This is a genomic window from Bradyrhizobium sp. USDA 4341 (assembly GCF_054063755.1).
This window is the reverse complement of the sequence record NZ_JBSSGO010000002.1, coordinates 6,012,639-6,127,981: the sequence shown is the minus strand read 5'-3', so window position 1 is coordinate 6,127,981 and position 115,343 is coordinate 6,012,639. Positions and strand designations below refer to the sequence as shown.

Sequence of the window (115,343 nt, the reverse complement as noted above, 5' to 3'; positions counted from 1 at the left end):
GCCGTCACGGCTTCCGCGCCCGTCTCGCCACGGCCGGCGGCCGCAAGGTCCTCGCTGCGCGCCGTGCGCGCGGCCGCAAGCGCCTGAGCGCCTGAGCCCGGACGTCTCCTCTCCGGAGATACCCATTATGGATCGGCTGAGGCAGCGGGCGGATTTCCTCGCCGTTGCCAATGGCGCACGGGCGAATACCACAGCTTTTGTGCTGCAGGGCCGCCGTCGCGACGATCAGGGCCCGATCCGCGTCGGCTATACCGTCACCAAGAAGAACGGCACCGCGACCGAGCGCAACCGCATCCGCCGCCGGCTTCGCGAAGTGATAAGACGGGTCGATGCCGTATTCATGCGGCCGCACCATGATTATGTGCTAGTCGGCCGTCGTGACGCGCTGACCCGCGACTTTGCGACCATGATTGACGACCTGCGGTCGGCGCTGCGCCGCCTCGACCGGCCTGCGCCAAAGGCGGGTACCAACAAGGCGGGTAACAAGAGCGCTCCCAATCCGAATGGAATGACGAGACCCTAAGAGATGTCCGACAACCGCAACACGATCATCGCCGTCATTCTGTCGGGCCTCGTCCTGATCGCCTGGCAATATTTCTATAACGTGCCGCAGATGGAGAAGCAGCGCGAGGCGCAGCGCCAGGCCGAGCTGTTGAAGCCGGCACCGCAGGCGACCCCTGGTGCTGCTCCCGGCGCCGCTCCCGGAAGCTCCGCGACGCCGTCACCGACAGCGGCCGCGCCCGGCGCCGACGCTCCGGTGGCGAGCCGCGAGACGGTGCTCGCGGCCGGCCCGCGCATCAAGATCGAGAGCCCGCGCGTCATCGGCAGCATCGCGCTGAAGGGCGCCCGGATCGACGATCTGGCGCTGGTCCAGTTCCGCGAGACGGTCGACCCCACATCTCCGGCCGTCGTGCTGCTGTCGCCGTCGGGCACCGCCGAGCCTTATTATGCCGAGTTCCTGTGGCTGACCGCCAACGGCTCGTCGGTGAAGACGCCGAACGCCGAAACCGTCTGGCAGCAGGAGGGTTCGAACAGCCTCTCGCCAAGCACCCCGGTGACGCTGAAATACGACAACGGCCAGGGCCTGACCTTCCGCCGCACCATCTCGATCGACGATCGCTACCTCTTCAGCATCAAGGATGAGGTCAACAATCTCGGCAGCGCGCCGGTGACGTTGTATCCGTTCGGCCTGATCTCGCGCGGCGGCAAGCCGCCGGTCTCCGGCTACGCGATCCTGCACGAAGGCCCGATCGGTTATCTCGGCGAACAGGGCCTGCAGGAATACACCTACAAGAACCTCGACGAGGCCAAGACCCCGACCGGCGGAAATTCGCGCGGCGTCGTGTTCTCGAAGGTCACCGACGGCTGGCTCGGCATCACCGACAAATACTGGGCGACCGCGCTGCTGCCGGAAACCAATGCGACGCTGGACACCGCCCGCTTCACCACCGGCGACAAGCGCTATCAGGCCGACTACATGCTCGGCGCGCAGACCATTCCGATCGGCGGCACCGGCGTTGCCAATGCGCGGCTGTTCGCCGGCGCGAAGGAGGCCGCCACGGTCGGCCTCAACTTCCCGCTGGTCGGCTTCGGCGGCTACAACAAGCAGCTCGGCCTCAACCATTTCGATCTCCTGATCGACTGGGGCCACTTCTACTTCATCACCAAGCCGATGTTCCTGGCGCTCGACTGGTTCTATCGCCTGGTCGGCAATTTCGGCATCGCGATCCTCTTGGTGACCGTGATCGTGAAGCTGCTGTTCTTCCCGCTCGCCAACAAGTCCTACGCCTCGATGGCGAAGATGAAGTCGGTGCAGCCGCAGCTGGCCGCGCTGAAGGAGCGCTATCCTGACGACCGCGTGAAGCAGCAGCAGGAGATGATGGAGATCTACAAGAAGGAGAAGATCAACCCGATCGCCGGTTGTCTTCCCGTCGCCTTGCAGATCCCGGTGTTCTTCTCGCTCTACAAGGTGCTGTTCATCACCATCGAAATGCGGCACGCGCCGTTCTTCGGCTGGATCAAGGACCTCTCGGCACCCGATCCGACCAATCTGTTCACGCTGTTCGGGCTGATCCCGTTCGATCCGATCGCGCTGCTCGGACCGCATTTCGGCGCCTATCTGGTGATGGGCATCTGGCCGATCATCATGGGCATCACGATGTGGGTGCAGATGAAGCTCAACCCGGCGCCGCCGGATCCGACCCAGAAGATGATCTTCGACTGGATGCCGCTGATCTTCACCTTCATGCTGGCCGGCTTCCCGGCGGGTCTCGTGATCTACTGGGCCTGGAACAACACGCTCTCGGTGCTGCAGCAGAGCTTCATCATGCGCAAGAACGGCGTCAAGGTGGAGTTATTCGACAATCTGAAGTCGACCTTCGCCAAGAAGCCGACATAGCTTCCTGCGCCCGCTCTATCACTGCGTCATGCCCGGCCTTGTGCCGGGCATCGACATATTTGGCGGCCAGCAAAACGTTGACGCGGATGGCCGGGTCGTCTTACGCCAAAGCTGCGCTTCGGGCTTTCGCCCGGCCACGATGAAATGGGATCCTTCGCATGACCGCCGAACCTGATGCGGAGCTGATCGAGCAGGGGCGAAAGCTGTTCGCCGGCGACTGGCGCTTCATCTGGGCCTCGCCCTCGATCGAGACGCTGCCGCCGATGGCCGGCCTCGAGGTCGCCTTTGCCGGCCGCTCCAATGTCGGCAAGTCGAGCCTGATCAACGCGCTGACCGGCCGCAATGCGCTAGCTCGCACCTCGCATACGCCGGGCCGCACCCAGGAACTGATCTTCTTCGAGGGCCCGGAAAACGCGGACATTCGTCTCGTCGACATGCCCGGTTACGGCTACGCCTCGGCGCCGAAGACCAAGGTGGCGTCATGGACCGCGCTGATCCACAAATTCCTGCTCGGGCGCGCGACGCTGGCGCGGGTCTATGTGTTGATCGACGCCCGCCACGGCATCAAGGACGTCGATCAAGACGTGCTGAAGACGCTCGATAAGTCCGCGGTCAGCTACCAGGTCGTGCTGACCAAGGCCGACCAGGTCAAGACCGGCGAACTCAAGACCGTCACCGCCGAAACCATCGCGACGCTGGCTAAACATCCCGCCGCGTTCCCCGAAGTGCTGGTGACCTCGTCGCGCACCGGCGACGGCATGCCGGAGCTGCGTGCCGCCATGGTACGCCTGATCGAGGAGCGGCGCCGATGAACGGCGCATCCCGTCTCCTGATCGGCCTTGCCGCCATCATGGGCGCCTGCGGCGTGATATTGGCGGCGGCCGCGGCCCATCTGCCGGACGCATCGCGGCTGGCGGCGGCATCCTCGATGCTGCTGTTCCATGCCACCGCCGCCATCGCGACCATTGCGGTCGCGGAGCGCGCGATCATCCATCTGAAGCTCGGTGTCGTGGCGGCGGCAGGCTTCGTCATTGCGGCGTCATTGTTCGCGGGCGACCTCACGCTGCGCCAATATGGCGGCCATGGCCTGTTTCCGATGGCTGCGCCTGCCGGCGGAACGCTGCTGATCCTGAGCTGGCTGGCGCTGGCAGTTTCGGCCATGTGGCCGAGGCGCTGAACGGTAGCCCGGATGCAGCGAAGCGAAATCCGGGAATCGTGCCGCGGGTGCAGACCCCGGATTGCGCTTCGCTCCATCCGGGCTACGAATACCTCTCCCACTTTGCGCCCTGCCCGGCAATCAGATAGAACCGCGCCCGTCCCTCCGCTGACGTGAGACCAGCCCCATGACCGACCAGCACATCAGCCCGCTCGATCAGGCCCGCATCCTGTCCGAGGCGCTGCCACACATGCAGGAATATGACGAAGAGACCATCGTCATTAAATACGGCGGCCATGCCATGGGCGCCGAGGACACCGCCAAGGCATTCGCGCGCGACATCGTGCTGCTCGAGCAGACCGCAATCAATCCGGTGGTCGTGCATGGCGGCGGGCCGCAGATCGCGACCATGCTGAAGCGCCTCGGCATCCAGTCGGAATTCGCCGCCGGGCTGCGCATCACCGATGCCGCGACCATCGAGATCGTCGAGATGGTGCTGGCGGGCTCGGTCAACAAGCAGATCGTCGGCTACATCAACGAAGCCGGCGGCAAGGCCGTCGGCCTCTCCGGCAAGGACGGCAACATGGTGAAGGCGTCGAAGACGACGCGCACCATGGTCGATCCCGATTCCAACATCGAGAAGGCGGTCGATCTCGGCTTCGTCGGCGACCCCGAGAAGGTCGATCTCACGCTGCTCAATCAGCTGATCGGCTATGAGCTGATCCCGGTGTTGGCGCCGCTGGCGACCTCGCAGGACGGCCTGACGCTGAACGTCAACGCCGACACCTTTGCCGGCGCGATCGCGGGCGCGCTGAAGGCCAAGCGCCTGCTGCTGCTGACCGACGTGCCCGGCGTGCTCGACAAGTCCAAGAAGCTGATTCCGGACCTGTCGATCAAGGAAGCCCGCAAGCTGATCGCCGACGGCACGATCTCCGGCGGCATGATCCCGAAGGTCGAGACCTGCATCTACGCGCTCGAACAGGGCGTGCAGGGCGTCGTCATCATCGACGGCAAGACGCAGCACGCGGTGCTGCTCGAGCTCTTCACCAACCAGGGCACCGGCACGCTGATCCACAAGTAATGGCAGACGAGGTCGTCATCGCGGGACGCGCGGCGAGGATACCTCGCCGGTCGCCGCCGGCGCGGCTCGCGATGTCGCTGCCGGCCGCGCTGGTGTCGTTCCTGTTCTCGGCGGCGCCGGCGCATGCCGATCTCAAGCTCTGCAACCGCATGAGCTATGTAATCGAGGCCGCGATCGGCATCGACGACAAGGCCGCAACGGCGACACGCGGCTGGTTTCGCATCGATCCCGCGACCTGCCGCGTTGTGGTGCAGGGCGCGCTGACCGCGGACCGCGTGCTGCTCAATGCGCGTGCCCTCGGCGTCTACGGCGCGTCGCCGATCCCGCAGAACGGCACCGACACGCTCTGCGTCGCGCAGGACAATTTCGTGATCGCCGCCGCGCGCCAATGCCGCTCCGGCCAAACGCCGGCGCAGTTCACCCAGATCACGCCGACGCAGACCGATGACGGCAATCTTGTCGCCTACCTCGCCGAAGACAGCGAGTATGACGACGAGCAGGCGCGGCTCGCCGGCATCCAGCGTCTGCTGGTGATCGCGGGCTACGACGCTGCGCCGATCGACGGTGTCGACGGGCCGAAGACGCAGAGCGCGCTGTCGGCATTCCTGAGGAGCCGCGGGCTCGGCAGCGACATCGTGCAGTCGCCGAACTTCTTCGCCACCATGGTCGATGCCGTGCAGAAGCCCTCGCCGTCGGGACTGACCTGGTGCAACGACACGCCGCACAAGGTGATGGCCGCGGTTGCGACCGACGACGGCAAGATGGTGACCAGCCGCGGCTGGTATCGGATCGACCCCGGCAAATGCCTGCATCCCGACGTGTCGGGCACGCCGAAGCAGATCTATTCTTTCGCGGAAGCCGTCGACGGCGACAACCGCGCCATCCGCATCAAGGACAAGCCGCTGAACTGGGGCGGCGCGGTGCAGCTCTGCACCCGCGAAAGCAAGTTCGAGGTCAACGAGCAGGGCGACTGCGCCACCCGCGGCCTCACCGCGCTCGGCTTCACCACCGTCGACATGACCAGCGGCGGCAAGACGCTGCGCTTTGCGATGCCGTGATGAAGACAGTGGCGCCACATGGATCACCGTCGTCCTGGCGAAAGCCAGGACCCATTACCACAGGCAATCATTTGGCGAAGACTGGTAGTGACCGACCGTTGCGCGGTATCGGCACCGCGCTTCATTTGATGGATCACGCGGTATGGGTCCTGGCTTTCGCCAGGACGACGACGGAAAGATAACATGAAAACTCCCCGCAGCTTCGGCCATGTCGAGACCTGGGTGTTCGACCTCGACAACACGCTGTACCCGCATCACGTCAATCTGTGGCAGCAGGTCGATGCGCGGATCGGCGAGTTCGTCGGCAACTGGCTGAAGATCTCGCCCGAGGAAGCGCGACGGCTACAGAAGGACTATTACCTGCGCTACGGCACCACGATGCGCGGCATGATGACCGAGCACGGCGTGCAGGCGGACGACTATCTCGCCTATGTGCACGAGATCGACCACTCGCCGTTGCAGCCGAATCCGGCGATGGGCGCTGCGATCGCCAAGCTGCCGGGGCGCAAGCTGATCCTGACCAACGGCTCGGTCGATCATGTCGATGCGGTACTGGGCCGGCTCGGCATCTCCAACCATTTCGACGGCGTGTTCGATATCATCGCCGCCGATCTCGAGCCGAAGCCGGCGCCGCAGACCTATCAGAAGTTCCTGAGGCTCCACGACGTCGATCCGACCAAGGCTGCGATGTTCGAAGACCTCGCGCGCAATTTGGTGGTGCCGCATGAACTCGGCATGACCACCGTGCTGGTGGTGCCCGACGGCAGCCAGGAGGTGGTGCGCGAGACCTGGGAGCTCGAAGGCCGCGACGCCGCTTATGTCGACCACGTCACCGACGATCTCACGGGTTTCTTGCAGCGGCTCGACAGGAAGCCATAGCTTCGACAGGTGTCGTCCCAGCGAAAGCTGTGACCCATAACCGCAAATCCGAGCTTGGTTACGCGCCGTGGCCCCAGCGTGCCGCAACACTGGCATTCGTGGTGATGGGTCCCGGCTCGCGCTTCGCTTGGCCGGGACGACGGAGGAGGGAGACCGCTCGGCGGGACAGGAGTTTGCCTTGACTCCGTGGCCCCAAATTCCGAAAAAGCCCTGCAAAATTCCCGTCATATCTCCTATACGCCCAAGGATTGTCCCGATGTCGCTGTCCGCCCTCGAAACCACCGTCAACACCGCGTTCGACGCCCGCGAAGGCATCTCGACCTCGACCAAGGGCGAGGTCCGCGAGGCCGTCGACCACGCGCTGGAGCTGCTCGACAAGGGCGAGGCCCGCGTCGCCGAGCGCGAGGCCAGCGGCAAGTGGAAGGTCAATCAGTGGCTGAAGAAGGCGGTGCTGCTCTCGTTCCGCCTCAACGACATGGGCCAGATCGCGGGCGGCCCGGGCCAAGCCTCGTGGTGGGACAAGGTGCCCTCGAAGTTCGAGGGCTGGGGCGAGAACCGCTTCCGCGACGCCGGCTTCCGCGCCGTGCCGGGGGCGATCGTGCGCCGCTCGGCCTTCATCGCCCGCAACGTCGTGCTGATGCCCTCCTTCGTCAATCTCGGCGCTTACGTCGATGAAGCCACCATGATCGACACCTGGTCGACGGTCGGCTCCTGCGCCCAGATCGGCAAGCGCGTGCACATCTCCGGCGGCGTCGGCATCGGCGGCGTGCTCGAGCCGCTGCAGGCCGAGCCCGTGATCGTCGAGGACGACTGTTTCATCGGCGCGCGCAGCGAGGTCGCCGAAGGCGTGATCGTGCGCAAGGGCGCGGTACTGTCGATGGGCGTGTTCCTGGGCGCCTCGACCAAGATCGTCGACCGCGAGACCGGCGAGATCTTTGTCGGCGAGGTCCCGGAATACGCCGTCGTGGTTCCCGGCACGCTGCCGGCCAAGCCGCTGAAGAACGGCCAGCCGGGACCTGCCACCGCCTGCGCCGTGATCGTCAAGCGCGTCGACGAGCGCACCCGCGCCAAGACCAGCATCAACGAGCTGCTGCGGGACTAAGAAGCGCTTCGGCGCTTCCCCATCCCTCACCGTCACCCTGAGGTGGCCGCTTCTTCAGCGGCCCTCGAAGGGTCGGCGGCCCTACTGTGGCCGTGCATCCTTCGAGGCTCGCTCCGCTCGCACCTGCAGCGACAAAGGCGAAGCCTTTGCGCGGGGATGACGGGTCCGGAAGATCGAACCAAATTCCATCCGACGCCGACAAAACTCCGGGCCGCGAAAAATTGCCGCTGCCCGGAGTTTTTTCATGGACTGGGCCAATTACCTGTTCGGCTTCAAGGGCCGCGTCAACCGGGCGAAATTCTGGCTCGCAGCACTGATCATCGTGTGCTGGATGATGTTGCTGGCCGCGCTGGTGATCCTGGCGGGCCTCGGCGGCAAGGGTGCATCGTTCGGCTTCAATGTCGACGACATCTTCCGGGCGTTCGACCCGGACAGCTACAAATCGCTGACCTCCGCCGGATTGCCCGCGCTGCTGGTCAAGGCCAGCGGAACGGCACTGTTCGTCTGGGTCTACATCGCGGTCTCGATCAAGCGCCTGCACGACCGCGACAAGAGCGGCTGGTGGATAGTCCCGTTCTTCGCGATCCCCGGTCTCATGAGCCAATTCTCGGACCGGCTTCCCGATGATTCCTATTGGGCGATGGCGGCGGGCGGGATCGTCTCCGTGCTCTATATCTGGGGCTTTATCGAGCTGGCGTTTCTGCGCGGCACCCCTTACCCCAATCGGTATGGTCCCAATCCGCTTGGAAAAACCCATGTGCGGCAAGGCGGCGACCGCGGCAACGGGTCGCGCTCCAGGCAGGGCTGGGATCAGCAGAGCGAGCTCGAATGATGCGGCACAAAGCTGGTCCACCCGCGGTGTGACGTGTTAAGCGAGGCGCATGAGTGATGCTGTCTCGATTACCCGCGATCTGGTTCGCTGCCCCTCCGTCACCCCGACCGACGCCGGCGCGCTTGGCGTTCTTGAAAATTTGCTGAAAAGCGCAGGCTTCGACGTCCACCGCGTGACGTTCTCCGAGCCCGGCACCGCCGATATCGACAATCTCTATGCCCGCATCGGCAGCGCGGCGCCGCATATCACCTTTGCCGGCCACACCGACGTGGTGCCGCCCGGCGATGAAGCGGCGTGGACGCTCGGTGCGTTCTCCGGCGAGGTCAAGGACGGCTATCTCTACGGCCGCGGCGCCGTCGACATGAAAGGCGGCATCGCCTGCAGCGTCGCCGCCGTGCTGCAATATCTCCGCGACCATGGCGGCAAGCCGCGAGAAGATGGCAACGGTTCGATCTCCTTCCTGATCACCGGCGACGAGGAAGACGTCTCGATCAACGGCACCGTCAAGCTGTTGAAGTGGTGTGCCGCGCGCGGCGAAAAATTCGACCATTGCGTGCTCGGCGAGCCCTCCAATGTCGAGGTGCTCGGCGACATGATCAAGATCGGCCGGCGCGGCTCGCAGTCCGGCACGCTCATTGTCGATGGCGTGCAGGGCCACGTCGCCTATCCGCACCGCGCCTCGAATCCGGTGCCGGATATCTCGCGGCTGATCGTCGCGCTGAGTGATGAGCCGCTCGATCACGGCAGCGCGCAATTCCAGGCCAGCAACCTCGAATTCACCACGGTCGATGTCGGCAACACCGCAAGCAATGTGATCCCCGGCCAGGCGCGGGCGAAGTTCAACATCCGCTACAACGACAACCACACCCAGGAGAGCCTGCGGCAGCTGGTCGACGAGCGGCTGGCGAAGGCCTGCGGCAACCGCATCCGCGCCCACATCGACTGGCAGCCGTCGAACTCGAACGTGTTCGTCACCCAGCCCGGCCCGTTCACTGATCTTGCGGTCGCCGCGATCGAGGAGGTCACCGGCCGCAAGCCGGAGCTGTCCACCTCGGGCGGCACGTCGGATGCGCGCTTCATCTCGAGCTATTGCCCGGTGATCGAATTCGGCCTGGTCGGCCAGACCATGCACCAGATCGACGAGCGCACGCCGGTGGCCGATCTGGAGCAGCTGACGAAGATCTATCGCGGCGTGCTGGACCGGTATTTTGCGTAATCCAGCCGCTTGGCTGGACAAGAACATCGAAAACAACCCCATGCACAGTAGGGATTGGGGCCGCTAGTAGTCCACCCGCACCAGATATAGCCCGTCCGGTGGCGCCACGGGGCCGCAGGCGGCGCGGTTGCGGGCGGCGAGCGCACCAAAGAGATCGTCCGCGCTCCAGCGGCCCTCGCCGACCCAGACCAGCGAGCCCACCATCGAGCGGACCTGGCTGTGCAGGAACGAGCGCGCCGACGTCACGATGTTGATGGCGTCGCCCTCGCGCGTGACGTCGAGCTGATCGAGCGTCTTCTCCGGCGACTTGGCCTGGCACTCGGTGTCGCGGAAGGTGGTGAAATCGTGCTTGCCGAGCAGTCGCTGCGCGGCCTCGTGCATCGCGCCCGCATCGAGCGCCCGCGGCACGCGCCAGACGCGCCCGATGTCGAGCGCGAGGTTCGCTCGGGTATTGGTGATGCGATAGAGATAGTGCCGCTTGATCGCCGAGAAGCGCGCCTCGAAATCGTCGGGCACGATGTCAGCGGCGAGCACGCCGATCGGATTCGGCCGCAGATGCGCGTTCAGCCCGTCGCGGAAGCGGCCGGGCGGAAAATGCTTGGCGATGTCGCAATGCGCGACCTGGCCCCGCGCATGCACGCCGGCATCGGTACGCCCTGCGCCGTGAACGCGCACGTCCTCGCCGCAGATCGCCTTGACCGCCGTCTCCAGCGCGCCTTGCACGGTCGGTGCATTGTCCTGGATCTGCCAGCCGGAGAACGGCGTGCCGTCATACTCGATGGTGAGCTTGTAGCGGGGCATCAGGTGAGCCGCGCGGGCGGCTTCAACGGCGTGCCGCGCAAAAAGTCCGACGCCTTCATCGGCGCCTTGCCGGCGCGCTGCAGCTCGAGGATCCGGACCGCGCCATCGCCGCAGGCGATCGCAAGATTGTCGTCGAGCACATCGCCCGGCTCGCCCGAGCCTTTCGCCGGCTCGCAGCGCAGGATTTTCAGCCGCACCGGTTCACCCGCGCCCAAAAGCTCGCACCAGGCGCCGGGGAACGGCGAAAGCCCGTGAATGTGCCGCAGCACCGCGTGCGCCGTCTGCTTCCAGTCGATCCGCGCTTCGGCCTTCTCGATCTTGGCGGCGTAGGTGACGCCGTCCTCGCTCTGCTTCGTCAGCTGCAACTCGCCGCGCTGCAGCGCGCCCATCGCGCGCACCATCAGATCGGCGCCGAGCGGCGCCAGCGCGTCATGCAGGTCGGATGCCGTCATGCTGTCCGAGATCGGCAGCCGCTCGGCCATCGCGACGTCGCCGGTGTCGAGGCCGACATCCATCTTCATCACCATCACGCCGCTCTCGGCATCGCCGGCCATGATGGCGCGGTTGATCGGCGCGGCACCGCGCCAGCGCGGCAATAGCGAAGCATGCAGGTTGAAGCAGCCGAGCTTCGGCGCGTCGAGGATGGCCTGCGGCAGGATCATGCCATAGGCGACCACGACGGCGGCATCCGCGTCAAACGCGCGAAATTCCTCGAGCGCCTCCGGCGTCTTCAGCGTCTTCGGCGTCAGCACGGGAATGCCGAGGCGGCGCGCCTCCTGCTCGACCGGTGTCGGCTGCAACTGCAGGCCGCGCCGCCCGCCCGGTTTCGGCGCGCGGGTATAGACCGCCACGACCTCATGGCCATGGGCCACCAGCTCCAGCAGCGTCGGCACCGCGAAATCGGGCGTGCCCATGAAGATCAGACGGAGAGGCATCAGACAGGACTCGATGGCATTTGGAGTGCTCCGTTATGCACGGGCTTAAGCGCGAAGCGCGTCCTCGCATCAGAAGCCCCGGGCATCCACGTCTTTCGTATCAGCGAAGCAAGACGTGGATGGCCGGGTCAAGCCCGGCCATGACGCGTCTGAGGAGACGGCAACGCCTACTCCGCCGCGCGCTTGGCGGCCTTCTCGAACTTCTTGAAGACGCGGTCGCGCTTGAGCTTCGACAGATAGTCCACGAACAGCACGCCGTTGAGATGGTCGATCTCGTGCTGGATGCAGGTGGCATAGAGCCCCTCGGCATCCTCCTCGTGCAGCTTGCCGTCGAGGTCGGTGAAGCGCAGGCGCACCCGCGCCGGGCGCTCGACCTCCTCGTAATATTCGGGGATCGACAGGCAGCCCTCTTCGTAGACCGACAGCTCGTCCGAATGCGAAATGATCTCCGGGTTGATGAACACCCGCGGCTGCGGCGTGGTCTCGCCGTTCTCGTCGCGCTTGGCGAGGTCCATGGTGATCAGCCGCAGCGGCTGCGCGACCTGGATCGCCGCCAGCCCAATGCCGGGCGCGTCATACATGGTCTCGAGCATGTCGTCGGCGAGCTTGCGGATCTCCGGCGTCACTTTCTCGATCGGTTTCGACACCAGACGTAACTGCTTGTCCGGCAGGATGATGATTTCTCTTAATGCCATGGCGGCGATTTAAGCTGCTGACTTCATGGGGTCAATCCGCTCAGGAACCGGTTAACGCAGCCTTAACCACGTTTCTTCACGCAACGTTAACCAAGAAATTTAAGGGAGTGTTTACCATAAATGTTCCCTTTTCGTTCGATGACGGTGCCGAATCGGCTACAACGGCCGGTATGAACGAGATTCTGCTCACGATTGGCGACCTCCCGGTCCGTGTTTCCGACGCGTTGATCGGCCTTGGCGCGCTGGCGCTGATCCTGCTGCTCGCCATCGCCGTGGTGATTGCGCGCGCCAGCCGGCGCGGCGCGGAACTCGCGATGGCTCAGGCCATTCGCGCCGACGAGCTGGAGGAGCGGCTCGCCGACATGCTACGGGCCCAGAGCGAGGCCTCGGGGCGGGTCGACGCGATGGGGCAGGCACTGGCCGGCCGTCAGGCCGAGATGGCCCGTGCCGTCAACGAGCGGCTCGATTCGGTGACCCACCGGGTCGGCCAATCGATGGAACAGACCACACGCAACACGATGGATTCGCTGCGCGTGCTGCATGAGCGGCTCGGCATCATCGATCACGCGCACAAGAACCTCAACGAGCTCACCACCCAGGTGACGACGTTGCGCGACGTGCTCGCCAACAAGCAATCGCGGGGCGCGTTCGGCCAGGCGCGGATGGAGGCGATCGTCCAGGACGGCATGCCGAAGGGCTCGTTCGAGTTCCAGCACACGCTGACCACGGGCAAGCGGCCGGACTGCGTCGTGTTCCTGCCCGACCAGCGCCCGCTCTGCATCGACGCGAAGTTTCCGCTGGAGGCCATGACCGCGCTGCACGACGCGCGCAGCGACGAGGAACGCAAATTCGCCAGCCAGCGGCTGCGCGCCGACGTGCTGAAGCATGTCAGCGACATCGCGGAGAAGTATCTGATCCCCGGCGAGACCCAGGATACCGCGCTGATGTTCGTGCCGTCGGAATCGGTCTATGCGGAAATCCATGACGGTTTCGACGACGTGGTCCAGAAGGCCTATCGCGCCCGCGTCGTGCTGGTATCGCCCTCGCTGCTGATGCTGGCGATTCAGGTGATGCAGCAGATCCTGAAGGACGCCCGCATCCGCGACGCCGCCGACCAGATCCGCAACGAGGTGATGCATCTCGGCGACGACCTCAGCCGCCTGCGCGAGCGCGTGCTCAAGCTGCAAAATCATTTCGGCCAGGTGAACGAGGACGTCAGGCAGATCCTGATCTCCGCCGACAAGATCGAAAAGCGCGCCGGCCGCATCGAGGAACTCGACTTCAGCAAATCCGAGACCCCGATCGAAGTCCCCCGCTTCGTCAAGGGAGCCGCCCCCGACCTGTTCCCCGCCCCGCGCAAGCTGCAGGCGGGGGAGTGAATGTTATGATCGCGGCTAGCGCGGCATAGTCAGTGTCATCGCCCGGCTCGGCCGGGCGATCCAGTATCCCAGAGGCGGCAGTTTGGGAGCACGTAGCTACTACGTCTACATCCTCGCCAGCCACATCGGCGGCACGCTCTACATCGGTGTGACAAATGACCTCATTCGTCGCGTAGGCGAGCACAGACTAAAATTGGTCGAGGGCTTCACGGAGAAGTACGATGTCGTGAGGCTCGTCTATTTCGAGGAATTCGATGATCCTGAGAACGCGATCAAGCGCGAGAAGCGTTTGAAGAAATGGCCGCGTGCCTGGAAGATTGCCCTGATCGAGAAGGACAATCCGGACTGGAACGATCTTTACCCGGAAATTGCCGCAGGTGGCGGATAGGCCTCTGGAATACTGGATCGCCCGGTCAAGCCGGGCGATGACACCCTCCTAGTGGCTCGAATCTGCTACCAACGCCCCTATGACAGCACCTGAAGCGACGTCAGACGTGCCCGCGAAGCCGCAGGGACAGCCCGCCACCTCCTGGCGCGACAGCTTCGCCGTGTATCTGCAGCCGCGGGTGCTGATCGTGCTGCTGCTCGGCTTCTCCTCCGGCCTGCCGCTGGCGCTGTCGGGCTCGACGCTGCAGGTGTGGATGAAGGAGGCCGGGGTCGATCTCGGCACCATCGGACTGCTCGCGCTGATCGGCACGCCGTACACGCTGAAGTTCCTCTGGGCGCCGCTGGTCGACGCGCTACACGTGCCGCTGTTCACGCAGATCTTCGGTCGCCGCCGCGGCTGGCTGCTGCTCTCGCAGCTGTTGCTGATCGCGACGATCCTGGTACTGGCGATGGCCGATCCGGCGCGATCGCCGTGGTTCGCGGCCTTCGCCGCGTTGCTGGTCGCAACCGCCTCGTCGACGCAGGACATCGTGGTCGATGCCTTCCGCGTCGAAAGCCTGCCGGAGAGCGAGCAGGCCGCCGGCATGGCGTCCTATGTCGCGGCCTATCGCATCGGCATGCTGGTCTCGACAGCCGGCGCGCTGTTCATCGTCAGCGGCTTCGAGTCCGCCGGCCTCGCGCGCCCGTCGGCGTGGATGTGGGGCTATGTGGTGATGGCCGCGCTGGTCGTGATCGGCATCGTCACCGCACTTGCTGCGACCGAGCCGGCGCAATCGAAAGGCGCGGAGGCCGCCACGCATGCGCAGACCGCAGCCGAACGCGTCCTGCACGCGGCGCTCGGCGCATTCTCCGAGTTCCTCAGCCGCAAGGACGCATTGGCGGCGCTCGCCTTCGTGGTGCTGTTCAAGTTTACCGACGCGTTTTCCGGCACCATGACCGCGCCGTTCGTGATCGACATCGGCTTTTCCAAGGTCGATTACGCCGCGATCGTGAAGGGCGTCGGTCTTGCCGCGACCTTGATCGGCGGATTTGCCGGCGGCTTCGTGGCACGGCGCTATTCGCTCGCGACCAGCCTGTGGATCGGCGGCGTGCTGCAGGCGGTCGCCAACCTCTCTTTCTCCTGGCTCGCGCATGTCGGCGTCGATCAATGGGCGCTGGCGCTTGCGATCACCGCGGAGAATTTCACCAGCGCGATCGGCACCGTGATCTTCGTCGCCTACCTCTCGGCGCTGTGCCGCAATCCGCTGCACACCGCGACCCAGTATGCGCTGCTCACGGCGCTCGCCGCGGTCGGCCGCACCTATCTGTCATCGGGCGCGGGCTATGTGGCGAAGGCCGTCGGCTGGCAAATGTTCTTCGTGATCTGCGTGCTGGTCGCGATCCCGAGCCTGATCCTGCTCGCGTGGCTGCAGCGGCGCGGGCATTTCGATGAGCTGGGGCCGGTGAGGGTTTAGCCCAGCCGCCGCAGCCCGGATGCGGCGACGCGTAATCGAGCTACGGGCACATCTGTCATCACCCGGCTTGACCGGGTGATCCAGTATTCCAGAGGCGCCAGTGCTTGAATCGAGAAGCCGCGGCGTACTGGATCGCCCGGTCAAGCCGGGCGATGACACCGACGCGATCTTACTTCGCCACCACGCTCCACTTGGTGACGATGGCTTCGCTCATCTCGCCGGCGTCCTTGGCACAGGCGATCTCGTCGACCTTCACCGAGATGGCCTTGCCGGAGAGGCTCTTGAGCTGCGCGGCCTGGGCATCGTTGGTCGGAATCAGCTGAAAAGTTTCCGGCCCGGTTTCGAGATTGCAGAGACCGTTCGGCGGCGGCAGGCGGCGCGGCTCGCTGGTGATCTGGTAGGTCGCGACGCGCTTGCCGCGATTCTTGGTGTCGCGCACCTTCATGACGCCGAGTTCCCCCGACAGCACGTCGCCGGCCCGGATCATCTTGCCGGGCTTCTGCGGCGCGTCGCTCTGCTGCGCGATCGCGCACGGCGCGGCGAATGTGGCCGCCAGAAACGCAACGGCCAAGCGTACGCCGAATCGGTGTGTCGTCATTTGCAGTGGTTCCGTACTTGATTCGTCAGAGCGTCGATGACCGTCCCCAAATCGTCATCCACCCTATCATTTTGTTTCGGCGCGATCTTTTTGGATTGTCGCCGATCGCCTGGCGAACAATGCCGCGTCCGGCTCCCGGATCGCTTGCTAGAACAGCGTCCGCTGCCGCATCGCAGCCGATAGCGTACCTTCATCGAGGTAATCAAGCTCTCCGCCGACCGGCACGCCATGCGCCAGCCGCGTCACCCGCACGTTGGCCTCCGACAAGAGGTCGGTGATGTAATGCGCGGTGGTCTGGCCATCGACGGTGGCATTGAGCGCCAGAATGATCTCGCTCACTTCAGGCGCATGCGCGCGCGCCACCAGCTGATCGATGGTGAGATCCTGCGGCCCGACACCGTCGAGCGGCGACAGCGTTGCGCCGAGCACGTGATAGCGTCCATTGGTCGCATTGGCGCGCTCCAGCGCCCAGAGATCGGCGACATCGGCGACCACGACGATGATCGAGGGATCGCGGCGCGGATCGGTGCAGACCGTGCAGGGGTTTTGTGTATCGATGTTTCCGCAGGTCTTGCAGACCTGGATCTTGTCGATCGCGACCTGCAGCGCCGCGGTCAACGGCGTCATCAGGGCTTCGCGCTTCTTGATCAGATGCAGCGCCGCGCGCCGCGCCGAACGGGGCCCGAGCCCGGGCAGCCGCGCCAGCAACTGGATCAGGCGTTCAATCTCGGGGCCGGCAACGCTCGCAGCCATTAGAGCATGATCCGGAAAAGTGTGAAGCGGTTTTCCCTCGCGACAAACGCGGGACGCGTTTGCGCGGAGATCATGCTCCAACAAGGAGCCAAGGCACGATGATTCATCTTGATCTCGCCGCGCTTCAAGTCGGACCAAATCCCGGCGGCAGGCCGAGCCCGCCGGTGAGCGCCATCATCTTCTCCTGCATCGCCGTCTCGGCCTTGCGGCGCGCATCGCCATGCGCGGTGACGAGCAGATCCTCGAGCACTTCGCGCTCCTCCGGCTTCATCAGCGACGGATCGATCTTGATGCCCTTCACTTCCATCTTTGCGGTCATGCGCACGGCGACCAGGCCGCCGCCGGAGATGCCCTCGACCTCGACATTGCCGAGCTCTTCCTGCATCGCCTGCATCTTGGATTGCAGCTGTGCTGCCTGTTTCATCATGCCGAGAAAATCAGCCATGCGTGCGTTCCTATCGCCAGATCAATCGTCGTCGCTGTCGGAAGTTTCAATCGGGTCTTCGCCGGTCGCATCCGCTACCGGAACCTCGGCGGCAAGGCGGCGGACCTCGACCACCTTGGTGCCGGGGAAGCGCGCCAGTACCTCCTGCACGCGCGGATCGGCCTCGGCAGTACGCTGATGCTCGCTGCGCGCCAATTCGTTCTGCGAACGCACCGTGGGCTGGCCGGCCTCGTTCGAGATGATCACGGTCCAGCGCCGCCCGGTCCATAGTTCGAGCTTGCGCGACAGATCGGTGACGAGCGCGCGCTGCGCCTTCGGCTCGAGGCCGATCTCGAGCTGGCCATCCTCGATGCGCACCAGCCGCACATCGGCCTCCAGCGCGCTCTTGGTCATGATGTCGCGCTTCTCGCCGGCGAGCGCGATCAATTGCGGAAAGCTCGTGATCCGCAGCGCCGGCGCGGCATCGGCGACCGGCGCGGCCATCTGCGGACGCGCGGCGAGATCGGCGCGCGGCGCACCCTGCGGTGCCCGCGCCGACGGCATGGCCGACATCGTCGAGGCCGGCGCGCCGCGTGGCGCTGACGAGGCGGCGGAGCCCGACGTCGCGGGCGCCGCGCCGCCGCCATTCTGCTCGATCATCATCCGGATCGCTTCATCCGGCGTCGGCAGGTCGGCGACATAGGCGATCCGCACCAGCACCATCTCGGCGGCAGCGGCCGGGCGCGTCGCGGTCTGCACCTCGGCGATGCCCTTGAGCAGCATCTGCCACATCCGCGACAGCACCCGCGTCGACAGTTTTGCGGCGAATTCGCGCGCGCGCACCCGCTCGGTCTCGCCGAACGCGACGTTGTCCGCGGTTCCCGGCACGAACTTCACGCGGGTGACGAAATTGACGAACTCGGCCAGGTCGGACAGCACCACCACCGGATCGGCGCCGACATCGTACTGCGCGCGGAATTCGGCGAAGGCTGAGGCGAGATCGCCGCGCGCCAGCGAATCGAAGAGATCGATGACGCGGGTGCGGTCGGCGAGGCCGAGCATCTGCCGGACTGCGTCGGCCTTCACGAGGCCTGCGGCATGCGCGATCGCCTGGTCGAACAGCGATAGCGAATCGCGCACCGAACCTTCGGCGGCGCGCGCGATGATGCCGAGCGCCTCGGGCTCGACCTCGACGTTTTCCTTGGCCGCGATGTTGCCGAGATGCTTCATCAGCACGTCGGCCTCGACCCGGCGCAGATCGAAGCGCTGGCAGCGCGACAGCACCGTGATCGGAACCTTGCGGATTTCGGTGGTGGCGAACACGAACTTGGCGTGCTCCGGCGGCTCCTCCAGCGTCTTCAGGAAGGCGTTGAAGGCCGCCGTCGACAGCATGTGGACTTCGTCGATGATGTAGACCTTGTAGCGCGCGCTGGCCGGCGCATAGCGCACGCTGTCATTGATCTGGCGGACATCGTCGACGCCGGTGTGCGAGGCTGCGTCCATCTCCAGCACGTCCATGTGCCGGCTTTCCATGATCGCCTGGCAGTGCACGCCGAGGTCGGGCATGTGGATGGTCGGCCCCTTCACCGAGCCGTCCGGCTTCGCGTAGTTCAAGGCACGGGCGAGGATGCGCGCGGTGGTGGTCTTGCCGACCCCGCGGACGCCGGTGAGGATCCAGGCCTGCGGAATCCGCCCGGTCTCGAACGCATTCGAGACGGTGCGCACCATGGCCTCCTGGCCGATCAGATCCTCGAAACTGGAGGGGCGGTATTTGCGGGCGAGAACGCGGTACGGTTTCGTGGCGTCCGAAGCGCCACCCAAATCAAAGCCGCCGTCAAGGCTTGCTTTGCCTGCGCCGTCGGACGGTTGGGAGGGGTCGCCAGCGTCATTCATGCATCGATCCGCAACTTGGGAATTGTCTCTTCAACCGGCGTGCGGATAGGAGCCGAAATCGAGCGCCGGGCGCGGAGACCGCCGTTCCAGCGCGATTCGCTCGGAAAAACAGGTAGGAGACTGACGAGCGACCCGATCCGGACCTCGTTAGGGCTGCTTCCTTCCGGACCTGACCCGGTTGGCGAGTGGCTCGTCCACCGCCAATCTCCCGGTCCCTATTTGGGGCCAAAACCGCCGGAAAGCAAGCGGCCTGACCGGGCTTTGTGGGGCTTGTCTGGGAACACGGAAAGGCATTACTTGCCGGTCATGCCCGCCACCAACTGGTCGCTGCATTCGCAGCTCAAGAAAGACACCATCGACATCGGCGACCTGCCGCTGTGCAAGGTGCTCGTCATCAAGGATGCGCATTATCCCTGGCTGCTGCTGGTGCCGCGGCGCGACGGCGCGGTCGAGATCATCGACCTCGACGAGGTCGAGCAGGCGCAGCTGATGACGGAGATCACCCGCGTCTCGCGGGCCCTGAAAGAGGTCACCAAGTGCGACAAGCTGAATGTCGCAGCCCTCGGCAACCTCGTCCCGCAACTCCACGTCCACGTCATCGCGCGCCGCACCAGCGACGCTGCATGGCCGCGTCCCGTTTGGGGCGTAATGCCGCCGCTGGCGCATGACGCCGAGGAAGTGCAGAATTTCATCAGCGCGCTTCGCCGCAAGATCTGGTTGGGTTGATTTTCGATGTCTGCATCCGATTCTTTTCCGCTCGGCCAGCCGGCCTTCGTCACCCATGTGCTGGACCGCGCCGCGCATCTGCGCAGCAATGACGAGAAGCTGTTCGCGCTGGAGGGCCATCGCGAGGCCAGAGCCTACGTGATCTATCGCGACTCGCTGGTCGTGAAGCAGGAGGAAGGCGGGGCCCGCGCCCTGCTCTCGCTGGAGGAGGCCCGCAGCTTTGGCGCCAATCCCGGCACGATCTTCCTCGGACTGCGCGATGCTGCGCCGATCTTCGGCATGGGGATCGCGCCGCAGGCGGCCGAGAAGCTGGTCGGGCGCAGTGACGTCGCGATCACCGAATTGCGCGGCATGGCAATGCAGGGCGTGGTGCCGCCGGAGCAACTGTCGGCCATCGCGATGGCGAAATCGATGGTGACCTGGCATCAGCGCCACGGCTTCTGTCCGAACTGCGGCACCCGCACGGCGATGAAGGACGGCGGCTGGAAGCGCGAATGCCCGAGCTGCAAGGCCGAGCACTTTCCGCGCACCGATCCGGTCGTGATCATGCTGGTCACGTCGGGCGACAAGGTGCTGCTCGGCCGGCAGAAGCAGTTCATGCCCGGGATGTATTCCTGCCTCGCCGGCTTTGTCGAAGCCGCCGAGACCATCGAGGACGCGGTCCGGCGCGAGATTTTCGAGGAGTCCGGCATCCGCTGCACCGACGTCAATTATTACATGACGCAGCCCTGGCCCTATCCGTCATCGCTGATGATCGGCTGCACCGCGCGCGCGACCAACGAGGACATCGTGGTCGACCGCACCGAGCTGGAGGATGCGCGCTGGTTCGACCACGCGGAGGCGACGCTGATGCTCAAGCGCCAGCATCCCGACGGCCTGGCCGGACCGCATCCGTTCGCGATTGCCCATCATTTGCTCGGCCGCTGGGTGCATCACCGAAATCCGTTGGACCAATAGCGGGAACCGGACATCGTTCTGCCGATTAGACCTGCATACAGCTTGTGGCATTGGAGCATGATCCGGAAAAGTGCGAAGCGGTTTTCCGAAAAGATCATGCTCAAACAATGAGCTAAAGCGCGGTGACGATCAGCCTGATCTCATGGCGCGAGTGGAACCATTGCGACGGACCCCTGCATGAATTTTCAGAACGGCGCCACGAAAGTCCCGCCCCGCATCCTCTGCATCGGCCTGCCGGTGCGCGACCTGACCTTCCGCGTCAACGTACCGGCCCGCGGCTCCAAGGAGAACGCGACCCATTTCGACGAGATCTGCGGCGGCAACGCGCTGAACGCCGCCATCGGCATCGCCCGGCTGGGCGGCCGCGCCGCGATCTGCGGGCCGATGGGCGATTCGCGCGAGACCTCGAGCCGCTACATCTTCGACAAGATGGCCCAGGAGGGCATCGAGACCAACCATCTCATCCACATGCCGGACCTGGTCACCCCGATCTCGGCGATCATGATCGACGACACCGGCGAGCGCACCATCGTCACCTTCCGCGACCCCGAGCTCTGGAAGGTCAAGCTGCCGCCGACCGAGCTGCTGCTGGAGGATTGCGCGGCGATCCTGACCGAGAGCCGCTGCGCACCGTTCTGCACCGAGCTTTGCGCCGAGGCGGTCAAACGCGGCATTCCCGTGGTGGTCGACGTCGACCGCGCGATGTCGATGCGAGAAGGGCTGCTCACCGCCTCGTCCCATCTGGTATTTTCCAGCGAGCCGCTGCAGGAGACCGCCGACGTCACCGACGACGGCCAGGCGCTGCAAAAGCTCGCCAAGCTCACACCGTCCTTCCTGGCCGGCACGCGCGGCCCGAAGGGCACGATCTGGCTCAATGAGAAGGGCGGGCTCGAGGAGACGGCGGCCTTCCCGGTCCATACCGTCGACACGCTGGGCGCCGGCGACGTCTTCCACGGGGCGTTTGCCCTCGCCATTACCGAGAAGCAGGAGTTGCGGCAGGCGCTCCGCTTTGCCTCGGCTGCTGCAGCGCTGAAATGCACCCGCTTCGGGGGCGCTTATGCCGCACCGCAACGTACTGAAGTTGAAGCGTTTTTGGGCGAACACGCCGACGTCCGGCCGGCCTGACCGGCCACGGCCCGCTTGATTTGGAAGATTTTTCTCTATATGAGGGAGTTTGAACCTTCATGTGGAACTTTCTTCTATGACCGATGTCGCCATTCAGCTTCATGACAACAACCGCCGCCTCGACGCCATCGATCGCAAGATCCTGACCGTGTTGCAGGAGGACGCCTCGCTCTCCGTCGCCGAAATCGGCGACCGGGTCGGGCTGTCGTCGACGCCGTGCTGGAAGCGCATCCAGCGGCTCGAGGCCGACGGCGTGATCCTGCGCCGCGTGGCGCTGGTCGATCAGAACAAGATCGGGCTCGGGATTTCCGTGTTCGTCTCGGTCGAGAGCGCCGACCATTCGGAAGCCTGGCTGCGCAAATTCGCCGACGCCGTCAGCGCCATGCCCGAAGTGATGGAGTTCTACCGGATGGCCGGCGACGTCGACTACATGCTGCGCGTCGTGGTTGCCGACATGCAGGCCTACGACGTCTTCTACAAGAAGCTGATCAGTGCCGTGCCGCTGAAGAACGTCACCTCGCGCTTCGCGATGGAGAAGATCAAATCGGTGACGGCACTGCCGGTGCCGGCGGCATAAGCGCCGCCCCCTGAACCGTCATCGCCCGGCTCGACCGGGCGATCCAGTACGCCGCGGCCTCTCGGCTCCATCACTACCGTCTCTGGAATACTGGATCACCCGCATGCGCGGGTGATGACCCCATTCTTCGCGGCGAGTACCCAGCTCAAATCTTCTGATTGTATTCGCCGACCTCGGGGTGCGTGCGCAGCACGGAATCCATCGCCTCGAACATGTCGCGCATGCGCTGCTCGCTGACCGGGCTTTCCACCACGACCACGAGCTCCGGCTTGTTCGAGGATGCGCGCACCAGGCCCCAGCTGCCGTCCGCGACCGTGACGCGCACGCCGTTGACGGTGACGAGATCGCGGATGTTCTGGCCCGCGACCTGCGCGCCATTCTGCTGCAGCGTCTCGAAGTGTTTCACGACGGCGTCGACCACGCCGTACTTCGCCTCGTCGGCGCAATGCGGCGACATGGTCGGCGACGACCAGGTCTTCGGCAGCGCGTCCTTCAGGTCGGCCATCGACTTGCCGGGCGCGCGGTCGAGCATCTCGCAGATCGCGATCGCCGACACCAGGCCGTCGTCATAGCCGCGGCCGAACGGCTTGTTGAAGAAGAAGTGGCCGGACTTCTCGAAGCCGGCGAGCGCGCCCAATTCGTTGGTGCGGCGCTTCATGTAGGAATGCCCGGTCTTCCAGTAGACGGTCTTTGCGCCCTGCTTCTGCAACACGGGATCGGTCACGAACAGCCCGGTCGACTTCACGTCGACGACGAACTGCGCGTTGGCATTGATCGCCGACATGTCGCGCGCCAGCATGACGCCGACCTTGTCGGCAAAGATCTCCTCGCCGGTGTTGTCGACCACGCCGCAGCGGTCACCGTCGCCATCGAAGCCGAGCCCCACGTCGGCCTTGTGCGCCAGCACGGCATCGCGGATCGCGTGCAGCATCTCCATGTCTTCGGGATTCGGATTGTATTTCGGGAAGGTGTGATCGAGCTCGGTGTCGAGCGGGATCACCTCGCAGCCGATCGCCTCCAGCACCTGCGGCGCGAACGCGCCCGCGGTGCCGTTGCCGCAGGCCGCCACCACCTTCAGCTTGCGCTTCAGCTTCGGCCGGCTGGTGAGGTCGGCGATGTAGCGCGCCGGATAATTCTCGTGAAACTGGTAGGAGCCGCCGACCTTGTTGTCGAACGCGGCGTTGAGCACGATCGCCTTCAGCCGCGTCATCTCGTCGGGGCCGAAGGTGAGCGGACGGTTGGCGCCCATCTTGACGCCGGTCCAGCCATTGTCGTTGTGCGAGGCGGTGACCATCGCAACGCAGGGCACGTCGAGATCGAACTGTGCGAAATAGGCCATCGGCGTCACCGCGAGCCCGATATCGTGCACCTTGCAGCCCGCCGCCATCAGGCCCGAGATCAGCGCGTATTTGATCGAGGCGGAATAGCCGCGGAAATCGTGACCGGTGACGATCTCCTGTTTGACGCCGAGTTCCGCGATCAGCGCGCCGAGCCCCATGCCCAGTGCCTGCACGCCCATCAAATTGATTTCCTTGTTGAACAGCCAGCGCGCGTCGTATTCGCGAAACCCGGTCGGCTTCACCATCGGCTCGGATTCGAAGGCATAGGTGTTCGGGACCAGCGCGGATTTCGGCTTGGGAAACATGGGTCGGCCTTATGGTCGCATGCAAAATGACATCACCGCAGCCTTAGCGAATGCGCGGGCCGGGCGAAAGGTGGGACCGGAGCTGGTGGCCGACAATTACGGCGGAAATCGCGGCGATATCGGGTCCCCGCGGATACCCCGAAAGGGCTGGATTTATTGCTCCAGCAACAATTTGCCGTTGGCGTATTCGAAGCGCTTCAGCTTGGACAGGAAGGACAGGCCGAGCAGGTTTTCCGACAGCGCCTCGTCCGGCAGCACCAGCGCATCGACGTCGCGCACGGTGAGGCCGCCGATCTCGATCATGGCGAGGCGCGCGCGCGCCGCCTTGATGGTGCCGTTGGCGGTGGTGACACGCGAGGTGTAATCGCCCGGCACCGGGCGCAGGCCGAAGCGCGCGGCCGAGGTCTCGTTCAGGGCCACCACGGAGGCGCCGGTGTCGACCATGAAGTTGATGCGCTGGCCGTCGATCCGGCCGTCGGTCGCGAAGTGACCGCGCGGATCGGGCGCAATGCTGAGCGTGCGGGCGCTGGCCTGCGCCACCGTGACGGCGGGGGCCATGGTCTGCTTTGCGGTGGTCGCGGCGGCGGGCGACATCTTGCTGGCCATCTGGGCCATGAAGGTGCCCAGCCCGATCAGGATGGCCGCGAAAATCATCAGGTTACGCATGACACCATACTCGGAAAACCGAACACGCAATTTCACCACGCCCGCCGCCCCGCCGCGAGCGAGGGCGGCAGCGCGAGGCTGCCATTTTGGCGAAAAGGATGAGCGAAGGGTTAATGCGACCGCGCTGAGGCGGCCGAATGTCATCGGCCGCCTCGCCCGGACGGGATTTGCCGCCTCTCAGGCGGTCATTTTCAGCCCGTCTCTTCAGGCGGTTCTGGCGACCGGGCTCGGCATCGCCACGCGCAGCGCGTAATAGACGGCGCCCGCGATCCCGACGCCGAAGAACCAGCCATAGACAGCCCACCAGGCCGGCAGGATCGAGGTGAAGTTCGGCAGCACCGACGAGAACAGGGCGCCGATCGCGGCTGCGATCAGTGCGCTGACGTTCCAGCCGTTCTGGAAGCGATATTCGCCGTCCTCCTGGTACAGCGCCGGCACGTTCACGCGACCTTTGGCGATCAAATAATAATCGACCATCATGATCCCGAAGATCGGCCCCATGGTCGCGCCGATCAGCCCGACGAACGAGGCGGCGCTGCCCTCCCAGGGCGCGAACGGATACAGCGCCAGCGCGATCAGCGCCGCGATGTAGCCGCCCTTCTTGAAGTCGATGTGCCGCGGAAACACGTTCGAGAAATCGAACGCCGGCGAGACGAAATTGGCGACGACGTTGATGCCAAGCGTTGCCACCGCGAAGGTGACCGCGGCGAGCAGCGCCAGGAACCAGCTGTCGAACTTCGCCGATATCTGGTCGGGATGCAGCAGCACCTCGTGATAGACGTTGAACGCTGCGATCGTGGTGACGCCGGCGACCAGCGAGAACAGGATCAGATTGACCGGCAGGCCCCAGATATTGCCCTTGCGGAGCGCCCTGGCATCGGGCGCGTAACGCGAGAAGTCGCAGAAATTGAGATAGAGCGCAGCGAAATAGGTGATCCAGGTCGCGGCGACGGCGCACAGCGCCGGGAACGTGCCGGGCTCGCCGGGCACGCCGGCATCCCTGGTCTTCTCCAGCAACACATCCTGCGGGATCGGCGCGGTGAGCGAGATGCCGCCGGCCGCGATGCAAAGATAGATCGCGAGGATCAGCATCATCAGCCACACCGCCGGCCCCGCCCAGTCCTGGAAGCGGCGCACCGTCTCCATGCCGCGCTGGATGATCAGGAGCTGCAGCGCCCAGATCACGACAAAGCAGATCACCTCGAGCCCGGAGTGGCCGAGCACATGACTGGACTGGTGGAACGCCTTGAAGCTGTCGACGCGCGTCAGCAGCGCCACGATCGCGCCCGAGGCCGCCGCGGTCTGCGCGCCGTACCAGAAGCAGGCGACGATGGCGCGCACCAGCGCCGGAATGTTGGCGCCCCAGATTCCGAACGAGGCCCGCGCCAGCACCGGATAGGGCACGCCGGTCCTGACGCCGGCATTGCCGATCAGGCTCATCAGCACGAAGATCACCAGCGAGCCGGCGCCGATCGCGAGGATGAAATTGACGAAGCTGCCGCAGAGCAGGAACAGGCTGGCGGCGAGATAATAGCCCCACAGGCTATGCACGTCCGAGGTCCAGACGTTGAAGATGCTGAAGGCGCCCCAGTTGCGTTCTTTGGCCGGCGCCAGGTCTTCGTTGTACAGCGACGGCGATGCGTTCTTGATCTCCAGATTCTTGAAGTCCATGGCGGCCTCCCCAAAGCGCGAGCCCGTGGTCCCATCCCAGCCTTTAAATCTAACCACCGTTTGCCGGCGCTCGCCAGCGCAACCGATCAGCACGACCGGGAAAACGGAGACTCGGTGTCGTCCCGGCGAAGGCCGGGACGACGAATGAGAGAAATGCGACCTTCGGGCGCAACAACGCGAAACGATGACGCGGCACGACAAAAGCTGCGCGTTTGCGCTGATATCAAGTGCCGCGCGGTTTCACGCGCCTGGTCGGCATCGCGCTGGCGGGATCTTCCGGCCAGGGATGGCGCGGATAGCGGCCGCGCAGGTCGGAACGCACCGCAGCGTAACTGCCGCGCCAAAAACCCGGCAGATCGCGCGTCACCTGCACCGGCCGCTGCGCCGGCGACAGCAGTTCCAGCACCAGCGGCACCGCGCCCTTGGCGATCGAGGGATGAGTGTTGAGCCCGAACAGCTCCTGCAGCCGCACCGCGATGGTCGGGCCCTGCTCGGCCTCGTAATCGATCGCAAGCTGCGTCCCGGTCGGCGCCTCGAAATGCGTCGGCGCCTCGCGATCGAGCCGCGCCCGCAAGTCCCACGGCAACAGCGTCATCAACGCGTCCGACAGGTCGCCGGCGGACAGATCCTTCAGCGCGGTCTTGTCGTAGAGGGCGGGCACCAGCCAGTCGTCGGCCCGCGCGGCGAGTGCCGCGTCCGACAGATCGGGCCAGCTGTCGTCCTCGGCCTTGCGCAGAAACATGATTCGGTCGCGCCACTGCTTCGAATGCTTCGACCACGGCAGCCGGTCGAGCCCGGCCGCGATCAGGCCGTCGGCGAACACACGCGCGGTCTCGGCCGATGGCTTGAGCGGCATCGGCGCCTCCGACAGCGTGATCGCGTGCAGCGAACGCCGGCGGCGCGCGCGCAGCGCCATCGCGCCGCGGTCGAACGTCACCTCTTCGACGTTTTCGATCTGATCGGCGAAGCGCTGCTCGATCTCGTCCTGGGTGATCGGCGCCGCCAGCAGGATGCGGCCGCTCGCCGCCGTGCCGGTCAGTTCGGCAACCGCGATATAGGGCAGCCGCGCCAGCGCCGCGGTCTGCTCCACGGCAGCGCCGCGGCCATTGGCCAGCACGAAGCTGCCATTGCCGCGGTTCTTCGCGACACGATCCGGGAATGCGAAGGCCAGCATGACGCCGGTGGAGAGATCCTTCTGCTCGCTCACCGCCGCCTTCACCTGCGAAGCCCAGCGCGCGGCCATGCTGCGCGCGCTCGATGCCCGCTGCGAGCGGTCGCGGCGGAACTGGTCGAGCCTGTGGTCGAGATCGACGCTGTCACCGCCGAGCCCGCGCTCGCTTAGCACGGCGGCAATCTCGGCCGCCTCCTTGCCTGCGCCAAACCGCGCGGAATCCACGATCATGCGCGCCAGCCGCGGCGGCAGCGCCAGCGCGCGCAGGCTCTTGCCCTCCTCGGTGATGCGGCCGTCACCGTCGAGCGCACCGAGCTCACCGAGCAGCGATCTCGCTTCCTTCAGCGCGGGCCCGGGCGGCGGATCGAGGAAGGCAAGGCTTGCGGGATCGCTGACGCCCCATTGCGCGAGGTCGAGCACCAGCGACGACAGATCGGCGGAGAGGATCTCGGGCGAGGTGTAGGCCGGAAGCGACGCGGTCTGCGGCTCGTCCCAGAGACGGTAGCAGACGCCGGGCTCGGTACGGCCGGCGCGGCCGCGCCGCTGATCGACCGCGGCGCGCGAGGCCCGCACCGTCTCGAGCCGGGTCAGCGCAATATCCGGCTCGTAACGCGGCACCCGCGCCAGGCCGCAATCGACCACAATGCGCACGCCCTCGATGGTCAGCGAGGTCTCGGCGATCGAGGTCGCCAGCACCACCTTGCGGATCCCCTTCGGCGCCGGCGCGATGGCGCGATCCTGCACGGCCGCATCGAGCGCGCCGAACAGCGGCACGATCTCGACCGAAGCATCGTGGACGCGTTCGGCGAGGAAGGTCTGGGTGCGGCGGATCTCGGCCGCGCCCGGCAGGAAGGCAAGCACCGAGCCGGCATCGGCACGCAGCGCGGTCGCGATCGTCTCGGCCATCTGCCGCTCCAGCGGCGCGTCGACCTTGCGGCCGACATAGCGGGTCTCCACCGGAAAGGCGCGGCCCTCGCTCTCGACGACAGGCGCGTCGCCGAGCAGCCGCGCAACACGCGCGCCATCGAGCGTTGCCGACATCACGAGGATGCGCAGGTCCTCGCGCAGGCCGGTTTGCGCGTCGCGCGCCAGCGCCAGCCCGAGATCGGCATCGAGCGAGCGCTCGTGGAATTCGTCGAACAGCACCGCGGCGACGCCGGTGAGCTCGGGATCGTCGAGGATCTGGCGCGAGAAGATGCCCTCGGTGACGACTTCGATCCGCGTCGCGCGCGACACCTTTGAGCCGAAGCGCACCCGATAGCCGACGGTCTCTCCGGGACGCTCGCCGAGCGTCTTCGCCATCCGCTCGGCGCTGGCGCGCGCGGCGATGCGGCGCGGCTCCAGCACGATGATCTTCTTGCCTTTGGCCCACGGCGCGTCGAGCAACGCCAGCGGCACGCGCGTGGTCTTGCCGGCGCCCGGCGGCGCGACCAGCACGGCGGCATTGTGGCGATCGAGCGTGCGGTCGAGCTCATCCAGCACGGCGTCGATCGGCAGCGGGCTATCGAAATGGTGCGGCAAGGAGTCTCATCGCGGCAGCGGCCTCGGCCGACCTGCGTCCTGTGGTTAACGAACCCCGGATTCGCTCAGGATTCGCTTGGGGTTTCCGGGCCTCTTAGACCATTCGCCGGTTACAGGGAACCGGGGAAAGGTCCGCCTTCGGCGGCACATCCTTTGTATGGATAAAGGAGAAAGCAACCGATCAGGCCGATGATGAGCCCGATCACACGGGAACGGGACAAGGATGACCACAAACGGCACACAGGCTGCGACAGATCGTTCCGCCGGGAACGCGGCCGCGCGCGTCGATTGGGTCGACTATGCCAAGGGCATCTGCATCGTCATGGTCGTGATGATGCATTCGGTGCTGGGGGTCGAGAAGGCCTTCGAGCAGACCGGCTTCATGCATTATGTCGTGATGTTCGCGAAGCCGTTCCGGATGCCGGACTTCTTCCTGATCTCGGGGCTGTTCCTGTCGGTCGTGATCGATCGCGATTGGCGCACCTATCTCGACCGCAAGGTGATGCACTTCGCCTATTTCTACGTGCTGTGGGTGACGATCCAGTTCGGCTTCAAGGCACCGTCGCTGGCCGCTGAGGCAGGCTGGGCCGCGGTCGGGCTGCAATATCTCGAGGCCTTCATCGAGCCGTTCGGCACGCTGTGGTTCATCTATCTGCTGCCGATCTTCTTCGTCGTCACCAAGCTCACGCGCAATGTCCACCCGCTCGCGATCTGGCTCGTTGCCGCGGCGCTGGAGAGCGCGCATGTCGTGACCGGCTGGACCGTGATCGACGAGTTCTGCGCCCGCTTCGTCTACTTCTTCACCGGCTATGTGCTCGCTGCTTACGTGTTCGCGTTGTCGGACCGTGCGCGGGCGCGGCCCGCATTTGCGCTGCTCGGGCTTGGGCTCTGGGCGCTCGTCAATGGCAGCCTGGTCGCGCTCGATATCAGTGAATGGCCGGTCGTCTCGCTGGCCCTCGGCCTGGCCGGCGCCTGCGCGATCATCGTGACCGGCACGCTGCTGGCGCGCGCGCACTGGCCCGGCTTCCTGCGCTTCTGCGGCGAGCACTCGATCGTGATCTACCTCGCCTTCTTCCTGCCGATGGCCGCGACGCGCACCCTTCTGCTGCGGTTCGATGTCATCCACGACATCGGCCTGGTCGCGCTGATCGTCACCGCGGCCGGCATCGCCGGCGCGCTGCTGATCTGGCGGCTGGCGCTGGCGGCCCGGGCCAATTTCCTGTTCGAGCGGCCCGACGCGTTCTGGATTGCCCCGAAAAAGCCAGCGCCCTCGCTGCAGGCGGCCGAATAGACCGCGGGCAGTGCCGGAAGTCATGGGCCGGATTCGTTCCGACAGCGGCGAATCCGGCCATTCCAATTTTCCGTATGTTGAAATGACTGGCTTTTTGGTCCCGAATGTTTCGTCGCCGGGGCCGCGACGAAACAATTCTCCCGGTCACGAAACCATTTTCCGCTTTTCGCGCAGACATCCGGAAACGGGCGCTAACTAACAATTCTCCCAACGAACCGCCGCCCAACGGCGAACTGGGAGCCTGTCATGCCGAACGTCATCGCCATCAACTCTGCAGCCAAGAAGCACATCGACGCTGCACGCGCGACCTCGGATGAAACGCTGCTCGCGCATATCGCCAAGAATAACCGCACCTCGATGCACACGCTCTATGCCCGTCACAACGTCCGGGTTTACCGCTTCGTGCTCCGCATGGTGCGCGACACCACGATGGCCGAGGACCTGGTCAGCCAGGTGTTCCTCGACGTCTGGCGCACCGCGGCCCAGTTCGAGGGTCGCTCGCAGGTCTCGACCTGGCTGCTGTCGATCGCCCGCTTCAAGGCGCTGACCGCGCTGCGTCAGCGCAGGCATGAGGACATCGACCAGGACGACGTGCTGGAGATCGCCGACGGTGCCGATACGCCGGAAACATCGCTCGATCGCGCCACCACCAGCGAGATCCTGCGCGCCTGCGTGGCCAAGCTGTCGCCGGCCCACCGCGAGATCATCAATCTGGTCTACTACCATGAGAAGTCGGTCGAGGAGGCCGGCCAGATCATCGGTATCCCGCAGAGCACGGTGAAGACCCGCATGTTCTATGCCCGCAAGCAGCTCGCCGACCTCCTGAGGGGCGCCGGCGTGGACAGCGTCGCGGCCTAAAGTAAAGCAAATCCAGCTATTTAGGAGGAGATCAAGCAACCCGGGCAATTGTCCACGAAGCCAAAAAAGTTCGGCGACGAAACAATTGAAACAATCGACGACATCACCCGGAAAAACGCGATCTCTATACCCATATCCAACGACGCAACCCCAACCCCAATTCACTGACCCAAGTTTCGATACCTCCCTAGTTCTAACCTCCCAAGTAACCTCCAACGACCCGGCCGGGATGCCCCCCAGCCGGGTCGCTCTGTTTTTGGCGCGCGGTCGTGAGGCCGAGCACGGCTCGTCTCACACGGACGTGACGGCGCTTGGGACTGCTCCGCCGTAACGGCCAACGCCGTCCTGGCGAAGAACATCAGGCGTACCCGGCACGGCCCTCTGGCGTGCCGGGACTTCTGATGGACGGACGACGATGCTCAGCCTTGCCCTTGCCCTGCTTGCCGGTGTCGCCACCGTCGCCGCCCCTTGCACCCTGCCGATGCTGCCAATCCTGCTTGGGGTATCGATAGGCCAGACCGGCAAGGCGCGGCCCGCGATGATCGCGCTCGGCTTCGTGATGTCATTCTCTGCGGTGGCATTGCTGCTGAGCGCGATCACGCGCGCCTTCGACTTCGATCCGAACCTGCTGCGGACCGGCGCAGCCGCGCTGCTCGCGGGCTTCGGCCTCCTGATGATCTGGCCGGCGCCGTTCGAATGGCTGTCGATCCGGCTGACCGGCGCCGCCGGCAACATCAGTCAGGCCGCGCCGGCACAAAGCCTGTTCGGCGGCTTCGTGCTCGGCAGCACGCTCGGCCTGGTCTGGACGCCGTGCGCCGGTCCCGTGCTCGGCTCGATCCTGACCATCGTCGCGACCTCGAAGGACACGGCGTGGGCGAGCCTGCAGCTCGTCACCTATGCGATCGGCGCCGCGATCCCGATGCTTGCCATTGCCTATGGCGGGCAGGCCGTGACCACCCGCGTGCGCAGCATGGCGCGGATCGCGCCGCGCCTGCAGCAAGGCTTTGGCGTCGTGATCATCGCCTTCGCCGCGCTGTCCTACCTGCAATACGACACGCTGATCGTGGCGTGGCTGACCCAGTTCTATCCCAACGGCCAGATCGGCCTGTGAGCTCATAAGGAGAGATCGATGTCCCTGCGCTTGATTGCTGTATCGACCCTGGTTGCGGGCCTTGGCCTCGGCGGCGCCGTCATCCCCGGCCTCTGCACCGAGTCCAACGCGCCGGCCGTGCCCGTCCCGATGGCCACCGCGATGACCACCGCGCAGAGTCAGACCGCGCCCGAATTCGCCGGCCTCAGCAACTGGTTCAATTCGCAGCCGCTCAAGCTTGCCGACCTGCGCGGCAAGGTCGTGCTGGTGGATTTCTGGACCTATGGCTGCGTCAACTGCGTCAACACGCTGCCGCACGTCACCCAACTTTATTCAAAGTACCGGGATCGCGGCCTCGTCGTGATCGGGGTCCACACGCCGGAATTCCCGTTCGAGCATTCGGCCTCCAACGTGCAGGCGGCGCTGAAGCGGCACGGCATTCTCTATCCGGTGGCGCAGGACAACAATTCGCAGACCTGGAACGCCTACGGCAACCAGTATTGGCCGGCGCAATACATCATCGACCAGAACGGCAAGATCGTGTTCCAGCATGCCGGCGAGGGCCAGTACGACGAGATCGACCGCACCGTCGCCCGGCTGCTCAACGCCAATAGCTGATTGGACAATTTGTCAGCTAATTGGACAATCCGCCGTCATTCCCGGCATGATAGGCTCAACGCCGGGAATGCGCGATCCCGAACGTGATCGCGCCCGAAATTGACGACGGACGGTGCGTGATGTTCGAAGGCTGGGATGCGGTCGTACTCGCCCGCGCGCAATTCGCTTTCACGATGTCGTTCCACATCGTGTTTCCCGCATTCTCGATCGGGCTTGCGAGCTACCTTGCGGTGCTGGAAGCGCTGTGGCTTGCCACCGGCCGCGAGGTCTACATCAACCTGTTCAATTACTGGCTGAAGATCTTCGCGGTCGCGTTCGGCATGGGCGTGGTCTCGGGCATCGTGATGTCCTACCAGTTCGGTACCAACTGGTCGTCCTTTGCCGACAAGACCGGGCCGGTGATCGGCCCGCTGATGGCCTATGAGGTCCTGACCGCATTCTTCCTTGAGGCGGGCTTTCTCGGCGTGATGCTGTTCGGGCTCGAACGCGTCGGCCCCAGGCTGCATTTCGTGGCGACGCTGATGGTCGCGATCGGCACGCTGATCTCGGCGTTCTGGATTCTGTCGGCCAATTCCTGGATGCAGACGCCGACTGGTCAGGCCGTCAATGCCGACGGCCAGTTCGTCGCCGCCGACTGGCTGAAGGTGATCTTCAATCCGTCCTTTCCCTATCGCCTCGTGCACATGGTGCTGGCGGCGTATCTCACCACCTCGCTCGTGGTCGGCGGGGTCGGTGCCTGGCACCTGCTGCGCGACCAGCATCTCGCCGGCCCGCGCGTGATGTTCTCGATGGCGATGTGGATGGCAACCCTGGTGGCGCCGATCCAGATCCTCGCCGGCGACCAGCACGGCCTCAACACGCTGGAGCACCAGCCGGCCAAGGTGATGGCGATGGAAGGCCATTATCAAAGCCACAAGGACGGTGCGCCGCTGATCCTGTTCGGCTGGCCCGACCAGGCCGAAGCGAAGGTGAAGTATGCGATCGAGGTGCCGAAACTGTCGTCGCTGATCCTGAAGCACTCGCTCGATGCGCCGCTCGCCGGCCTCGACACCGTGCCGCGCGAGAACTGGCCGCCGGTGCCGATTACCTTCTGGTCGTTCCGCATCATGGTCGGGCTCGGCTTCCTGATCCTGGGGCTCGGCCTGTTCAGCCTGCTGATGCGCTGGCGCGGCATGATGTACCAGTCGCAGCTGCTGCATCGCTTCGCGGTCCTGATGGGCCCGGCGGGCTTCATCGCGGTGCTCGCCGGCTGGATCACCACGGAGACCGGGCGGCAACCGTTCACCGTCTACGGGCTGCTGCGCACCACCGATTCGGTATCGCCGCTGGCAGCGCCGGCGGTGGGCTCGTCGCTGATCGCCTTCATCATCGTCTATTTTGCCGTGTTCACCGCGGGCGTGATCTACATCCTGCGTCTGATGGCGCAGCCGCCGCATCCCGGCGAGCAAGGCCCGACAAAAGACCTTCCCGCCCGTGCTGCCGGCATCACGCCGGCGGCAGGTGCAGCCGTGGGGGGCGCGCGATGAGCTTCGCCGCCGATCTGACCACGATCTGGGCCTTCATCATCGCCTTCGCCGTGTTCGTCTATGTCGTGATGGACGGCTTCGATCTCGGCCTCGGCATCCTGTTTCCGCTGTTCCCGCAAAAGGCCGATCGCGACGTCATCATGAACACGGTGGCGCCGGTGTGGGACGGCAACGAGACCTGGCTGGTGCTTGGCGGCGGCGGCATGATGGCGGCGTTTCCGCTGGCCTATGCGGTGCTGATGCCGGCGCTCTATACGCCGATGATCGCGATGCTGCTCGGACTCGTGTTCCGCGGCGTCGCCTTCGAATTCCGCTGGCGGACCCAGAAGGCGCGCAACAAATGGGACCTCGCCTTCGCCGGCGGTTCGCTGGTCGCGACGCTGGCGCAGGGGATCGCGCTCGGCGCCATCCTGCAGGGCATCCATGTCGACGGGCGCCACTATGGCGGCGGCTGGTGGGATTGGCTGACGCCGTTCAGCGTCCTGACCGGCATAGCGCTGGTGATCGGCTATGCGCTGCTGGGGGCGACCTGGCTGGTGATGAAGACCGAAGGCGAACTGCGCGAGCGCGCCTATCATCTGAGCTGGATGTTGTTGGTCGCGATGCTGTGCGCGATCGGCGCCGTCAGCATCGCAACGCCGTTCCTGGCCGTGCAGTACACCCAGCGGTGGTTCGCCTGGCCCAACATCATCCTCACCGCGCCGGTGCCGATCGCGGTCGCCGCCGTCACCGCACTGCTGCTGCGCGCCCTCAGCAACAAGAACGACCACCAGCCGTTCTTCCTGACGCTCGCCCTGTTCGCACTGTCCTATGCCGGGCTCGGCATCAGCATGTACCCGTACATCGTGCCGCAGAGCATCACGATCTGGCAGGCGGCGTCGCCGGCGAACAGCCAGATCTTCATGCTGTTCGGGGTCTCGATCCTGGTGCCGCTGATCCTCGGCTACACCGCCTGGGCCTATTGGGTGTTCCGCGGCAAGGTGCGCGCCGGCCACGGATACCACTGATGCCACCAGAGCGTTTTCCAGCGAAGTGGATTCCGGTTCGCGTCAAGAAAACGCGTCAAAAAGAGAATCGAGAGCCTCGTTCCGATTCCATCGGAACGGAAATGGCTCTCGTGCCGAATCAGCGACCGCTCGGCCAGCGCCTGTTGTGGTTCGCAGCGCTCTGGCTCGGCGGCGTCGGTACCGTGACCCTGGTCTCTTTCGCGTTGCGACTCTGGATTGCGCCGAAATAACGCCGCCCACGCGGCGTGCCGCGGGTGCAATGACAAAAAACAGAAGCATTACAGTGATATAGTGTGACGCCCGCCCTAAACTTGCCATCAAGCTGCCGCTGAGATTTGATGCTGCCGCGATTTGAGTGGAGCCATTGGCCGCTGGGCCAACAAGGAGAGCTTTGCATGACGAAACTTCGTCACCTGGTCTGGATGTTGATCGCCACGGGCGCGCTCGTGCTGTCGACGTCGCAAGGCTTTGCCCAAAACCGCCCGGACGCCGACGAGCCGGGCCTGGTCGCCGACGACAGCTACGAGCTCGACCCGGAATGGCAGAAGCAGGTCGTGTACTACCGGACCAATGAGGCGCCGGGCACCATCATCGTCTCCACCGCCGAACGCCATCTCTACCTCGTGCAAGGCAACGGCCGCGCGCTCCGCTACGGCATCGGCGTCGGCCGCGACGGCTTCACGTGGCAGGGGCTGGTGACCATCACCCGCAAGGCCGAGTGGCCGGATTGGACCCCGCCGCCGGAAATGATCGCCCGCCAGCCCTATCTGCCGCGCTTCATGGCGGGCGGCCCGGGCAATCCGCTCGGCGCGCGCGCGATGTATCTCGGCACCACCGTGTACCGCATCCACGGCACCAACCGGCCCGACACCATCGGCACCGCCATCTCGTCCGGCTGCTTCCGCCTGGTCAATGCCGACGTCGCCGATCTCTACAATCGCGTTCCGGTCGGCACCAAGGTGATCATCCGGCAGAAGCCCGAACTGTAATCTCGACCCACCCGCCTTCGATATCCGACCTGTTTTTCCCCGATCATTCGCGAGAGAGAACCCATGCGTACATTTCGAGGCGGCCTGACGATCGGGCTCGCGGTCGCCGCGCTGGTTGCGGCCGCCGCCATCACCTATGAGCGTTACGACACCCGCACCTTGAAACGCACCGTCCGCCGCGGTGACGTGCTGTGCGGCGTCAACAAGGGCCTGCCGGGCTTCTCGATCCCCGACGACAAGGGCAACTGGACCGGCTTCGACGTCGACTTCTGCCGCGCGGTGGCCTCGGCGATCTTCGACGATCCGTCGAAGGCGAAGTTCGTTCCGCTCGACGCCAGCGAGCGCTTCAAGGAGCTGCAGAACCGCAAGGTCGACATCCTTTCGCGCAACTCCACCTGGAGCATGTCGCGCGAGACCAATTACGACCTCTATTTCCCGGCGGTCGCCTATTATGACGGCCAGGGCTTCATGCTGCCGCGCTCGCGCAACATCGATTCCGCGCTCGACCTGAACGGCAGCAAGGTCTGCGTGCAGGCCAACACCACGACGCAGCTCAACCTCGCCGACTATTTCCGTGCCAACAACATGAAGTACACGGAGATGAAGTTCGACAAGCTGGAGGACGTCGTGAAGGCCTATGACACCGGCCAGTGCGACACGCTGACGTCGGACGCCTCGCAGCTCTATGCGCTGCGGCTCAACCTCTCCAAGCCGAGCGACCACACCATCCTCGCCGACATCATCTCCAAGGAGCCGCTGGCGCCGGTGGTCCGGCTGCGCGACGACGACTGGATGATGATCGTGAAGTGGACGCTCTACGCCATGATCAACGCCGAAGAACTCGGCATCACCTCGAAGAATATCGACGAGGCGCTGAAGTCGAAGAAGCCGGAGGTGATGCGGCTGGTCGGCACCGAAGGCTCCTATGGCGAGGATCTCGGCCTGACCAAGGACTGGGCCGTGCGCATCATCCGCCATGTCGGCAATTACGGCGAGGTCTACGACCGCAACGTCGGCGCCGATTCCAGGCTGAAGATTCCGCGCGGCATGAACCAGCTCTGGAACGCCGGCGGCGTCCAGTACGCGCCGCCGATTCGGTGAGCTCTCTCCGGCGTCATTGCGAGGAGCGATAGCGACGAAGCAATCCATTTCACCACAGGTGGAGAGATGGATTGCTTCGCTTCGCTCGCAATGACGGCGCGATCTGCCACGCAATTGTCATCACCCGCTTTCGCGAAAGCGGGTGATCCAGTACGCCGCGGCTTCTCGATTCAAGCACCGGCGTCTCTGGAATACTGGATCGCCCGGTCGAGCCGGGCGATGACAGTGTGTTGCGTGGCGGCGCCGTCGCCCTCGCTCAGTACCCCTTGCCGCTCGCCAGCTGGTCGGTGTGAAAATTGCTGTCGCCGAACAGCTCCTGGCAGACGCGGGCGCGCTTCATGAAGAAGCCGATGTCGAACTGGTCGGTCATGCCCATGCCGCCATGCATCTGCACGCCCTCCTGGACGGCCAGCGTCGCGGTGGTGCCGGCGCGCGCCTTGGCGACCGCGACCGCATTGCCCGCCTTGCCCAGATCGGCATCCAGCGCCTGCAGCGCCTTGAGAACGGCGGCGCGGGTGATCTCGATATCGATGTAGAGCTCGGCGGCGCGGTGCTGCAGCGCCTGGAATTCGCCGATCGCCTTGCCGAACTGCTTGCGCTCCTTAAGATAAGTCACGGTGCGGCCGAACACCTCGTCGGAGAGACCGACCATTTCGGATGCGACGGCGCCGCGGCCGATGTTGAGCACGCCCTCGAGCAGCCCAAAGCCCTGGTCGACCTCGCCGAGCACGCTGTCGGCATTGACCTCGACATTGTCGAACACGATGCGAGCGGCGTTGTGCGAATCGACCATCGCGGTGCGCTCGACCGCGAGGCCCTTCGCCTTCGGATCGACCAGGAACAGCGTCAACCCGTTCTTGTCGCCGGCGCTGCCGGCCGTGCGCGCCGCGACGATCAGCAGATCAGCGGTATGGCCGTCGACCACGAAGGCCTTGTCGCCGGACAGCTTGAAGCCGTTGCCGGACCGCGTGGCCTGCAGTTTCGTCTGCAGCGGGCGATGTTTCGCACCCTCATCGATCGCGAGCGCCGCGAGCAGCGAGCCGTCGGCGATCTTCGGCAGATGCTGCGCCTTCTGCGCCTCGCTGCCGCCGCGCGACAGCGCTGAGGCCGCAAGCACCGAGGTCGCGAGGAATGGCGAGGGCATCAAGGTGCGGCCGATCTCCTCCATGACAATGCCGGCCTCGACGCAGCCGAGCCCGCTGCCGCCGAAGGTGTCCGGCACCAAGAGGCCGGAGAAGCCCATCTCGGCAAAGGTCTTCCAGAGCTCGCGCGAGAAGCCGGTGGTGTCCTTGCTGTCGCGCAAAGCGCGCAGATGCGCCACCGGCGCCTTGTCGCTGATGAGACCGCGCGCACTGTCGCGCAGCATGGATTGTTCTTCGGTGAGGACGAGGGCCATGGATGGATTCCGCTCTTCGATAATTCAAATTCAGACGATGTTGAGTTCGTCATTCCGGGGCGCGACATAGTCGCGAGCCCGGAATCCATACTCTCGATCGTGGTTATGGATTCCGGGCCTGGCCCTTTGGGCCATCCCGGAATGACGCGTGGTGAAACGGTGCCTCACGCCCCCGGCAGATCGAGGATGCGCTTGGCGACGATGCCGAGCATCACCTCCGAGGTGCCGCCCTCGATCGAGTTGGCCTTGGTGCGCAGCCAGGCGCGCGGACGGGCGCCGCCCCTGGAACGGTCGCTCTCCCATTCCAGCGCGTCGATGCCGCCCGCCGACATCAGGATCTCGTAGCGCCGCTTGTTGAGCTCGGTGCCGTAGTATTTCATCGCCGACGAGAACGCCGGATGCGATTGCCCGGCCTTGGCGAGATCGACCGCGCGCTCCGCCGCCGCGGCGAGCGCGGCCTCGTCGACCTCGAAGTTCGCGATCTGGCTGCGCAGCTGGGCGTCGTCAAGCCTGCCTTGCGCGTCCGCGCCGACCGAGTCGGCCGCGATCTGACCGAGCGGACGGCCGACGCCGCGCTCGCCCATGCCCGAGATCATCGCGCGCTCGTGCTGCAGCAGATATTTCGCGACGTCCCAGCCGCGATTGACGGTGCCCACGACGTGCGACTTCGGCACGCGGACATTGTCGAAGAAGGTTTCGCAGAACGGCGAATAGCCCGAGATCAGCAGGATCGGCTTCGTGGATACCCCCTTCGACGTCATGTCGAAGAGAATGAAGCTGATGCCGTCGTGCTTCTTGGCCGCGGGATCGGTGCGCACCAGGCAGAAGATCCAGTCGGCGTAATTGGCGTAGGACGTCCAGATCTTCTGGCCGTTGATGATGTAGTCGTCGCCGTCGCCGACCGCACGGGTCTGCAGCGAGGCGAGGTCGGAGCCCGCGTTCGGCTCGGAATAGCCCTGGCACCAGCGGATCAGGCCTGCGGTAATCTTCGGCAGATGCTCTCTCTTCTGCTCCTCAGTGCCGTATTTCAGCAGCGCCGGTCCGAGCATCGAGATGCCGAACGAGGTCAGCGGCTGGCGCGAGCCGATAGCCGCCATCTCCTGGCGCACGATCTTGGCCTCCTCGCCGTCGAGGCCGCCGCCGCCATATTCCTTCGGCCAATGCGGCACGGTCCAACCCTTGTCGCGCATCCGCTCGAACCAGACCCGCTGCGCGTCCGACGAGAATTTCGTGTTGCGGCCACCCCAGAAGGTGTCGCCATCGGAGGTCATCGGTTTGCGCATCTCCGCCGGGCAGTTCTGCTCCAGCCAGGCGCGGGTCTCGGCGCGGAATTTCTCAAGGTCAGCCATGGTGCGTTTCCAGTCAAAATCGTCGAATTGGAATCGACCTTAGCCCCGCGCGGCCGCGGAGTTCAATATGCCTCGCAGCCGCGCCATGCTCTGGCGCCGCTACTCCCCTCACGCGATCGGGTGTATCGCCGAGACGGGGTAACGATTGAAAAACAAGAGGAAACAGACATGCGGCTGAAGCTGCTTTCGCCTAGCGAAATGAACCCCGCCCAGAAAGAAACCTACGACGAGTCGATCTCGGGCAAGCGCGGCGCGCCGCCGGCACCGATGATGGCCTGGCTGAACAGCCCGGAGATGGCGCGGCATGCCACGCGGCTCGGCGAGGTGCTGCGCTTCGACACGGTCTTCCCGCCGAAGCTGTCGGAGATCGCGATCCTCGTCACCGCGCGGCACTGGACCGCGCATTACGAATGGTATGCCCACAAGCGCCTTGCGCTGAAGGGCGGCCTCGATCCGAAGATCATCGAGGACATTCGGGTGCGCCGGACGCCGACTTTCGACGATCCCAAGGCCAGGATGATCTACGACGTCGCCAAGGCGCTGCACGAAGGTCATGGCCTGCCGAAGGGACTGTATGACGAGGCGGTCGAGGTGCTGAGCCTGCGCGGCCTGGTCGAGGTGATCGGCCTCTGCGGCTACTACACCATGGTGTCGATGACGCTGAACACGTTCGATTTCCAGCTGCCGGGCGGCGAGTTGTCGGAGCTCTGCTAGGTTCAGCCGACCGTGGCGCCGTTCGGAAACGCTGGGTTTCAGGATGCATGCTCCGGCCCCGGCAAATCCGGACTATATCAGGCGACGAAGCCTTGCCCCTGACGGCACGGCATTGATGCCAACGGAGCCAGCTCGTGCCGGAAAATCCCCCCATCGTCGCGGGCACGCGGATCGGGCATGTCCACCTCAAGGTCGCCGATCTCGAGCGGGCGCTCGGCTTCTATTGCGGCGTGCTCGGTTTCGAGTTGCAGCAGCGCATGGGCACGGACGCGGCCTTCATCTCGGCCGGCGGCTATCACCACCACATCGGCCTCAACACCTGGGAGAGCAAGGGCGGCCATCCGCCGCCGCCGGGCACCACCGGCCTGTTCCACACCGCCATCCTTTATCCGACCCGCCCGGCACTCGCCGATGCGCTGCATCGCGTGCTGTCGGCCGGTATCCAGCTCGACGGCGCCAGCGACCACGGCGTCAGCCAGGCGCTCTACCTGCGCGACCCCGACGAGAACGGCGTCGAGCTCTATTGGGACCGACCCGAAGCCGAATGGCCGCGCAGCGCGGACGGCAAGCTTTCGATGTTCACGCGCCGGCTGGACCTCGAGGATCTGCTGAAGCAGCGGGCGGCGTAATTCCGCAAGTCGGATAATTTCGTGGCCGGGATCGCGCTTCGTCGCGTCCGGGCTACAGGTCTTTGTTCCCCTTCCCCCTGAAAGGGGGAAGGTCGGGATGGGGGTCAGCCGCGGGCTCTGCTGCAAGCGGAGAGAGCAGATCCCCACCCGCTTTGCTCTGCGAGCAAAGCGACCTCCCCTTTTCAAGGGGAGGTGGAAAGGTAGATCGGGCGGAGCCAACGGGGCTACGGGTGCAGCAAGAGGCGCGCGATCCAGCCAGCCGCGTAGAGCCCAATACCAAACACCGCATGCGTCAGGAGGCTCTGCAGCCGCGCGGCCCATGGATGGGGCGTTCGGCTCGCGGCAAAGCCCGCGCCCATCGCGGGCTGCATCACCAGGAACGGTGCGGCCACGCTGCCGATCCCGACCATCAAGGCCGGAGCGATGCTGGGCTGCCGCGCCCACTCAAGGCCGAAGATCGCAAGCAGCACGCCGGCAAAGCCGATCCCGATCAGATAATGCGCCGCCCATCCGATCGCCGGTTCGCCCGCGACCGGCGGCGACGCCGCGATGCGATCATGGCGCAGGCGCCCGGATGCGAGATGGCCGAGCCACCGGCCGACCAGCGCATAGTCCAGCGGCGGGATGCCGAGCAGGAGCTTGCGGACCAGTCCCCAGATATCCATCACGACCGTCGCGCCGGTCCCGATCAGCACCGCGCGCGCCAGAAAATCCATGGCGTCAACCATGCGCAGCCTCCACCGGTGCTCGCGCTGCAACCATCCAGCAGGCCGCGGTGAAGCGAATTTCGGTCCCGTGGATGAAGCGATCGAAGGCAGCGCGCACGGTTTCGATCACCTGCGTGCGACGCTGTTCTTCCACGCCCTGCAGCATCGTGCCGACCGGGCCGAGCCAGCTCACATAGCGGGTGAGCTCCGATGCCGGAAAGCTCAAGGCGACATCGATCGGCTCGATCGCGATCGCGTCCCAGCCGCTGTCTTCCAGGATGCGCTCGACCCGCTCCCGGTCCGCGAAGCCGAACTGCCCCGGCGCGTCGGGACGCCGCGGCGGGAGATCCGGCAGCAGCGGCCTCGCCGCCCGCTCCGCCGTCGTCATGAACGGGTTCTCGGCCGCGCCGCGCCACGCGATGAAGCGGAGCGCCGCACCCGGCCGGGCCGCGCGGCGCAGATTGGCGAAGGCCTGCACCGGATCGGCAAAGAACATCACGCCGAGACGCGAGATGATGATGTCGAAGCTCGCCGGCGCAAAGACATGGGTCTGCGCGTCGGCGCAAATGAAGTCGGCAGGCCGCGCTTCCCGCTCCGCGCGGTCACGCGCCGCCGCGATCATCGGTTCGGAGATGTCGATGCCGGTGCAATGCCCCTGCGGGCCGAGCACGTGAGCGGCGGCGAATGTCGTGGCGCCCGTGCCGCAGCCGATATCGAGCACATGGCCGGCCGCGGCATCGGCCACCGCCCGAACCAGCAGCTCTTCAAGCGGCTTGAACATCCCTTCCAGCACGTCACGTGTCTCGAGCCAGGCGCGCCCGGCAGCGCCGTTCCAGAGTTTGGCCTGCTCGTCCCCGGCCTGCGGTGCGATACTCATGATCTCGTCCTTTTGCTATTTGCCCGTCCTGATGCTTGCCTTAGGCAAGCGCCTGGCGGCACACTGCCAGTTCAAGTGAACTTGAGGTCAAGGCCATGCGGGACATCGACATCGCGGAGGTGGCGCAATTGTCGGGCGTTCGCGCCTCGACTTTGCGCTTCTACGAGGAAAAAGGACTGATCGCCTCGCATGGACGGCGCGGGCTGCGCCGGCTGTTCGATCCGGCCGTGCTGGACCGGCTGGCGCTGATCGCGCTCGGGCGCGCCTCCGGCTTCTCGCTCGACGAGATCGCGAGAATGTTCGCACCCGACGGCAGGCCGCGCATCGACCGGAAGATGCTGGCTGCCAAGGCCGACGACCTCGACCGCACCATCCGCCGCCTCAACGCGATGCGCGACGGCCTGCGCCACGCCGCCGTCTGTCCCGCGCCGAGCCACATGGAATGTCCGACCTTCCGACGCCTGCTGCGGGTCGCAGCGGCCGGCAAGATCGGCGAGCCGAAGAAGGTGCGGCGATCACGGAAGAAATCGTAGCCCGGATGAGCGAAGCGACATCCGGGGTCCGGCGCAAGTTCAAGGACCGGTCCCGGATATCGCGGAGCCTGTCATCGGGCGCGCGTTCGCGCGACCCGTTGGCTCATCCGGGCTACAGGCTACTACAGGTCTTTATTCCCCTTCCCCCTGAAAGGGGGAAGGTCGGGATGGGGTCAGCCGCGGGCTCTGCTGCAAGTGGAGAGAGCGAATCCCCACCCGCTTTGCTCTGCGAGCAAAGCGACCTCCCCTTTTCAAGGGGAGGTGGAAAAGGTAGCTCGGATGGAGCCAACGGGGCTACTTCGCTTTCATCATGATCGTCACCGCCGCGATCAGTTCGAGACCGATACAGCCGTAGAACGGCAGCGTGTAGCTGCCGGAGAGGTCGTGCAGCAGCCCGATCACGCCGGGGCCGAAGGCGTAGGTGATCTGGTTGATCGCGGTGATCAGGCTGACCAGCACGCCGAATGCGCGCGGATCGAATTCGCGCTGCACGATCAGCGCCGGCAGCGTGATCAGATTGCCGACCGAGAAGCCGAACAGCGCGCAGGCGGCGATCTGCGCGACGTCGTTGTGCACATTGATGATGATGACGAGCGCGATCGCCTGGCTGACAAAGGACAGCGCCGACGCCAGCCGCTGGTTGAGCCGGTCGATCACGAAGGAGAACGAGACCCGGCCGACCACCGCCATCGCGGTCAACAGCGCCATCGCCACCGTCGCGCGCTCGCGCCCGATCACCTGATCGAGATAGGCGATCAGATGCACGATGAAGCCGACCTGGGCGAACAGCACCAGCGCGAAGGCGATCGAGACCGAGAGGAAACGGATGTCGCGCAGTGCCCGGGCGCGCACCTGGGTCGCCGACGGCGCATCGGCCGCCGCTGAAGTCACCGCATGCAGATGCACCGGTGGCCGCCCGACGAAGACCAGGATGACCGGCACCATCACCACGACGAGCAGCACGGCGGCCGCGATCATCGCGCCGGAGAAGCCGAAAGTGCCGATCCCCGCCACCAGCAGCGGCACGCCGATAATCCCGCCAAAACTCGCACCGTTCAGCGCCAGGCTGATCGCCATGCCGCGCTTCTTGTCGAACCACAGGCCGAGCGTGTTGGTGATGATGCCGAGGCTGGTGCCGGCCCAGCCGAACGCCAATAGTGCATCGGCGAGATAGAGCTGCCAGGGCTCACGCACCTCGCCGATCGCAACCGCGGCGACCGCCATCGCGAGGGTGCCCGCGATCAGGCAGCTGCGCGCACCGAACGCCTTGATCGCCTCGCTGACGAAGGCCACCAGCGCGGCGCCGAACAAATAGAAGAAGGTCGTGCCCGACGAGATCAGCGACGCCGGCCAACCGTGCAGCCGCTGCAGCTCGGCGACGTAGACGCTCTGTCCATAGAAGCCCAATCCCCAGCCGAAGGTCGCAAGCAGGAAGCAGACGACGACGATGCGCCAGCCCTCGTAACCGAGCGAAGATTCGTCATGCAGCGTGGGTGATGATGCGTCCATTTCTTGCTCTTGCTTCTCACATCGTCAGGACCGGACCAATCCGTTCCCACGATGCGAGCAGCCTTGCAAGCCGGTCATTTCGAAGCCGGTCGAAGTGTCAGCAATTGGCAGCAGGAGATTAGATGCTGGGATCCGGGATTTCATCCACCGCGCGCAATTTCGCCCGCCGCTTGGCGAATGACGCCAGCGACAGCACGGCAAGCCCGAGCAGCACCGGCGGAAACACCACCATGTTGACGGCGTTCCAGCCGTAATGCGCCAGCAGCTGGCCCGACGAGAACGAGCCGATCGCCATCATGCCGAACACGAGGAAATCGTTGAACGCCTGCACCTTGTTGCGTTCCTGCGGCCGGTGCGTCTCCAGCACCAGCGCGGAGGCGCCGACGAACGCAAAGTTCCAGCCGATGCCGAGCACGAACAGCGTGGCCCAGAAGTGCGGTGCGGTGATCCCGGACAGCCCGATCATCGCGGCGACCGCCTCCAGCGCCAGCCCGAGCGCGACGATGACGGGCGCACCGAAGCGCGCAATCAGCGAGCCCGTGAAAAAACTCGGGCCGTACATCGCCACGATGTGCCACTGGATGCCGAAATTGGAATCGCTGACCGACAGCCCGCACATCTTCATGGCGAGCGGCGCCGAGGTCATCACCAGATTCATCATCGGATAGGCGATCACGCCGCACAGCGCCGCCGCAATGAAGCGCGGCTGTCTGGCGATCTCGAGCAGAGGGCGGCCGCCGTGCAGATCCGCCGCCGCGGGCTTCGGCGCGTCGACGCCCGATAGCACCGCCATCGCCACCAGCGCGACCAGCGCTTGCATCACGAAGGAGAATGCGAACAGGTAAGGCGGCCAGATATCCATGGTCCATTGCACGAGCTGCGGCCCGAGCACGCCGGCGAACACGCCGCCGGCCATCACCCACGACACCGCCTTGGGCCGGAATGCGACGCTGGCGCCATCGGCGGCGGCAAAGCGATAGGACTGCGCGACGGCACCATAGAGCCCGCCGAGGAAGGTCGCACCGCAGAACAGCCAGAACGATGAGTGCAGGATTGCCCAGGCGCCGAGCGCACCGGTGAGCGTGCCGCAGCAGGTGCCGACGATGAAGGCGACGCGCCGGCCGTAAGCGCGCGAGATCGCGCCGGTCGGCAGCGTGCCGGCGGCAAGCCCGAGCACATACATCGAGAGCGGCACCGTCGCGAGCGAGATGTCGGGCGCCAGCGTCGCGCCGACGATCGAGCCGGTGGCGAAGATCACGGCCGAATTGGCACCGGTCAGCGCCTGCGCCGCCGCAAGCCGCCACACATTGCTGCGCGCCCGCGCGTCATCGCTGATTTGGTCCGCAGCCGTCACGTCGATCATCGGTCGTCCCGCCTTGAAGCCCCGGCGGGAGCCTCCAATCGCGCGCACTATGGAGAGCAGGTGCAGGCCGATCAACCGGCGCAAACGGACGTACGCCATGCGGGAGGCGCACGGTTATTGGCCAGGTCGAACACCCACACTCCGGCGTCGTCCTGGCGAAGGCCAGGACCCATAACCACCGAGTTTTGTTGCGAGAGGGATCGCGGCCCCAGCTACGCGCAACAACCAGCATTTGGGGTAATGGGTCCTGGCTTTCGCCAGGACGACGTCACGCGTGTTGCATCGCGCGTCACCTACCGCGCAGGCTTCTTGCCCGGCCGCTTCTCGGCGCGCAGCGCGCCGGTCTTGTGCACCTTGGAGCGCGGCTCGACAAAGACTGCTTTCGCGATGCCGGGCGCCCATTCCAGCGCCAGCGAGGCCGCGAAGCCAAAGAAGCTCGAGCGGCTCATGCCTATCGAGGCCGCGTGCTTGTCGATCCGCGTGATCAGGCTTTTCGGCAGATAGACATTCACCCGCTCGGATGGATCGGGCGGATCGACGCCGACCATGAAGAAGGCGGCGACGTCGGAGCCTTTCGGCGGCACGATCCGCTCGATCGGCGTCGGCTCCGGCAGCGCGCGGCCCTGCTCGGCCCAGCCGTCCACCGCCTGCGCCAGGGCCCGCTCGGCCCGCTCGATCGCCTCTTCCTGCGACTTGCCGCCGGCGATGCAGCCGGGAAAGTCGGGAAACCACGCCCCGAACGCGCCGCGCGGCCCGCGCTCCAGCACGGCCGGATAGAGCCGTCTCTTCATTCTGGCCTCCGTCGTCGAAGTATGCTATTTCACACACCTAGGTGTGTCAAATCACACAATGTGCGAAATCGTGGGAGAGCTCCCGCCATGGACCCGCAGACTGAACTCCGCATCGTCCGCGCGGCCTATGCCAGGCAGATCCTGGCCGCCGCCAACATCGTCGACACGCGGGTGATGGAGGCCTTCGCCGCCGTTCCCCGCGAGGACTTCGTCGGCCCGGGACCGTGGTTGATGCTGCGCGGGTGGCGCAGCGACTACATGCCGACGCCCGATGCCGATCCGGTCTATCTCTACACCAACGATCTGGTCGCGTTGCTGCCCGAGCGGCGGCTCAACAACGGCCAGCCTTCGCTACACGCCTACCTCATGCACCAGGCCGCGCCGGCGGCCGGCGAGCATGTGGTGCATATCGGAACCGGCACTGGCTACTACACGGCGCTCCTCGCGCATCTGGCCGGACCGACCGGCCGCGTCACCGGCATCGAATACGACCCGGAGCTTGCCGCGCGCGCCCGCGCCAATCTTGCCCCCTATCCGAATGTCGAGATCATCGCGGGCGACGGCACGCGCGCATCGTTCGATCCAGCCGACGTGATCTACGTCAATGCCGGCTGCACTCGGCCGGCCGCGCGATGGCTCGACGGGCTTGCCGACGGCGGCCGCCTGATCCTGCCGCTGACGTCGAACGAGGGCTTCAAGGGCGGCGCGCCGGAGCAGATCGCGCGTTCCGGCGCGGTGTTCCGTGTCCGGCGCGAGGGCGCACAGTATCAAGCCACCTGGATCTCACCGGTCGCGATCATTCCGTGCGACGGCGGCCGCGACGAGGCGTCGGAAAAGCTGTTGGCCGAAGCCTTCGCGCGCGGCGGCTGGCAGAAGGTGACGCAGCTTTATCGCGATGCCGACATTCCCGACGAACGGTGCTGGCTGCGCGGGGATGGCTGGTGTCTTGCCTACGATTGACCCGACGGTTCGTGGTCTTGTAGGGCGGGTTAGCGAAGCGTAACCCGCCGCCGTTCGCAGCACGTCATAATGGTGGATTACGCCTTCCGCCTTCCCTCGTTGAGCTACGGCGGACGTAGTCGGCTAATCCACCCTACAGGTCACCCTTCCGGACAAACATCAGGATCATGTTGTTGGCCGGCATCTCGAAGGTGCCGTCAAGCTTCAGCCCGACGCGCTCCGCAAGCGTCTCGACCTCGGCGATGTCGCGCACGCCCCACTCGGCGTCGCGTTCGCGCAACGACGTGTCGAACACGGCATTGCTGAGCGCGGTGTGCTTGCCGCCGCGCTTGAACGGGCCGTAGAGGAACAGCCGGCCGTCGGCGCGCAGATGCCGCGCGGCGCCGGCGAACAGACCCTCGGCGACGCGCCACGGCGCGATGTGGATCACATTGGCGCAGAAGATCGCGAGCAGTTTGTCCGGACCTTTGCCGTCCGACGGTGCCGGCGACCAGACGGGGTCCGACAGATCGATCGGTTGCGGCGGCTGGATGTTGGCAAGGGCGGCATGCGCGCGCCAGGCCTCGATGCTGCGCAGGTGCGCCGCATGGAGGTCGCTCGGCCACCAAATGATGTCGGGCGTCCGACCGGCGAAATAGACGATGTGCTGGCCGGTGCCGCTGCCGGCCTCCAGCACGTCGCCGGATCGGCCGGCAAGGTAATCCTTCAGCACCGCCCAGATCGGCTGGTGATTGCGGTGGAATGCTGCCGCGTCGAGCCGCCCGTCCGCCTCGACCGGCCTGCCGTCCTTGCCGAACTCCACCACAAACTCCGCCACCGCGCCTTCTCCTGTTAGCCGTATGTAGTCAGTGCAGCCACGATGGGCAAAACGGAACCGACAGAGCGCCGTTGCTCCCTCCCCGTCATTCTGAAGTGCGAGCGGAGCGAGCCTCGAAGAATGCACGGCCGCAGTGGGGCCGTTCGCCCTTCGAGGCTCGCTCCGCTCGCACCTCCAGCGACAACGGCAAAGCCGTTGCGCGGGGGTGACGGGTCACCTCTCTGGCATTAACCCCGTCGCGACGCGCCTATTCTCCGAGTTGCCAGCCGATGGCCTTTGTGCTTTCCACTCTTTATATTGCGATGGGATCATCGAGATTGAAGCCCGGGAAACGTCCTTGATCGCCACTTTCTCCAAGCCAGCCCTTGTCCTGGCGCTGCTGGCGGGCACCGCCATGGCCGCACCCGCGCAGGCCCAGTCCGCCGCCGAGGGCCAGAAGCTCGCCTTCGACCGCGGCAAGGGCAATTGCCTGACCTGCCATGTCATCAAGGGCGGCGAACTGCCCGGCACGATCGGCCCCGAATTGACCGGCCTCAAGGCGAAATACAGCCGCGATGAGCTGATCGCGATCGTGACCGATGAGACCAAGCGCAACCCGCAAACGGTGATGCCGCCGTTCGGCCGAAACCGGATTTTGAGCGAGAAGGAAATCGGCGCGGTGGTGGACTTCCTGCAGACGCTGTGACGCGGCGACATCAGCTTGAGGAGATTTTTTCGATGAACATCACGACCAGCGAATTTTCCGGAACGCGCCGCCTGGTGTTGAAGGGCGCGGGCGTCGCCGCGCTGATCGGCCTTGGCGTCATTCCGTTCGACGTGCCGCAGGCGCTCGCCGCCGCCAACGACAGATATCCGGAAGAGGCGTTCAAGCAGAAGAACGAGGGCGATGCGATCAAGGCGCTCTATGGCAAGACCGCCGAGCCTTCGGACAAGGTCAAGATGGACGCACCCGAGATCGCCGAGAACGGCGCGGTGGTGCCGATCTCCGCGACCACGACGCTGGCCGACGTCACCTCGATCTCGTTTTTGGTCAGCGAGAACCCGATCTCGCTGATCGCGACGTACAGGGTTCCGGCCGGCACGCTGCCGAGCGTCGCCAACCGCATCAAGATGGCCAAGACCAGCAACGTCACCGTGATCGTCGAGGCCGGCGGCAAGCTCTACAGCGCCCAAAAGGAAATCAAGGTCACCGTCGGCGGCTGCGGCGGCTAGTGCAAATCATGAGCATCGATCGAACCCGCAAACTCGCTTCGCTCCCTCTCCCGCTTGCGGGGGAGGGTCGGGGTGGGGGTTTTGCCACGATAGATGCTCTTCGTTTGGAGAGAGCCCCCACCCGGATCGCATCTTGCGATGCGATCCGACCTCCCCCGCAAGCGGGAGAGGTGAAGCGAGCCCGCGGACGGGCCGTTGCGATAACAGAGGAATAAACCAGATGGCATCGAGCATTCGCGTGCGCGCCACGTCAAACGGCGACACCACCGAGGTGCAGGCGCTGATCCAGCATCCGATGGATTCCGGCTTCGTCAAGGACGCCAAGGGCGAGATCATCCCGCCGCATTTCATCCAGGTGCTGACCTTCGAGTATGACGGCAAGCCGGTGTTCGTCGCCGACTGGGGCGGCGGCGTCTCCAAGGATCCCTACGTCAAGTTCGCCTTCAAGGGCGGCAAGAAAGGCGACGACCTGACGGTCAGCTGGATCGACAACAAGGGCGCGACCGACACCACCACGGCGAAGATTCAATGACGCGGCGCTCGGCAATCCGCGCTGCAATCGCGACGCTGGCACTGGGTATGCTGGCGCCGGCCGCGCACGCAGCCGGCGCCGTCGATCCCGCCGCCGACAAGGCCGCCTTCCAGAAATTCTTCACCAACAAATTCCCCAAGCTGAAGCCCGAGGATTTCGTCAACGGTCCCTATTCGATGAATGAGGACCTTCACAAGCAGTGGGAGGAGAAGGAGCAGTTTCCGCCCTACGAGTTCTCGCTCGAGGCCGGCAAGGAAATGTTCTCGACGCCGTTCAAGAACGGCAAGACCTACGCCGACTGCTTCCCGAACCAGGGCATCGGCATCCGCCAGAACTACCCTTATTTTGACGAGAAGGAAGGCAAGGTCGTCACGCTCGAGCTCGCGCTCAATCGTTGCCGCGAGGCCAATGGCGAGGCGCCGTTCTCCTATGTGAAGGACGACATGGCGGCGCTCACCGCCTACATGGCCTTCACCTCGCGCGGCAAGCCGATGGACATCAAGATCCCGGACGATCCGCGCGCGCTGGAGGCCTATCAGAAGGGCAAGGAGTATTTCTACACCCGCCGCGGCCAACTCAATTTCTCCTGCGCCACCTGCCACATCCAGAGCCCGGGCGAACGGATCCGCGCCGAGGTGCTGGCGCCGGCATTGGGTATCCTGAACGCGATGCCGATCTACCGCTCGGAATGGTCAGGCATGGGCACGACCAGCCGCCGCTTCACCACCTGTAACAGCCAGATCCGCGGCGTGCCGCTCAATCCGCAGGACGACGAGTACCGCAACCTCGAATATTACCTGTCCTATGTCAGCAATGGCCTGCCGATTTCGGGGCCGGGAGCAAGGCCATGAGCGCGGCCATGAGAGCGATCTTCGCGGCGTCAGCCCTGCTGATCGCGACTGCGACCGCAGCCCTCGCCGCCTCCGAGGCCGACTACAAGGCGGCCTATGCCGCGGCTGAGGCCGCCAACAAGGAAGCTGGCCTGCTGCGCAACCAGTGGACCACGACAGCCTCGACGCTATCAGCCGCAAAAAAGGCCGGTGAGGCTGGTGATTTCGACACCGCAGTCGCCCGGGCCAAGGAGGCCGAGGCGCTGGCAAAGGCATCGATCTTCCAGGCGACCAGCGAAAAGGAACGCTGGAAGGACATGGAAGTTCGTTGATGAGTTTGGGATGAGGTTGACCCGCGAGCTCCCTGCGCCCCCTCTCCCGCTTGCGGGGGAGGGTTGGGGTGGGGGTTTCGCCGCGATTCACCCCGTTCATTGTGTGGAAAGAGCCCCCACCCGTATCGCATCCGCGATGCGATACGACCTCCCCCGCAAGCGGGAGAGGTGAAGAGGGGCGCGGAGAGAGTGATGATCATCCGCCGCCGGGATTTCCTGAGAGCTTCGGCCGCCGCAACGCTTGTGGCCGGCCTGCCCCGCCTCGCGCGTGGCGCCGACACCGCCAGCGTCTACGACTTCGAACGCTTCGGCAACGCCCGCATCCTGCACATGACCGACACGCATGCGCAGCTGAAGCCGGTGTTCTTCCGCGAACCCGGCGTCAATATCGGCGTCGGCGCGATGGCCGGCCAGCCGCCGCATTTGGTCGGCAAGGCGTTCCTCGACCGTTTCGGCATCCGGCCCGATAGCGCCGATGCCTATGCCTTTACCTGCGTCGAGTTCGAGAAGGCCGCCGTCCGCTTCGGCCGGCTCGGCGGCTTTGCGCATCTGAAGACGCTGATCGACAAGCTGCGCGCCGATGTCGGCGAAAAGCGCTCGATCCTGCTCGACGGCGGCGACCTCTGGCAGGGTACCGGGCTCGCCAATGCCATGAACGGCGCCGATATGGTGGAGGCCGCGAACCTGCTCGGCATCGAGGCGATGACCGGGCATTGGGAATTCACCTATGGCGAAGAGGTGCTGCGCGACAATCTCTCCCGCTTCAAGGGCGAGTTCCTGGCACAGAACGTATTCCTGACCGAGGAAGCCGCTTTCAACGACGCCAAGGCGTTCGATCCGGCCTCCGGGCGGGTGTTCAAGCCGTCCACGATCAAGGAGATCGGAGGCCATCGCGTCGCGATCATCGGCCAGGCCTTCCCCTATGTGCCGATCGCGCACCCCAAGCGCTTCACGCCGGACTGGAAGTTCGGCATCCGCGACGAGGAGCTGCAAAAACTCGTCGACGGCCATCGCAACAACGACAAGGTCGAGGCCGTGATCCTGCTGTCGCATAACGGCATGGACGTCGACCTCAAGCTCGCCAGCCGCGTCACCGGCATCGACGTCATCCTCGGCGGCCACACCCACGACGCGATCCCGATCCCGATCACGGTGACCAATGCCGGCGGCGTCACGCTGGTGACCAATGCCGGCTCCAACGGCAAGTTCATCGGCGTGCTCGATCTCGAACTCGCCAAGGGCAAGGTCGCCAATGTCCGCTACCGCCTGCTGCCGGTGTTCGCCGAGCTCTTAAAGCCCGATCCCGCGATGCAGACGCTGATCGACAAGATGCGCGATCCGCATGTCGACGAGTGGAACGACAAGCTCGGCACGGCTGACCGCCTGCTCTACCGCCGCGGCAATTTCACCGGCACCGTCGATCAGCTGATCTGCGACGCGCTGCTGAACGAGCTCAACGCCGAGATCGCGCTGTCGCCGGGCTTCCGCTGGGGCCTCACCACACTCGCCGGCCAGCCGCTGACCATGGAAGACGTGCTGTCGGAAACCGCGATCACCTATCCCGAGACCTACGTCGCGACCATGACCGGCAGCCAGATCAAGGATGTGCTGGAAGACGTCTGCGACAACCTGTTCAACGTCGATCCCTATTATCAGCAAGGCGGCGACATGGTCCGTGTCGGCGGCCTCGCCTACACCTGCACGCCCGGCGAGACCGTCGGCAAGCGCATTTCCGAGCTGAAGCTCGGCAACGGCAAGCATCTCGAAGCCGGCAAGCACTACAAGGTCGCGGGCTGGGCCTCGGTCAACCAGCAGAACGGCGCACCGATCTGGGATGTCGTGGCCAAGCATCTGCGCTCCGGCCGGCCGCCGAACCGCGACGAACCCGGCGTGACGCTGAAAGGCGTCGAGGACAACCCGGGCATTGCGAGGCACGGATGACGCGGCGCGCGCTCATCGCGGCGCTCGGCCTTACGGCCGTCGCGCTGGCGACGCCGCCGGCCCGCGCCCAGCTCGCGCCGCTGCAGGACAAGCCGTTCGCCGAGCACAAGGTCGTGCTGCAGCTCTCCGACAACGATCCGAAGAAACAGGGCCTCGTCATCAGCGTCGCCAACAATCTAATGAAGCATTACGACCCCGACAAGGTCGCGGTCGAGATCGTCGCCTTCGGCCCGGGCATCGAGCTGCTGAGGCCCGACAACGCCAACCGCAAGCTGGTCGAGAGCCTGGTCGCGCAGGGCGCGCGGGTCGACATCTGCCTCAACACCGTCGACACGATCGAGCGCGACACCGGCAAGCGGCCGGACTACATCGCGGCCGCCACCCCGGTGCAGGTCGGCGTCGCGCAGATCCTGCTTCTCACCGAGAACGGATACACGCTGGTCCGTCCTTAACCCCGCCGTCATTGCGAGCGAAGCGAAGCAATCCATGCTTCGCCGCAAGGGCAGAATGGATTGCTTCGTCGCTTCGCTCCTCGCAATGACGGAGAGAGCGGCAGTCACATGAAAGACCCTGCCATGCTTCGCCGTCTCGCCGTCGCCGCCGTGCTTTCGCTTGCCTTCACAGCGAGCGCACTCGCCGCCGACAAGCCGCACCACATCGCGATCCAGGTCGACCAGAACGACCCGCAGATCATGAATCTCGCGCTCAACAACGCGACCAACGTGATCGAATATTACCACGCCAGGAACGAGGACGTGGACGTCGACATCATCACCTACGGCCCCGGCCTGCACATGCTGCGCAGCGATACCTCGCCGGTGCAGGACCGCATCAGGCGGCTCAAGGATTTCGTGTTCCCGGGCAAGATCCAGTTCTCCGCCTGCAACAACACCAGGCAGGGCATGGAGAAGGCCGAGGGCCACGCGATCTCCGTCGTCCCCGACGCCACCATCGTACCGTCAGGTGTGGTCCATCTGATGGAGCTGCAGGAGCAGGGCTGGAGTTACGTTAGGCCGTAAAGCTCAAGACCGTGAAGCTCAACCCGTCACCCTTGTAAGTCAGGAGGCGCTGGATCGAATAGAGTGTCCGGTGCGGTAACGGACGGGAGACCGCTTCACCCCAGGGCTTTGAAGCCCGTGCCTCAGCGCGGCGCCCCGTCCGTTGTTCCATTGAACCCGAACAGTCGCGAGGGCCGCCTGGCGAGCCCGGTTGCGCAAGGATGGGTGCAGATGGACGCGATCTATGTTGGCATTGATGTATCGAAAGACCGGCTGGATGTGCATTTGCATCCGAGCGGGGAAGCCTTTGCCGTGGCGCGTGACGGCAAAGGCCTGGAAGAACTTGTTGCCCGTCTTCAGACTTGCTCGCCGACGCTGGTAGCGGTGGAAGCGACAGGCGGCTTCGAGACCATTGTCGCCGCGGCGCTGGCCGGCGCCCAGTTGCCGCTGGTGGTGGTCAATCCGGCCCAGATCCGGCACTTCGCGCAGGCGGTTGGCCAGCGCGCCAAGACCGATCCGATCGATGCGGCGATCATCGCGCGGTTTGTCGAGGCGGTGAAGCCAACGCCGCGTGCGATGCCGGATCAGGAAGCCCGGCTTCTGGCCGAACTTGTCAGCCGCCGGCGGCAGATCATCGAGATGATCGTTGCCGAGCGACAGCGCGAGAAGCGGGCCGAGAATGTGCGCGTTCGCAAGAGCCTTGCCCGCCACATCAAGGTCCTCGAGAAAGAACTGCTGGAGATCGACAACGACATCGACACGCTGGTGCGCGGTTCGCCGATCTGGCGGGCCAAGGAGGAACTGCTGGTCAGCTTTCCGGGGGTGAGCAACACGCTTGCCCGCACGTTCCTGGCCGAGGTGCCTGAACTCGGCACCCTCAATCGGCGCCAGATCGCAAGCCTCGCCGGCCTTGCTCCGTTCACCCGCCAGTCCGGCCGCTGGAAGGGCAAGAGCATGATCGGCGGCGGGCGAGCTGCACTGCGCGCCGGCCTCTACATGGCCGCCCTCTCGGCAAGCCGATATCACCCCCAACTCAAGGTCTTCTATCGACGCCTGTTGGCAGCCGGAAAGCCGAAGATGGTCGCCCTCATCGCCGTCGCTCGCAAAGTCCTCACCATCCTCAACGCCATGCTCAGGGACCAAAAACTATGGCAACCCGCTTGACGAAGAACACAGTCGCTGAGGAGCGCGCCCTTGCGCGCGTCTCGAAGGGTGAACGGCCGCGACGTCTCCGCGCGCTTTTTCCTCTTGTCAAAAGTCCCGGCCGTCCACCCTTCGAGACGCCGCTTCGCGGCTCCTCCAGCGACAACGGCAAAGCCGTTGCGCGGGGGTGACGGTGACGGATTGGCTCAGGGGATAGATTTGCTTTGAATCGACCCTATCTATGGAATAATATCCTCTTCACGACTCGACCCGGAGAACAGGTAAGCCGTCATGATCTTTCGCCAGCTCTTCGACAGCGTGTCCGGCACCTACAGCTATCTGCTCGCGAGCCGCGCCGGCGGCGAGGCGCTGATCCTCGATCCGGTGCTGGAGAAGGCCGACCGCTACTGCAAGCTGCTGCAGGAGCTCGACCTCCGGCTGGTCAAGGCGGTCGATACGCATCTGCACGCCGATCACGTTACCGGCCTCGGCGAGCTGCGGGACCGCACCCAGTGCATCACCATCATGGGCGAGCAGAGCAAGGCCGACGTGGTGTCGATGCGCGTCTCCGACGGCGACAGAGTGACGATCGAGGGCCTCTGCCTCGAGGCGCTGTACACGCCGGGCCACACCGACGATTCCTACAGCTATCTGATGGGCGACCGCGTCTTCACCGGCGACACGCTCTTGATCCGCGGCACCGGCCGCACCGATTTCCAGAACGGCAGCGCGCGGGCGCAGTATGATTCGATCTTCAACCGCCTGCTCAAGCTGCCCGAGGAAACCCTGGTGTTCCCCGCGCATGACTACAAGGGCGACACCGTCTCCACCATCGGCGAGGAGAAGCGTTACAATCCGCGGCTGCAGGTGAAATCGATCGACGACTATGTCGAGCTGATGAACAACCTCAATTTGCCGAACCCAAAGCTGATGGACGTCGTGCTGCCCGCCAACATGCATGTCGGCCTGCACCAGGACGAGTTGGCCAAGGAAGGCCTCTCCCTTAGCGCGCGCGACGCCATCGCGAGCCTCGGCCGACCCGATATCCTGCTGGTGGATTTGCGCGAGAGCGGCGAACGGGACAAGCACGGCATGCTTCCCGGCGCGCTGCACGCGCCCTATCCCGGGATTTGCGCCACGTTGCAGCCCGGTGGCATGCTGCGCGAAGTCGCGGCCGCGACCGGCCGCCGCGTCGTGTTCTTCTGCGCCTTCGGCGAACGTTCCGCGATGGCGGTAGCCGCCGCGAAGAAGGCGGGATTGGCGAACACCGCCCATATCGAAGGCGGCATCGATGCGTGGAAGAAGGCCGGCGGGCCGGTGGTGATGGGGTAACCCGTTAGCCGCGCACAATTTCTAGCACCGTCACCCTGAGGTGCGAGCGAAGCGAGCCTCGAAGGGCGACGGCCCCGCTCCCTCCGCGAACGCCCGGAAGCATCCGGGCCGTGCATCCTTCGAGACGCGCTACGCGCTCCTCAGGATGACGGATGACGAGGGATCACCGCGTCACCCGCTTGAGTTCCGCCGTCAACCGATCCAGCGCGTCCGCCAGCATCACGCCGCCGCAGACCGTCAGCCGCTCCGGCAGCACGATCCGCTTGCTCTCCGGGTAGAAGCGTTCCAGCGCCGGATGCAGCAGGAAGGCGCGGCCCTCATCCTCGGCGCGATCGCCGGCCTCCGACACCAGGATGAAATCCGGCCTCAGTTTTACAATTGCCTCCAGCGAGGCAAATCCGCCCGCGCTGAAGCCGAGCTCTCCGGCCGCGTTGGTCAGGCCAGTTGCCGCGAGCAGCGAGCTGATCAGGCTGCTGCGACCTGAGACAAAGCCGCGCCGCTCCACCGGCAGCACCCGATAGTGATGACCATCAGCCACCGCCCGCGCACGCGCGATCGCCGCATCGAGGCGCGCGATCTCGGCCCGCGCACGATCCGGATGCTGTACCACGTCGCCCATCGCGCGGATCTGGTCCCTCACCTCGTCCAGCGAGCGCGGCACCGTGAATTCGACGAGGTGCAATCCGTTGGCCTTCAGGAGATCGCGGGTCGCGCGCTTGTCGAACAGGCTGACCACAACGAGGTCGGGCTTGAGCAGCAGCACATCCTCGGCCTCGCCGGACAGAAGCGGATAGTTTCGCGCCTGCTCGGCCGCCCAGGATTGCCAGGCATCACGCGAAAAGCGGCTGAGGCCGAGGATCTGGTCCGGATCGGCCAGCGATAGCACGAGCTGGTCACTGCACACATTCATCGAGACGATGCGCGGTCCGGCGGCGGACGCGGCAGCGCACGAGATCAGCCATGCCGCTGCGGCCACCGCTGCGAGACGCTGCATCCTCATCACACGTCCGCCCATGGCACGATGACGGCCTCGCGCTGAAATTCGGCGCGGTAGGCACTGACCCGAAACACGCTGGCCAGCACGCTCTCGGACAGCGCTTCAGCGGGCGCACCTTGCGCCGCCAGCCGCCCGTCCGACAGCACCAGCACGTGATCGGCAAAGCGCGCGGCGAGCCCGAGATCGTGGGTCACCACGATGACCAGCACGCCGGTGTCGGCGACGTTGCGCAGCTTCTGCATCACGTCGATCTGGTGGCGCGGATCGAGCGAGGCGGTCGGCTCGTCGGCGAGGATCACCGGCGCTTCCACCGCCAGCACGCGGGCCAGCGCGACGCGGCTGCGTTCGCCGCCGGACAGCTCAGTGACGCGGCGGTCGCTGAATTCAGTGACGTCGACCGCCTGCATCGCGCGCAGCACCGCCTCCATATCCTTTTGCGACAACCGCGCCGGATCGGTCGCGCCATGCGGATAGCGGCCGAGCGCGACGATATCGCGCGCCGGCAGCGGCCAATGCACCATGTGCCCCTGCGGCAAATAGGCGAAGCGCTTCGCGCGCTCGCGCAGCGCAAGCGCGGCCAGCGCGTCGCCGCCGATCCTGATCTCACCGTCGGATGGAATCAGCCCGGCCAGCGCGCGCAGCAGCGTGGTCTTGCCGGCGCCGTTCGGGCCGACCAGCGCGACCAGATGGCCCGCTTCCAGTGACAGCGAAACATCGTGCAGCACCTTGCGGCTGCCGAGCGAGGCATTGAGCGCGGTGGCCGACAGCAGCGTCATGCTACGCCTCCGCCCAGCGCACGGCGTTCGCGCATGATCAGATAGAGGAAGAACGGCACGCCGATGATCGAGGTCAGCACGCCGACCTTGATATCCGACGTCGAGGGGATGATGCGCACCGCGATATCGGCGGCGAGCAGCAATGCCGAACCGGTGAGCGCGCTCGGCACCAGCAGCCGCGCCGGATCGTGACCGATCAGGGGGCGCATCAGATGCGGTGCGACGAGACCGATGAAGCCGATCGTACCTGTGACGGCGACCGCGCCGCCGACGCCGAGCGCAACGCCCGCGATCACGAGCAGCCTTAGCCGCCCGACATCGACGCCGAGGCTCTGCGCCGCCTCTTCACCCAGCGTCAACGCGCGGAACGCGCTCGCCTGGCTGAGCAGGACGGCCGCGCCCGCGATGATGAAGGGCAGCGCAAGCGCCACGTGCTGGAAGCTGCGGTCCTCCAGCGAGCCGAGCAGCCAGAATGCGATCTCCAGCACCACGAACGGATTGGCGGAGAGATTCATCACCAGCGCCGTCGCAGCCCCGGCAAAGCTCGAGATCGCGAGCCCGGCGAGGATCAGGATCAGCAGCCCGGCATTGCGGCCGGCGATTGCGAGCAACGCGAATACCGAGCCGAACGCGGCGATGATCGCGACCACCGGCAGCGCGTAGGAGCGCACATCGGCGAGGCCCAGCGCGATCACCAGCACCGCGCCGAATGCCGCCGATTGCGGCGCGCCGAACAGCGACGGCGAGGCCAGCGGATTGCGCAGCAGGCCCTGCAGCGATGCACCCGATAGCCCGAGAATACCGCCGATCGCGAATGCCAGAATGGTGCGCGGCAGCCGGATCTCGCGCACGATCACCTGCGCCACGTCGCTGCCGCCGCCGAACAGCGCCTCGATCACCGCAAGCGGCGACAGCCGCACCGGCCCGATGCCGAGCGAGAGCACGAGCAGCAGGACCACGAGCGCGAGCAGCGCCGCGGTGGCGCCCCACCGGCGCCGCGCCGCGACCTCGGCCGCCAAGGCAAAATCCTGCACGCTCATTGGATCCATGCTCTTACAGCGATCGCCGTGGCAGACAAGCGACACTCGACAGAAACCGTGGCCACCTGGCGGCCGCCCGACCTCCGCCGGATTGACTTTGCTGCCCAGCCGAACCCTAGATGAACATGACGGTTCTTTCATGAGATGAAAAGGGAATGCGGTGCGGGGAAACTTCCCCAACGCCGCGGCTGCCCCCGCAACTGTATGCGGTGAATCCTTCGTCACAGGCCACTGGGAATCTCGGTCCTGGGAAGGCGACGAAGGGTAACGACCCGCGAGCCAGGAGACCTGCCGTCAGCCGTGGTCACACGCGAAGATGCCGGTCGGGGAGTACAGGCATGAGCTTCACTTGAGGCTGCAAGCAGCTGAGCCTGCGAGCACGATGGTGAGACTGGTTGGCGGTGACGTGCCACTGACGTTACCGAGGTCTCACTTAGATGTTCTTCATCCTTTCCCATCGGCGGCGCCGCGCGCTTCTGCTCGCGTCGACGATGATCGCGTCGACAATCGTTCTCTCAACCGCACGGGCGCAGCAGGCGCCCTCTCCCAATCAGCTGCCGGCCATCGAAATCACCAAGCCGGGCGACCAGAATTTTACGCGCGCCAAGCCGGCCGCTGACGAAGCGCCGGCCCCGCGCCGCCCGGCGCCGGGCACCACGCAAGGCAACAATGTGGGCAGCGGAGCAGGATCGAACACGACAGGGACCGGACCGGCCACCGGAACGGGCGGCACAGGTGGCGGCGGCCGCCAGTTCGCCGGCATTGTCGGCTCTTCCTCGACCGTGATCACCGCCGACGACATCGCGCATTCGCCGGTGCAGTCGCTGCCCGAGATTCTCGCGCAGGTGCCGGGCGTGCAGCTGCAATCGCTTTATGGCGGCCCGAACGGCGCCAAGACCGCGGTCGACCTGCGCGGCTTCGGCGCATTCGCCTCCGACAACACCCTGTTCCTGCTCAACGGCCGCCGCCTCAACGACGTCGACAAGGCCGGCTTCGATCTCACCACGATCCCGCTCGATTCGATCGAACGCATCGAGATCACGCGCGGCAACAGCGGTGCGGTGCTCTATGGCGACAACGCGGTGGGCGGCGTGGTCAACATCATCACCAAGACCGGCGCCGGCGGTCCACCGGCCACGATCCGGGCCGAAGGCGGCTTCGGCTCGTTCAACACCCGCATGGCCGCGGTGTCCGCTGCGCTCAATTCCGGCCCGTGGTCGACCTCGTTCTACGGCAACGGCATCAAGTCCGACGGCTACCGCGTCAACAACGCACTCGACCAGCGCAACGCCGTCGGCAACGTCAACTACACGACATCGGATCTCACCGCCTTCCTCGCCATCACCGGCAGCGACCAGAAGCTCGGCCTGCCCGGCAGACGGCTGGTCGATCCGTCGATCGGCGTCAACGAACTGCTCAGCGATCGCCGCGGCGCGGCGACGCCGTTCGACTATGCCAACCAGCAATCCGCCAGCGTCACCGCCGGCTTCACCAAGACGCTGATGAATGGCGTCGACCTCATCGTCGACGGCGGCTGGCGGCAGCGCGAGACGCAAAGCGGCTTCTTCGGCACGGTGCCGACCATCAGCTTCGCCTCGACCCATAATGATGCCGCGCTGCAGACCTGGTCGCTCACGCCACGCCTCAGCGTCAAGAACGTCGTGCTGGGAATGCCGTCCACGATCCTGACCGGCATCGACTATTACGATTCGACGTTCCGCGAGGCACGCGGCGCCTATCAGGGCGTCGATCCCTACCACATCTACAATATCGAGCAGCAGACCGTGGCCGGGTACTGGCAGCACACGATCGGCCTGCTGCCGACCACCGATTTCTCCTACGGCGCGCGCGTCCAGAATACCAGCGTCTCGGCACGCGATCGCTACGATCCGAATGCGCCGTTTGCGTTCGACACGCAGGCGGCGCCGCTCGACAGCAACGAGACCCAATACGCGCTGCATGTCGGCGCCGAACATCGCTTCACCGAGACCTTCTCGGTGTTCGGCCGCGCCGCGCGCGCATTCCGCACGCCCGACGTCGACGAACGCGTCGCATCGGGTCCGTCATTCGACCCGCTGACCTTCGCCCCGATCCCGCAGAACTTCCAGCTCAAGACCCAGACGTCGCAGGACGTCGAGGGCGGCTTCCGCGTCAGGACCAATCGCTTTCAGGTCCAGACCAGCGTCTATCTGATGGATCTCGAGAACGAGATACATTTCAACCCGGTGCTGTTCTACAACGTCAATCTCGACCCCACCCGCCGCTACGGCTCAGAGACCAGCGCCTCGCTCAAGGTCAGCGACACCGTGACGTTGCGCGGCGGCATGGCGATCACCCGTGCCGTCTTCCGCGAAGGCATGTGGGCCGGCAACGACGTGCCGCTGGTGTCGCGCTACACCGGCAATCTCGGCGTGACCTGGAATATCTGGCAGAACTATCTGGTGTTCGACGCCACGGTGCGGGCCTGGAGCTCGCGCATCATGGACAACGACCAGGCCAACACCCAGAGCCGGATTCCCGGCAACGCCACCGCCGATCTCAAGCTCAGCGGGCAGGTCGACCGCTTCTTCTGGTCGCTCAGCGTGAACAATCTGTTCAACGCGCTCTACTATGACTACGCCATCGCTAGCTCGTTCACGGCCGGCCGCTTTTCGGCCTATCCGCTGCCCGGCCGCACCTACATGGTCAAGGCGGGCGCAACGTTTTAGAGCATGATGGGCGCGGCGGGTGTGACCCGGCCGCGCCATCTCCTTACGTTACAAGCCCCGGGGAACTGGAGTAGAATTCCGGCAGATGATTTGACCCGCGCAGGGGAAACGCATGGCCAAGGCCGGAAAGAAGAGCAAGGGCGGCGGCAAAACCGACGACAAGACCGACGACAAGTCGAAAAAGCCTCCGCCGCCCGCAGCGCCACAGGACGACGACTATTATGAGGATGGCGACATCGCCACGCCAAAGGTCGATCGCTACGGCAATGACGACGAGCCGTTGTAGGGTTGACCGATATCCATCCTCCGTCGTCCCGGGCAAGCGAAGCGCGACCCGGGACCCATAACCACGAATGCCAATTGTCTCACAATGCTGGGGCCACAGCCCTCTTCCACAATCCAATCCTGTGGTTATGGGTCCTGGCTTTCGCCAGGACGACGTGGTGAGGTATCGCGCAAAAAATCCTCACCCTCGATCTTCCTGATACTGCCGCGATCGAGCAGATGCGCACCAAAGCCGCCGCGTGCCAGCGATGAGGCGATCGGCGGCGATGCCAGTAGCAATACTGTCGTCATCGCGAGCGGCACGGCACTGAGCCAATCGAGCCGCACCGGCGTCAACTCTTCGCTGCTTCCCCGATAAAGACCTTCGCCCGCGGCGATGCGGCCGCATTCCCTGATCAGGTCGCGCCGCGTGCCGTCGCGCGATGCGCTGCCGAGCAGCGCCTGCATGGCGAGATGCGTCCGCACCCCGGCGCGGCCATCGGCCAGCGGCGCCGGCGTCTCACCGAGCGAGACCCGCAGCAGCAAATCGACCAGATCGGTGCCGGACCGGCACGCGTTGACAGGCTCGACCAGCCGCGGGTTGCAGTCGATCAAGAGCGGCGTCGCGCTGTCGAGCGGCATGATGACGTCGACCGAGAGCGCGCCGTGCCAGCCGAGATGCGCGCCGATCGTCTCGAGCGCAGCACGGATCGCCGGCCGGCTCACGCTCTCCTTGATCGCCTCGCCGCCGCCGACACCGGCCGCGATCTGCCGGTAGGCGTGGAAGCCGACCAGCGTGCCGCGGCAGAACACCGACTGGGCCTTCTCGACCGTGCCGGTGATGAGATCCTGCGCCAGCACCTCGCCGGCAAAATCGCCGGCGGATTCGAGGTCGTAGAGTGTGCGATTGAGATCACCGGCGTCGCGCACGAACCAGACGCCGCGGCTCGCGGTGCCGACCGACGTCTTGACCACGGACGGAAACCGCACCGCCTCGCGCAGCTCGTCGGCCGAGCGGACGATCCGGGTCGGCGGCTGCGGCGGGCCGAGCCGCTCGAGCAACCGGCTGAACCCGGCCTTGCTGTGCACCGCGCGATAGCTGTCGAAATCCGGCAGCGCGAGACCGGTACGTGGTGTCAGTCGCGCCGCGGCGCGGGCGAACAGGAAGCCCTGCTCGTGGGTCGGCAGCAGCACATCGAAATGCCGCGACGCCAACAGCCGCTCGACGAAGCGGAGGAAGCCGGCCGGATCTGACCGCAGCGGCGGACAATGATGGTATTTGCGGACAAAGCGGGAATAACGCGCGAGGCACCAGCGCGAGGGATCGCAGACCTCGACGTGATGGCCGGCCAGCCCCAGGATCGTGATCGCCTCGCGGCCGGAGGTGCTGGAGCCCTCTGACACAAGCACCCGGAGCGGCTTTTTGGCGTCGATCATGGCCGATCATCACCGCAGGACCGCACTTTGTCGCCGCCTTTAATGCCGCATGTGTCGATCCGGCACGCCCGCGCCGGGGGCAGCCATGCGCCCGCGTTCATGGACAATTAGCGGCCAGCCTTTATTTTCTGCCGGCCCTGCCGGGCATTTTTTTGACGCGTTTTCGTCACGCGAACCGGTACCCCCTTCGCTCGAAAACGCTTTGGAATTGGGGCTTCACTGACATGGTCGACATTCTGGCCGCACCGCAGCAAGCGAAAGCCGACAGCGCGCTGCGCACGCTGACGGGAATTTCGGTCGCCCATTGGGTCAGCCATTTCCATATCTTCGTGCTGCCGATGCTGTTCCCGTTCCTGAAGCAGCAACTCGGCGTCGGCTATGTCGAACTCGGGTTCGCGCTGACGGTGTTTGCGGTGGTGTCGGGCCTGACCCAGGCGCCGATCGGCTACCTCGCCGACCATATCGGCGCGCGCAAGATCCTGCTGATCGGGCTGACCATCGGCGGCTGCGCGCTGATCGGGCTCGGCCTGCATCTGAGCTATACGTCGCTGATCGCTCTGTGCCGTGGCGCTTGGCCTCGCCAACAGCGTCTATCATCCGGCTGACTACGCCATCCTCTCGGCCCATATGGACGAGGCGCGGATGGGCCGCGCCTTCTCGATCCACACCTTTGCCGGCTTCCTCGGCGGCGCGGTGGCGCCTGCGATCATGGCAGCGCTCGTCGCCTCGATCGGCGGCCCCGGCGCGCTGATCGTGGCCGGCGCGGTCGGCCCGCTGGTGGCGCTGTTCCTGATCGTGCTCGGCATTCCCGATGCCGGCGCCAACAGGAACAAGCCGAAGGACGATGCGACGCCGAAGGCGAGCGTGATCACGCCGGCACTGATGGTGCTGACGGCGTTCTTCACGCTGCTCAGCCTGTCGACCTCGGGCATCAACAATTTCGGCGTGGTTGCGCTGATGGGCGGTTACGGCGCGTCGTTCTCGACCGCCAACATCGCGCTCACCGCGTTCCTCGGCGCCAGCGCAGCGGGCGTGCTCGCCGGCGGCTATCTCGCCGACTGGACCCATCGCCACAGCCAGCTCGCCGCGGCCTGCTTCGCGGTCAATGCCGTGCTGGTCGTGCTGGTCGCACTGGTGAACCTACCGCCCGTGGCGCTCACGCTCGCGATGGGGCTTGCCGGATTCCTTGGCGGCGTGATCGCGCCATCCCGCGACATGATGGTGCGCAATGCCGCGCCTCCCGGTGCCGCCGGCCGCGCCTTCGGCATCGTCTCCACCGGCTTCAACTTCGGCGGCATCGTGAGCCCGCTGCTGTTCGGCTGGATCATGGATCGGCACATGCCGCACTGGGTGTTCGGCGCCTCCGCGGTCTTTATGGTGCTGACCGTGCTGCTTGCGCTGGTCACCGAGCGCAAGCCGCAGGCCTCCGCACTTGCGATCCAGGCGCAGCCCCGTTAGGCAACCCCCGCGGATCGCCTTCCGCCTCAGGACTCACCGGCCCCAGAATGCGGGCGTCGTCTTGAACCGCCGCCAACTCTTGCGCAGCGTTTTCGCCACCGCGATCTGATCGCGGGCGAGCCAGCCGGCCATCGCGCCGATGCCAAGATGAAGCGCAGGCTGGTCGTCCTGCCGGATGGCATGGAGCAGCACGCGCGTGCTTCCGATGTCGCACACCCGCCCCAGACTGGTCTGCAGCCCGGCGAGCCGCTTCACGTAGCGCTTCGCCGGCGCGTGCGACGCATAGAGCGGCAGGAAGAACTCCGCCGCATAGCGCAACTTCTTGAGGTTGATTCTGAGATTGTGCTGCGCGTGGATATCGAGCCGCCGGAAGCGCGCACCGCGCTTCAATGTCTTGCGATGCAATCGTTCCAGAATTTGATCGGCGAGCACCGGCATTGGCTGCGACAGCACAGCCAGCGCTTCGCTGTCGATCTCGTTGCGCCAGCCGCGGCGTTCCACCAGATGCCCCAGCGAGAGCAGGAAGCGGCTGCATCGAGGGTCAGCCAGAACGCTTTGCAAGGCCCCGTAGCTCGACTTCCGTTGCTGTTGAACCGCCTGGCGGAGGCCATCCAGGTCGATATCCGGAACCGCACTGACCAGACGGTTGATCGTCGTCTCGGCGAAGACGTCCCAATCCCGGGCCTTGCCGAGTTGCCGCATCAGCCATTTTGCTTCGCTGTTGATCGCCAGGAATGCCGGCGATGGAATGTCGCGCCGGAACAGCGCGCAGATCGTCCGCAAGCGCCGCAAGGCCACGCGCATCTGGTGCACGCCTTCGGGGTCCGATCCCTGCTCGGCCACCGCGTGATTTCTCAAAAGATGGTGCCAGCAGGAGCCCACCAACAGCGCGATGACGTCGTCGACCGCAAGCTCCGCGGTGATGCCTGGCAACTCGGCCTTCGCCGCCGACGGCGCGACATCGAACGCGAGCGCATAGCCGCGTTCCGCCTTGCTCCGCGTGCCGATCTGCAGCGGCGCTGCATCGAGCAACTGGGTTCCGAGATCGAACAGGACGCCGGCATTGCCGCTCTTCAGTTCAAGCTCGATTTCCGACAGCACCTCCTGGCGCGCATCGGCCTCGATCGTCCCCTCGTCGAATGCGATCTCAACCGACGCATCGGGCAGATCGAGCTGCCGCGCGTGGCGGCGCACTTTTGTCGCGAACACCGGCACCAGCGCAACGTTGCTCAGCGCCGCCACGGGATCGCCGATCTCGTCGGCGGGGAACCGCGCCAGATCAGGGGCGATGCCTTCAACCGCCGCCTCCCATTGGCGTCGCATCAGAGGCTGCGCGCCATTGGGTGAAAGCTTCAGCGTCTGGATGAAGGTCTTGCCGCTGCGTCGCACGCGCAGCGACATGCCATGCTGAAACAGTAGCCGCTCCGGCGTGTCGTAATAGACCGTTTCCAGCCGGTGAAATGCACCGCGATTGCGCGCATGCTGCACGATGCAGGCTGCCTCGCGCAGTTTTTCGAGGCTTCCTTGCGGCGCAAGCAGCTTGAGTTCGATTTCCGCCTGATCGCCATGCCTGACGGCAATGGGAGTCCCCGCATCGGTCACGACCGGCCGCCGTCCATTCAATGAAATCGCCCCAGGATGGTCTATGAAGGTTTCATGACAATGACAAGGAATATCGCTGTATTGCAGCGCGCATTGGCGCGAATTGCATCTAAAAATACTCCTTTAAGTCGCATTTGACTGCATCGCCATTCAAGGGCGCGAAGCGTTATGCGCAGCAGGAATTCATTCCGATCGCCGCGACAGCACCTGCTTCAAGAGCGGCTCGATCCGCGACAGCTCATCGAGATGAACCGCAGACAGTTCGGCAAGATGATCGGCCGCGAGGCCGGTTAGCTTCAGCCGCACCCGCCGCTGGTCAGCGGGGTCAAATTTCCGCAACGCGCAATCCCCGCTGCCTAATCATCGCCAGCGCATCCCAGAGCTTCACCGGCGATGGTTGACAGCATCAAGGGCTCACCCATGATGCCGCATAACCAAGAACAGCCTCGGGATGAAATGCCATGACCTCGACCCCAGACCTCGTGATCCGCGGCGGCAACATCGCCGACGGCAAGGGCGGCGACCTCTATGAAGCCGATGTCGCGATCTCGGGCGGCAGGATCACCGAAGTCGGCAAGGTCTCTGCAAAAGGCAAGGAGGAGATCGACGCCCGCGGCAAGCTCGTCGCGCCCGGCTTCGTCGACGTCCACACCCATTACGACGGCCAGGTGACCTGGAGCCAGGACATCACGCCGTCGTCGCAGAACGGCGTCACCACCGCGATCATGGGCAATTGCGGCGTCGGCTTCGCGCCGTGCCGGCCGAGCGACCACGGCCGGCTGATCGAGCTGATGGAAGGCGTCGAGGACATTCCGGAGCCGGTGCTGAGCGCCGGCATTCCGTGGGCGTGGGAAAGCTTCCCCGACTACATGGAATGGCTGTCGAAGCGCAGTTTCGACATGGACATCGGCGCGCAACTGCCGCACGCGGCGCTCCGGGTCTATGTGATGGGCGAGCGCGGCGCGCGCCGCGATCCTGCCACGCCCGAGGACAACCAGGCGATGGCGGCGCTCGCCGGCGACGCGGTGCGATCGGGCGCGCTGGGCTTCTCGACCTCGCGCACGCTCAATCACCGCACCTCGACCGGCGACTACACGCCAACGCTGAAGGCAGGCGAGGATGAATTGACCGCGATCGCCGGCGCGATGCACGGCGTCGGTCGCAGCGTGCTGCAATTCGTGCTCGACCAGAGCACCGTGCATGAGGACCTGCCGATGATGCTGCGGGTCGCCGAGAACACAAGGTGCCCGATCTCGTTCTCGGTCGCCCAGGCCGACAAGGCGCCGCGGCGCTGGCGGCAGACCATGGACACCATCAATGAAGCCGCCGCCCGCGGCCTGTCGATCACGACCCAGATTGCCGCGCGCCCCGTCGGGCTGCTGCTTGGGCTCGAATTGTCGCGCAACCCGTTCCAGACCCATCCGAGCTATCGCGAAATCGCCAAGCTGCCGCTGGCCGAACGGCTGACGCATCTGCGCCGGCCCGAAGTGCGCGCGGCGATCCTGAACGAAACCGCTACCGCAACCGACGACCCGCTGTTCTTCCGGCCCAACTACGACAAGATGTATCTCCTGGGCAATCCGCCCGACTATGAGCAGCCGCCGGAGAACGCGCTCGGCCCGCAGGCGCGCCGCCAGGGCCGGCAGCCGGAAGAGCTCGCTTACGACGCGATGCTGACCGACGAGGGCCGCGGCATGCTCTATGTGCCGTTCCTGAATTATGCCGACGGCAATCTCGATGCCGTGCATGAGATGCTGCGCGAACCGAGCGCGGTGCCCGGCCTGTCCGACGGCGGCGCGCATTGCGGCATCATCTGCGATGCCAGCTTCCCGACCTATCTCTTGACGCATTGGACGCGCGACCGCAGCCGCGGCGAGAAGCTCTCGATCCCGTTCGTGATCGCGGCGCAGTCGCGCAAGACCGCGCTGTCGGTCGGGCTCACCGACCGCGGCGTGATCGCGCCGGGCTTCAAGGCCGACGTCAACGTGATCGACTACGACCGGCTGCATCTGCATCCGCCGAAGGTCCATTACGACCTGCCGGTCGGCGGCCGCCGTCTCCTGCAACAGGTCGACGGCTACGACGCGACCATCGTTTCCGGCGTGGTGACCCAGCGCGAAGGCAAGGCCACCGGCGCACGGCCGGGCAGGCTGGTGCGCGGCGCGCAGGGGTTGAACTGAGGTAGCTTGTAGCCCGGATGAAGCGAAGCGCAATCCGGGGCAGCTCTATCCGCGGATAGCAAGGCCCCGGATTTCGCTGCGCTTCATCCGGGCGACAGAGAGTCCGGGCTACGGAGAGCTCGACATTGACGCGAACCGCGGCCGCCGCGTCACCCTCCCCTGGAGGGCAGGGCTATCGCATGTGGCCGAGGAGTTCGAAGAGGAATGCATCGTTCCATCCGGCGCGCTTGAGCTTGCCGCGCAGGGAGACTGTCGTGTCCGGGTGGGCTTGGGCGACGTTGAGAGCCAGACGCCTGAGCACGGCCAGGTTGGCCGGTCCGTTGCCCTTGCGATTGCGGGCAAGGTCCTCGTCGAGGGTGACGTCGAGCGGCCAGTGCAGGCGATTTTCGATGCCCCAATGAGCACGGACGATGCGCAGGACCTCTTTGCGGCTGTAGGGGCGGCTCATCAGGAAGTAGCGCTCGACCGTGTCGTCCTGTCCCCGCTTGCTGGTGATGCGGGCGACAGCTTTGAGGCCCGGAAAGTCGTACTTCTTGGCCATGCCAGGAACCGATGCGACCAGCGCCACACGCTTCTCGTTGCGTCCATGTTCCGCATCGATGGTGGTCAGCGAGGTCTTGCCCTTGCGTTTGACGGCGCGGATTGCGGCTTTGGCATCCTCCAACAGAGCGGGCTGGTTCGCCTTCACCGCCAGCACGTAGTCACCGCCCCGTGCCACAATCGCTTCGGCCATCCCGCGGTGGCAATGCAGGGCATCGGCCGTGACCACGCAGCCCTTGAGTTGCAGAAGCGCAAGCAACTGCAGGGCACCGTCGGCTTCGTTGTTGTTCGGCGCCAGCACATTGGCGAGCGCCATGCGCGTCTGCTCCGCCCAGGCGGTCACCATCACCGGCGGCATGTGGCTCCTGCCGCGTTCGTAACCCCGCCGCAACGCCTTGCCGTCGAGCGCGATCACCCCGCGCGGCCGCTTGATCTTCGCGCCTTGCGCAAAGGCCGTCATAAAACGCCGGAACGCGACCTCGAACGCCTTCGGATCGAGCATCCGGAATACCCGGCTGAACGTGTCGTGGCTCGGCAGGCCATTCTTGAGCTCCAGCACATCCTGCCAAAGATAGGCCTTCATCCGGGCAAACAGCGCCATGTCGGTGCAACTCGTCGCCCCGCACAGCGTCGCCATCAGTGCGATGAACAAGATCTCGGTCAGGTCATGCAGCGCGTTGTCGGCCCGCGGGTCGGGCAAATCTTCAAAGCACTCGGCAAATCGTTGCATCGGCCGCTCCCTCTAGATCAGGAGCGACCTTCAGAATCTCTTTCTCCCGATTTGGCAACTACTTGCAGCCGCGCACGTGCGATTCCCCTGCCCTGGAGGGGGAGGGTCGCTGGGCATGTAGCGAAGCGGAATGCGCAGCGGGGCCGGGTGACGGTCTCTCCACACGGATGCTGCCCGTGTTGAGAGATCACCCCACCCCGTCTCACATTTCGCAGCGCTCAATGTGATCCGACCCTCCCCCTTCAGGGGAGGGTGGAAGCCGCGTCCCTTACGTCGGCGACATCGCGCCCTTGATCGTGCCTGCTGGCTGCGACGTGCCGGTCAGCCGCGCACGCTCGGTGTTCGGCCACAGCAGCAGCAATCCGAGCAGGCCGGAGCCGGCCATAATCGCGGCGTTGATGGTGAAGCCGCTCATGTAGCCGGCCATCGGCGTGGCGGCGTGCTGGATCACACTGCCCATCACCATCGGCGCCATGATGCCCGAGATGGTGTACAGCGCACCGTAGATCGCGATGATCGCGCCACGCTGCGACACCGGCGTGAACTCGCCGAGCATCGGCGGGCACACCACATAGATCGAGCCGCACAGGCCGGAGCCGATCACCAGCAGTGCGATCATCAGCGCGCCCGGCGGCGCATAGGGCAGCGCAGCGAGGATGCAGCCGCCGACGATCAACGGCACCGAGCCGAGCACGCCGCGCGCGCCGCGGGTGGTGAAGCCGCGCGCCAGCATCAGCTGCGAGATCCAGCCGGTCAGGAGCACGATCGTCGCACCGAAGATCCAGGGCAGGATCGAGACGAAGCCGGCCTGCTGCTGCGAGAAGCCGAGCCCCTCGATGATGAAGGAAGTGAACCAGGTCAGGCCCAACGACAACGCCCAATAGGCACCGAAGGTCGCGACCACGCAGCCGACGAAAGTTCGCGACGTCAGCAGCTTCCAGTAAGGAATCCGTGGCTCGTCGGCAGCAACGGCAGCCGTCGACACCAGCGGCCCTTCCTTGCCGAGCGCGAACCAGGCGACGGTCCAGAGCAGGCCGACGATGCCGAGCGCGCCGAAGGCGTGATGCCAGCTGTGATTGACGATGATCCAGTTCAGCGCGGGCACCGCGAGGATCACGCCAAACGCCGAACCCTGCGACAGGATCGCGGTCGGCAGCGTGCGCTTCTCATCCGGAAACCATTTGTAGATCGCGTGCGCGGCGACCGAGAAGGCCGGTCCCTCGCCGGCGCCGAGGATGATGCGGCAGATCGTGAGCGTCGTGAGGCTGACGGTGCCGATCATCGGAAATTGCGTCAGCGACCAGATCACCGCCAGGATCAGCAGCACCCAACGCGTGTCGACGCGGTTGACGATGAAGCCGACCACGATCGCCGAGATCGAGAACAGATAGAAAAAGGATGAGCCGAGATCGCCGAACTGCTCCGGGGTGAGACCCATCTCCTTCCGGATCGGCACGCCGGCAAGCCCGACCACGATCTTGTCCGCAAAGTTCACCACCATGTACAGGAACAGAAGGAAGGTGATTTGCCAGGCGCCTTTGGGCGTCCCCTTCGACATCCCTTTGGGCGTCGGTTGCGTCGTCATGTCTGGCTCCCCGTCGTTTCGTTTTTTGGCTTCGTAAGATCGGCCCCGTCAGGCGATGCTAGCCACGCCTCGCCGCGCAACGCAACACCGCATTTCCTCGGGTTCTGTGGCCGGCGCGGCACGATGGCCGGGCAGGCGCGTCCGATCACGATCGCGTCGTCGCGGCCAGTGAAGCGGTGATCTGTCGTGGGCCGGCTGCTATGCTCGGGGCAACGAAAAGCCGAGGTTATTGAAGGTTGGGTTATTTCATGAACAGATCGATCCTTCGCGCGGCCGCCTGCGCCGCGCTTGTGTCCGCCACGCTGCTCGCCGTGCCTCAAGTCCGCGCCGAGGACGCCGCCGGTCCCGACTATGCGGCGATCGTCGCCGCGCCCGATCGCAGCGATGCGGATCGCCAGGTCGACCAGCGCCGCCAGCCGGCCAAGATGCTGGCCTTTGCCGGCGTCAAGCCCGGCATGAACATCCTCGACATGGCGGCGAGCGCCGGCTACAGCACCGAACTGTTGGCGCGTACCGTGGCTCCGTCGGGCAAGGTCTACGCGCAGGATTCGGCGACCGTGCTCGAGCGCTTCGTCAAGGACAAGTTCGACACCCGCGCCAAGGCGCCGGCGATGAAGAACGTCGTCCATGTCGTGCGCGACTATGACGACCCGATCCCGCCCGAGGTCAACAACCTCGACATGATCACCTTGTTCTTTTTCTATCACGACATCAGCTATCTGCCGGTCGATCGCGCCGCGATGAACAAGAAGATGTTCGCCGCGCTGAAGCCGGGCGGCTTCCTGGTCATCGCGGACCACTCGGCCAAGGCCGGCGAAGGCGTAAGCGTCGCCAAGACGCTGCACCGGATCGAGGAGAGCACCCTGAAGCAGGAGATCGAGGCAGCCGGCTTCAAGCTGGTGGCCGAGGCCGATTTCCTGCATCATGCGGAGGACCCGAAGGACATTCCCGTCTTCAAGGCGCCGGTGCCGATCGACGAGTTCGTCCTGAAATACCAGAAGCCTTGAATGAGGCACGGCCATCGCTTCACCTGACCAGACCGCCGCGGTGCTTCGCGTCACCGGCCTGACCAAGAGTTACCGCTCTGCCGGTGAAGACGTCGCGGTGCTGCGCGGCGTCGATCTCACTGTCACGACCGGCGAGAGCGTGGCGCTGTCAGGCGAATCCGGCAGCGGCAAGAGCACGCTGCTGCATTTGATCGCGGGGCTCGATGCCGCCGACAGCGGCGAGATCAGGCTCGCCGACATCACCGTTTCCGGTCTCAACGACGCCGGCCGCGCCGAGTTGCGCCGCGACCGGCTCGGCCTCGTGTTCCAGCAGTTCAACCTGATCCCGAGTCTCACGGTTGCGGACAATCTCGTGTTCCAGTCCCGCATCGCCGGCCGCCACGATGCGGCCTGGCATGACGAACTGGTCGAGCGCCTCGGGCTCAAGCCGCTGCTGAAGCGCTATCCCGAGCAATTGTCCGGCGGCCAGCAGCAGCGCGTCGCGATCGGCCGCGCGCTGGCGCCGAAGCCGCTGTTGCTGCTTGCCGACGAGCCGACCGGCAATCTCGACGAGGACACCGCCGACGAGGTGCTGCTTCTGGCGCGCGATCTGGTTGCTCGCACCGGCTGCGGCTTCCTGATGGTCACTCACAGCGCGCGGCTCGCCGCGACGTTGGACCGCCAGGTCACCCTGCATGCCGGGGTGGTGGCGTGATCAGAACGTCTTCGAGCGAACTGGGCAACGGAAGAGGCTCTCGCGCGCTCTGGATCCTCGCCGTGCTGCTCAGCCACTGGCGGCGGCATCCGATGCAGCTCGCAACCCTGCTGATCGGGCTAATCTCGGCGACAGCCCTGTGGAGCGGTGTGCAGGCGCTGAACCAGCAGGCCCGCATCGCCTATGATCGCGCCGCCGCAACCTTCGGCGGCTCGCGCACCGCCATGCTGGTGAGCCGCGACAGCGCGACCTTCCCGCAAACACTGTTCATCGATCTGCGGCGCGCCGGCTGGCCGGTGTCACCGACGCTGGAGGGCCGGGTCCAGATCGACGGGCGCAGCCTCCGCCTGCTCGGTGTCGAGCCGGTGACGCTGCCGTCCGAGGTCGGCAACGCGCCGGCGGTCGGACGCGGCAGCCTGCAATCCTTCGTCACGCCGCCAGGCGAAATGCTGGTGGCGGGCGAGACGCTGCGCGATCTCGGCCTCAAGGAGGGCGAACGGCCGCAGGCCAACGGCACGAGTTTGCCGCCGCTGCGCGTGCAGGCGGAGCTCGCGCCCGGCGCGCTCGTCGTCGATATCGGCATCGCGCAGGACATCCTGAAGATGCCCGGCCAGGTGTCGCGCCTGCTGGTCGGCAAATCGAAAACGCCGCGCGCGACGCTTGAAAGCGTGGCAGGCAAAAAGCTTCGGCTGGTGGAGCCGAGCGCCGAGAGCGACCTCGAACGGCTGACCGACAGTTTCCATCTCAACCTCACCGCATTCGGCCTGCTGTCGTTCTTCGTCGGCCTGTTCATCGTCAACTCCGCGATCGGCCTCGCCTTCGAGCAGCGGCTGCCGATGCTGCGCACCTTGCGCGCCTGCGGCGTCTCGGCGCGGCTGCTCAACACCGTGCTGGTGATCGAGCTGGTGTCGCTGGCGCTGGTCGCCGGCCTGATTGGCCTCGTCTGCGGCTACTTCATCGCGGCAGCCTTGCTGCCCGATGTCGCGGCCTCGCTGCGCGGGCTCTATGGCGCGCAGATCCCCGGACAGCTTTCGCTCAAGCCCGTCTGGTGGTTCGCCGGCATCGCCATCAGCATCCTGGGCGCGCTCGCCGCCGCCGCTGCGAGCCTTGCCAAGGCGATCCGGATGCCCGTGCTGGCGACGGCGCAGCCGCAGGCCTGGCAGCAGGCGCAACGGCGCTGGCTCATGTTCCAGAGTGCCGCGGCGCTCGCGGTGTTTGCGGTCGCAGCGGCTCTGATTCAGTTCGGCGATTCCCTGATCGCGGGCTTTGCCGTGCTGGCCGCGCTGATGCTCGGCGCGGCATTGATCCTGCCGATGGTGCTGCAAATCGCGCTCGCATTCGGCCAGCGCAGCGCACGGGCGCCGGTCGGCATCTGGTTCTGGGCCGACAGCCGCCAGCAGCTCTCGGGCCTGTCGCTGGCGCTGATGGCGCTGTTGCTCGCGCTCGCGGTCAATGTCGGCGTCAGCACCATGGTGGAAAGCTTTAGCCGCACCTTCCTGGTCTGGCTCGACGGCCGCCTCGCCGCCGACGTCTACATCAGCGCCGCCAGCGATCAGCAGGCAAAAGAGATCAAGGCGTGGCTGCGCGATCGGCCGGAAGTTCAGGCCATCCTGCCCGGCGGCCGCGCCGATACGCAATTCGGCGGCGCACCGATCGAGGTGCTCGGCCTGCCCGACCACGTCACCTATCGCGACAACTGGCCGTTGCTGGAGAGCACGGCGAATGCCTGGGTGCGCTTGCGTCCCGGCGACACTTGTCTGGTCAGCGAGCAGCTATCGCGGCGGATGAAGCTTGCGATTGGCGATCATATCGAGGTGCCTGCCCCGGGCGGCAACTGGCCGCTCGAGATCGTCGGCATCTATGCCGATTACGGCAACCCCAAGGGCCAGATCGCGGTCAACTTCGCCGCGCTGACCCGGCGCTTTCCGCTGACGCCGCAGACCCGGATCGGGCTCCGCGTCGCGCCCGATCACATCGCGCCGCTGATCGTGGCATTGCAGGAGAAGTTCGGCCTCGACGACCGCAACGTCGCCGACCAGGCGACGATGAAGCGGGAATCCAAACGGGTGTTCAACCGCACCTTCTCGGTGACGGCGGCGCTCAACGCCTTCACGCTCGGCGTCGCCGGCATCGCGCTCCTGACCAGCCTGCTGACCTTGGCCAATTCGCGGCTGCCGCAGCTGGCGCCGCTGTGGGCGATCGGCCTGACGCGGCGGCGGCTCGCGGCGCTCGAACTGTTGAAGACCATGGCGGTCGCGCTGATCACCGCGCTGTTCGCACTGCCACTCGGCCTTCTGGTTGCCTGGTGCCTGCTTGCGATCGTCAATGTGAAAGCGTTCGGCTGGCGGCTGCCGTTCCACGTCTTCCCGTTGCAGCTGATCGAGCTGCTCGCGGTGGCGCTCGCCGCCGCCTTCTGTGCGGCGGCGCTGCCGGTCGCTAGACTGGCGCGCATGCAGCCCGCCAGCCTGATCAGGATCTTCGTCAATGAGCGCTGAGACGCGATGAGGGCAATCAGCGACCGCAAAGAAACTCTGTTCCCTCTCCCGCTTGCGGGGGAGGGTCAGGGTGGGGGTATCTCCGCGAGTCGCATTGCGGAAAGAGCCCCCACCCGTATCGCATCTTCGATGCGATACGACCTCCCCCGCAAGCGGGAGAGGTGACATGAGGTTGCGGATGCATCCGATCACGCCAAATACACTTACCGCTAGTGGCACGATCACGCGGCGCGCGTTTGCCGGCGGCGCACTGGCGCTCGCGCTCGGCGGCAAGAGCCTTGCGCAGGGCTTTGCCGGACTCGGCGAGAATGCCGAAGGTTTTGCCGCCGTCACGCCGGGCAAGCAATTCGTTTTCCCAATCGATCACGGCCCACATCCGGAGTTCCGGATCGAATGGTGGTACGTCACCGCGAACCTGTCCGACACGAGCGGCGCGGCCTATGGCGCGCAATGGACGTTGTTCCGTCAGGCGATGAAGCCGGGCGGTCCCAGCGAGGGCTGGGCCAACCAGCAGGTCTGGATGGGCCACGCCGCCGTAACCAGCGCCACCACGCATCGTTTCAGCGAGACCTTTGCGCGCGGCGGCGTTGGTCAAGCCGGTGTCGAGGCCACGCCGTTCCGTACCTGGATCGACGCCTGGGAGATGCGCGGGATCGACCCGTTCGATGCGCAGCGCGTCGCGCCGCTCGAGCTGAAGGCTTCGGCTGCTGACTTCAGCACCGCGCTCCGCCTCGACGCCAATCGCCCGCTGGTGCTGCAAGGCGACCATGGCTACAGCCGCAAGTCGGATCGCGGACAGGCCTCCTATTATTACAGCCAGCCGTTCTACCGGGCGTCCGGCCGCATCGTGATCGACGACAGACCGGTCGACGTCACGGGCATGGCCTGGATGGATCGCGAATGGAGCAGCCAGCCATTGGCGGCGGACCAGACCGGCTGGGACTGGTTCTCGCTACATCTGCCCGGCGACGAGAAGCTGATGCTGTACCGGCTGCGCCAGAAGGATGGCCGCGAGAACCTGTTCGGCAACTGGTTCACGCCGGACGGCCGCTCGGCCGAGATCGCTGGCCCCGGCAATAGCATCACGCCGGTTGCGACCACCGAGATCGACGGCCGCAAGCTGCCGACGTCATGGCGCGTCGCCCTTCCGGCACGCGGCCTTGCCATCGAGACCACGCCGGTCAATCCGAAGGCCTGGATGGGGACCAGCTTCCCCTATTGGGAAGGCCCGATCCGCTTTGCGGGCAGCCACGCGGGAATCGGCTATCTTGAGATGACCGGGTACTGAAACGCCGACAGAAGATCGGCGCGCCCAAAATCGTCCAGCCTGTCACACCGGTCGCGGCCGCCCCGTCATGACATCGGGGCCAATGAAACAAGAGGACACGCCCGACATGTACCACTACACGGCCATCGTCACCTCCCTTGCCGTCGCGTTCTATTTCTTCACTTCGACACAGGTCGCGCGCGCCCGAGCCGCCTATGGCGTCAAGCTGCCGGCGATCTCGGGCCATCCGGATTTCGAGCGCATCTTCCGCATCCAGATGAACACGCTGGAGTGGATGCCGATCTTCCTGCCGTCGCTGTGGCTGTTTGCGATCTATGTCGGCGATGCCGCGGCGGCCGCGATCGGCGCGCTCTGGGTGATCGGCCGCATCGTCTACTTCATCGGCTATCGCGAGGCGGTGGCGAAGCGCAGCCGAGGTTTTGCCATTCAGGCCGCCGCGTGCATCATCCTGTGGATCGGCGCGCTCGGCGGCGCGGTGTGGCGGCTGGTGCATTGAAGGCGCGATCGCGCCACATACTCCGCTGTCGTCCCGGGCTTGACCCGGGACCCATAACCACGGCGTCGAGTTTTGCGATGGCTGGGGCCCCAGCCTGATCTCACAACAAACTTCGGTGGTTATGGGTCCCTGCTCCAGTGCGCAATTGCGCACAAGGCAGGGACGACGGTGATGTTGTGTCGCGAGCTGTGTGATACGTCAGCCACGCGTCACTTGGTCAGCGGGCAGCCGCTGTCCTTGGCGGTGAAGAACGCCTTGTCGCCCGGCACCACGGCGAGCTGCTTGTAATAGTCCCACGGCTTCTTCGATTCCGATGGCTTCTTGACCTCGAACAGATAGAGGTCGTGGACCATGCGGCCGTTGGCGAGCACCTTGCCCTTGGCAAAGGCGTCGTCGACCGGCAGCTCCTTCAGCTTCGCGGCGACCGCTTCGCTGTCCTTGGTGCCGGCGGCCTTCACCGCCTTCAAATAGCTCAGCGTCGCCGAATAGGTGCCGGCATGGATCATGCTCGGCATGTGGCCGGTGCGCTTGATGAAGCGCTCGCTGAAAGCGCGCGAGGCGTCGTCGTGATCCCAGTAGAACCCTTCGGTGAGGACAAGACCCTGGGCTGCCTCCAACCCAAGACCGTGCACCTCCGACAGCGTCATCAGCAGGCCGGCGAGTTTCTGGCCGCCCCTGACGATGCCGAACTCGGCTGCCTGCTTGATCGAGTTGGTGGTGTCGAGCCCGGCATTGGCAAGCCCGATGATCTTGGCCTTCGAGCTCTGCGCCTGCAGCAGGAAGGACGAGAAGTCCGACGAGTTGAGCGGCACGCGGACCGAGCCGACCACCCTGCCGCCCTTCGAGGCGACGATGTCGCTGGTGTCCTTTTCCAGCGCGTAGCCGAAGGCGTAGTCGGCGGTCAGAAAGAACCACGTGTCGCCGCCCGCTTCCGTCAGCGCCCCGCCGGTACCGACCGCCAGCGCGCGCGTGTCGTAGGCCCAGTGGAAGCTGTAGGGCGTGCAGGCATCGCCTGAAATGCGCGAGGTCGCGGCGCCGACCACGATGTCGATCTTCTTCTTTTCCTTGGACAGCTCCTGCACCGCGAGCGCGACCGACGAAGTGGTGAGCTCGGTGATCATGTCGACGTTCTCGACCTCGTACCAGCGCCGCGCAATCGCGGTCGCGAGGTCCGGCTTGTTCTGATGGTCGGCGGTGACGATCTCGATCTTCTGGCCCAGCACCTCGCCGCCGAAATCCTCGACCGCCATCCGCGCCGCCTCGAGCGAATACTTTCCGCCGTAGTCGGCGTAGACGCCGGACTGATCGTTCAGGATGCCGATCTTGACACCTTGTGCCGACGCCGGCGCCGCAAGCATCAGGCTGCAAGCCGCGACCGCAGCCAAAAATCCCGACTTCATTTTTGTGCTCTCCCAGTAACTTCTATCAGGAAAAATCGGCGCGACATTATTTTATAACCCCGCGCCTGCCCATCTCTTTCCGCTCAGCCGTTAGTATGGGCTTGCCGACGCAAGTCCGCACAAGATCTGCTCCGTCACCCTGAGGTGCGAGCCTTGCGGCGCAATTGCGCCGCTGGGCGAGCCTCGAAGGCTCGACTGCCCGGCTGGTGGCCGTGCATCCTTCGAGACGCCTGCTTCGCAGGGTCCTCAGGATGACGGGGAAGCACTCGCTGCTGCGGAATGCCGCCCGCTACCCCGCCACGTTCGCTGCGGGTTCCTTCGGCTTGCCCTCGTTCTTTCCTTCCGCGAGGTTGCGCACCACCATGTAGAAGATCGGCGTGAAGACGAGGCCGAACAGGGTGACGCCGAGCATGCCGAAGAACACCGCGACGCCGACCGCCTGGCGCATCTCCGAGCCCGAGCCGGTCGACAGCACCAGCGGCAGCACGCCGAGGATGAAGGCGAACGACGTCATCAGGATCGGCCGCAGGCGAAGCCGGCAGGCTTCGATGACCGCCTCCAGCCGTGGCCTGCCCTCGAGCTCGATATCGCGCGCAAACTCGACGATAAGGATCGCGTTCTTGGCGGCGAGGCCCACCAGCACCACGAAGCCGATCTGGGTCAGGATGTTGACGTCCTGGCCCATGATGCGCACGCCGATGGTGGCCGCGAACAGGCACATCGGCACGATCAGGATCACCGCGAACGGCAGTGTCCAGCTGCCATATTGCGCGGCCAGCACCAGATAGACGAACAGCACGCAGATCGGGAACACGTAGAGGCCCGCATTGGCGCCGTTGACCTGCTGGTAGGACAAATCAGTCCATTCGAACGAGAAGCCGCTCGGCAGGGTTTCGTCGGCGAGCTTCTTGATGGTGTTGAGCGCCGTCGTCGAGCTGACGCCCGGTGCCGGTTCACCCTGCAGTTCGGACGCCGAGTAAAGATTGTAGCGCGCGACACGGTCGGGGCCCGAGATGTCCTTGAAGTCCACGACGCTGCCGAGCATCACCATGTCGCCGGCGGCGTTGCGGGTGCGCAGCCGCGACAGATCGGTGGTCTCCTTGCGGAACGGCAGGTCGGCCTGCGCCGTGACGTGGTAGGTGCGCCCGAACAGGTTGAAGTCGTTGACATAGGTCGAGCCGAAATAGGTCTCGATCGTGTCGGTGATGTTGGCGATAGGAACGCCGAGCTTCTGCGCCTTGACGCGATCGATATCGACGAACAGCTGCGGGGTGTTCGCAGAGTACGGCGAGAACACCGATGTGAGGCTCGGCGACTTGCGCGCGGCCAACACCAGTTCGTCGGTCGCGGACGCCAGCAGTTCGGGCCCGCGTCCCTGTCGATCCTGGACGCGGATGGTGAAACCACCGCCGGTGCCGATACCGGGCACGGCCGGCGGCGGAATGACGATGATGAAGGCGCCCTGGATCACCGACAGGCGCTTGCGCAGGTCGGCCGTGATCGCGGTCGCCGTCAGTCCCTTCTTCAGGCGCGCCTCCGGCTCATCGAACACCGGAAACAGCGCCGCGGCATTGCCCGCCTGCGTACGCGTCGCGCCGGAGAAGCCGGCGAAGGCCGCGACGCGAACGATACCGGGCGTATCCAGCGCGATCCGCTCGATTTCGCGCACGACAGCCGTGGTCCGCGCCAGCGATGCGGCGCCCGGCAGCTGTGCCGAGATGATGACGTAGCCGCGGTCCTGCGCCGGGATGAAGCCCTGCGAGGTGGTCGCGAGCAGCCAGCCGGCGCTGCCGATCAACACGAGGTAGATCGCGACCATCACCACCGTGTGCCGGATCACGAAGTCGGCGACCGCCGCATAGCCATGCGCCAGCCGGTCGAACACCCGGTTGAACAGCGCGGTGAAGCTGTCCCAGCCGCGCGCGATGATGTTCCAGCGCGCCGGCGGGCGTTTCTCCTCGTGCGGGACCAGGATCTGCGAGGCCAGCGCCGGCGACAGCGTCAGCGAGCAGAAGCAGGAGATCGCGGTCGCGACCGCGATGGTCACGGCGAATTGCTGGAAGAACTGTCCGGAGATGCCGCCGAGGAAGGCGGTCGGCACGAACACCGCGCACAGCACCAGCGCGATCGAGACCAGCGCGCCTCCGACCTCCTCCATGGTCTTGAGCGCCGCCTCGCGCCGGCTCATGCCGTGCTCGAGATGCCGCTCGACATTCTCGACCACCACGATGGCGTCGTCGACCACGATGCCGACCGCGAGAACCAGGCCGAACAAGGTCAGATTGTTGATCGAGAAGCCGAGCGCGGCCATCACCGCGAAGGTGCCGACCAGCGACACCGGGATCGCGATGATCGGGATGATCGCAGGCCGCCAGCCCTGCAGGAACACCAGCACCACGATGACGACGAGCGCCATCGCCTCGTAGATCGTCTTGATCAGCTCATGAACCGATTGGGCGATGAATTCGGTCGGGTTGTAGCCGATGTTGTAGTCGAGCCCCTTCGGGAAACTCGCCTTCATGTGCTCCATCGTGTCGGAGATGCTCTTGGCGGTGGCGAGCGCGTTCGATCCCGGCCGCTGCGTCACTAGCAGCGCGACGGCCGATTTGCGCAGCAGGAAGCTGTTGGTGGCGTAGGACAGCGCACCGAGCTCGACGCGGGCAACGTCGCGCAGGCGCACGGTGCGGCCATCTGAGCCGGCCTTCACCACGATGTCCTCGAACTGCCTGATGTCCTTGAGGCGGCCGGTGAAGACGAGGTTCGGCTGGAAGGCGCGATCGGCGATCGGCGGCTCGGCGATCTGGCCGCCCGCGATCTGCAGGTTCTGCGCCCGGATCGCCGCCAGCACCTCGCCCGAGGTCAGGCCGAGATTGGCGATCCGGTCGGGATCGAGCCACAGCCGCATCGAGTAGTCGCGCGCGCCGAACATCTGGATGTCGCCGACGCCGTCGAGCCGCAACAGCTGGTCACGGACCTGCAGCAGCGCGTAGTTGGAGATGTAGAGCTGGTCGAACGTGTCGTCGGGCGACAGCATGAACACGACCATCAGGATGTCGGGCGAGTTCTTGCGGGTGACGACGCCGTTGCGCTGGACTTCTTCAGGCAGCCGCGGCTGCGCGATCGCGACGCGGTTCTGCACCAGCACCTGGGCCTTGTCGAGGTCGGTGCCGAGCTTGAAGGTCGCGGTGATGGTGAGCTGGCCGTTCGAGGTCGCCTGGCTGTAGAGATACAGCATGTCCTCGACGCCGTTGATCTCCTGCTCGATCGGAGCGGCGACGGTGTCGGACACGGTCTGCGCCGAGGCGCCCGGGTACTGCGTGGTCACCGTGACGGTCGGCGGCACCACTTGCGGATATTCCGAGACCGGCAGCGTCGGATAGGCGATCGCGCCGACGATCAGCAGCACGATCGACAGCACCATCGCGAGGATGGGCTGGTTGATGGAGAGCCTGCCGAGATTCATGGCTTGGCACCTGCCGCGGGCTTGTCTCCAGCTGGAGGCTTGTCTCCTGCCGGAGCTTGGGCCATTTTCGGCGTCACCTTGGCGCCGACGCGGGCGCGTTGCAGCCCGTCGACGATCACATGGTCCTCCGGCTTGAGGCCGTCGCGGATCACGCGCAGCCCCTCATCCAGCGGTCCGAGCGTGACCGTTCGTGCTTCCACCGTGTTGTCGTCCTTGACCACGAACACGATCTTGCGCGACTGGTCGGTGGCGATGGCGGTATCCGGGATCAGCAGCGCCTCATAGGGCGAGGAGCCGATCAGGCGGACGCGGCCGAACTGGCCGGGCAGGATCGAGAGGTCCTTGTTCGGGATCACCGCGCGGCTGCGCAGCGTTGCGGTGGAGACGTCGAGGCGGTTGTCGAGGAAGTCCATCTTGCCCTCATGCGAGGGCTTGGTCTCGCCGGTCAGGGTCACCTGCACCGGGTTCGCCGTATCGCGCGAGCTCGGCCGCCGGCCTTCGAACCACAGCTTGCTGTTGCGCTGATAGGTCGCCTCATCGACGTCGAAATAGATGTAGATCGGATCGAGCGACACGATCGAGGTCAGGAGCGTCGCTCCGCTCTCGCTGCCCTGCACCAGATTGCCGGGGGTCACCAGATGCCGGCTGACGCGGCCGGCGATCGGCGCCAGCACATGGCTGAATTCGACGTTGAGCTGCGCGGCCTTCAGCGTGCCCTCGGCCTGCGTTTCAGCGGCGCGCGCCGCCTGCAACGCCTGGCGGCGCTGGTCGACGACCTGCTCCGAGACCGCGCTGGTCTGCACCAGATTGAGCCCGCGCTCGAGATCGCGCTTGGCAAGCTCCCCCTTGGCGCGCGCGTCGGCGAGTTGGCCTTCGGCCTGCAGCACGACCGCCTCGAACGGCCGCGGATCGATGGTGTAAAGCAGATCGCCGGCGTGGACGATCGCACCATCCTTGAACTCGACACTGTTGACGAAGCCGCCGACGCGGGCGCGGACCTGAACCTCCTCGATCGCCTCGAAGCGGCCGGTGAATTCGTCCCAGTCGGTGACGGTGCGCTTGACCGGCTGCGCGACGGTCACGGGCGGCGCCGGAGGGGCGGCCTGCGATTGCGCGCTCTTGTCGCCGCAGCCGCCGAGCGCCAGCGCGGCCAACAGCCCGATCGGCGCGAGGCCGCGCCAGCACGCCCTGACGAATCCCTGGCGGCGAAGCGAATGACGCTCGACGCCGGTCACCGGAGCCGGACGCTCCGTTCTGTCAATCGAACTCAATTCGCTCTCCCCCAAAGACTACGAAGCACGCCGACCAAATCAGGGCTACGAAAGTCGCAATTGAAACTTGCGGTGATTCAACACGGACGGACCACCGCAATGCCGCGGCAGCGGACGTCACAGATGTAGCCGCACCACAGTCTGTTCAAGATGGCCGCCGGATCAAGCAAATAGTTTCGTAGTCTGAAAGCCTTACGACACGCCCGCGAAGCCGGGACGACGAAAAGGGGCAGTTTGGCTGGCCTATCGAGGGCGCAGGGTCACAGACAGATCGTCTCGAATCAATCACAACGCGAGTTCGTTTCACAGATTCGTCACACCGCCCCCGATTCTACTTTTGGCACAGGAATCTTTCGTCACGGCCAGCCAGGTTCCCATACTCTACCTCCCGCTGCACGGCGGAATCGTCGTTAACGGCGCGGTTGTCATCCGGACACACATTGACACCCGGTAGTATCGCCAATACGGTCATCGTTGCCAAAGCATGAATATTCTTGGCCGGCCGCATTTTTCTCGAACATTGATAGTGTTTTGTCGCGGCGCGAGTGTGTGAAAGCGACTACGTAAATGGCACGCGCATTTGAACTCGCTGATGCCACGGCTCCGCGAACATCGCGGCCTTCTCGAACTGCAGGCGGCTTGGCGCGATCGCGCGTCGCGGGTAGTCAACTTAAACGTGTGAACGGCTTCACACGTCATCGTCCCCAACAATTGTAAACATTGATCGGCTTCCACGCCGGTCGCAGGAGTGCGCATGTCGACCATACCCGCTTATACAATCGGTGGTTTAACGCGCCCCGAACTTCAGCTCGATTCGACCGGTCATATCGTCCTCGATGCGGCCGCCCAAGCGTTCGCCGACACGTATGGTCTGCAATATCTCTACCTCGGCTGCCCTCCCGGCACGCTCTGGCCGCCGGTCACCGACTCGCTGTCGGCGCCGGTCGATGCCAATTCGGGGAGTAACACGGTCATTGAGGGCGCCGCGGCCAACACGCTTGCCAACATCACCGCGCAGGCCACCAGCACCAGCGGCAATGCCGTCACCTATTCGTTGACCGGCGACACCTCCAGCGGCGGGTTCAAGATCGATCCGAACACCGGCGTGGTGTCGGTCGCGGACCCCACCAAAATCAACTACGTGACCAGCTCCGGTCATGCCTACACCATCACCGTTCAGGCGAGCGACGGCATCGCGACGAGCGCGCAGAGCTTCACCATCGCAGTCACCGATGTTGCGCCGTCCACACCGGTCGACAGCAATGCGGCAGCCAACAAGGTGGCGGAAGGCGCCGCGGCCGGCACGGCTGTGGGCATCACCGCGACATCGACCGACATGAATCCCGTGACCTACAGCCTGACTGGCGATAGTTCGGGCGGAGGCTTCACCATCAATGCGACGACAGGTGTCATCACCGTCGCCGATCCCAGCAAGATCAACTACGTCACCGCGCCGGGTCACGCCTATACCGTCACCGCGACCGCGAGCGACGGCACCCTGAGCAACTCGCAGAGCTTCACGATCGATGTGACCTTGGGTGCGGCAACTCACTTTGCCGTGAGCATTCCGGCCAACGGCGCAGCGGGAACGCCAGGCACGGTCACCGTCACCGCGCTCGATGCCTTGAACCATGTCGTCACCAACTACACGGGCACGGTTCACTTCACGTCAACCGACGGCCACGCCGCGCTGCCGGCCGACGTGACGTTGACCAACGGCACCGGCAGCTTCAGCGAGACCCTCGACACCGCCGGCAGCCAGACCATCACCGCGACCGACACGGTCAACAGTGCCGTCAAGGGCACATCGAATTCCGAGATCGTGACACCGGGCCTTGCCACGCATTTTTCGGTCAGTCTCCCCGCCAACGGCACGGCGGGGACACCGGGCTCGGTCATCGTCACGGCGCTTGATGCCTTCAACAATGTCGCGACCGGTTATTCGGGGATCGTCCACTTCACGTCGAGCGACGGCAGCGCCGTGCTGCCGGCCGACATGACGTTGACCAACGGCACCGGCAGCTTCAACGAGACATTCAAGACCGCCGGCAGCCAGACCGTCACCGCGACCGACACGGTCAGCGCCATCAACGGCACGTCGAGCGCCGAGACAGTGGCGGGCGGCGCCGCCACGCATCTTGTGGTCAGCATTCCGGCGAGCGGAGCCGCGGGGACACCAGGTTCGGTCATCGTTACCGCGCTCGATGCCTTCGGCAACGTCGCCACCGGCTATTCGGGCACCGTGCACTTCACATCGAGCGATGGCCACGCCGTGCTGCCCGCCGACGTGACGCTGACCAACGGCACCGGCAGCTTCAGCGAGACATTCGAGTCGGTCGGCAGCCAGACCATCATCGCAACCGACACGGTCAGCCCCGGCATCACCGGCACCTCGAATGCCGAGACCGTGACGGCGGGTCCCGTCACACACTTCGCGATCAGCATTCCGGGCAGCAGCACTGCGGGAGTCGCAGGTTCAGGCACCGTGACCGCGCTCGACGCCTTCGGCAACGTCGTCACCAGCTACGCAGGAACCGTGCACTTCACGTCGACCGACAGCCATGCCGTTCTGCCGGCCAACATGACGTTGACCAACGGCACCACCACGTTCAGCGAGACGCTCGACTCCGCCGGAAGCCAGACCATCACCGCGACCGACACGGTGGCGAGCGCGATCAACGGCACCTCGAATGTCGAAACCGTGACGGCGGCCGCCGTCACGCACTTTGCGGTCAGCATCCCGGGCAGCGGCTCTGCCGGCACCGCAGGCTCAGGCACTGTGAGCGCGCTCGATGCCTTCGGCAACGTCGTCACCGGCTACACCGGAACCGTGCACTTCACATCGACCGACGGCAGCGCCGTGCTGCCGGCCGACATGACGCTGACCAATGGCACCGGAACCTTCAACGAGACCTTCGATACCTCCGGCAGCCAGACCATTACCGCGACCGACACGGTCAGCGCCATCACCGGCACGTCGAATGCCGAAAACGTAGCGCCCGGCCCCGCCACGCATTTCGTGGTGAGCATCCCGGCCAACGGCCGGGCGGACATCGCGGGTTCGGTCACGGTCACGGCGCTCGACGCCCATGGCAACATCGCCACCGGCTACACCGGCACCGTGCACTTCACGTCGAGCGACCCGACCGCCGTGCTGCCCTCTGACACGACGCTGACCGGCGGCATCGGCACCTTCACCGAGAAGTTCGAGACCGCCGGAAGCCAGACCATCACCGCGACCGACACGGCCAGCGCCGGCGTCACCGGCACGTCAAACGCCGAGACCGTGGCTCCTCCGGACGCACCGCCCGTCGTGACCGGCGGCCATACCCTGAACTACATCGAGGGGCAGGCCGCCACCGCGTTCGACCCGGCGCTGACGGTCACCGACGCCGACAACGCAACGCTCGATCACGTGACGGTGCAGGTCACCGGCAACTACTTCAACGGCCAGGATATCCTCGGCTTCGTCAACACCGCGCACGTCATCGGCGCATGGGACGCCTTGCACGGTGAGTTGACCCTGACCGGCACCGCCGGCTCCACGGTCACCGACTTCCAGACCGCGCTGGATTCGATCACTTACTTCAACACCAGCAACAACCCGTCCGGTCTGGCCCGCACGGTGACCATCACCGCCAATGACGGCACGCTCGACGGCACGCCTGCGACCGACACCATCGACGTCACGCCGGTCAACAACCCGCCGGTGGTGACAATCGGCGCCATTACCAACTTCAGCGAGCCGCCGGTCGGCACGCCGCCGGCGAATTCGATCCCGGTCACGATCGCCCCGAACCTCACGATCACCGACGTCGACAGCGCCAACCTGATCAGCGCGACTTTCGAGCTGAGCGACCTCAAGCCGTCGGACGCGCTGTCGATCGCGGGTCACGCCGGCACCAGCGGTGATATCGGCAATATCCACTTCGCGATCTCCAGCACGGCCACCACCGAAACCGTCACCCTGACCGGGACCGACACGATCGCGCATTACAACGCGGTGCTTGATGCCGTCCAGTTCAACAACACCGGTGAGCCTCCCGACACCACGGCGCGCTCCTATACCGTGACCGCCGTCGACGACGGCGGTACCGCGAACGGCGGCAACGACACGGGATCGGCATCCGCAACCCAGACCGTCACCGCGATCGACGATCCGCCGACCGCGACGGTGCCTTCGGATTCATCGGTCGGGACGGCCTTTTCGCACACCAACCTCGCGATATCGGGGCTTTCGGTCGCCGACATCGATTCCGCAGGCGGTAACGAAACCGCAACGATCACTTCGAACCACGGCGCGCTGTCTTTCGACCCCACCGGACTTGCCAGTTTCACCAACAACGGCAGCCATACCGTCACGCTGACAGGAACGATCGCGCAGCTCAACACCGCGCTGGCGACGCTGACCTACAACAGCGACGACGGCTTCACCGGCAGCGACACGATTTCCCTGAACATCAACGACAACAACCATACCGGCACCGGCGGGCCGCTCTCATCGGGCGCGCAGAGCTTCCATGTCGGCGTCGTGCCGCAGGTGTTCTACATCGACAACTCGACGACAGGCACCAGCCTCAACCTCGGTACCCAGCACGATCCCTACACCTCGATCGCGGCCTTCAACGCGGCGAATCCGGCCGGCTCCGGCGACTATGTCGTGCTCGAGCACGGCACCGGCACCTACAGCGAAGCCAACGGCATCAACCTCGCCAGCGGCGTCAATCTGATCGGCGGCAGCCATACCCTGACGTTCACCAATCCGGTGACCAACGCCACGGTGACCGCCAATGTCGGCTCCGGCACCGATCCGGTCATCCATGTCACCGGTGCCGACAACGGCATCGACCTGCTCGGCACGTCGGGCCACACCATCACCGGCGTCAGCATCGACACCTCGGCCTCGACCGGCATCGGCATCAGCGACGACGGCAACAATGTCGGCACCGTCACGATGTCCGACATCACGGTCAAGACGGCCAGCGGTGCCGGCTTGAGCTTCACCCATGGCGGCACCATCACCGTCACAGGCAGCAACAACACCATCACGTCGACGACTGGCACCGCCCTCGATGTCGAGCACACCAACATCGGCGCCGGCAATCTCACCTTCAAGAGCATTTCGGCGACAGGCTCGTCGGGCAATGCCGGCATCATCCTCGACACGACGGGAACGGCCGGCGGGCTCACGGTCACCGGAACCGGCTCCGCGGGATCCGGTGGCACGATCAACAACAAGACCGGCGGCGATATCCTGAGCGGCACCGACGCCGGCGGGCAAACCACATCGGGCGACGGCGGTACCGGCATTTTCCTGCACAACACCGCCAACGTGTCGCTGACTGACATGACGCTGCACGACTTCAGCAACTTCGCGATCTACGGCAATGGCGTCACCAATTTCACGCTCGCCAACAGCGCGATCAGCGGCACCAATGGCAACACCAATGCCGGCGACCGCGAGGAAAGCAGCATCCGGTTCGACAATTTGCTCGGCACCGCGTCGATCACGGGATCGAGCATTTCGGGCGGCTCCACCCAGAATGTCGATCTCTACAACACCAGCGGCACGCTGAACCGCCTGACCATGGACAGCGACACGTTCGGCCTGATCGGCTCGAGCGGCAACGACAACGTCCTCGGCCAAGTCTACAACTCCGCGACCGCCAACTATACGGTGACCAACAGCACGTTTGCCGGCACGCGGTCCGACTTCATCGCGTTCGCCGCCAACAACAATTCGTCGATGGACGCCGTGGTGCGGAGCAACACCTTCCACAACGGCCAAGCGATCGTTCCCGGCGGCGGCACGGCCGTCCATATCGCCAGCGGATCCGGTGGCCTCGTCTCCGCCGCGACCACCACGTTCGACATCTCGCACAACATCCTGACCGACGGCGGCACCAACGCCTTCGACACCGTTGGCATCTTCGTCTCGAAAGGCCAGGACAACGGCACCATGTCCGGCACCATCGCCAGCAACGATATCGGCCCGGCGAAGGTGGGATCCAACTCCGACGGCATCTTCGTCCGCGACGCCGGCGCCGGCAGCCTGACGACGCTGATCCAGAACAACACCATCACCGGCGTCGGCGACGCCGGCATCGCGCTGCAGAACAACGACGGCAGCTCGACCCTGAACGCCACGCTCTACGGCAACTCGGTGTCGTCTCCGACTTCCGCCAGTCCGTTCGCCGCGCTCGATGTCGAGAACGGCGCGACCGCGACCGATACCAGCACGACGAATGTCGTCATCGGCATGGGTGCCGGCGGCACCGGCAGCAAGAATACACTGAACCATAGCACGCTCTACGCCACCGACGTCGAGTTGAGCAATTTCGGCACCAGCACCCATCTGAACCTCTCGAAGAACGGTTCAACATCGGGGACCGCCGCAGGCGTGATCACCGACGACAACACCAGCACCACAGGTGGCATCACCGTCGACACCACGGGCGGCAACGGCACGACGACGCTGGTCAGCACGCTGCCGACGCTGCCCGCGGTGGTCGCACCATTGCTCGCCGAAGCAGGCGGCGTTCAGGCATCGACCCCGAGCACGGGCGAGATGCACCTGACGCAGGCCGAACTCGGTTCGGTGGTGTCGGCGGCGATCACCGAATGGGCGAGTGCGGGCGCCAACGCGACGCAGCTCGCCCTCCTGCATGCCGCGACCTTCAGCATCGCCGACCTCGCCGGCCTGATTGTCGGTCAGGAAGGCGCCTTGCATATCACGATCGATACCGATGCCGCCGGCCACGGCTGGTTCATCGACCCGACCCCGGCGGACAATTTCGAGTTCGCCCACGCCGTCAACGCCGCCGGCACCGATCTCCTGACCGATCCGTCGACGGCGGCTGCGGGTCATCTCGATCTGCTGACCACCGTGGTCCACGAACTGGGCCACGTGCTCGGCCTTCCCGACTCGATTTCGCCGTCGGACGCCAACAGCCTGATGTATATCGGCCTCGCCGACGGCGAGCGCCGGCTTCCCACTGCCGCGGACGTCGCCCAATCCAACGCGGCCCTGCAAAAGGCGATGCCGACGCAAGGCACCTCAACCTCGAACCAGCAAACCGCCACTTTGCAGACCTCCGGTACGCTCAAGGTGACCAGCGGCGACAGCTTCGACTTCTCGTCACTGATCCAGACGCAGTCGCAGACCAACACAAACCACGTGGATGTGGCCACGAACACCCAGACCTTGTCCGATCTGTTCAGCGGACAGTCCAGTGCCGCGACGCCATGGTGGGTCGGCCACGAGATGACCTACGCCGCCATGGGCGGCAACCCGACCGATCATCTCCAGACCCATCACGATCTGGTGGTTTGATCGAACGTCGCAACAGCCTGAGCAACGCCTGCCGGAACGATCCGGCAGGCGTTTCGATTCGGTCGGGTCGCATTCGCGGCGAGCGTCGTGGCGAAGCGCCACGTCATCGCAACGACATCTGTGCGTCACGCGTCCGAACAAAAAATCACAAAACTCGGACAATCGTTGAGGTTGCACTTGGCGCAAAACACGCTATCGTGCGTTCGTAATCGCGCGACCGCGTTTGCCTTGCATTTTCATTAATTGAGTCACTGACGAGACGGCTCGTCTGACGGAGGATCGATGTCCCTACCGTTTCTCTCTGAAATCAGGATGATGTCGTTCAACTTTCCGCCGAAGGGCTGGGCGTTCTGCAACGGGCAGCTGCTGCCGATCAATCAGAATCAGGCGCTGTTCGCATTGCTCGGCACCATCTATGGCGGCAATGGCCAGACGACCTTCGCGCTGCCCAACCTGCAGGGAAAAGTGCCGCTGCATGCGGGCTCGGGCTTCACGCTCGGGCAAACCGGCGGTGAAACGTCTCACACGCTGTCGATCCCCGAGATGCCCCAGCATCCGCATGTTTTTCAGGGCACCACCAACGGCGCCGACAATGCCGCGGTCACCAACAATCTGATGGCGACGTCGGCCAATCTCTATACCGCTGCCAGCAATTTGACGACGCTGGCTCCGAGCACCGTCGGCAATGCCGGCGGCTCACAGCCGCACGAGAACATGCAGCCCTATCTCACGCTCAGCTTCTGCATCGCGTTGCAGGGCATCTTCCCCTCCCGGACCTGAAGGACGCGCGCCATGGGCCAGCCTTACGTCGGCGAGATTCGCATGTTCGGCGGCAATTTCGCGCCGGCCGGCTGGATGCTCTGCCAGGGACAGATCCAGCCGATCGACCAGTACGCCACCTTGTACAATCTGATCGGGACCACCTATGGCGGTGACGGCCAGCAGACGTTCGCGCTGCCGAACCTGCAAGGTCGGCTGCCGCTGCACCAGACCAGTGGCTTCGTCATCGGGCAGACCGGGGGCTCCGAACAGGTGACGCTGATCACCCAGCAACTGCCCGTTCACAACCACCCGATGGCTGCGTCCCTGAACAATGCGACCGGCAACACGGTGACGGGCAATGTCGTGGGCGCGGTGGGAGCGACCCAGATCTACCGCGAGGTCGCGGCCGCCTCGCCGATGGCGAGCCAGGCGTGCTCGTTCGTCGGCGGCAGCCAGCCGCACGACAACATGCAACCCTACCTCTGCTACAACTTCATCATTTCACTGTTCGGCGTTTACCCGAGCCAAAACTAGGACGGGACCATGTCTGATCAATTCCTGGCCGAGATCCGCATCTTCCCGTTCGACTTCGCGCCGTTGGGGTGGGCCGTCTGCAACGGGCAACTCATACCGATCTCGCAGAACACCGCACTTTTCTCCCTGCTCGGCACCTATTATGGCGGCGACGGCAAGAGCAACTTTGCGTTGCCCAACCTGCAAGGCAGCGCGCCGATGCAGCAGGGGCAGAGCTCCACCGGCACTTTCTACGACATCGGACAGTCCGCCGGTACGACGACCGTGACCCTGCTGCAAAGCGAAATGCCCATGCACAACCACGAGGTTCTGGGCAACATCAATCAGTCACAGCTTGCCACGCCCAGTCCGGCACGATCCCTTGCACGCGCAAACCCAGGGCAAGCCTACACGGCGACGCTGACCAACGTTTCGCCGTTCTCGGCAACCAGTTCAATTCTGCCGAACGGCGGCAGCCAGCCCCACAACAACCTGATGCCCTATCTCACGTTGAATTTCTGCATCGCGTTGCAGGGCATTTTCCCGCCGCGCAGCTAGAGCGTTTTCGAGCGAAGTGGACACCGGTTCGCGTGAAGAAAACGCGTCAATACAAGAATCTAGAGCTCCGTTCCGATTCAATCGGAACGGAAAAGGCTCTAGACCGGCCATGACGGATGGTTTGAGCACCGATGCGGCTGCGGCGGCGTTCGGATGGACGCGCGCCGCGGATGCCGGCCTGAGCTTCCGTCGTATCGCTGATGCCGATTTGCCCTTCCTGTCGCGGCTCTATGCTTCGACGCGCACCGATGAACTGGCAGTGACACCGTGGAGCGCGGAACAGAAGGCCGCCTTCCTGGCGATGCAGTTCCAGGCGCAGCATGCGCATTACCAGCAGCACTATCCGACGGCCGACTGGCTGGTGACGATGCGCGATGGAGAGGATATCGGCCGCCTCTATGTCGACCGCTGGCCGAGCGAGCATTGCGTCATCGATATCGCCTTCCTGCCCGAACATCGCGGATCGGGTCTCGGCGGCGCGCTGATGCGCGACCTGCTCGACGAGGCCGCCGGCGCAGGCAAGGCGATGTCAATCCATGTCGAGAAGTTCAATCCGGCGATGCGGCTCTACCGCCGGCTCGGCTTCGTCACCGAGGAAGACAAGGGCGTCTACGACCTGATGCGCTGGCGCGGGACCGCAACTTCCGGCCATCAGGTGAAGACCGCCTGATAGCCGTTGCCGTCTCCGAGCGGGCCGATCGGCACCAGGAAGATCTCGACCACGCCCAGCGCCGGATGCCGCACCGGATAGATCGCCTGCGGCAACCAGGCTCCCTTCGGCGTCGTGAACAGCAGCGAGAACGCACCGCCGGGCCGGCCGCTGTTGCCCGTGGCCTCGACCTTGGCGAGCTTCAGCGCCACGACGCCTTCCGCCGTCTGCATCTCGAACTCGGCATCCCGATGCGGCATGAAGTCGTCAATATGCAGGTTGGCCAGATCGACGGTGGATGACATGCGCACGTCCCGGTTGCTTTCGCAGCTGTAACATACCTCGCGGCACCGCCGTCAAGATTTCTGCCGTCACCCGCTCTCTGAACCCGTCATTCCCCGGTGCGCAATCGCGCACCGGGGAATGACGAGTGGATGGAAGCGTTGCCCCTGCCACTGATTTGCCCGACGGCGTTACACCTGTGGCCCATGGGTGCGATCGGCACCCGGCTTTCCCTGCGCCCTCTGCTCAGGAGGAGGGAAAGTAAACGCAAGACTCGGGCGCATCGCGCCGCGAGGATGCGGAAGCACGACTCACAGAATGCGCAACACACTCGGCGTCGTCCTGGCGAAAGCCAGGACCCATTACCCCAAACCTCAATTGCTGCGCGACGCTGGGGCCGCGGTCCCTTTCATCACCAAATGCGGTGGTTATGGGTCCCGGCCTTCGCCGGGACGACTGCGGTGAACGCGGAGCCTCCGACCGTGCAACCCAGGAGCCCTGATGACGGCCCCGATTTCCTCCGCTAACCTCCCGGCAAAGGGCCGCCAGCAAGGCGGGCCATCTTGAGGGAGGAGAGCCGCGTGCATCGAGGCCGTGTCGTATTCGGCGCCATGGACGAGGTCGTGTTCGGGCGGCCCGCCCGTGAGGCCATCGTCGAGCAACTGGACCGGCTGGGCGCCCAGCGCGCCTTCCTGATGGTGTCAGGTACGCTGAACCGCGAAACCGACGAGATCGAAAAGGTCCGTCAGGCGCTCGGCGCCCGCTGTGCCGGCACTTTCGACCAGATGCCGGCGCACACGCCGCGCGCCGCGGTGATCGCGGCGGCGGAACAGGCGCGCGATGCGAAGGCCGATCTGATCGTCACCATCGGCGGCGGTTCGATCACCGACGGCGCCAAGGCGGTGCAGCTTTGCCTTGCCAACAACGTCACGACATCCGACGGCATCGACACGATCCGCACCCGCGGCGGCGTCTCGCCCGAGATGAATCCTCCCACCGTGCGCCAGATCAGCGTGCCGACCACGATCGCCGGCGGCGAGTTCTCGTCGATCGCCGGCGTCACCAACGAGGCCAAGCGGCAGAAGGAGATGCTGCGCCATCCCCTGGTGATGCCGCGCGCCACCATCCTCGATCCGGACCTGTCGGTGCACACGCCGGACTGGCTGTTCCTGTCGACCGGCATCCGCGCGGTCGATCATTGCGTCGAGGGCATCTGCTCGCGCGAGGCGCATCCTTACGGCGATGCGCAGGCGCTGAAGGGGCTGGAGATGCTGGCGCAGGGCCTGCCGCGGGTGAAGGCCAATCCGAAGGACATCCCGGCGCGGATGGATTGCCAGATCGGCACCTGGCTGTCGACCGGCCCGCTCGCCTCCGGCGTGCCGATGGGCGCGAGCCACGGCATCGGCTACGTGCTCGGCGCCGAGTTCGACGTGCCGCACGGCTACACGTCCTGCGTGATGCTGCCGGCGGTGATGCGCTGGAACAAGCGCGACAATGCCGACCGGCAGGCGCTGGTCGCGGCCGCGATGGGGCATCCGGGCGCGGACGCCGGCGACGTGCTCGACCGCTTCATCCGCGACCTCGGCATGCCGCGCAGCCTGCAGGAGGTCCGCGTTGGCCCTGAGCATTTCGACCGCATCGCGGCGGGTGCGATGCGCACACCCTGGGTGCCGCGCAATCCGCGCAAGATCGACGGTCCATCCCAGGTCCGCGAGATTCTGATGATGGCCGCTTAAAGCATGATCCGGAAAAGCGCGAAGCGGTTTTGCGACAAGACCATGCTCAAACGGGAAGCAAAGCAACACTGAGGGGAGATCTGAGCTTCGATGTACACCGGCAAGCATGCTTACCTGCGCCCGCTGCAACCGGCCTTCATCATGGCCGGGACCGGCGAGATCGTCACCTATCGCGAGCTCGAGGCGCGCAACAACCGTCTCGCGCATCTGTTCCGCAACCGCGGCATGAAGCGGCTCGACCACTATTCGATCTTCATGGAGAACAACAACCGCTACCTCGAGGCCTGCGGCGCCGGGGAACGTTCCGGCCTCTACTTCACCTGCGTCAATTCCTACCTCACGGCCGGCGAGCTCGCCTACATCCTCACCAACAGCCAGTCGCGGATCCTGATCACCTCGAAGCTGAAGCTCGACATCGCGCGCGAGGCGCTGAAGGAGTGCCCGCAGGTCGAGCTCTGCATCGTGGTCGACGGCAACGGTGAAAGCGATCGCATCGTCGGACTGCGAGAGGCGACCGCGGGGCTGCCGGCAACACCGATCGCGGACGAATATGCCGGCACCGCGATGCTCTATTCGTCCGGCACGACCGGCCGGCCGAAGGGTATCGTGCGGCCGCTGCCCGAGCAGCCGCCGTCGCAAAACCTGCCGCTGTTCGATTTCCTGACCAAGCTCTGGCACTACCGCGAAGGCATGGTCTATCTGTCGCCCGCACCGCTCTATCACTCGGCGCCGCAGGCCGCGGTCAATCTCACCATCCGGATGGGCGGCACCGTCGTCATAATGGAGAGCTTCGATCCCGAGCGCTATCTCCAGCTGGTCGAGACATGGGGCATCACCCACAGCCAGCTGGTGCCGACGATGTTCTCGCGCCTGCTGAAGCTGCCCGAGCAGGTTCGCAACCGCTACGATCTGTCGACGCTCGAGATCGCGATCCATGCCGCGGCGCCCTGCCCGGCGCTGGTCAAGGACGACATGATCAAATGGTGGGGCCCGATCATCCACGAATATTACGGCGCGACCGAGGGCCTCGGCTTCACCGCCTGCAACAGCGAGGAATGGCTCGCGCATCGCGGCACCGTCGGCAAGGTGCTGCTCGGCGACCTGCATATCCTCGACGAGAACATGCAGCCCTGCCCGAAGGGCACGCCGGGCACGGTGTGGTTCAAGACCGCGACGCCGTTCGAGTATTTCAACGATCCGGCCAAGACCAGCGAGGCCCGCTCGGCGGACGGCAGCATGAGCACGGTCGGCGACGTCGGCTATGTCGACGACGACAACTTCCTCTATCTGACCGACCGCGCCACCTTCATGATCATCTCCGGCGGCGTGAACATCTACCCGCAGGAATGCGAGAACCTCCTGATCACCCATCCCAAGGTCGCCGACGCCGCGGTGTTCGGCGTGCCCAATGTCGATCTCGGCGAGGAAGTGAAAGCGGTGGTGCAGCCGGTCGACGGCATCGCACCAGGACCTGATCTCGCCGAAGAGCTGATCGCGTTCTGCGCAAGCGCGCTGTCGCGCCAGAAGGTGCCGCGCTCGGTCGATTTCGAGGCCGAGCTGCCGCGGCTGCCGACCGGAAAGCTCTACAAGCGCCTGCTGCGCGACCGCTATTGGGGCAACAAGACCTCGCGGATCGTGTGAACACGTGATGCGGCGAGCCGGACCGTCGCAGCCGGGGACGCCGGGGACGCCGGGCGGCGTAACGGACTCGCTCCTCGCGCGGATTTCGCGCTATGCTCCGGGATCGCAAGCCAGCTTCGCCGGAGGCCGCCATGCCGTCGCCCCAGCCGCGCGAGCCCGAGCCGGTACAGGCCGGAAGGCTCGAATTCACCGCCGCCGAGATCGGTGCGCTCGCCCATCTCTATCGTGGCGAGGTCTACCGCAGCACGGTCTGGCGCACCCGCCTCGACAGCTCGACCAACTGGGCGGTGGTCACGACTGGGATCGCGCTGTCGGCAACCTACAGCAGCGCGGAGGCCTCGCCTTTGCCGATGGTGCTGGTCGGGCTGCTGGTCACGGTCTTCCTGTTGTTCGAGGCGCGGCGTTATCGCTACTTCAACGTCTGGCGCGCCCGTGCGCGGTTGCTCGAAACCGATTTCTACGCGCCGATGATCCGCGGCGAAGGTCCCTCGCCGGGCTCTGCCTGGACCGAGCTGCTCGCCAACGACTACCGCCACCCGAGCTATCACATCAGCCTTGCCCGGGCGATCGGCCGACGGCTGCGCCGGACCTATGGCTGGATCTTCGCGATCCAGGCCATCGCCTATTACGGCAAGCTGGCGATCCACCCCCTGCCGCTGACCACGATCAGCGAGATCTGGGACCGCGCCGCGATCGGGCCGATTCCCGGAGCCATCGTGGTTCTGGCCGGCGTCGCATTCCATTCCAGCTGGGCGCTGTTCGCCTTCGTCACGCATCGCATGGAGGCCGCCGACCGGCGTACGCGGCACAATCTGATCGCGATGGGGTGAGACGGCGCGAGCCGCGTTGCCGCTGGCGGGCTTTTCCCCTAACCTCGCCCCAACAAGAAAAGTCAGGGAGGATTTGCCGATGGAAGTGATCCCACTGCGCGAGGGATTCGGAGCCGAGCTGCGCGGCGTCACGCTTTCGGATGTTGCCGCCAGCGATGTCGCCTATGCGGCGGTGCGCGCGGCATTCGAGGAACATTCGGTGCTGGTGTTCCGCGGCCAGGAGGTCAGCGACGACATCCAGCTCGCCTTCTCGCGCCGCTTCGGTCCGCCCGAGACGACCAAGGTCGGCTCGATGGGCACCGGCTCGCATTTCGTGATCCTCTCGACCTTCGGCCCCGACGGCAAGGTGGTTCCCTCTGACCATCGGCAGCAGCTGCGCGCCAGGGCCAACCAGCTCTGGCACACCGACTCCTCCTTCAAGCGCGTGCCGGCGCTGACCTCGATTCTCTCTGCCCGCGTCATTCCAGAACATGGCGGCGAGACCGAGTTCGTCTCGATGCGGCTGGCCTTCGAGCGGCTCGACAAGGATGTGGCCAAGCGGCTGGAGAACTCCTTCGCCTGGCACTCCTACGCGCATTCGCGCAGCAAGGTGGCAACCGGGCTCGCGACATCGGAAGAAGTCGATGCGCTGCCGCCGGTGTGCTGGCGCATGGTCTGGCGCAATCCCGTCAACGGCCGCGGCGCGCTCTATCTCGCCTCCCACGCCTATGGCGTCGAGGGCATGGACGCCGATGCCGGCAAGGCGCTGATCGAGCAATTGACCGAAGCCGCCACCGCGCCCGGCGTCAGCTATCTGCATCAATGGAAGCAGGGTGACGTCGTGATGTGGGACAACCGCGCCACCATGCATCGCGGCCGCCCCTGGCCGGCGCATGAGGGCCGCCTGATGATCCGCACCACGATCTCGGCAACCGAGGCCGATGGTGTCGCGAACATGCAGCCGCCCTCAACGCAGGCGGCGGAGTGATTTTTTGTCGAAGCTCTCTCACCGTCACCCTGAGGAGCCGCGAAGCGGCGTCTCGAAGGATCGACGGCCCGGCTGGTGGCCGTGCATCCTTCGAGGCTCGCCCAGCGGCGCAATTGCGCCGCAAGGCTCGCACCTCAGGATGACGGAGAACAAGCATACGACGACGTTCGCAATCGGCGACAAACTGTCGCTGATTGCGGAAGGTCTCACATCGCACGCGTCGGCGTTAACAATCGAATTCGAACGGAGAGGCGTCACTGCATAGCAAAACAGACTGAGTTCCCCGCAATCACAGCCATTATTCCCCGTTCGTGGAAATTTTAATGCTGCCACGTCATCCGAATTGCCAATCCCCACACGGCCCTCGCTGGTTGCCCGACAGCCTCACCGTGGTATCGTCGATGCCAATCGGCCATTGAGACCGAAATTCGTGGAGGGGACCATGCGGAGCGTGCAAGCGCTGGCCGTCGCGGTGTTGTCTGTGCTGACCATCAGCGACGTTTCACGCGCAGCCGAGCCGAAATCCGGCGGCATCTTCAGGATCTATCACCGCGACAGCCCCGGCAGCGCCTCGATCCACGAGGGCGCGACCTATTCGGTGAACATTCCGTTCATGCCGATCTTCAACAACCTCGTCATCTTCGATCAGCACATCGCGCAGAACAGCGCCAGCACGATCCGGCCCGAGCTTGCGGAGAGCTGGGCCTGGAGCGGCGACAACAAGACGCTGACCTTCAAGCTGCGCAAGGACGTGAAATGGCACGACGGTAAGCCGTTCACCGCGGCTGACGTCAAATGCACCTTCGACATGCTGATGGGCAAGTCGCAGCAGAAGTTCCGGCAGAACCCGCGCAAGTCCTGGTACGACCAGGTCGACGAGGTCACCACCAACGGCGACTATGAAGCATCGTTCAAGCTGAAGCGGCCGCAGCCGGCGCTCTTGTCGCTGCTCGCCTCGGGCTATTCGCCGGTCTATCCCTGCCACGTGTCGCCGGCGGAGATGCGCACCAAGCCTGTTGGCACCGGCCCGTTCAAGTTCGTCGAGTTCAAGGCCAACGAATCGATCAAGCTCACCAAGAACCCCGATTACTTCAAGAAGGGCCTGCCCTATCTCGACGGCATCGAGTTCACCATTATCACCAACCGCTCGACGGCGATCCTCGGCTTCGTCTCGGGCAAGTTCGACATGACATTCCCGACCGAGGTCTCGATCCCGCTGCTCAAGGACGTCAAGTCGCAGGACCCGAAAGCGGTCTGTGTGGTGGAACCGAACAATGTCTCCACCAACATCATCATCAATTCGAGCGGACCTCCGTTCGACAATCTCGACATCCGCCGCGCGCTGGCGCTGGCGCTCGATCGCAAGGCGTTCATCCAGATCATGTTCGAGGGCCAGGGCGACATCGGCGGCACCATGGAGCCGGCACCCGACGGCTTGTGGGCGATGCCGAAGGAGATGCTGGAGCAGATCCCCGGCTACGGTCCCGACATCGAGAAGAACCGCGAGGAAGCCCGCAAGCTGATGCAGAAGGCGGGTTATGGCCCGGACAAGCACCTGCAGATCAAGGTGTCGACCCGCAACATCGCGGTCTACCGCGATCCCGCGATCATCCTGATCGACCAGATCAAGAGCATCTATATCGACGCCGAACTCGACGTCGTCGACACCGCGCAATGGTTCCCGAAGATCGCACGCAAGGACTATTCGCTCGGCCTCAACCTCACGGGTAACGCCGTCGACGAGCCCGATCAGTCCTTCTACGAAAACTATGCCTGCGGCTCGGAGCGGAACTACACCAATTATTGCAACAAGGACATCGAGAAGCTGTTCGACCAGCAGTCCGAGGAGACCAACCTCGACAAGCGCAAGAAGCTGGTCTGGGAGATCGACAAGAAGCTGCAGGAAGACGTCGCGCGTCCGATCATCTTCCATGCCCGCACCGGCACTTGCTGGAAGCCTTACGTGAAGAATGTCACGATCATGTCCAACAGCTCCTATAACGGCTATCGCTACGAAGACGTCTGGCTGGACAAGTAGCGAAGCGTTTTCGAGCGAAGTGGACGCCGGCGCGCGTCAGGAAAACGCGTCAAGAGAAGATTCGGGATCAGGGAGAGAGCCAGGGTGTTTGCCTATATCGTGCGGCGGCTGTTCCTGATGCTCGTGACCCTGTTCGGGATCTCGGTCATCATCTTCGTGCTGCTGCGGGTCGTTCCGGGCAACATCGTTGACATCCTGTTCGACGCCGCGGGCTTCGTCGATCCCGCCGACAAGGCCAATCTCGAGCGCGAGCTCGGCCTGAGCCAGCCGATCGTGATCCAGTATCTGCACTGGATCGGCGGCCTGCTGCGCGGCGACCTCGGCTATTCCTATGTCTCGGAGAAGCCGGCGCTGGAGGAGATCCTGCCGCGGATTCCGATCACCGCGCGGCTTGCTGGACTGGCGCTATTGTTCTCCGCCTCGATCGGCATTCCGCTCGGCGTCATCAGCGCCGTGCACCAGGGATCGAAGCTCGATTATGCGCTGCGCGTCGTCAGCCTCAGCGGCCTGTCGCTGCCGTCATTCTGGCTCGGCCTCTTGATCCTGATGGCCTCGGTCTCGCTGTTCGGCACCATGCCGATCTTCAATCCGAACCCGAAGACCTGGCTCGAGGCGCTGACCATCTATGCGGTGCCGGCGATGGCGGTCGGCTTCCGCAGCGCGGCGCTGACCATGCGCATCACCCGCTCCTCGATGCTGGAGATCCTGCGCCAGGACTACATCCGCACCGCGCGCGCCAAGGGTGCCTCCGAGGCCTCCGTGAACTATCGCCACGCGCTGAAGAACGCAGTGCTGCCGGTCATCACCGTGATCGGCATCGAGGCCGCATTCCTGATCGGCGGCCTTATCGTCACCGAGACCGTGTTCAACATCCCCGGCATCGCCCGCTTCCTGGTCGAGGCGCTGCGCTGGCGTGATTACCCGATCGTGCAGAATCTCGTGATGTTCATCGCGGTCGTCGTCGTGGTCGTGAATTTCATCGTCGACATGCTCTATGCGGCGATCGACCCGCGCATCCGGTTTGGAGACTGAACGCGTGGCAACAATCAATTTCGACAGCGAACTGCGACGCGCCGGAGCCAACGCCACGGCCGGCTGGGGGCGGTTCGCGTTCCTCGCGCAGCGCCATGTGCTCGGCACCATCGGCCTGATCATCATGCTGCTGTTCGTGCTGACCGCGATCTTCGCGAACGTGATCAGCCGCTACGATCCACTTACCGTCGATTCCGCCCACCGGCTCGCCGCACCCTCCACGCTGCACTGGTTCGGCACCGATTCCTTCGGCCGCGACGTCTGGAGCCGCATCGTCCATGGCGCGCGGATCTCGCTTGCGGTCGGTATCGGCTCCACGACCTTGGGCGCCACGCTCGGCGTCATTGTGGGTCTCACCTCAGGCTATCTCTCCGGCTGGGTCGACCTCGTGTTCCAGCGCGTGACCGACATCCTGCAATCGCTGCCGCTGCTGGTGCTCGCGCTTGTCATGACCGCGGCGCTCGGCCCATCGCTGCCCAACGTGATCCTTGCGATCGCAATTCCCCTGATCCCGACGGTTGCCCGCGTGATCCGCGCCAACACGCTGGCGCTGCGCGAGCAGCCGTTCGTGGAGGCCGCCAAATCGATCGGCATGAGCGAGACGCGCATCGCGCTGCGCCACGTGCTGCCGAACACCATCGCACCGTTGATCGTGCTGGCCACCGCGCAGCTCGGCTCGACCATCCTCACCGAAGCATCGCTATCGTTCCTCGGCCTCGGCATTCCCGAGCCTTATCCGTCCTGGGGCCGCATGCTGTCGGAATCCGCCGCCGAATATGTCCGCACCGCGCCGTGGCTGGTGATCTTCCCCGGCATTGCGATCAGTCTCGCGGTGTTCGGCACCAATCTGTTCGGCGACGCGCTGCGCGACATTCTCGATCCGAGGCAGCGCGGCTGATGAGCGAGGCACTTCCGGCAGAGACCGTTCTCGACGTGAAGAACCTGCAGACGGTGTTCTTCACCAACTCCGGCCTGTTCCGCGCGGTCGACGACGTCTCGTTCTCGGTCCGCCGCGGCGAGACGCTGGCGATCGTCGGCGAATCCGGCTGCGGCAAGAGCGTCAGCGCGCTCTCGATCATGCGCCTGGTGCCCGATCCGCCCGGCCGCATTGTCGGCGGCTCGGTGACGCTCGAAGGCACCGACCTCCTGAAGCTCGACGATGCCGCGATGCGCGCCATCCGGGGCAATCGCATCTCGATGATCTTCCAGGAGCCGATGACCTCGCTCAATCCGGTGATGCGGATCGGCGACCAGATCACCGAGGCCGTGCACCTGCATCGGAAGATGAGCAGCAAGGAGGCGTGGGCGCAGGCGGTCGACATGCTGCGACTGGTGCGGATTCCGGAGCCGGAGCGTCGTGCGCTGGAGTATCCGCACCAGCTCTCCGGCGGCATGCGCCAGCGCGCCATGATCGCGATGGCGCTGGCGTGCCGCCCGGCGCTCCTGATCGCGGACGAGCCGACCACGGCGCTCGACGTCACCATCCAGGCGCAGATCCTCGCGCTGATCGTCGATTTGCAGCAGCGGCTCGGCACCGGGCTGATCCTGATCACCCATGACCTCGGCGTCGTCGCGCAGACCGCGCAGCGCGTGATCGTGATGTATGCCGGCAAGAAGGTCGAAGAGGCGACGGTCGAGTCGCTGTTCGAGACGCCGTTGCATCCCTATACGCGCGGGCTGATGGCTTCGATGCCGGCGGTGATCGCGCTCGGGGCGAAGACCGATGCGCGTCTGACCGAAATTCCCGGCATGGTGCCGTCGCTGACAAATCTGCCGCCCGGCTGTGCCTTCGCGCCGCGCTGCAAGTTCGCGATCGACCGCTGCCTCAAGGAGTATCCGCCGCTCGACGAGGTCAAGAGCAAGCACTGGGCGGCATGCTGGCGCGCCGGCGAGATGGTGGAGGCGCCATGACCGAGCAACGCCCGCTCCTCGAGGTGATCGATCTCGTCAAGCACTACGCGGTGCGCGGCGGCGTGCTGCGCCGTCAGGTCGGCACCGTTCACGCAGTCGACGGCGTCAGCTTTTCGCTTGGCGCCGGCGAGACGCTCGGGCTGGTCGGCGAATCCGGCTGCGGCAAGTCGACGGTGGCGCGCACCGTGCTGCGGCTGGTCGAGCCGACCCGCGGCGCGATCAGGCTGGATGGCGAGGACATCGCACCGCTCAGCAAGAGTGCGCTGCGGCCGTACCGCCGCTCGATGCAGATCGTATTCCAGGACCCGTTCGCCTCGCTCAATCCACGCATGACGGCCGGCGACATCGTCGGTGAGCCCCTGATCGTGCATGGGCTCGCGACCGGCGCGAAGAAGCAGGAGCGCGTCGCGGAGCTGTTCCAGCAGGTCGGCCTCCGGCCCGACCAGATGAAGAACTTTCCGCATCAATTCTCCGGCGGGCAGCGCCAGCGCATCTGCATCGCCCGCGCGCTGTCGCTCGGCCCGCGGCTGATCGTTTGCGACGAGCCGGTTTCCGCGCTCGACGTCTCGATCCAGGCGCAGGTGATAAACTTGCTGATCGACCTGCAACGCAAGCAGAACTTCTCCTACCTGTTCATCGCGCACGATCTCGCGGTCGTCGCCCATATCAGCCACCGCGTGGCCGTGATGTATCTCGGCCGCATTGTCGAGATCGCCGACAAGCACGAGCTGTTCGCCAATCCGCGTCATCCTTACACCCAGGCGCTGCTCGCCTCGGTGCCGATCGCCGACCCCAAGGCCAGGCGGCTCACGCCGCTGATCGACGGCGACGTGCCGAGCCCGATCAACCCGCCGCCTGGCTGCGCCTTCCACACCCGCTGCCGCTACGCGATCGATCGCTGCAAGACCGAACGTCCGGCGCTGCAAGCGGCCGGCACGGGGCATCAGGTCGCCTGCTGGCTGAACGACGGGACGGGGCGAACTGAATAGCTCTGGTGTCGTCCCTGCGAAAGTGTTTGGTCCCGTGTGATTGGCGAGGGCCTGCATTGGGGCCAGGTAGCCGAGGCATTTGAGGCGAGTTCGGTTGTAGTCGTGGACGAACTTGGCGATGAAGGCGTCCCGATCGGCATGGTCGATGAAGGTGCGCCTTGCACTGCCGCGCTTTTGTTCGCGGCCAATGGCTTCGGCGATACGACGGTTGAAGCGTTCAACGAGACCGTTGGTCTGCGGGTGGTAGGGCTTGGTCAGGCGATGCTGGATGCCGCGCTGCTTGCAGATCTGATCAAAGGGGTGGTCGCCGGACGGTTTCCCGACCGGCTTGTTCTTCTTGTCGACAGCGAAGCGGTCGGTGAACTCGGCGCCGTTGTCGGTCAGGATGGTGTGAACCTCGTGCGGGAAGTCGGCCAGGAAGCGTTTGAGGAAGTCGGTCGCGGTGGCTCCGTCCCGCCTGGAATGGATCTCGACAAAGACGTAGCGGGTGGCGCGGTCGATGGCGACGAAAGCATAGCTGGTGCGGCGTTGCAGAGCCGGCAGATACTTCACGTCGATATGGATAAAGCCGATGCTGGCGGTCTCGAAGATACCGGGCTTGGGCTTGTCAGGCTTGGCAAGCCGGCTGATGCCATTGCGCTGCAGGCAGCGGTGAATGGCGCTGCGGGACAGCTTGGCATTGATGCATCGCTGCATCACCTCGACGATGTCGTCCAGCGGCAACTGCAGCGACGTCCGCAACTCGCAAACCGCTCGCTCTTCGACGGCCGACAGGCTGGTAGTGAGGTTGTTCGGCCGGTGCGAACGGTCTCCAACCGTGGTGCGGCCGCGCCAGCGGTAGATCGTGGTCTCGCTGACCCCCAGTTCAGCCGCCAACTGGGCAACCGACTTCTTGCTGCGCTGGATGTAGGCGCGCGTCTTTGGTGTCGTGGTGGCGTTCGCGTGCAGGTTCAGTTCCATGACACGAGGTGCTCCCTGACAAAGGCCACGCCTCGTTCTACACCGATTCCATCCAACCAATCAGCAGGGACCAAACACGAAAGCAGGGACCCATAACCACGAATGTTCATGGTTGCGCCGAGCTGTGGCCACAGCCTGTCCCACAACATCGATCGGTGGTTATGGGTCCTGGGGTCGCGCGGAGCCTGTCATCGGGCGGCGCTTCGCGCCGACCCGTTGGCTTGCCCGGGACGACAGCGGTTATGCGGCGGCCTCGATCTCCACCACGATCTTCCCCGTCGTCACCTGCTCGCCCTCGGCGACGTCGATCGACGACACCGTGCCGGCGACACCCGCCGTATGCACATGCTCCATCTTCATCGCTTCCAGCGTCATCACCGGCTGGCCGGCAGCGACCTTGTCACCGGCCTTCACCAGCACCGCGACGACCCGGCCGTTCATGGCCGCGCGGACCTTGCCGTCGCCGCCGGCGGCCGCAGCACTTTCCGGCGGCGCGAGCGTGAGATCGCGCACCGACAGCGTGACGCCGCGGTGCAGGATGTGGAGCCGATCGCCGTCGCGCAGGAACTTGGCCTGCTCCATCAGGCCATCATGGTGGAAGCGGATGCTGTCCTGATCCAGCTCGTCGATCTCGAAGCTGAAGCGATCGCCGTTGCGGGTCGCGCGGTAGCTACCGTCGCGCTCGCGGACAATCTCGATCTCCTGCACGCCGTGACCGAGGTCGATCCGCAAGCCGAGCGGGAATGTCGCGGAAAGTGACCGTCCGGGCTGCCATGGCGGCGCGTGCGGATGGGTGACGTAGAGCAGCAGCGCCGCAAGCGCGAGGTCGCTGCCGCGATCGGGTCGGGACGCCAGCAGCGCGTCGCGGTTGCTGCCGATGAAGGCCGTGGTCGCCTCGCCCTTGGCAAAGACCGGATGACGCAGGCAGTCGATCAGGAAGCCCTGATTGGTGGCGACGCCGAAGGCCGTGACCTGCTCAAGGGCGCAGATCAGCCTGCCGCGCGCCTCATCGCGGGTCGCGCCGTGGCTGATCACCTTGGCGATCATCGAATCATAGAACGGCGGAATCTCCGAGCCGGACTGCAGCGCGTGCTCGACGCGAATGCCTTCAGGCATCTGCCACCGCGCCATCGTGCCGGATTGCGGCATGAAGTCATGCCCGGCATCCTCCGAGCAGAGCCGCACCTCGATCGCGTGACCGGAGAAGGTGATGTCCTCCTGCCTCAAGCCGAGCGGCTCGCCCCGGGCGACACGAAGCTGCAATTCGACCAGATCGAGCCCGGTGATCGCCTCGGTGACGGGATGCTCGACCTGAAGCCGCGTGTTCATCTCCATGAAGTAGAAATTTCCGGCGCGATCGAGCAGGAACTCCAGCGTGCCGGCGCCCTCGTAGCCGATCGCCTTGACCGCTTGCACGGCGACCGCGCCCATCCGCGCGCGCAGTTCCGGCGTCACCGCCGGCGACGGTGCCTCCTCGATCAGCTTCTGGTGCCGCCGCTGCACCGAGCAATCACGTTCACCGAGATGGACGGCGTTGCCATAGCGGTCGCCGAACACCTGGATCTCGATGTGGCGGGGATCGACAATCGCGCGCTCGAGGATGACGGTGGGATCGCCGAACGCACCCTGCGCCTCCGACCGTGCGCTGCGCAGCGCATCCGGGAACGCCGCGGCATCCGCCACGAGCCGCATGCCGCGGCCGCCGCCACCGGCGACCGCCTTGATCATGACCGGAAAACCAATTGCCTTGGCTTCCGCCAGCATCACAGCATCGCTCTGGTCGGCGCCCTGATAGCCGGGCACGCAGGGCACGCCGGTCTTTTGCATGATCTCCTTGGCGCCGGCCTTGTTGCCCATCGCCAGGATCGCTTCCGGCGACGGACCGATGAACACGAGCCCGGCATCGCGACAGGCCTGCGCAAAGTCCTCGTTCTCGGCGAGGAAGCCGTAGCCGGGATGCACCGCCCCGGCCCCGCTCGCCTTGGCGGCTTCGATGATCGCGTCGATCTTCAGATAGGATTGCGCCGGCAGCGGCTCGCCGATCCGCACCGCCTGATCGGCTTCGCGCACATGCAGTGCGTCGCGGTCGGCGTCGGAGTAGACCGCGACGACGCCGTAGCCGAGCCGCCGAGCCGATCGCATGATGCGCAGCGCGATCTCGCCGCGATTGGCGATCAGGATCTTGAAGAACGGTGTCCGCTTCACGATTGCCCCGCTCATGGCCGCGCCACCGAGAACTGCATCCGCTGCGGGCTGCGTGCTTCGGCCTCGCGGCAGATCGCCAGCACCTCGGCCAGCACCGTCCGCGTATCGCGCGGATCGATCACGCCGTCATCGAGCACGCGGGCGCTGGTCGAGAACACGTCCATCTGGCCGTCGAACACACCGGTGATCTGCGCCTTCATCGCCTCCAGCTTCTCCTTCTCGATCGGCTTGCCGCGCCGCGCGGCAGCCGCCTCGGTGACGATTGCCATGGTCTCGGCAGCCTGCTCGCCGCCCATCACCGCGGTCTTGGCGTTCGGCCAGGAGAAGCAGAAGCGCGGATGGAAGCCGCGGCCGCACATGCCGTAATTGCCGGCGCCGAACGAGGCGCCACAGTACAGCGTGATCTGCGGCACCGTCGCCGACGTCACCGCCTGGATCATCTTCGAGCCATGCTTGATCATGCCGGCCTCTTCATAGGCGCGGCCGACCATGTAGCCGGTGGTGTTGTTCATGTAGAGGATCGGCGTGCGCGACTGGCAGCAGGCCTGGATGAAATGCGTCGCCTTGTTGGCGCCGGGTACATCGAGCGGGCCGTTGTTGGTGATGATGCCGATCGCTTGGCCCTCGATACGCGCATGACCGCAGATCGTCGCCGGGCCGTAATTGGCGCCGAACTCGGTGAAATCGGAATCGTCGATGAAGCGCGCGATTGCCTGGCGCATGTCGACGGGACGCTTGTGGTCCATCGGCATGATGCCGAGCAATTCCTCGGCGTCATAACGCGGCGGCTTGAACGAAGCGGATTCGGGCATCGGACGGTCCCATGGCAGTTTCGCCATGATGTCGCGCGCGATGCGCAGCGCGTCGCGATCGTCCTCGGCGAGATAATCGCCGAGCCCGGAGATCTGCGTGTGCATCTCGGCGCCGCCGAGCTCCTCCTCGGTCGCGATCTCGCCGGTGGCAGCCTTGAGCAAAGGCGGCCCGGCGAGGAAGGCGCGGGTGCGGCCGCGCACCATGACGATATAATCGGAGAGGCCCGTCTGGTAGGCGCCGCCTGCGGTCGAGGAGCCATGGGTGACAGTGACAACGGGAAGCCCCGCCGCCGATAGCCGCGCCAGATTGCGGAAGATGTTGCCGCCACGGACGAAATCCTCGACGCGGTAGCGCAGCAGATTGGCGCCGGCGCTCTCGACCAGCTGCACATAGGGCAACTTGTTCTCCAGCGCGAGCTCCTGTACCCGCAGCGTCTTGTCGAGGCCGTAGGGTTGCAGCGCACCGGCGTCGATGCCGGCATCATTGGCGCTGACCATGCAGCGGATGCCGGAGACGAAGCCGATGCCGGCAACCAGGCCGCCGCCGGGCACGCTCTTGTCCGGGTCCGGCACATCGAACATGTAACCGGCGAGGGTCGAGAGCTCGAGGAACGGCGAGCCGGGATCGAGCACCAGCGCGACGCGCTCGCGCGGCAGCAGCTGGCCGCGCTTGTGGAAGCGGTCCTTGGCCACGGCGGATGCCGCGCGCGTACGCTCCTCCAGCCCCCGCATCCGGGCGATCAGCGCCAGCATGCCGTCGCGATTGCCCTGGAACGCGGCGCTGCCGGTGGCGATGGTGTTTTCGATGATGGCCACTAGGCGCGCTCCACAAAATGCCCACTGTGCTGCTGCCGCAGCTCGACCTTGCGCAGCTTGCCGGTCGCGGTCATCGGCATCTCGTCGAGGATACGCACCAGTTTCGGCACCTGGAAGCCGCCAAGATGCTTTCTGCAGTGCGCCTCGATGCCGGCCTCGTCGGCCACCGCACCGGGCTTCAACTTGACGAAGGCGCAGACCGCCTCGCCCCATTGCGGATGCGGCAGGCCGACCACGGCGGCATTCTGCACGGCGGGGTGCGCCAACAGCGTCTCCTCGATCTTGACGGACGCGACGTTCTCGCCGCCCGACTTGATCATGTCCTTCTTGCGATCGAGGAAGAGCACCTCGCCATTGGCGTCGATCAGGGCCAGATCGCCGGTATGGTGCCAGCCGAACTTGCGGGCCTCCTCGGTCGACTTCGGGTCCTTGTAGTAGCCCATCATCACGTTGGGTCCGCGATGCACCAGCTCGCCGATCTCGCCGCGCGGCAGCAGCTTGCCGTTGTCGTCCATGATCGCGGTCTCGTTAACGATCAGCGACTCGCCCCAGTAATTGCCGAAGCGGTCGAGCTGCACCTCCGGCCGCGACATCGTCGTCGCCGGATACATCTCGGTCTGACCGCTGGTCAGCACGAAGTTCGGACACATGTCCGCCATCGCGCGTTCCAGCAGCGGCTTGCCCATCGGCGCCATGGTGTAGATGCAGCAGCGCAGGCCCGACAGATCATAGTCGCGCCGGCGCGGATGATCCAGAATCGCCTGGTACATCAGCGACAGGCCGACGAACACCGTCAACCGGTCGCGGACGATCGCCTCCATGCAGACCACCGGATCGAAGCCACGCATCAGCGCCATGCGGCCGCCGACCGAGAGATAGCTCAGCAGCAGCACGTGGCCGGCGCAGTGGAACAACGGAAACTGCCCGGTGATCCCGTCATCGCGCGAAAGCTGCATCTCGATGCAGTTGCTCATCACGGCCATGACCACGGCGAGGTGGTAATGCATCGCGCCCTTCGGCCGCGAGGTCGTGCCCGACGTATAGATGATCATCGCGAGATCGCGGTCGCTGATCTCGATGTCAGGCTCGATATCGGATTGCCGCTCCAGCAGGCTGTTGAATTCCGGCAAGCCGGTCTTGCCGGCATTGCCGGTCAGATCGATCGCGATCATCTCCATGCCGCGCGCCTCGAGCGCGGCGCGCCGATCGGCCTGGGCATGAAGATTGTCGTCGATGATCGCAAAGCGCACCTCGGCATGGCCGAGAATGTAGTCCATGTCCGGCGGCCCGAGCATGGTGTTGATCGGCACCCAGACGAGACCGGCACGGTGGATGCCGAACAGCGCTTTGACGAATTCAACGGAGTTGTTGCAGATGGTCGAGATCTTCTCGCCCGGCTTCAACCCGCGCTGCACCAGATGATTGGCGAAGCGATTGGCGTCGCGCTCGAGCTCAGTGAAGGTGACCTGCCTGCCGCCATCGGTCAGCGCGACGCGATCCGGAAACCGCCGCGCGGCGCGCTTGAGGAGATCGCCGATCGCGACCCGCCCGATGCGGCCCGGCCCGGTGACGCCACCGGTTGCTGCGAGATTGTCCATGTGTTTCCTCCTGCCTCGTCATTGCGAGAAGCGAAGCGACGAAGCAATCCACTCTATCTTCGAGTGGCAAGATGGATTGCTTCGCTACGCTCGCAATGACGGTTGGCGTGGCCTCAGTGCCTGACCCCAAAGATCTGCCGCGCCTCGGCCGGGCTCGCGATCTCGCGGCCGGCGCGCCGCGCACAGGCGGCGAGCCCTTCGACGAGCTGCCCGTTCGACGTCACCTTGGTGCCGTCGCCCAGATGGAACGTATCTTCCAGGCCGCTGCGGAGATGGCCGCCGAGATCGGCGGCGCGCTGGTGCAGCGGCCAGATCTCGGCGCGGCCGATCGCGGTGACCTGCCAATGCGCATCCGGCGCCTTCAGCTTGAGCAGGATCGGTAACAGCTCCGGATCGGCCGGCATGCCCGAGGCGACGCCCATGACGAAATTGTATTCGAGCGGGCCGGAATACATGCCGGTCTGCCGGTACATGCCGACACAGCGCACGATGCCGACATCGAAGCACTCGAATTCGGGAATCGTGCCGGCCGCCTTCATCACGTCGAGATAATCCTGCACCTTCTCGACCGCGTTATCGAACATCATCGGCGGCCAGGCCCAGGTGTTATCGGCCTTGACCTTGAGATAGTTCAGCGAGCCGGCATTACAGGCCGCGATCTCGGGTTTTGTCTCGCGCACGCAGTCGAGCGCGCCCTGGTAATTCGGACCCGAGGTGCCGGTGGTGTGATTGATGATCACGCCGGGGCAGGCCTCACGGATCGCCTGCTGGATATCCTTGCTGACGCCGACCTCCCACGACGGCAGATGGCCCTTGTTCGGCTCCTGCTGGCGCAAATGGATGTGCATGATACTGGCGCCGGCGTTGAACGCGGCCTTGGCCTCACGCGCCATCTCTTCCGGCGTCACCGGAACATTGTGCTGCTTCGGGTCGGTAAGCACGCCGTTCAGCGCGCAGGTGATGACGGCCTTGTCGCTCATGGGTCTCTCGTCCGGGTTGCGGCGCACCTGCGCGGCTGGTTTTCCCATGATGAGAAATTTGTCTGTGCGCCATCTTGCGTTGACTGGCTAAGCGGATGCGCGCACGACGGAATCCGCCGTCAGCCGGTTAACACAAGACGCGACCGCCACGCGGCGCGTAGCCTTGCTTGCAAAGCGGAAGCGGCGCAACAAGCCGGCATCACGGGGAGAAAATCATGGTCTCGATCAACCGGCGCAGATGGCTCACCGGCGCCGCAGGCGCGGGGCTTGCCGCGGTCGCGGGCCTCAGGCCGTCGCTTGCCGAAGACACGCCCGGCGTCACCGCGACCGAGATCAGGATCGGCAGCACCACCTCGCTGAGCGGCCCGGTGTCGGCGCTCGGCGTGCAGGCGCGCTGCCAGGAAGCCTATTTCAAGATGCTGAACGAGCGGGGCGGCATCGCCGGCCGGCAGATCAAATACATCTATTACGATGACGCGTTCAATCCGGCGAAGACGGTCGAGCAGGTGCGGCGCCTGATCGAAAGCGACAATGTCGCCTTCCTGTTCAACATGCTCGGCACCGCGCCGAACTCGTCGGTCGTCAAATACATCAACGCCGCCAAGGTGCCGCACCTGTTCCTGTCGGTGAACGGCGACAAATGGGGCGACTACAAGACCTATCCCTGGACCATGGGCTTTGCGCCGAGTGCGCGGACCGAGGCGCAGGTGTTCGTCAAATATGCGCTGAGCCAGAACAAGAACGCGAAATTCGCGGTGCTCTACCAGAACGATGATCTCGGCAAGGATTTCGTCGCCGGCACCAAGGATGTGCTTGGCGAGCGGTTCGCGACATCGGCCGTGGTGGCCTCGCACGAGGTCACCGATCCCACGATTGATTCCCAGATCGTCGCGCTGCGCGGCGCCAATCCCGATGTGCTGATCTCGGGCACCACGGCAAAATTCTGCGCGCAGTCGATCCGCAAGATCTATGAGCTCGGCTGGAAGCCGATGCATTTCATCGCGAGCGGCGCGGCCTCGATCTCCTCGACCATTGCGCCGGTCGGCCTCGACAAGTCGCAGGGCACGATCTCGTCGGCCTATGTGAAGGACGTCGCCGACCCGGCATGGGCCAACGACCCCGGCGTGAAGGATTTCCTCGCCTTCATGGCGAAGTACTTCCCCGATGGCAATCCGAAGGAAGGCTACAGCCTCTATGCCTACACGGTGGCGCAGGTGCTGAAGATCGTGCTCGAGCAGTGCAAGGGCAATTTCACCCGCGACAACATCATGGCGCAGGCCAACAATCTCAGGGATGTCGAAGTGCCGACGCTGTTGCCCGGCATTCGCGTCAACACCAGCCCGACCAATCACCACCCGCTGCAGCAGCTTCAACTGCAACGGATCGAAGGGCCCGGCTGGCTGCGGTTCGGCGAGGTGATCCAGGGCGCGAATCTCTAGCGCAGGAGAATCCCAAGTGTCGTCCCGGCGAAAGCCGGGACCCATACCGCGTGATCTATCCGTGATGCGGGATGGCAGAGGCCTTTTGAAACAATAACCGGCTGTGGTTATGGGTCCCGGCCTTCGCCGGGACGACGCTATGTCAGCGCGCGCTCCTGCCCGGTGCGGTAGATCGCGAGATCCCGCGAGCCGGAGAAGATCGCGCGCGGCTTCAAGCCATAGAAGCGGCGGATCGAGTGGCTGAAATGCGTGCTATCGGGATAGCCGATATCCTGCGCGAGATGCGCGAGATTGATGTCCTGGTTGGCGAAATGCA

The 115,343-nt window shown here is 65.2% G+C and carries 100 protein-coding genes, 1 other RNA gene, 2 pseudogenes and 1 riboswitch (2 of these 104 cut by a window edge); of the genes and pseudogenes, 65 read left to right on the top strand and 38 right to left on the bottom strand.

What is annotated here, in order from left to right; genetic code table 11:
* The 11 genes from rpmH to dapE form a co-directional block, all read left to right on the top strand.
* Positions 1–95, top strand: the 3' portion of a protein-coding gene (gene rpmH / locus ACVIGB_RS35090) for a 50S ribosomal protein L34 (RefSeq protein ID WP_008542748.1). It extends 40 nt beyond the left edge of the window; only the last 95 of its 135 coding nucleotides appear in the window; its start codon lies off the left edge, out of view; the stop codon is at positions 93–95.
* 32 nt (positions 96–127) lie between these two features.
* Entirely contained in the window at positions 128–523 is a 396-nt protein-coding gene (gene rnpA / locus ACVIGB_RS35085; protein ID WP_092122659.1) for a ribonuclease P protein component, read from the top strand.
* Positions 524–526: 3 nt separating this feature from the next.
* Complete coding sequence (yidC, locus tag ACVIGB_RS35080; protein ID WP_456719224.1) at positions 527–2,398, top strand: membrane protein insertase YidC; 1,872 nt, start codon at positions 527–529, stop codon at positions 2,396–2,398.
* A gap of 158 nt (positions 2,399–2,556) precedes the next feature.
* Entirely contained in the window at positions 2,557–3,210 is a 654-nt protein-coding gene (gene yihA, locus ACVIGB_RS35075) for a ribosome biogenesis GTP-binding protein YihA/YsxC (RefSeq protein ID WP_456719225.1), read from the top strand.
* Complete coding sequence (locus tag ACVIGB_RS35070) at positions 3,207–3,575, top strand: DUF423 domain-containing protein (protein WP_456719226.1); 369 nt, start codon at positions 3,207–3,209, stop codon at positions 3,573–3,575. The genes yihA and ACVIGB_RS35070 overlap by 4 nt, the downstream gene beginning before the upstream one ends.
* Before the next feature lie 166 nt (positions 3,576–3,741).
* On the top strand, positions 3,742–4,635 hold the full coding sequence (argB, locus tag ACVIGB_RS35065; RefSeq protein ID WP_092122647.1) for an acetylglutamate kinase: 894 nt from the start codon (positions 3,742–3,744) through the stop codon (positions 4,633–4,635).
* 71 nt (positions 4,636–4,706) lie between these two features.
* Positions 4,707–5,693 carry a DUF1036 domain-containing protein gene (locus tag ACVIGB_RS35060; RefSeq protein WP_456725003.1) on the top strand — a complete coding sequence of 329 codons (987 nt, stop codon included), beginning with the start codon at positions 4,707–4,709 and terminating at the stop codon, positions 5,691–5,693.
* A gap of 183 nt (positions 5,694–5,876) precedes the next feature.
* On the top strand, positions 5,877–6,572 hold the full coding sequence (locus ACVIGB_RS35055) for a pyrimidine 5'-nucleotidase (protein WP_456719227.1): 696 nt from the start codon (positions 5,877–5,879) through the stop codon (positions 6,570–6,572).
* 256 nt (positions 6,573–6,828) lie between these two features.
* The gene (dapD, locus tag ACVIGB_RS35050) at positions 6,829–7,674 is read left to right on the top strand and encodes a 2,3,4,5-tetrahydropyridine-2,6-dicarboxylate N-succinyltransferase (RefSeq protein ID WP_456719228.1); all 846 of its coding nucleotides are present in this window, start codon (positions 6,829–6,831) and stop codon (positions 7,672–7,674) included.
* A 244-nt stretch (positions 7,675–7,918) separates the two neighbouring features.
* Positions 7,919–8,506: a DUF805 domain-containing protein gene (locus ACVIGB_RS35045; RefSeq protein WP_456719229.1), complete on the top strand. Its 588-nt coding sequence runs from the start codon at positions 7,919–7,921 to the stop codon at positions 8,504–8,506.
* Between the two features lie 49 nt (positions 8,507–8,555).
* Positions 8,556–9,722: a succinyl-diaminopimelate desuccinylase gene (dapE, locus tag ACVIGB_RS35040; protein WP_456719230.1), complete on the top strand. Its 1,167-nt coding sequence runs from the start codon at positions 8,556–8,558 to the stop codon at positions 9,720–9,722.
* 63 nt (positions 9,723–9,785) lie between these two features.
* On the opposite strand, the gene truA is transcribed toward dapE, so the two are convergent.
* The 3 genes from truA to def all read right to left on the bottom strand — a co-directional run bounded on the left by truA (position 9,786) and on the right by def (position 12,153).
* Positions 9,786–10,523, bottom strand: a complete 738-nt coding sequence (gene truA / locus ACVIGB_RS35035) for a tRNA pseudouridine(38-40) synthase TruA (protein ID WP_456719231.1) — start codon at positions 10,521–10,523, stop codon at positions 9,786–9,788.
* Entirely contained in the window at positions 10,523–11,458 is a 936-nt protein-coding gene (gene fmt / locus ACVIGB_RS35030) for a methionyl-tRNA formyltransferase (protein WP_456719232.1), read from the bottom strand. Before fmt ends, truA begins: the two co-directional genes overlap by 1 nt.
* A 167-nt stretch (positions 11,459–11,625) precedes the next feature.
* Positions 11,626–12,153, bottom strand: coding sequence for a peptide deformylase (def, locus tag ACVIGB_RS35025; protein ID WP_092122626.1), 528 nt, complete (start codon positions 12,151–12,153; stop codon positions 11,626–11,628).
* Between the two features lie 170 nt (positions 12,154–12,323).
* On the opposite strand from def, the gene ACVIGB_RS35020 reads away from it, so the two are divergent.
* The 3 genes from ACVIGB_RS35020 to ACVIGB_RS35010 all read left to right on the top strand — a co-directional run bounded on the left by ACVIGB_RS35020 (position 12,324) and on the right by ACVIGB_RS35010 (position 15,373).
* Positions 12,324–13,532, top strand: coding sequence for a DNA recombination protein RmuC (locus tag ACVIGB_RS35020; protein WP_456719233.1), 1,209 nt, complete (start codon positions 12,324–12,326; stop codon positions 13,530–13,532).
* Between the two features lie 82 nt (positions 13,533–13,614).
* A complete protein-coding gene (locus tag ACVIGB_RS35015) occupies positions 13,615–13,920 on the top strand; it encodes a GIY-YIG nuclease family protein (RefSeq protein WP_456719234.1) in 306 nt (101 codons plus the stop codon).
* A 79-nt stretch (positions 13,921–13,999) separates the two neighbouring features.
* Positions 14,000–15,373 carry an AmpG family muropeptide MFS transporter gene (locus ACVIGB_RS35010; RefSeq protein WP_092122618.1) on the top strand — a complete coding sequence of 458 codons (1,374 nt, stop codon included), beginning with the start codon at positions 14,000–14,002 and terminating at the stop codon, positions 15,371–15,373.
* Between the two features lie 169 nt (positions 15,374–15,542).
* On the opposite strand, the gene ACVIGB_RS35005 is transcribed toward ACVIGB_RS35010, so the two are convergent.
* The 5 genes from ACVIGB_RS35005 to ffs all read right to left on the bottom strand — a co-directional run bounded on the left by ACVIGB_RS35005 (position 15,543) and on the right by ffs (position 19,250).
* Positions 15,543–15,971, bottom strand: a complete 429-nt coding sequence (locus tag ACVIGB_RS35005; RefSeq protein WP_456719235.1) for a hypothetical protein — start codon at positions 15,969–15,971, stop codon at positions 15,543–15,545.
* Positions 15,972–16,118: 147 nt separating this feature from the next.
* Complete coding sequence (gene recR / locus ACVIGB_RS35000) at positions 16,119–16,724, bottom strand: recombination mediator RecR (RefSeq protein ID WP_028335942.1); 606 nt, start codon at positions 16,722–16,724, stop codon at positions 16,119–16,121.
* A gap of 124 nt (positions 16,725–16,848) precedes the next feature.
* Positions 16,849–17,169 carry a YbaB/EbfC family nucleoid-associated protein gene (locus ACVIGB_RS34995; RefSeq protein ID WP_092122614.1) on the bottom strand — a complete coding sequence of 107 codons (321 nt, stop codon included), beginning with the start codon at positions 17,167–17,169 and terminating at the stop codon, positions 16,849–16,851.
* A gap of 21 nt (positions 17,170–17,190) precedes the next feature.
* Positions 17,191–19,041: a DNA polymerase III subunit gamma/tau gene (locus ACVIGB_RS34990; RefSeq protein ID WP_456719236.1), complete on the bottom strand. Its 1,851-nt coding sequence runs from the start codon at positions 19,039–19,041 to the stop codon at positions 17,191–17,193.
* A 112-nt stretch (positions 19,042–19,153) separates the two neighbouring features.
* Positions 19,154–19,250, bottom strand: an RNA gene (gene ffs / locus ACVIGB_RS34985) — signal recognition particle sRNA small type.
* 97 nt (positions 19,251–19,347) lie between these two features.
* Here ffs and ACVIGB_RS34980 point away from each other — a divergent pair.
* The 4 genes from ACVIGB_RS34980 (at position 19,348) to ACVIGB_RS34965 (ending at position 22,426) form a co-directional block, all read left to right on the top strand.
* Positions 19,348–19,767 carry an HIT domain-containing protein gene (locus ACVIGB_RS34980; RefSeq protein WP_456725004.1) on the top strand — a complete coding sequence of 140 codons (420 nt, stop codon included), beginning with the start codon at positions 19,348–19,350 and terminating at the stop codon, positions 19,765–19,767.
* 6 nt (positions 19,768–19,773) lie between these two features.
* Entirely contained in the window at positions 19,774–20,724 is a 951-nt protein-coding gene (gene nudC / locus ACVIGB_RS34975) for an NAD(+) diphosphatase (RefSeq protein ID WP_456719237.1), read from the top strand.
* Between the two features lie 177 nt (positions 20,725–20,901).
* Complete coding sequence (locus tag ACVIGB_RS34970; protein ID WP_456719238.1) at positions 20,902–21,849, top strand: sugar kinase; 948 nt, start codon at positions 20,902–20,904, stop codon at positions 21,847–21,849.
* A 76-nt stretch (positions 21,850–21,925) separates the two neighbouring features.
* Entirely contained in the window at positions 21,926–22,426 is a 501-nt protein-coding gene (locus ACVIGB_RS34965; protein ID WP_024578797.1) for an Lrp/AsnC family transcriptional regulator, read from the top strand.
* Positions 22,427–22,571: 145 nt separating this feature from the next.
* Here ACVIGB_RS34965 and ACVIGB_RS34960 read toward each other — a convergent pair whose 3' ends face one another.
* The 4 genes from ACVIGB_RS34960 to hrpB form a co-directional block, all read right to left on the bottom strand.
* Positions 22,572–24,071 carry a phosphomannomutase/phosphoglucomutase gene (locus ACVIGB_RS34960; protein WP_456719239.1) on the bottom strand — a complete coding sequence of 500 codons (1,500 nt, stop codon included), beginning with the start codon at positions 24,069–24,071 and terminating at the stop codon, positions 22,572–22,574.
* 153 nt (positions 24,072–24,224) lie between these two features.
* Positions 24,225–24,737, bottom strand: coding sequence for a TIGR02281 family clan AA aspartic protease (locus ACVIGB_RS34955; protein WP_456719240.1), 513 nt, complete (start codon positions 24,735–24,737; stop codon positions 24,225–24,227).
* A gap of 204 nt (positions 24,738–24,941) precedes the next feature.
* On the bottom strand, positions 24,942–26,408 hold the full coding sequence (locus ACVIGB_RS34950; protein WP_456719241.1) for an NCS1 family nucleobase:cation symporter-1: 1,467 nt from the start codon (positions 26,406–26,408) through the stop codon (positions 24,942–24,944).
* 223 nt (positions 26,409–26,631) lie between these two features.
* Positions 26,632–29,100: an ATP-dependent helicase HrpB gene (gene hrpB, locus ACVIGB_RS34945; RefSeq protein WP_456719242.1), complete on the bottom strand. Its 2,469-nt coding sequence runs from the start codon at positions 29,098–29,100 to the stop codon at positions 26,632–26,634.
* A gap of 223 nt (positions 29,101–29,323) precedes the next feature.
* Here hrpB and ACVIGB_RS34940 point away from each other — a divergent pair, with 223 nt between their 5' ends.
* The 9 genes from ACVIGB_RS34940 to ACVIGB_RS34900 all read left to right on the top strand — a co-directional run bounded on the left by ACVIGB_RS34940 (position 29,324) and on the right by ACVIGB_RS34900 (position 37,580).
* Positions 29,324–30,391: an acyltransferase family protein gene (locus ACVIGB_RS34940; RefSeq protein ID WP_456719243.1), complete on the top strand. Its 1,068-nt coding sequence runs from the start codon at positions 29,324–29,326 to the stop codon at positions 30,389–30,391.
* Positions 30,392–30,637: 246 nt separating this feature from the next.
* A complete protein-coding gene (locus ACVIGB_RS34935; RefSeq protein WP_092122590.1) occupies positions 30,638–31,249 on the top strand; it encodes a sigma-70 family RNA polymerase sigma factor in 612 nt (203 codons plus the stop codon).
* 415 nt (positions 31,250–31,664) lie between these two features.
* Positions 31,665–32,360 (top strand): cytochrome c biogenesis CcdA family protein, encoded by a 696-nt coding sequence (locus tag ACVIGB_RS34930; protein ID WP_456719244.1) that lies wholly within the window; start codon positions 31,665–31,667, stop codon positions 32,358–32,360.
* Between the two features lie 18 nt (positions 32,361–32,378).
* Positions 32,379–32,957, top strand: coding sequence for a thioredoxin family protein (locus ACVIGB_RS34925; RefSeq protein ID WP_092122584.1), 579 nt, complete (start codon positions 32,379–32,381; stop codon positions 32,955–32,957).
* 119 nt (positions 32,958–33,076) lie between these two features.
* Positions 33,077–34,483 (top strand): cytochrome ubiquinol oxidase subunit I, encoded by a 1,407-nt coding sequence (locus tag ACVIGB_RS34920; protein WP_456719245.1) that lies wholly within the window; start codon positions 33,077–33,079, stop codon positions 34,481–34,483.
* On the top strand, positions 34,480–35,490 hold the full coding sequence (gene cydB, locus ACVIGB_RS34915) for a cytochrome d ubiquinol oxidase subunit II (protein ID WP_456719246.1): 1,011 nt from the start codon (positions 34,480–34,482) through the stop codon (positions 35,488–35,490). Before ACVIGB_RS34920 ends, cydB begins: the two co-directional genes overlap by 4 nt.
* Before the next feature lie 101 nt (positions 35,491–35,591).
* The gene (locus ACVIGB_RS34910) at positions 35,592–35,720 is read left to right on the top strand and encodes a DUF2474 domain-containing protein (protein ID WP_092122578.1); all 129 of its coding nucleotides are present in this window, start codon (positions 35,592–35,594) and stop codon (positions 35,718–35,720) included.
* A 165-nt stretch (positions 35,721–35,885) separates the two neighbouring features.
* Positions 35,886–36,479: a L,D-transpeptidase gene (locus ACVIGB_RS34905; protein WP_223974718.1), complete on the top strand. Its 594-nt coding sequence runs from the start codon at positions 35,886–35,888 to the stop codon at positions 36,477–36,479.
* Positions 36,480–36,542: 63 nt separating this feature from the next.
* Complete coding sequence (locus ACVIGB_RS34900) at positions 36,543–37,580, top strand: amino acid ABC transporter substrate-binding protein (RefSeq protein ID WP_092122571.1); 1,038 nt, start codon at positions 36,543–36,545, stop codon at positions 37,578–37,580.
* Positions 37,581–37,836: 256 nt separating this feature from the next.
* On the opposite strand, the gene ACVIGB_RS34895 is transcribed toward ACVIGB_RS34900, so the two are convergent.
* Both ACVIGB_RS34895 and ACVIGB_RS34890 read right to left on the bottom strand, forming a co-directional pair.
* Complete coding sequence (locus ACVIGB_RS34895) at positions 37,837–38,976, bottom strand: acyl-CoA dehydrogenase family protein (RefSeq protein ID WP_456719247.1); 1,140 nt, start codon at positions 38,974–38,976, stop codon at positions 37,837–37,839.
* A gap of 164 nt (positions 38,977–39,140) precedes the next feature.
* A complete protein-coding gene (locus ACVIGB_RS34890) occupies positions 39,141–40,325 on the bottom strand; it encodes an acyl-CoA dehydrogenase family protein (protein ID WP_456719248.1) in 1,185 nt (394 codons plus the stop codon).
* Between the two features lie 168 nt (positions 40,326–40,493).
* Here ACVIGB_RS34890 and ACVIGB_RS34885 point away from each other — a divergent pair, with 168 nt between their 5' ends.
* Together ACVIGB_RS34885 and ACVIGB_RS34880 are read left to right on the top strand one after the other, a co-directional pair.
* Positions 40,494–41,039, top strand: coding sequence for a carboxymuconolactone decarboxylase family protein (locus tag ACVIGB_RS34885; protein WP_342725934.1), 546 nt, complete (start codon positions 40,494–40,496; stop codon positions 41,037–41,039).
* 134 nt (positions 41,040–41,173) lie between these two features.
* Positions 41,174–41,668: a VOC family protein gene (locus tag ACVIGB_RS34880; RefSeq protein ID WP_456719249.1), complete on the top strand. Its 495-nt coding sequence runs from the start codon at positions 41,174–41,176 to the stop codon at positions 41,666–41,668.
* 224 nt (positions 41,669–41,892) lie between these two features.
* On the opposite strand, the gene ACVIGB_RS34875 is transcribed toward ACVIGB_RS34880, so the two are convergent.
* A complete protein-coding gene (locus ACVIGB_RS34875) occupies positions 41,893–42,396 on the bottom strand; it encodes a DUF2938 domain-containing protein (RefSeq protein WP_456719250.1) in 504 nt (167 codons plus the stop codon).
* Positions 42,389–43,252, bottom strand: a complete 864-nt coding sequence (locus ACVIGB_RS34870) for a class I SAM-dependent methyltransferase (protein ID WP_456719251.1) — start codon at positions 43,250–43,252, stop codon at positions 42,389–42,391. Before ACVIGB_RS34870 ends, ACVIGB_RS34875 begins: the two co-directional genes overlap by 8 nt.
* 95 nt (positions 43,253–43,347) lie before the next feature.
* Between ACVIGB_RS34870 and ACVIGB_RS34865 the strand changes: the two genes are divergently transcribed.
* Positions 43,348–43,785: a helix-turn-helix domain-containing protein gene (locus ACVIGB_RS34865; protein ID WP_456719252.1), complete on the top strand. Its 438-nt coding sequence runs from the start codon at positions 43,348–43,350 to the stop codon at positions 43,783–43,785.
* Between the two features lie 294 nt (positions 43,786–44,079).
* Here ACVIGB_RS34865 and ACVIGB_RS34860 read toward each other — a convergent pair whose 3' ends face one another.
* The 3 genes from ACVIGB_RS34860 to ACVIGB_RS34850 all read right to left on the bottom strand — a co-directional run bounded on the left by ACVIGB_RS34860 (position 44,080) and on the right by ACVIGB_RS34850 (position 47,448).
* Positions 44,080–45,294: an MFS transporter gene (locus tag ACVIGB_RS34860; RefSeq protein ID WP_456719253.1), complete on the bottom strand. Its 1,215-nt coding sequence runs from the start codon at positions 45,292–45,294 to the stop codon at positions 44,080–44,082.
* Positions 45,295–45,412: 118 nt separating this feature from the next.
* A complete protein-coding gene (locus ACVIGB_RS34855) occupies positions 45,413–46,657 on the bottom strand; it encodes an MFS transporter (RefSeq protein ID WP_456719254.1) in 1,245 nt (414 codons plus the stop codon).
* A gap of 293 nt (positions 46,658–46,950) precedes the next feature.
* Entirely contained in the window at positions 46,951–47,448 is a 498-nt protein-coding gene (locus ACVIGB_RS34850; protein ID WP_456719255.1) for a type II toxin-antitoxin system HicB family antitoxin, read from the bottom strand.
* An 87-nt stretch (positions 47,449–47,535) separates the two neighbouring features.
* Between ACVIGB_RS34850 and ACVIGB_RS34845 the strand changes: the two genes are divergently transcribed.
* On the top strand, positions 47,536–48,408 hold the full coding sequence (locus ACVIGB_RS34845; RefSeq protein WP_456719256.1) for a protein-L-isoaspartate O-methyltransferase family protein: 873 nt from the start codon (positions 47,536–47,538) through the stop codon (positions 48,406–48,408).
* 133 nt (positions 48,409–48,541) lie between these two features.
* On the opposite strand, the gene ACVIGB_RS34840 is transcribed toward ACVIGB_RS34845, so the two are convergent.
* The gene (locus ACVIGB_RS34840; RefSeq protein ID WP_456719257.1) at positions 48,542–49,225 is read right to left on the bottom strand and encodes a DUF938 domain-containing protein; all 684 of its coding nucleotides are present in this window, start codon (positions 49,223–49,225) and stop codon (positions 48,542–48,544) included.
* Positions 49,226–49,619: 394 nt separating this feature from the next.
* Here ACVIGB_RS34840 and soxX point away from each other — a divergent pair, with 394 nt between their 5' ends.
* The 10 genes from soxX to ACVIGB_RS34790 all read left to right on the top strand — a co-directional run bounded on the left by soxX (position 49,620) and on the right by ACVIGB_RS34790 (position 57,545).
* A complete protein-coding gene (soxX, locus tag ACVIGB_RS34835) occupies positions 49,620–49,910 on the top strand; it encodes a sulfur oxidation c-type cytochrome SoxX (protein ID WP_092126535.1) in 291 nt (96 codons plus the stop codon).
* Between the two features lie 32 nt (positions 49,911–49,942).
* The gene (gene soxY, locus ACVIGB_RS34830) at positions 49,943–50,437 is read left to right on the top strand and encodes a thiosulfate oxidation carrier protein SoxY (RefSeq protein ID WP_456719258.1); all 495 of its coding nucleotides are present in this window, start codon (positions 49,943–49,945) and stop codon (positions 50,435–50,437) included.
* A gap of 220 nt (positions 50,438–50,657) precedes the next feature.
* On the top strand, positions 50,658–50,969 hold the full coding sequence (soxZ, locus tag ACVIGB_RS34825) for a thiosulfate oxidation carrier complex protein SoxZ (RefSeq protein ID WP_092122527.1): 312 nt from the start codon (positions 50,658–50,660) through the stop codon (positions 50,967–50,969).
* Positions 50,966–51,820 carry a sulfur oxidation c-type cytochrome SoxA gene (gene soxA, locus ACVIGB_RS34820; RefSeq protein WP_456719259.1) on the top strand — a complete coding sequence of 285 codons (855 nt, stop codon included), beginning with the start codon at positions 50,966–50,968 and terminating at the stop codon, positions 51,818–51,820. The genes soxZ and soxA overlap by 4 nt, the downstream gene beginning before the upstream one ends.
* A complete protein-coding gene (locus ACVIGB_RS34815) occupies positions 51,817–52,131 on the top strand; it encodes a hypothetical protein (protein WP_456719260.1) in 315 nt (104 codons plus the stop codon). Before soxA ends, ACVIGB_RS34815 begins: the two co-directional genes overlap by 4 nt.
* Before the next feature lie 192 nt (positions 52,132–52,323).
* A complete protein-coding gene (soxB, locus tag ACVIGB_RS34810) occupies positions 52,324–54,072 on the top strand; it encodes a thiosulfohydrolase SoxB (protein WP_456719261.1) in 1,749 nt (582 codons plus the stop codon).
* Positions 54,069–54,524 (top strand): DsrE family protein, encoded by a 456-nt coding sequence (locus ACVIGB_RS34805; RefSeq protein ID WP_456719262.1) that lies wholly within the window; start codon positions 54,069–54,071, stop codon positions 54,522–54,524. Before soxB ends, ACVIGB_RS34805 begins: the two co-directional genes overlap by 4 nt.
* Before the next feature lie 108 nt (positions 54,525–54,632).
* Entirely contained in the window at positions 54,633–55,091 is a 459-nt protein-coding gene (locus ACVIGB_RS34800) for a DsrE family protein (protein WP_456719263.1), read from the top strand.
* Between the two features lie 210 nt (positions 55,092–55,301).
* Positions 55,302–56,234 (top strand): IS110 family transposase, encoded by a 933-nt coding sequence (locus tag ACVIGB_RS34795; RefSeq protein WP_456718658.1) that lies wholly within the window; start codon positions 55,302–55,304, stop codon positions 56,232–56,234.
* Between the two features lie 270 nt (positions 56,235–56,504).
* Positions 56,505–57,545, top strand: coding sequence for an MBL fold metallo-hydrolase (locus tag ACVIGB_RS34790; RefSeq protein ID WP_456719264.1), 1,041 nt, complete (start codon positions 56,505–56,507; stop codon positions 57,543–57,545).
* A 163-nt stretch (positions 57,546–57,708) separates the two neighbouring features.
* On the opposite strand, the gene ACVIGB_RS34785 is transcribed toward ACVIGB_RS34790, so the two are convergent.
* From ACVIGB_RS34785 to ACVIGB_RS34775, 3 genes are read right to left on the bottom strand one after another with little or no spacing between them, the layout of a single operon-like run.
* On the bottom strand, positions 57,709–58,539 hold the full coding sequence (locus tag ACVIGB_RS34785) for an ABC transporter substrate-binding protein (RefSeq protein WP_456725005.1): 831 nt from the start codon (positions 58,537–58,539) through the stop codon (positions 57,709–57,711).
* 5 nt (positions 58,540–58,544) lie between these two features.
* Positions 58,545–59,318 (bottom strand): ABC transporter ATP-binding protein, encoded by a 774-nt coding sequence (locus tag ACVIGB_RS34780; RefSeq protein WP_456719265.1) that lies wholly within the window; start codon positions 59,316–59,318, stop codon positions 58,545–58,547.
* Positions 59,315–60,358 (bottom strand): FecCD family ABC transporter permease, encoded by a 1,044-nt coding sequence (locus ACVIGB_RS34775; RefSeq protein ID WP_456719266.1) that lies wholly within the window; start codon positions 60,356–60,358, stop codon positions 59,315–59,317. The genes ACVIGB_RS34780 and ACVIGB_RS34775 overlap by 4 nt, the downstream gene beginning before the upstream one ends.
* 112 nt (positions 60,359–60,470) lie before the next feature.
* Positions 60,471–60,668: riboswitch (cobalamin riboswitch) on the top strand.
* A gap of 127 nt (positions 60,669–60,795) precedes the next feature.
* On the opposite strand from ACVIGB_RS34775, the gene ACVIGB_RS34770 reads away from it, so the two are divergent.
* Both ACVIGB_RS34770 and ACVIGB_RS34765 read left to right on the top strand, forming a co-directional pair.
* Complete coding sequence (locus tag ACVIGB_RS34770; protein WP_456719267.1) at positions 60,796–63,066, top strand: TonB-dependent receptor; 2,271 nt, start codon at positions 60,796–60,798, stop codon at positions 63,064–63,066.
* Positions 63,067–63,178: 112 nt separating this feature from the next.
* On the top strand, positions 63,179–63,352 hold the full coding sequence (locus ACVIGB_RS34765; RefSeq protein WP_456719268.1) for a hypothetical protein: 174 nt from the start codon (positions 63,179–63,181) through the stop codon (positions 63,350–63,352).
* A 125-nt stretch (positions 63,353–63,477) separates the two neighbouring features.
* On the opposite strand, the gene ACVIGB_RS34760 is transcribed toward ACVIGB_RS34765, so the two are convergent.
* Entirely contained in the window at positions 63,478–64,767 is a 1,290-nt protein-coding gene (locus tag ACVIGB_RS34760) for a hypothetical protein (RefSeq protein WP_456719269.1), read from the bottom strand.
* A gap of 224 nt (positions 64,768–64,991) precedes the next feature.
* Between ACVIGB_RS34760 and ACVIGB_RS34755 the strand changes: the two are divergent.
* Positions 64,992–66,225: pseudogene (locus ACVIGB_RS34755) on the top strand (MFS transporter).
* Between the two features lie 33 nt (positions 66,226–66,258).
* Here ACVIGB_RS34755 and ACVIGB_RS34750 read toward each other — a convergent pair.
* Together ACVIGB_RS34750 and ACVIGB_RS34745 are read right to left on the bottom strand one after the other, a co-directional pair.
* Complete coding sequence (locus ACVIGB_RS34750; protein ID WP_456719271.1) at positions 66,259–67,827, bottom strand: CYTH and CHAD domain-containing protein; 1,569 nt, start codon at positions 67,825–67,827, stop codon at positions 66,259–66,261.
* Positions 67,828–68,010: 183 nt separating this feature from the next.
* The gene (locus tag ACVIGB_RS34745) at positions 68,011–68,166 is read right to left on the bottom strand and encodes a hypothetical protein (RefSeq protein ID WP_456719272.1); all 156 of its coding nucleotides are present in this window, start codon (positions 68,164–68,166) and stop codon (positions 68,011–68,013) included.
* Positions 68,167–68,288: 122 nt separating this feature from the next.
* Here ACVIGB_RS34745 and ACVIGB_RS34740 point away from each other — a divergent pair, with 122 nt between their 5' ends.
* A complete protein-coding gene (locus ACVIGB_RS34740; RefSeq protein WP_456719273.1) occupies positions 68,289–70,007 on the top strand; it encodes an N-acyl-D-amino-acid deacylase family protein in 1,719 nt (572 codons plus the stop codon).
* Positions 70,008–70,179: 172 nt separating this feature from the next.
* Here ACVIGB_RS34740 and ACVIGB_RS34735 read toward each other — a convergent pair whose 3' ends face one another.
* Both ACVIGB_RS34735 and ACVIGB_RS34730 read right to left on the bottom strand, forming a co-directional pair.
* Entirely contained in the window at positions 70,180–71,277 is a 1,098-nt protein-coding gene (locus ACVIGB_RS34735; RefSeq protein ID WP_456718630.1) for an ISAs1 family transposase, read from the bottom strand.
* A gap of 268 nt (positions 71,278–71,545) precedes the next feature.
* Entirely contained in the window at positions 71,546–72,862 is a 1,317-nt protein-coding gene (locus tag ACVIGB_RS34730) for an MFS transporter (protein WP_456719274.1), read from the bottom strand.
* A gap of 248 nt (positions 72,863–73,110) precedes the next feature.
* Between ACVIGB_RS34730 and ACVIGB_RS34725 the strand changes: the two genes are divergently transcribed.
* From ACVIGB_RS34725 to ACVIGB_RS34705, 5 genes are all read left to right on the top strand, one after another.
* Complete coding sequence (locus ACVIGB_RS34725; RefSeq protein ID WP_456719275.1) at positions 73,111–73,869, top strand: class I SAM-dependent methyltransferase; 759 nt, start codon at positions 73,111–73,113, stop codon at positions 73,867–73,869.
* A 40-nt stretch (positions 73,870–73,909) separates the two neighbouring features.
* A complete protein-coding gene (locus tag ACVIGB_RS34720) occupies positions 73,910–74,563 on the top strand; it encodes an ABC transporter ATP-binding protein (RefSeq protein ID WP_456719276.1) in 654 nt (217 codons plus the stop codon).
* A gap of 92 nt (positions 74,564–74,655) precedes the next feature.
* Positions 74,656–77,058, top strand: a complete 2,403-nt coding sequence (locus ACVIGB_RS34715; RefSeq protein WP_456725006.1) for an FtsX-like permease family protein — start codon at positions 74,656–74,658, stop codon at positions 77,056–77,058.
* Between the two features lie 166 nt (positions 77,059–77,224).
* Positions 77,225–78,346: a lipocalin-like domain-containing protein gene (locus tag ACVIGB_RS34710; RefSeq protein WP_456719277.1), complete on the top strand. Its 1,122-nt coding sequence runs from the start codon at positions 77,225–77,227 to the stop codon at positions 78,344–78,346.
* 106 nt (positions 78,347–78,452) lie between these two features.
* Positions 78,453–78,842, top strand: coding sequence for an MAPEG family protein (locus tag ACVIGB_RS34705; RefSeq protein WP_092122467.1), 390 nt, complete (start codon positions 78,453–78,455; stop codon positions 78,840–78,842).
* A 209-nt stretch (positions 78,843–79,051) separates the two neighbouring features.
* On the opposite strand, the gene ACVIGB_RS34700 is transcribed toward ACVIGB_RS34705, so the two are convergent.
* The 3 genes from ACVIGB_RS34700 to ACVIGB_RS34690 form a co-directional block, all read right to left on the bottom strand.
* Positions 79,052–80,242 (bottom strand): ABC transporter substrate-binding protein, encoded by a 1,191-nt coding sequence (locus ACVIGB_RS34700; RefSeq protein ID WP_420967460.1) that lies wholly within the window; start codon positions 80,240–80,242, stop codon positions 79,052–79,054.
* Positions 80,243–80,531: 289 nt separating this feature from the next.
* Positions 80,532–83,705, bottom strand: coding sequence for an efflux RND transporter permease subunit (locus tag ACVIGB_RS34695; RefSeq protein ID WP_456719278.1), 3,174 nt, complete (start codon positions 83,703–83,705; stop codon positions 80,532–80,534).
* Positions 83,702–84,940 carry an efflux RND transporter periplasmic adaptor subunit gene (locus tag ACVIGB_RS34690; protein ID WP_456725007.1) on the bottom strand — a complete coding sequence of 413 codons (1,239 nt, stop codon included), beginning with the start codon at positions 84,938–84,940 and terminating at the stop codon, positions 83,702–83,704. Before ACVIGB_RS34690 ends, ACVIGB_RS34695 begins: the two co-directional genes overlap by 4 nt.
* Before the next feature lie 790 nt (positions 84,941–85,730).
* Between ACVIGB_RS34690 and ACVIGB_RS34685 the strand changes: the two genes are divergently transcribed.
* From ACVIGB_RS34685 to ACVIGB_RS34665, 5 genes are all read left to right on the top strand, one after another.
* Positions 85,731–92,309, top strand: coding sequence for a hypothetical protein (locus ACVIGB_RS34685; RefSeq protein ID WP_456719279.1), 6,579 nt, complete (start codon positions 85,731–85,733; stop codon positions 92,307–92,309).
* A gap of 282 nt (positions 92,310–92,591) precedes the next feature.
* Complete coding sequence (locus ACVIGB_RS34680) at positions 92,592–93,089, top strand: phage tail protein (protein WP_456719280.1); 498 nt, start codon at positions 92,592–92,594, stop codon at positions 93,087–93,089.
* 12 nt (positions 93,090–93,101) lie between these two features.
* The gene (locus ACVIGB_RS34675) at positions 93,102–93,605 is read left to right on the top strand and encodes a phage tail protein (protein ID WP_456719281.1); all 504 of its coding nucleotides are present in this window, start codon (positions 93,102–93,104) and stop codon (positions 93,603–93,605) included.
* A gap of 9 nt (positions 93,606–93,614) precedes the next feature.
* Positions 93,615–94,142, top strand: coding sequence for a phage tail protein (locus ACVIGB_RS34670; RefSeq protein ID WP_456719282.1), 528 nt, complete (start codon positions 93,615–93,617; stop codon positions 94,140–94,142).
* A 109-nt stretch (positions 94,143–94,251) separates the two neighbouring features.
* Positions 94,252–94,812 (top strand): N-acetyltransferase family protein, encoded by a 561-nt coding sequence (locus ACVIGB_RS34665; protein ID WP_456719283.1) that lies wholly within the window; start codon positions 94,252–94,254, stop codon positions 94,810–94,812.
* Here the strand turns inward: ACVIGB_RS34665 and ACVIGB_RS34660 are convergent.
* On the bottom strand, positions 94,794–95,096 hold the full coding sequence (locus ACVIGB_RS34660; protein ID WP_244549747.1) for a DUF6916 family protein: 303 nt from the start codon (positions 95,094–95,096) through the stop codon (positions 94,794–94,796). The genes ACVIGB_RS34665 and ACVIGB_RS34660 overlap by 19 nt on opposite strands.
* Before the next feature lie 558 nt (positions 95,097–95,654).
* On the opposite strand from ACVIGB_RS34660, the gene ACVIGB_RS34655 reads away from it, so the two are divergent.
* The 9 genes from ACVIGB_RS34655 to ACVIGB_RS34615 all read left to right on the top strand — a co-directional run bounded on the left by ACVIGB_RS34655 (position 95,655) and on the right by ACVIGB_RS34615 (position 106,217).
* Positions 95,655–96,809 (top strand): iron-containing alcohol dehydrogenase, encoded by a 1,155-nt coding sequence (locus ACVIGB_RS34655; protein ID WP_456719284.1) that lies wholly within the window; start codon positions 95,655–95,657, stop codon positions 96,807–96,809.
* A gap of 90 nt (positions 96,810–96,899) precedes the next feature.
* On the top strand, positions 96,900–98,450 hold the full coding sequence (locus ACVIGB_RS34650; protein ID WP_456719285.1) for an AMP-binding protein: 1,551 nt from the start codon (positions 96,900–96,902) through the stop codon (positions 98,448–98,450).
* 131 nt (positions 98,451–98,581) lie between these two features.
* Positions 98,582–99,280, top strand: a complete 699-nt coding sequence (locus ACVIGB_RS34645) for a DUF2270 domain-containing protein (RefSeq protein WP_456719286.1) — start codon at positions 98,582–98,584, stop codon at positions 99,278–99,280.
* A gap of 79 nt (positions 99,281–99,359) precedes the next feature.
* Entirely contained in the window at positions 99,360–100,247 is an 888-nt protein-coding gene (locus tag ACVIGB_RS34640; protein WP_456719287.1) for a TauD/TfdA dioxygenase family protein, read from the top strand.
* Between the two features lie 442 nt (positions 100,248–100,689).
* Complete coding sequence (locus tag ACVIGB_RS34635) at positions 100,690–102,285, top strand: ABC transporter substrate-binding protein (RefSeq protein ID WP_456719288.1); 1,596 nt, start codon at positions 100,690–100,692, stop codon at positions 102,283–102,285.
* A gap of 84 nt (positions 102,286–102,369) precedes the next feature.
* Positions 102,370–103,317 (top strand): ABC transporter permease, encoded by a 948-nt coding sequence (locus ACVIGB_RS34630; protein ID WP_456719289.1) that lies wholly within the window; start codon positions 102,370–102,372, stop codon positions 103,315–103,317.
* A 4-nt stretch (positions 103,318–103,321) separates the two neighbouring features.
* Positions 103,322–104,215 (top strand): ABC transporter permease, encoded by an 894-nt coding sequence (locus tag ACVIGB_RS34625; RefSeq protein WP_456719290.1) that lies wholly within the window; start codon positions 103,322–103,324, stop codon positions 104,213–104,215.
* Positions 104,215–105,228: an ABC transporter ATP-binding protein gene (locus ACVIGB_RS34620; RefSeq protein ID WP_456719291.1), complete on the top strand. Its 1,014-nt coding sequence runs from the start codon at positions 104,215–104,217 to the stop codon at positions 105,226–105,228. The genes ACVIGB_RS34625 and ACVIGB_RS34620 overlap by 1 nt, the downstream gene beginning before the upstream one ends.
* On the top strand, positions 105,225–106,217 hold the full coding sequence (locus ACVIGB_RS34615) for an ABC transporter ATP-binding protein (protein ID WP_456719292.1): 993 nt from the start codon (positions 105,225–105,227) through the stop codon (positions 106,215–106,217). Before ACVIGB_RS34620 ends, ACVIGB_RS34615 begins: the two co-directional genes overlap by 4 nt.
* A 108-nt stretch (positions 106,218–106,325) precedes the next feature.
* On the opposite strand, the pseudogene ACVIGB_RS34610 reads toward ACVIGB_RS34615, so the two are convergent.
* The 5 genes and pseudogenes from ACVIGB_RS34610 to ACVIGB_RS34590 form a co-directional block, all read right to left on the bottom strand.
* A pseudogene (locus ACVIGB_RS34610) lies at positions 106,326–107,177 on the bottom strand (DDE-type integrase/transposase/recombinase); the annotation flags it as partial.
* Positions 107,178–107,417: 240 nt separating this feature from the next.
* Positions 107,418–109,397 carry an acetyl/propionyl/methylcrotonyl-CoA carboxylase subunit alpha gene (locus ACVIGB_RS34605; RefSeq protein WP_456719293.1) on the bottom strand — a complete coding sequence of 660 codons (1,980 nt, stop codon included), beginning with the start codon at positions 109,395–109,397 and terminating at the stop codon, positions 107,418–107,420.
* Complete coding sequence (locus ACVIGB_RS34600; RefSeq protein ID WP_456719294.1) at positions 109,394–111,010, bottom strand: acyl-CoA carboxylase subunit beta; 1,617 nt, start codon at positions 111,008–111,010, stop codon at positions 109,394–109,396. Before ACVIGB_RS34600 ends, ACVIGB_RS34605 begins: the two co-directional genes overlap by 4 nt.
* Positions 111,010–112,608 (bottom strand): AMP-binding protein, encoded by a 1,599-nt coding sequence (locus ACVIGB_RS34595; protein ID WP_456719295.1) that lies wholly within the window; start codon positions 112,606–112,608, stop codon positions 111,010–111,012. Before ACVIGB_RS34595 ends, ACVIGB_RS34600 begins: the two co-directional genes overlap by 1 nt.
* Positions 112,609–112,721: 113 nt before the next feature.
* A complete protein-coding gene (locus ACVIGB_RS34590; RefSeq protein WP_456719296.1) occupies positions 112,722–113,588 on the bottom strand; it encodes a 3-keto-5-aminohexanoate cleavage protein in 867 nt (288 codons plus the stop codon).
* A gap of 215 nt (positions 113,589–113,803) precedes the next feature.
* Between ACVIGB_RS34590 and ACVIGB_RS34585 the strand changes: the two genes are divergently transcribed.
* Positions 113,804–115,027, top strand: a complete 1,224-nt coding sequence (locus ACVIGB_RS34585; RefSeq protein ID WP_456719297.1) for an ABC transporter substrate-binding protein — start codon at positions 113,804–113,806, stop codon at positions 115,025–115,027.
* Positions 115,028–115,164: 137 nt separating this feature from the next.
* On the opposite strand, the gene ACVIGB_RS34580 is transcribed toward ACVIGB_RS34585, so the two are convergent.
* A protein-coding gene (locus ACVIGB_RS34580) for a helix-turn-helix domain-containing protein (RefSeq protein ID WP_092122403.1) crosses the window boundary here: on the bottom strand, positions 115,165–115,343 show its final stretch. Its footprint extends 643 nt past the window's final position; only the last 179 of its 822 coding nucleotides appear in the window; the start codon falls outside the window, past its right edge — the gene reads right to left on this strand; it ends in the stop codon at positions 115,165–115,167.

Bases quoted from the DNA above. Each gene is read 5' to 3' on its own strand.
- ACVIGB_RS34970 (WP_456719238.1), top strand. From the start codon at position 20,902: ATGAATTTTCAGAACGGCGCCACGAAAGTCCCGCCCCGCATCCTCTGC.
- ACVIGB_RS35020 (WP_456719233.1), top strand. From the start codon at position 12,324: ATGAACGAGATTCTGCTCACGATTGGCGACCTCCCGGTCCGTGTTTCC.
- truA (WP_456719231.1), bottom strand. From the start codon at position 10,523: ATGCCCCGCTACAAGCTCACCATCGAGTATGACGGCACGCCGTTCTCC.
- ACVIGB_RS34760 (WP_456719269.1), bottom strand. From the start codon at position 64,767: ATGATCGACGCCAAAAAGCCGCTCCGGGTGCTTGTGTCAGAGGGCTCC.
- ACVIGB_RS34875 (WP_456719250.1), bottom strand. From the start codon at position 42,396: ATGGTTGACGCCATGGATTTTCTGGCGCGCGCGGTGCTGATCGGGACC.
- ACVIGB_RS34790 (WP_456719264.1), top strand. From the start codon at position 56,505: ATGATCTTTCGCCAGCTCTTCGACAGCGTGTCCGGCACCTACAGCTAT.
- ACVIGB_RS34660 (WP_244549747.1), bottom strand. From the start codon at position 95,096: ATGTCATCCACCGTCGATCTGGCCAACCTGCATATTGACGACTTCATG.
- ACVIGB_RS35045 (WP_456719229.1), top strand. From the start codon at position 7,919: ATGGACTGGGCCAATTACCTGTTCGGCTTCAAGGGCCGCGTCAACCGG.
- ACVIGB_RS34925 (WP_092122584.1), top strand. From the start codon at position 32,379: ATGTCCCTGCGCTTGATTGCTGTATCGACCCTGGTTGCGGGCCTTGGC.
- ACVIGB_RS34800 (WP_456719263.1), top strand. From the start codon at position 54,633: ATGAAAGACCCTGCCATGCTTCGCCGTCTCGCCGTCGCCGCCGTGCTT.
- ACVIGB_RS34930 (WP_456719244.1), top strand. From the start codon at position 31,665: ATGCTCAGCCTTGCCCTTGCCCTGCTTGCCGGTGTCGCCACCGTCGCC.
- ACVIGB_RS35060 (WP_456725003.1), top strand. From the start codon at position 4,707: ATGTCGCTGCCGGCCGCGCTGGTGTCGTTCCTGTTCTCGGCGGCGCCG.
- ACVIGB_RS34890 (WP_456719248.1), bottom strand. From the start codon at position 40,325: ATGGCTGACCTTGAGAAATTCCGCGCCGAGACCCGCGCCTGGCTGGAG.
- ACVIGB_RS34705 (WP_092122467.1), top strand. From the start codon at position 78,453: ATGTACCACTACACGGCCATCGTCACCTCCCTTGCCGTCGCGTTCTAT.
- ACVIGB_RS34850 (WP_456719255.1), bottom strand. From the start codon at position 47,448: ATGAAGAGACGGCTCTATCCGGCCGTGCTGGAGCGCGGGCCGCGCGGC.
- ACVIGB_RS34695 (WP_456719278.1), bottom strand. From the start codon at position 83,705: ATGAATCTCGGCAGGCTCTCCATCAACCAGCCCATCCTCGCGATGGTG.
- ACVIGB_RS34785 (WP_456725005.1), bottom strand. From the start codon at position 58,539: ATGCAGCGTCTCGCAGCGGTGGCCGCAGCGGCATGGCTGATCTCGTGC.
- ACVIGB_RS34795 (WP_456718658.1), top strand. From the start codon at position 55,302: ATGGACGCGATCTATGTTGGCATTGATGTATCGAAAGACCGGCTGGAT.
- rnpA (WP_092122659.1), top strand. From the start codon at position 128: ATGGATCGGCTGAGGCAGCGGGCGGATTTCCTCGCCGTTGCCAATGGC.
- def (WP_092122626.1), bottom strand. From the start codon at position 12,153: ATGGCATTAAGAGAAATCATCATCCTGCCGGACAAGCAGTTACGTCTG.
- ACVIGB_RS34900 (WP_092122571.1), top strand. From the start codon at position 36,543: ATGCGTACATTTCGAGGCGGCCTGACGATCGGGCTCGCGGTCGCCGCG.
- ACVIGB_RS34670 (WP_456719282.1), top strand. From the start codon at position 93,615: ATGTCTGATCAATTCCTGGCCGAGATCCGCATCTTCCCGTTCGACTTC.
- ACVIGB_RS34700 (WP_420967460.1), bottom strand. From the start codon at position 80,242: ATGAAGTCGGGATTTTTGGCTGCGGTCGCGGCTTGCAGCCTGATGCTT.
- ACVIGB_RS34935 (WP_092122590.1), top strand. From the start codon at position 30,638: ATGCCGAACGTCATCGCCATCAACTCTGCAGCCAAGAAGCACATCGAC.
- ACVIGB_RS34645 (WP_456719286.1), top strand. From the start codon at position 98,582: ATGCCGTCGCCCCAGCCGCGCGAGCCCGAGCCGGTACAGGCCGGAAGG.
- ACVIGB_RS34845 (WP_456719256.1), top strand. From the start codon at position 47,536: ATGGACCCGCAGACTGAACTCCGCATCGTCCGCGCGGCCTATGCCAGG.
- fmt (WP_456719232.1), bottom strand. From the start codon at position 11,458: ATGCCTCTCCGTCTGATCTTCATGGGCACGCCCGATTTCGCGGTGCCG.
- ACVIGB_RS34885 (WP_342725934.1), top strand. From the start codon at position 40,494: ATGCGGCTGAAGCTGCTTTCGCCTAGCGAAATGAACCCCGCCCAGAAA.
- soxX (WP_092126535.1), top strand. From the start codon at position 49,620: ATGGCCGCACCCGCGCAGGCCCAGTCCGCCGCCGAGGGCCAGAAGCTC.
- soxY (WP_456719258.1), top strand. From the start codon at position 49,943: ATGAACATCACGACCAGCGAATTTTCCGGAACGCGCCGCCTGGTGTTG.
- ACVIGB_RS34585 (WP_456719297.1), top strand. From the start codon at position 113,804: ATGGTCTCGATCAACCGGCGCAGATGGCTCACCGGCGCCGCAGGCGCG.
- ACVIGB_RS34815 (WP_456719260.1), top strand. From the start codon at position 51,817: ATGAGCGCGGCCATGAGAGCGATCTTCGCGGCGTCAGCCCTGCTGATC.
- yihA (WP_456719225.1), top strand. From the start codon at position 2,557: ATGACCGCCGAACCTGATGCGGAGCTGATCGAGCAGGGGCGAAAGCTG.
- ACVIGB_RS34965 (WP_024578797.1), top strand. From the start codon at position 21,926: ATGACCGATGTCGCCATTCAGCTTCATGACAACAACCGCCGCCTCGAC.
- ACVIGB_RS34650 (WP_456719285.1), top strand. From the start codon at position 96,900: ATGTACACCGGCAAGCATGCTTACCTGCGCCCGCTGCAACCGGCCTTC.
- ACVIGB_RS34860 (WP_456719253.1), bottom strand. From the start codon at position 45,294: ATGGACGCATCATCACCCACGCTGCATGACGAATCTTCGCTCGGTTAC.
- ACVIGB_RS34895 (WP_456719247.1), bottom strand. From the start codon at position 38,976: ATGGCCCTCGTCCTCACCGAAGAACAATCCATGCTGCGCGACAGTGCG.
- ACVIGB_RS34735 (WP_456718630.1), bottom strand. From the start codon at position 71,277: ATGCAACGATTTGCCGAGTGCTTTGAAGATTTGCCCGACCCGCGGGCC.
- ACVIGB_RS35070 (WP_456719226.1), top strand. From the start codon at position 3,207: ATGAACGGCGCATCCCGTCTCCTGATCGGCCTTGCCGCCATCATGGGC.
- ACVIGB_RS34905 (WP_223974718.1), top strand. From the start codon at position 35,886: ATGACGAAACTTCGTCACCTGGTCTGGATGTTGATCGCCACGGGCGCG.
- yidC (WP_456719224.1), top strand. From the start codon at position 527: ATGTCCGACAACCGCAACACGATCATCGCCGTCATTCTGTCGGGCCTC.
- argB (WP_092122647.1), top strand. From the start codon at position 3,742: ATGACCGACCAGCACATCAGCCCGCTCGATCAGGCCCGCATCCTGTCC.
- ACVIGB_RS35005 (WP_456719235.1), bottom strand. From the start codon at position 15,971: ATGACGACACACCGATTCGGCGTACGCTTGGCCGTTGCGTTTCTGGCG.
- ACVIGB_RS34730 (WP_456719274.1), bottom strand. From the start codon at position 72,862: ATGACGACGCAACCGACGCCCAAAGGGATGTCGAAGGGGACGCCCAAA.
- ACVIGB_RS34950 (WP_456719241.1), bottom strand. From the start codon at position 26,408: ATGGACTTCAAGAATCTGGAGATCAAGAACGCATCGCCGTCGCTGTAC.
- ACVIGB_RS34865 (WP_456719252.1), top strand. From the start codon at position 43,348: ATGCGGGACATCGACATCGCGGAGGTGGCGCAATTGTCGGGCGTTCGC.
- ACVIGB_RS34920 (WP_456719245.1), top strand. From the start codon at position 33,077: ATGTTCGAAGGCTGGGATGCGGTCGTACTCGCCCGCGCGCAATTCGCT.
- nudC (WP_456719237.1), top strand. From the start codon at position 19,774: ATGTCTGCATCCGATTCTTTTCCGCTCGGCCAGCCGGCCTTCGTCACC.
- dapE (WP_456719230.1), top strand. From the start codon at position 8,556: ATGAGTGATGCTGTCTCGATTACCCGCGATCTGGTTCGCTGCCCCTCC.
- ACVIGB_RS34955 (WP_456719240.1), bottom strand. From the start codon at position 24,737: ATGCGTAACCTGATGATTTTCGCGGCCATCCTGATCGGGCTGGGCACC.
- ACVIGB_RS34805 (WP_456719262.1), top strand. From the start codon at position 54,069: ATGACGCGGCGCGCGCTCATCGCGGCGCTCGGCCTTACGGCCGTCGCG.
- ACVIGB_RS35010 (WP_092122618.1), top strand. From the start codon at position 14,000: ATGACAGCACCTGAAGCGACGTCAGACGTGCCCGCGAAGCCGCAGGGA.
- ACVIGB_RS34590 (WP_456719296.1), bottom strand. From the start codon at position 113,588: ATGAGCGACAAGGCCGTCATCACCTGCGCGCTGAACGGCGTGCTTACC.
- ACVIGB_RS34995 (WP_092122614.1), bottom strand. From the start codon at position 17,169: ATGGCTGATTTTCTCGGCATGATGAAACAGGCAGCACAGCTGCAATCC.
- ACVIGB_RS34990 (WP_456719236.1), bottom strand. From the start codon at position 19,041: ATGAATGACGCTGGCGACCCCTCCCAACCGTCCGACGGCGCAGGCAAA.
- ACVIGB_RS34725 (WP_456719275.1), top strand. From the start codon at position 73,111: ATGAACAGATCGATCCTTCGCGCGGCCGCCTGCGCCGCGCTTGTGTCC.
- ACVIGB_RS34615 (WP_456719292.1), top strand. From the start codon at position 105,225: ATGACCGAGCAACGCCCGCTCCTCGAGGTGATCGATCTCGTCAAGCAC.
- ACVIGB_RS34640 (WP_456719287.1), top strand. From the start codon at position 99,360: ATGGAAGTGATCCCACTGCGCGAGGGATTCGGAGCCGAGCTGCGCGGC.
- ACVIGB_RS34665 (WP_456719283.1), top strand. From the start codon at position 94,252: ATGACGGATGGTTTGAGCACCGATGCGGCTGCGGCGGCGTTCGGATGG.
- ACVIGB_RS34595 (WP_456719295.1), bottom strand. From the start codon at position 112,608: ATGGACAATCTCGCAGCAACCGGTGGCGTCACCGGGCCGGGCCGCATC.
- ACVIGB_RS34770 (WP_456719267.1), top strand. From the start codon at position 60,796: ATGTTCTTCATCCTTTCCCATCGGCGGCGCCGCGCGCTTCTGCTCGCG.
- recR (WP_028335942.1), bottom strand. From the start codon at position 16,724: ATGGCTGCGAGCGTTGCCGGCCCCGAGATTGAACGCCTGATCCAGTTG.
- ACVIGB_RS34940 (WP_456719243.1), top strand. From the start codon at position 29,324: ATGACCACAAACGGCACACAGGCTGCGACAGATCGTTCCGCCGGGAAC.
- ACVIGB_RS34740 (WP_456719273.1), top strand. From the start codon at position 68,289: ATGACCTCGACCCCAGACCTCGTGATCCGCGGCGGCAACATCGCCGAC.
- ACVIGB_RS34780 (WP_456719265.1), bottom strand. From the start codon at position 59,318: ATGACGCTGCTGTCGGCCACCGCGCTCAATGCCTCGCTCGGCAGCCGC.
- cydB (WP_456719246.1), top strand. From the start codon at position 34,480: ATGAGCTTCGCCGCCGATCTGACCACGATCTGGGCCTTCATCATCGCC.
- ACVIGB_RS34675 (WP_456719281.1), top strand. From the start codon at position 93,102: ATGGGCCAGCCTTACGTCGGCGAGATTCGCATGTTCGGCGGCAATTTC.
- ACVIGB_RS35055 (WP_456719227.1), top strand. From the start codon at position 5,877: ATGAAAACTCCCCGCAGCTTCGGCCATGTCGAGACCTGGGTGTTCGAC.
- ACVIGB_RS34765 (WP_456719268.1), top strand. From the start codon at position 63,179: ATGGCCAAGGCCGGAAAGAAGAGCAAGGGCGGCGGCAAAACCGACGAC.
- ACVIGB_RS34870 (WP_456719251.1), bottom strand. From the start codon at position 43,252: ATGAGTATCGCACCGCAGGCCGGGGACGAGCAGGCCAAACTCTGGAAC.
- ACVIGB_RS34685 (WP_456719279.1), top strand. From the start codon at position 85,731: ATGTCGACCATACCCGCTTATACAATCGGTGGTTTAACGCGCCCCGAA.
- dapD (WP_456719228.1), top strand. From the start codon at position 6,829: ATGTCGCTGTCCGCCCTCGAAACCACCGTCAACACCGCGTTCGACGCC.
- ACVIGB_RS34710 (WP_456719277.1), top strand. From the start codon at position 77,225: ATGAGGTTGCGGATGCATCCGATCACGCCAAATACACTTACCGCTAGT.
- soxZ (WP_092122527.1), top strand. From the start codon at position 50,658: ATGGCATCGAGCATTCGCGTGCGCGCCACGTCAAACGGCGACACCACC.
- soxA (WP_456719259.1), top strand. From the start codon at position 50,966: ATGACGCGGCGCTCGGCAATCCGCGCTGCAATCGCGACGCTGGCACTG.
- ACVIGB_RS34910 (WP_092122578.1), top strand. From the start codon at position 35,592: ATGGCTCTCGTGCCGAATCAGCGACCGCTCGGCCAGCGCCTGTTGTGG.
- ACVIGB_RS34960 (WP_456719239.1), bottom strand. From the start codon at position 24,071: ATGTTTCCCAAGCCGAAATCCGCGCTGGTCCCGAACACCTATGCCTTC.
- ACVIGB_RS34620 (WP_456719291.1), top strand. From the start codon at position 104,215: ATGAGCGAGGCACTTCCGGCAGAGACCGTTCTCGACGTGAAGAACCTG.
- ACVIGB_RS34605 (WP_456719293.1), bottom strand. From the start codon at position 109,397: ATGAGCGGGGCAATCGTGAAGCGGACACCGTTCTTCAAGATCCTGATC.
- ACVIGB_RS34635 (WP_456719288.1), top strand. From the start codon at position 100,690: ATGCGGAGCGTGCAAGCGCTGGCCGTCGCGGTGTTGTCTGTGCTGACC.
- ACVIGB_RS34855 (WP_456719254.1), bottom strand. From the start codon at position 46,657: ATGATCGACGTGACGGCTGCGGACCAAATCAGCGATGACGCGCGGGCG.
- ACVIGB_RS34680 (WP_456719280.1), top strand. From the start codon at position 92,592: ATGTCCCTACCGTTTCTCTCTGAAATCAGGATGATGTCGTTCAACTTT.
- ACVIGB_RS34715 (WP_456725006.1), top strand. From the start codon at position 74,656: ATGCAGCTCGCAACCCTGCTGATCGGGCTAATCTCGGCGACAGCCCTG.
- ACVIGB_RS34775 (WP_456719266.1), bottom strand. From the start codon at position 60,358: ATGAGCGTGCAGGATTTTGCCTTGGCGGCCGAGGTCGCGGCGCGGCGC.
- ACVIGB_RS34980 (WP_456725004.1), top strand. From the start codon at position 19,348: ATGCCCGCCACCAACTGGTCGCTGCATTCGCAGCTCAAGAAAGACACC.
- soxB (WP_456719261.1), top strand. From the start codon at position 52,324: ATGATCATCCGCCGCCGGGATTTCCTGAGAGCTTCGGCCGCCGCAACG.